Origin of the sequence: Aureimonas frigidaquae, assembly GCF_001463905.1 — a bacterium.
Classification (GTDB): domain Bacteria; phylum Pseudomonadota; class Alphaproteobacteria; order Rhizobiales; family Rhizobiaceae; genus Aureimonas; species Aureimonas frigidaquae.
This window is the reverse complement of record NZ_BBWR01000011.1, coordinates 109,537-196,887: the sequence shown is the minus strand read 5'-3', so window position 1 is coordinate 196,887 and position 87,351 is coordinate 109,537. Positions and strand designations below refer to the sequence as shown.

The window sequence follows — 87,351 nt, the reverse complement described above, 5'->3', positions numbered from 1 at the left end:
AACGATCGGCACCACGACCTACGACGTTTCCGTCTCCGAAGACACGGACGATGTCGGCTACACGGTCGGCGCTGGCGTCGAGTACCTGGTGACGCAGAACTTCTCGCTCGGCGTCGAGTACCTCTACACCGACCTCGGCGACTCGAACCTGAACGTCGACTACACCCCGGTTGCCGGCACGCCGGCTGGCCCGACGACGTTCTCGACCTCGTCCGCTTCGGACCTCGACTTCCACACCGTGTGGGCCAAGGCTTCCTTCCGCTTCAACTAAGAAGCACGAAGGACTGGCGACAGTCTGAAAGGGGCTCCCGGGAAACCGGGAGCCCCTTTTTCGTACTCGGGTCCGCATTCGAACGCCGTCGCCTGATGGTCGGTCCGGCTGGCGCCTGCCAACCGACAGGCCTGTCGATGGCACGCTGCCGTGACACCAGCCAGCGGCAAGGGTGTTCGACGGTCGATCAGAGTTACCATGGTGGTCGGCCGGAGGCAGCTCGACGCTGCCGCGGTTTCGGGCATGCGCCGGACAGGACGAGACAGGGTCGGATAGAATCGGACGGGCCTGACGGGGCCGTGCCGGAGCCAAACCCAGGTCGGGACCCCGGATTGCGCGCTCGCGCGTCGCCCCCTGCGCGACACTGGTGCCGCGATCCGCCTTTCCTGCGCTGGACCGCTCCACCCGTCCGGCCGCGTGAATGGCGCGGGCCGACAAGGACCGATCCTCTGCCACCTCCCCTTCACCTCCCGCGCCTGCGGGGGAGGGGCTGTCTGTCGCACATATGCGCGTTGCACAGGTCCTGCCGGTGGGCGGGAAGCCGGGCCGTCAGCCTTTCCTCTGCACGCACGAAAAGAGCCGGGCCGCGTGAGCGGCCCGGCTCTTCATACGATCATTACCGGATAGGTTAGGCGGCGGCTTGCGCGCCGACATTCTTCACGCGGCTGGACAGGCGCGAGATCTTCCGGGACACAGTGTTGCGGTGCATGACACCCTTCGACGCAGCGCGGGCCAGCTCGGGCTCTGCAGCGCGCAGGGCGGCGCGGGCGGCTTCCTGATCGCCGGAGAGGATGGCTTCCTCAACCTTGCGCAGGAAGGTGCGGACGCGCGAGCGGCGGGTCTTGTTGATAGCCGTGCGGCGCGCGATCTTCCGCGTCGCCTTCTTGGCCGAAGGGGTATTGGCCATGCGAGAATCTCTTTCGTTTGTCGCTCCGCTACAGGCCGCACGCGGCACGCAGGGAAAGCCGGTCTGATGTCTGTGTTCTCCCGTCGAGCGCCTGGCGCATCCACGGGAAAGGGCGCCGCAGCTTTCGCAGCGGCTGAACATGCCGCGCCTTATAGGCAAGATGGCCTTCGCCGTCAACTCCGCATGGCCATCCTATCGCTGGCACGCCGGGCAGTAGAAGGTCGAGCGGCCGGCCTGCACGATGCGGCGGACGATGCCGCCGCAGGCCGTGCGCTGGCAGGGCTCACCCTCCCGATCATAGACGGCGAATCGATGCTGGAAGTAGCCCAGACTCCCGTCCGCCTGGCGGTAATCGCGCAAGGACGAGCCGCCGGCGGCGATGGCGTCGTGGATCGTTTCGCGGATATGGCCCGTCAGCGCGGCAAGGCGCGGCGTGGGCCGGCCGCGCTTGTCCACCAGCGTGGCGCTGCGCCGGCGCGGCGACAGGCGCGCGCGCCAGAGCGCCTCGCAGACATAGATGTTGCCGAGCCCGGCGATGATGGTCTGGTCGAGGAGCGCGGCCTTCAACGGCGTGTTGCGCCCCGCCAGCCGCTCCGCCAGCGCCTCCGGCGTCAGGGCGTTTCCGGTCGGCTCGAGGCCGAGGTGGCGGAAGAGCGGGTGCTCGGCCAATTCGGCACGGGGCAGGAGGGTCATGAAGCCGAAGCGGCGCGGATCGTTGTAGACGATGCGGGCCGGCTCCCCTGCAGCCGTCACGAGCTCGAAGACGACGTGGTCGTGCAGGCGCGCGGTGCCGCGCGGATGATGGAAGATGCCGGGCATCGCGCCGGCCCCGTCATCGCGCTCGATTCGGAACGAGCCCGACATGCCGAGATGCATGGCAAGGACGAGGTCGCCGCTGAGATCGGCCAGGAGATACTTCGCCCGCCGGGACAATGCGAGCACGGTGCGCCCGCGCAGGCGTTCGGAAAAGTCCGGCGGCAGGGGAAAGCGCAGATCGGGCCGCGACAGCTCCACGCGCCCGATCGTCGCGCCCTCCATCACCGGCTGCAGACCGGACTTGACGGTTTCGACTTCCGGTAACTCGGGCATGGCCTATCTGTCCTTGGCGGGAAGGCTCGTCTTACGCGTTTCCCTTGTGCGGGGAAACGCTTTACAGCTTTGCGCCGGACGACCAATTCCGAATCGAAGGACGTGAGGATCATGTCGCAGACCCGCATCACCGACGCCGACGGCATGGAAACGTCCTACGGCTTTTCGACCGTGTCGGGCGGTGGCGAGAAGCAGGCCCGGGTTGACGAGGTGTTTCACCGCGTGGCCAGCCGCTACGACGTCATGAACGACCTGATGTCCGGCGGCCTGCACCGTGTCTGGAAGAACGCCATGGTTTCCTGGCTGGCGCCGTCGCGCCGGCCGGGCTGGAGCTTCATCGACGTTGCCGGTGGCACGGGCGATATCGCCTTCCGCATCATGGACGCCTCACGCGGGGCGGCGCAGGGCACGGTGCTCGACATCAACGCCTCCATGCTGGGCGTGGGCGCCGAGCGCGCCGGCAAGCGCGGGCTCGATGGCGCGCTGACTTTCGTGGAGGGCAATGCCGAGCGGCTGCCATTCCCGGATATGAGCTTCGACGCCTATACGATCGCCTTCGGCATCCGCAACGTGCCGCGCATCGACTACGCGCTGGCCGAGGCGCACCGCGTCCTCAAGCCCGGCGGCCGCTTCCTGTGCCTGGAATTTTCCGAGGTCGACATGCCGATCCTCGACAAGGCTTACGAACTCTGGTCCTTCCGGGCCATCCCGGCGATCGGGGAGATGGTCGCCAAGGATCGCGCCTCTTACGAATATCTGGTCGAATCGATCCGCCGTTTTCCGAACCAGGAGAATTTCGCATCCATGGTGCGCACGGCCGGCTTTTCGCGCGTGAGCTACCGCAACCTGTCCGGCGGCATCGCCGCCATCCATTCCGGCTGGAAGCTCTAGATGCCGGCCCGACGCGGAGCCTGACGCGTGACCCGCACCTTCTACGGAATCATCGCCATGATCCGCGCAGCCTACGTGCTGATGCGCGAGGGCGTGGTTTCCGCCTTTCCGGCTGATGGGCTGCCGCCCGGGCCGCGCCTCGCCCACCGCGTGGCGGGGCTCGTGGCGCGCCGGTCCTCCCGCCGCAAGGCGCGGTCCGAACGCTTGTCGCAGGCGCTGAACAGGCTCGGCCCATCCTATGTGAAGCTCGGCCAGTTCCTGTCCACGCGGCCGGAAATTGTCGGTCAGGCCATCGCGCTGGAACTCGGCCAGTTGCAGGACAAGGTGCCGCCCTTCCCGCAGGAACAGGCCATCCGCAGCATCGAGACGACGCTCGGGCGGCGGATCGACGATCTCTACCTTGCCTTCGGGCCGCCCGTCGGCGCCGCCTCGATCGCCCAGGTGCACAAGGCGCGGGTGCGCCTGCCCGACGGGTCCGAGCGCGATGTCGCCGTCAAGGTCATCCGGCCGGGCGTGCGGACGCGCTTCCGCCGCGAGCTCGACGCCTTCGCCTTCATGGCCCGCGTCCTGGAGCGGGTGGTGCGCTCGTCACGCCGCCTTCGCCCCGTCGCCGTGGTCGAGACGCTGGCGCAGAGCACCCGGATCGAGATGGACCTGCGCCTGGAGGCGGCGGCATCGTCCGAAATGGCCGAAAACATCCGCGACGATGTCGGCTTTCGGGTTCCGGCCATCGATTGGGAGCGAACCGGCCGCGACGTCCTGACGATGGAGTGGATCGACGGCATCAAGATGAGCGATGTGGCCGGCGTCGCCGCGGCCGGCCACGATGTGAACGCCCTGGCCGTCAACGTGGTGCAGAGCTTCCTGCGCCATGCCATGCGGGACGGCTTCTTCCATGCCGACATGCACCAGGGCAACCTCTTCGTCGCGCCCGACGGCGCCATCGTGGCGGTGGACCTTGGCATTGTGGGGCGCCTGTCGGCCGAGAGCCGCCGCTTCCTGGCGGAAATCCTCTACGGCTTCATCCAGCGGGACTATCGGCGCGTGGCCGAGGTGCATTTCGAGGCCGGCTACGTGCCGCGCAACCAGGACGTCCTGTCCTTTGCCCAGGCGCTGCGCGCCATCGGCGAGCCCATCCACGGCCAGCCGGCCGAAACCATCTCCATGGGCCACCTCCTGACCCTGCTCTTCGAGGTGACCGAGCTCTTCGATATGCATACGCGGCCCGAACTCGTGCTCCTGCAGAAGACGATGGTGGTGGTGGAGGGCGTCGCGCGCAGCTACGATCCGCGCTTCAACATGTGGCAGGCGGCCGAACCGGTCGTCTCGGACTATATACGCGGCGAACTCGGGCCGACGGCCAAGCTGGCGGAAGCACGCGACGTCTTGGAGGCGCTGCTGCGCATCGGCCGGCGGCTGCCGGACTACGCCACGGGGCTCGAGGTGCTGGGCCGCCGCATGCCGGAGCTGATCGAAAACGGCCTGCGCATCGACGATTCCTCGCTGCACGAGCTGGCGCAGGATACGCGGCTCGGCATCCGCCTGGCGCATGTGGCCCGCTGGATCACCGCCATCAGCCTGGCTGTGATCGCGTTCCACATGCTGGCGGGCTGACGGGCAGGGGTCGGGTCAGGGTCAAGTTGGCAAGGGGGTGAAGCGGCGATGGACAGGACATTGCACGGCAAGCGCGTCCTTCTGATCATCGGCGGCGGCATCGCCGCCTACAAGGCGCTGGACCTGATCCGGCGCCTCCGCGAGCGCGGCGCCCGCGTCACCCCCATCCTCACCGAAGGCGGCGCGCAGTTCATCACGCCGCTGGCGGTGGGGGCGCTGACGGCCACGCCCGTCTACACCGAACTCTTCTCGCGCGAGGCGGAGCAGGATGTCGGGCATATCCGCCTGGCGCGGGAGGCCGACCTCATCCTCGTCGCCCCGGCGACGGCCGACCGCATGGCGCAACTGGCCGGCGGCCTGGCCGGGGATCTGGCCGGGGCTGTCCTGCTGGCGGCCCGGGCGCCCGTCCTGATGGCGCCGGCCATGAACCCTGCCATGTGGGCGCATCCCGCCACACGCCGGAACGCCGAGCGGCTCGCCGCCGATGGCGTGCGCTTCGTCGGCCCCGAGCACGGCGAGATGGCCGAATCGGGAGAGGCGGGCCAGGGGCGCATGAGCGAGCCCCTCGCCATCGTCGCGGCCGTCGAGGCCGCGTTGATGGATGCCGATGCACCGCTCCGTCGTCTGGAGGGGCGGCGCGCCGTCGTGACGTCCGGGCCGACCGTCGAGCCGATCGATCCTGTCCGCTACATCGCCAACCGGTCGTCCGGCCGGCAGGGCCACGCCGTCGCCGCGGCTCTGGCGCGGCTCGGGGCACAGGTGACGCTGGTCACCGGTCCCGTCGCCCTGCCCGATCCCGCAGGCGTGACGACCATCCATGTCGAGACGGCATGCCAGATGCTGGCGGCGGTGGAGGCCGCCCTCCCGGCCGATCTCGGCGTCTTCGTGGCGGCGGTGGCCGACTGGCGGGCTGCGGCCGCCGCACCGGGCAAGATCAAGAAGCGCGACGGGGAGGGGCCGCCGCCCCTGCACCTCGTGGAAAATCCCGACATTCTGGCCACCATCGCCCGCTCGGCCGCCCGGCCGCGCCTCGTCATCGGCTTTGCCGCCGAAACCGACGCGCTCCTGTCCAATGCGCAAGCCAAGCTGGCGCGCAAGGGCGCCGACATGATCGTGGCCAACGACGTGTCGGGCGATACGATGGGTGGCGCCCGCAACACGGTGCATATCCTGACGCAGGCCGGCGTCGAAGACTGGCCGGAGCTGGACAAGGCCGAGGTTGCCGCCCGCCTGGCCGAGCGGGCCGCCGATATTCTGGAGACCGAGCGATGAGCATCCGCGTTCTGGTGAAGCGTCTTGCACATGGCGCCGATCTTCCCTTGCCCCGATATGAAAGCGCAGGGGCGGCCGGGGCCGATCTGCGGGCCGCGGTGACTGAGGACGTGACACTGCCGCCCATGGGCCGGGCGCTGGTCCCGACAGGCCTGTGCTTCGAGATCCCGTCCGGCTACGAGCTGCAGGTGCGTCCACGCTCCGGGCTTGCGGCCAGGCACGGCGTCACCGTCCTCAACACGCCCGGCACGGTCGATAGCGATTATCGGGGCGAGGTGCAGGTGATCCTCGCCAATTTCGGGGATGGCCCCTTCACGCTGCGGCGGGGCGAGCGGATCGCCCAGGCCGTCCTGGCGCCCGTGACGCGCGGGGTCTACGAAGACGCGGCAGAGATATCGCAGACCGAGCGGGGATCGGGCGGCTTCGGTTCGACGGGCCGCTGACCGCAGGACGACGAGGAAGGACCACCATGAAAGCGCACGAGACACATGTCGTATCGCAGTTCGGCCCGCAGGCGGCCGCCTATGTGACGAGCGCGGTGCATGCGGCGGGCCCGGACCTGGAAGCGCTGGACGCGATCCTGTCAGGCCTGCGCCCGTCCCATGCGCTGGACCTCGGCACCGGCGGCGGGCACGTGGCCTACCGGCTGGCGGCGCATGCCGACGCCGTGACCGCCGTGGACCTTTCGCCCGACATGCTGGCGGCCGTTGCGGCAACGGCGGCCGATCGGGGCCATGCCAATCTCGATACGGTGGCCGCGCCCGCCGAGGCGCTGCCCTTCGCCGATGAAAGCTTCGACTTTCTGGCCTGCCGCTACACGGCCCATCACTGGCGCGACGTCGAGGCAGGGCTGCGCCAGGCGCGGCGCGTGCTGCGGCGGGGTTCGCCCGCAGTCTTCATCGATGGGGTGGCGAACGGATCGGCGCTGGCCGATACGCACCTGCAGGCGGTGGAACTCCTGCGCGATCCATCGCATGTGCGTGACTATACACCCGGCGAGTGGCTGGCCGGGCTGGCGCGGGCCGGCTTCCTGGTCCAGTCCACGCGCCAGTTCCGCATCCGGATGGAATTTGCGAGCTGGGTGCAGCGCATGCGCACGCCGCAACCCCATATCGATGCCATTCGCAGCCTGCAGACCCACGCGCCCGCAGATGTCCAGCGGCATTTCGATATCGAGCCCGATGGCTCCTTCATGCTGGACGTCATCGTGATCGAGGCACGGGCAGGCTGAACCGCCGTCGGCCGAAACGCGCGGCCCTTGCCCCCGCCCTTTCGTGGGAATTCTTTTCCTGCGACGCGATACGGCAGGGGCAAGCATCCTCGGCAAGCCTGGCATCGCCCGTTAAGATGCACGCAACGCCATGACGGGGCAGCACCGGACAGCGCAGCAAGGGAGATGAGCATGGACAAGACCGTGAACGACCAGTTGGCACGCACGCATGGCCGCGGGCGCATCTACGATTCCATCGTCGATACGATCGGCGATACCCCGCTCGTGCGGATCGACAAGTTCGCGCAGGAAAAGGGTGTGAAGGCACGCCTTCTGGCCAAGCTCGAATTCTTCAATCCCATCGCCTCGGTCAAGGACCGGATCGGCGTCGCCATGCTGGAACGCCTGGAGGCGGAAGGCCGGATCGAGCCGGGCCGCACCATCCTGGTCGAGCCGACATCCGGCAATACGGGCATTGCGCTGGCCTTCGCAGCGGCCGCCAAGGGCTACCGGCTGATCCTGACCATGCCGGAAACCATGTCGATCGAGCGGCGCAAGATGCTGCGCCTCCTGGGGGCGGACCTCGTCCTGACGGAAGGCGCCAAGGGCATGAAGGGGGCGATCGCCAAGGCCGAGGAGCTGAAGGCGGAGCTGCCCGATGCGGTGATTCCGCAGCAGTTCGAGAACCCCGCCAACCCGCAGATCCACCGCGTCACCACGGCAGAGGAAATCTGGAACGACACCAAGGGGCAGATCGACGCCCTGGTGTCGGGCATCGGCACGGGCGGCACGATCACGGGCGTTGGCCAGGTGCTCAAGCAGCGCAAGCCCGATATCCGCATCGTGGCCGTGGAGCCGGAGGCCTCCCCCGTCCTGTCGGGCGGCACGCCGGGCCCGCACAAGATCCAGGGCATCGGCGCGGGCTTCGCGCCCGCCGTCCTCGACACGACCATCTATGACGAGGTGGTGACCGTCTCCAACGACGAGGCCTTCGAAAATGCCCGCCTTCTTGCCCGCATCGAGGGCATTCCGGTCGGCATTTCATCCGGCGCGGCGCTGACGGCAGCCGTGGAGGTGGGGCAGCGCCCGGAATTTGCGGACAAGACCATCGTCATCATCATCCCGTCCTTTGCCGAACGCTATCTGTCGACGGCGCTCTTCGATGGGCTGGGCGACGATCCGGCGCCGGCGCAGGTGCCAGCCGCACAGAAGCCGGCCGGCAGCGCGATCTGACGGCCAATCGCCCCGGTCTGTCGGGGGCCTATCGCCGCGTCACGCGCATCGGCAGGCCCCCGCGCGGCTGCACGGTGATCTTCTGCACCGGATAGGGCGGCGCGCTGCCGACATAGTCGAAGCGCAAGTGCCGCATCAAGGATGCGAGGGCGATGACGCCCTCATGCATGGCGAAGCTCGAGCCGATGCACACACGCGGGCCGATGCCGAAGGGCATGTACTGGAACCGGTCGATCGCCTCCCTTTTGCCGGGCATGAAGCGCTCGGGCAGGAAATGGCCGGGCCGGTCCCAATGGGTCTCGTGCCGGTGGACGAGCCAGGGCAGGACCAGGAGCGAGGCGCCGGCCGGAATGTCGATCTCGCCGAACCGGTCGTCGGCAAGGGCGGTGCGGTTCAGCGAGGGCGCCGGCGGATAGAGCCGCATGGCCTCTTCCAGCGCGGCGCGCGTATGGGGCAGTTCGGTCAGCCATTCTGCCGGATCGGGAAGGGCGTCCAGCTTGGCGTCGAGTTCGTCTTCCACCTTGCGCCGCTCCTCCGGCGACTGGCTGAGCAGGTAGAGCGTCCAGCCGAGGGCCCGGGCCGTCGTTTCATGCCCGGCGCCGATGAAGGTGATGATGTTGTCCTCGATCTCCGAGCGCGACAGGCCTTCGCTGCGCAAGAGAAGGGTCAGGAAATCGGCGGGCGCCGCCTCCGGCCGCTCGGCCAGGAGCGCGGCGCGGCGCTCCATCGTGCCGGCGATCAGCCGGCGGAAGTAGTTGGTCGAGCGCAGCCCGATCATGCGGTTGATGCGCGGCAGGAAGGCCGGCGCGTCCAGGATGTCGAGAGGGTCGACCCGTCCCATCCGCGCCAGAAAACTCTCCATCGAGCGGGCGAATTCCTTGGGCTCGCCCGTGATGTCGTCGGAAAACAGCGTCGCCTGCAGGATGTCGTAGGTGAGCAGCGTCATCTCGAAGGCGATGTCCGTCCGCGCGCCGGTGCGCGCGGCGAGCCCGTCGGCGAAGCTGGCGCTCCGCGCCGCCATGACAGGGGTCATCGCCTCGATGTTTCGGGGCGTGAAGACGGGGGCGAGCGCACGGCGCGTGCGCTTCCACAATTCGCCTTCCGCCGTCAGGAGCCCGTCGCGCAGCATCGGGCGCAGGACCCGCTGGCGCAGCGGCTGCATGACGTAGTTGCGGGCATTGTCCACGAGGCAGTGGCGGATGGCGGCGGGATCGTTGAGGATCACCGTGGGCACGCGCAGCCAGTTGGCCCTGAGCCAGGGCTCCTTATAGGCGCGCGAGCCCCAGATCTCGATCGGGTTGCGGGATGCCGTCCAGACGAAACCCATGATGCCGAGCGGCTTGGTATGGGGAACGGGCGCCGGGGCGAGGAAGGGTTCGCGTATCGTGTCCATGCCCTTCATATGGGAATGGCGGGGGCTCGGGTCGAGCCGGGCTCACGCTTTCATTTTCGGCGCAAAATGCCTATATTCGAAGCGCTTACCGACCCCGGAGGCGGCGGGGGCGCCGGCTTGATTCGCCATGGCGCCGGATCCGCCCAAATGAAGGATTCCCATGTCGAACGCTGACGAGAATAAGAACGGCCTCGACGCCGAATATGGCGCTGATTCCATCAAGGTTCTCAAAGGTCTGGACGCCGTACGCAAGCGGCCCGGCATGTATATCGGCGATACGGACGACGGATCCGGCCTGCATCACATGGTCTATGAGGTCGTCGACAATGCGATCGACGAGGCGCTGGCCGGCCACGCCACGCTCGTTACCGTCACGCTGAACGCCGACGGCTCCTGCACCGTCACGGACAATGGACGCGGCATCCCGACGGACATCCATGCGGGCGAGGGCGTTTCCGCGGCCGAGGTCATCATGACCCAGCTCCATGCGGGCGGTAAGTTCGACCAGAATTCCTACAAGGTTTCCGGCGGCCTGCACGGCGTCGGCGTCTCGGTCGTCAACGCCCTGTCCGTGTGGCTGCGCATGAAGATCCGGCGCAAGGGCAAGATCCACGAAATGTCCTTCACCCATGGCGTGCCGGACGCACCCTTGGCCGAGACGGGCGACGCCGGGGACGAGACGGGCACCGCCATTACCTTCATGCCCTCGTCGGACACCTTCACCAAGGTGGATTTCGACTTCGGCACGCTGGAGCACCGCCTTCGGGAGCTGGCCTTCCTGAATTCGGGCGTGCGGATCACGCTGACGGACAAGCGCCCGGCCGACGAGAAGCGCGTCGAGCTCTTCTACGAGGGCGGGCTGGAAGCCTTCGTGCGCTACCTCGACCGGGCCCGCAAGCCGCTGATCCCCGAGCCGATCGTCCTGACCGGCGAGCGCGACGGCATCACCGTGGAAGCCGCCATGTGGTGGAACGATTCCTACCAGGACACGGTGCTGCCCTTCACCAACAACATCCCGCAGCGCGATGGCGGCACGCATATGGCGGGCTTTCGTGGCGCGCTGACGCGCCAGATCATCGGCTATGCGGAAAGCTCCGGCGTCCTGAAGCGCGAGAAGGTGCAGCTCACCGGCGACGATTGCCGCGAGGGGCTGAGCTGCGTTCTGTCGGTCAAGGTGCCCGACCCGAAATTCTCGTCGCAGACCAAGGACAAGCTCGTCTCCTCCGAGGTTCGCCCGGTGGTGGAGGGGCTCGTCAACGAAACCCTGTCCACCTGGCTGGAAGAGCACCCGCAGGAAGCGCGCACCGTGATCGGCAAGGTCGTGGAGGCTGCCTCCGCGCGTGAGGCTGCGCGCAAGGCGCGTGAGCTGACACGTCGCAAGGGCGCCCTAGACATCACCTCGCTCCCCGGCAAGCTGGCCGATTGCCAGGAGCGCGATCCCGCCAAGTCCGAAATCTTCATCGTCGAGGGTGATTCCGCCGGCGGCTCGGCCAAGGGCGCGCGTTCGCGCCAGAACCAGGCCATCCTGCCGCTGCGGGGCAAGATCCTGAACGTCGAGCGGGCGCGGTTCGACCGCATGCTCGGCTCCGACCAGATCGGCACGCTCATCACCGCGCTTGGCACGTCCATCGGCAAGGACGAGTTCAATCCGGAAAAGCTGCGCTACCACAAGATCATCATCATGACGGACGCCGATGTCGACGGCGCCCATATCCGTACCCTGCTCCTGACCTTCTTCTTCCGCCAGATGCCGGAGCTGATCGAGCGCGGCTACGTCTACATCGCCCAGCCGCCGCTGTTCAAAGTGACCCGCGGCAAGCAGGGGCAGTATCTGAAGAACGAGAAAGCGCTCGAAAACTACCTGATCGAAGGCGGGCTGGAAGACGCCGTCCTGCAGCTCGACACCGGTGAAAGCCGCGCCGGCCGCGACCTGCGCACGGTGGTGGAGGACGCGCTCGCCGTCCGCCAGGTCCTGAACGGGCTGCATTCGCGCTATGACCGCTCCGTGGTCGAGCAGGCGGCCATTGCCGGGGCGCTCAACCCGGAGATCGCCGAAAGCGGCGCCGACGCGCCTTACATGGCGGAGCGCATCGCCAAAGCACTGGACGCGATCGCCGAGGAAACAGAACGCGGCTGGGTCGGCGAGGCGACGTCCGAGGGCGGGTTCCGCTTCAGCCGGACCGTGCGCGGCGTGCAGGAGGTCCAGAAGATCGACGCCGCGCTGATCCATTCGGGCGACGCGCTGGCGCTCAACCGCATGGCGGCCCGCATGGCCGAGGTCTATCCGCACAGCCCGGTCCTGCGCCGCAAGGAAACCGAGCGCCGGATTTCCGGGCCCGTGGATCTTCTGAACACGGTCTTCGAGGTAGGCCGCAAGGGCATTTCCCTGCAGCGCTACAAAGGCCTCGGCGAAATGGACCCCGAGCAGCTCTGGGAAACGACGCTCGACCCGGATGTCCGCTCGCTGCTGCAGGTCAAGATCTCCGACGCGACCGACGCCGACCAGCTCTTCTCGCGCCTCATGGGCGACGAGGTCGAGCCGCGCCGCGAGTTCATCCAGGACAACGCCCTCCAGGTCGCCAATCTGGACGTGTGATCGGGCTGCCGTCGCGGAACTGACGCCTGCATTACAGCGGGTCGGTATCCGACCCCGATCCCGGAGGCCTCCGTCCCCGGGATCGTTCCGCCGGCTCTACCGGGCGGGAACGCCCTTCGACCAGTCATCCCAGTTCGCCAGGATGTCCGCGGTCAACGCCGTGCCGACGCGGTAGGCGTTTTCCGTTGCCAGTGGAAAACCGCCCGAACGGGCCTTCAGCGATGCGACGGCATCCATGCCCTCCGGTTCGCGATCGAAGTTGGAGCCGGTCCGCAGCAGGGCGACCCGGTCGAAATCCAGAAGCCCTGCATCGTCGCCACGCCGCAGGGCCGTGAGGGAGGCGTTGTCCTCCATCTGTGTGGTGCAGGTCCTGGCCTGCCCATCCGTCGCCGCGCTGACGAACTGCGCATGGCCTAGGGCCAGGCGCGTGCCGTGCCAGTAGGTATCGCTCGACAGCGTATCGCAGATCGACACGGCCGGCGCGGAGCCGCCGGGCCCGGCGCCATACTGCGCGCGATAGGCGCGGGCTTCCGCGCCATCGGCAAGCTCGACGCCGCGCGACAGCGCATAAGCGCGCTGAAGCAGATCCTCGTTCAGCCGGTAGACCTCCGTCTTCGAGCCCCAGGCGGCTTTTTCTCCGGGCGCAGCGGCGCCGAGCGCCAGGACGCCCGAATTCCAGCCCTGCGGGATCTGCCGCGCGTCGATATCGTGCCGCAGCCCGCCATCGACGGCATAACGCGCCCAATGGGCGGAGCCGAGCGTGCCTTGAGCCGGGTCCACGCCTGCGATGCCGGCGATCAGGAAGTAGGTCTGCGTCAGATCGAACCGGCCGCTATAGATGAGCGCGGACACCGAGCTGGCCGCGTTGGCAAAGCCCATGGCCGTCGTCATGTGGCAGAGGCCGGCGATGTTGCACTGAACCTGCGGATAGTCCGGGGACAGGCCGGGTACGTCAACGATCTGTTTGAGCTCCTGCCGCTCGAGCCAGGGTTTGGCCTCTTCATCGAACATGGTGATCACGAAGACCTTGGGCACAATGGCGGGCGCGTCCTGCGCCCTGGCCGGCATGGCGAAGGCGGCGAGCGCCGCAAGGCTTGCGGCAATGGCGGCGGTTGTGCGTGTCATGGCGATGTCCTTCCGGTGCAATGGGGTCGATATGCACGGTCAGCGCTCGGCGCTTCAAGAGCGCACCGGTGATTAAGAGCCATAGGTTGCTGCCGTCATGGGCCGGGGCGGGGGGTCACCACGGCACGGCCTGGCCGCGCCAATCGAAGAAACCGCCGGTGTCCGCCGCCGTCAGACGGTCGAGCAGGCGCAGGATATGGGCGGCAGCCTGCGGCGGCGCGTGCTTGTTCAATCCAGCGGCAGCGAAGGGGGCCGACAGGGCCGTATCCACCGTGCCGGGATGAACGGCGACACAGATGGCCTGAGGCGCGCGGCGGGCCAGTTCGATGGCCGATGTGCGGATGATCTGATTGAGCGCGGCCTTGGAGGCGCGATAGGCGTACCAGCCGCCCAGGCGGTTGTCGCCGATGCTGCCCACCCGCGCCGACAGGCTGGCAAAGACGCATTTGCCGGTGCGCGGCAGGCGCCCGAGCATATGCTTCATCAACAGCGCGGGTCCGGTCGCGTTGATGGCGAAGGCACGGGCCATGGCCTGCGGATCGATCTGCGACAGGCTCTTTTCCGGGGCCTGTCTGTCATCGTGCAGGAAACCCGTGGCATCAATGATGCAGCGCAATTCACCAAGAGTCGCGGCAGCGCACGCGGCGTGCTCTATGCTGGCTTCGTCGAGAAGATCGACGGGCGGTGACGATGCCCTTCCATATCCGACCACCTGCCGGAAGCTGCCCGTCGTTTCCAGTGCCGACACCAGCGCCGAGCCGATCCCACCACCGGCGCCGAACACGACGGCAACTCCCCCGCGCGGGAAAGAGGCAAGGGGCCCCGGCTCATCCATCATCGCCGCGCCGCTCCCTGGCACTGAAGGGGAAGTCGCCCGCCGCCAGCCACGGCCCGCCCTGATAGTGCCAGAGGAGCAGGCCCGTCGCGGTGGCCTCGAATGGGACAAAGCCGGCTGAGAGCCGCGCAAAATCGGCCTTGGCCTGCGGCGCCGGAACCTTGTTCTGGATGGTTACATGCGGGCGGAACCCGGCGGCATCCTGTGGGGTGAGATCGCCGGACCAGAGTGCCACGAGTGCCGCGCGCAACCGGTCGAGCGGCGGGCTCGCAATCTCATAAGCCATGCCGCGCCCCAGGAAGCGAAGGCCGCGCACCGCCATCGGGAAGGGGGCTTGTTCATCGGCCGCCGCATGAAGCGCGGCCGCAATCTCGGCGATGCGCGCGCCCGGCAGGTGATGGAACAGCGTCAGATGGGCGGGAATGAGGTTGCGATCGGCCGGAAAATAGAAACGCCGCTCTGCATCGAACCGTGCGAAGCTGGCTTGATCGAGGCCCAGTGTCACGATCAATGGCGCGGTGGCGAGCATGGACTGTCCCATCGGATGCCTGTGCCCAATGTGCGGGCGGGATAGAAGGTTCCCGACCATGCCCCTTGCATCCTGCGGGCGCGCTTGTTGCCCGCTCTATGGAATGGCCATGACACTTTCGGGTGCCGCTTATTTGGCCGGAATGCGTGCCGTGACCTTGACCTCGAAGTCGAAGCCGGCGAGCCAGTTGACGCCGATGGCCGTCCAGGCCGGGTAGGGGGCCGTGGGGAAGACCTCTCCCTTGACCTTCAGAACGGTCGCAAACTGCCGCTCTGGGTCCGTGTGGAAACTCGTCACGTCCAGAATGTCGTCGAAGCTGCAGCCGGCAGCGGCGAGCGTTGCGCCAAGGTTGTCGAAGGCGAGCCGGACCTGTGCCTCGAAATCGGGTTCGGGGGAACCATCGGGGCGGCTGCCGACCTGGCCCGAGACGAAGAGGAGATCGCCGGAGGCGATGGCAGCGGAATAGCCATGGGCTTCGTAAAGCGCGTGGCGACCCGCCGGGAAGACGGCGTTGCGTTGGGTCATGGATGATTCCTTTCGAGGCGTTGCGCGTTTGGCCGGGTATTTTCCACGCGGCCGGAATTCGATATACGCGATGTATGTGAGAGATATCACATACGGAACGTATGTCAAATCGACTCGACGCTTCGTGAGGCGAAGGAGCATGTCTGTCATGGCCACCCGCAAACGGGCCGATACAATGGCGGAAAACCGGGCCAGGCTGATCGCAGCCGGGCGCCGGGCCTTTGCGCAAAAGGGATTTGCCGCGGCCTCGATGGATGAGTTGACCGGAGACGTCGGGCTCACGCGTGGCGCGCTCTATCATCATTTCGGCGACAAGGCTGGGCTCCTGGCGGCCGTCGTCTCGGAGGTGGATGCCGAGATGGCCGCGCGTGCGCGGGCTGCCGCCGCGGGAGCCTCCACGGGATGGGAGCGGCTCGTCGCGGAAGGAGCGGCCTATATCGGCATGGCGCTGGACCCGGAAATCGCCCGGATCGTGCTTCTGGACGGGCCGGCCGTCCTGGGGGATCCGTCCGGCTGGCCCAGCCAGAATGCCTGCCTGGAGCTGACGCGGGAGGCGGTCGCCGGCCTGATCGCCGAGGGGGTTTTGCGATCCGTGGATGTCGAGGCGGCGGCGCGGCTCCTGAATGGCGCCGCGCTGAATGCCGCACTCTGGGTGGCTGCCAGCGACACGCCCGACGCCGACCTGCCGCATGCGGTGGAGGTTTTTACGCACATGGCCGGGGGCCTTCTGCGCAAGAGGCCCTGACCGAGACGGCCGACCGGCCGCCGGTCGCGGCCGATCGGGGTGGGGCTGCTACGCCGTCTGGGCGGCGAGGGAGCGATCCTGCGCCACGGCAGCCGCGCCATAGCCGGCCCGGCGGCCGAACACGGCGCCGGAGGTCAGGCCCGAGCCGCCCGGATAGCCGTTGAAGAAGACGCCGCCGACGAGTTCGCCACAGGCGAAGAGGCCCGGTATGTCGCCGCCATCCTCACGCACGACGCCGCCCGCGGCGCTGACCTCGAGCCCGCCATAGGTGAAGGTGATGCCGCCCGTCACGGGATAGGCCTTGAAAGGCCCGGTATCGATCTTCTGAGCCCAGTTGGATTTGGGCAGCGGCAGGCCATGGGTCCCCTTGCCGTCCTTGACGGTCGGGTCGAAGGCGACGTCATCGTCGACGGCCGCGTTATAGGCATCGAGCGTGGCCCGCACGCGGTCCTTGTCGTCGATGCCGTCCAGCTTCTCGATCAGGGCATCGAGTGTCTCGGCTTCGACGAAATGGGCGTCGTGGAAGCGGTATTCGGCATAGAGGAGGTGGTCCACCTTGGAATCGAAGATCTGCCAGGCGAAGTGGCCGGGCTGCTCCAGCACCGCGCGGCCGAACTGCGCATAGGTGTAGTTGCGGAAATCCTTGCCCTCGTCGACGAAGCGCATGCCGTCGCGGTTCACCATCACGCCCAGGAAGTAGCAGATCTTGCGGTAGTTCTTGCGCTCCTCATGCGGGATGTCGAGGTTGCCATATTCGGGCATGTGAAGGTCCATCGGCGTGGCATGGCACCCTTCATAAAGCCCGTGCTGGCGCGCGCCGAGCGCGAAGGCCATTTCCAGCCCACGCCCGGTATTGTTGGGCGTGCCGCGGACCTTGGCCTTGCTCCAATCCGCCCCGATGAAGCGCTCGCGCAGGGCGGCATTGGCCTCGAAGCCACCGCAGCCGAGGACCACGGCGCCGGCGCGGATCTCGCCCGGCTTTCCCGCCGCATCGCGCGTGCGCACGCCGACCACGCGCTCGCCCTCGACGATCAGTTCCACCACTTCGCAATCGTAGCGGATCTGGCCACCCTTCGACAGGACGGCGCGGGTTTGCGCCGCCACGAGCCCGACGCCCTCGTCCTCGGCGGCAAGGGTCAACCCGCCCCAGAAGACGTGCTTGCCATCCTTCTGGAAGGACTGGCGGGAGTAGATGGGCTCGAAGGTCACGTCATTGTCGGCCAGCCAGCGCATGGTGGCATAGCTTTGCGACACCAGGGCCTTCTGCTCGACGGTCAGCGGCCGCCCATCGTTGAAGCCCAGGAGATCGGCTTCGAAGGTCTCGGCACGGTAGGCGCCGAACTCGGTGACTTCGAGCCGCGGATCGTCCGGGTTCTTCAGGAGCGGCAGAAGGTCGGCATTGCCGTCATAGGCGAACCGCATGGCGCCGGCCGTATATTTGGAATTGCCACCGGCCAGATCCTCTCCGGCCTTTTCCAGGACGATGACCGAGACACCCTTTTCCAACGCGGCCAGCGCCGCGCACAAGGCCGCAGACCCGGAACCGACGACGACGACATCCCTGTATTCCGACATGACATTCCTCCACAGATCGATTTAGCATGCACTTGTATACAATAAATTCGGTTTGGAAAAGAGGGTGCCCGGACAGGCGAGCTGGACCATTGCATCATCCCGCGCGGTTCTATTGTATACAGATGCATTCAGACGTGGGAGTGAATCAATGGTGCATATCCTGACCCTTGCCGGCGACGGCATCGGCCCCGAAATCACAGAGGCCACCCGTGCGGTGCTGGAGGCGCTGGACCGGCGGCACGACCTGTCCCTTGAATTCGAGAGCCGGGATGTGGGGTTTGCGGCGCTGGAAGCTGTAGGAACCACGGTTCCGCCAGAACTCCTGGATGCAGCGCGCGCGGCGGACGGCATCCTGCTCGGCCCGGTCTCCACGGCCGAGTATCCCGCGCGGGAAGCGGGCGGCATCAATCCGTCGGCCGCGCTGCGGATCGCCCTCGATCTCTTCGCCAATCTGCGGCCAAGCTATGTGCGATCCGGGCTGCCGGCCAAGGTGGCTCCGCTCGACGTGATGATCGTGCGGGAAAACACCGAAGGCTTCTATGCGGACAGGACCATGTTTGCCGGCGGCGGCGAATTCATGCCGACGCCGGACCTTGCCCTGGCGGTCCGCAAGGTCACGCGCGAAGGCTCGCGGCGGATCGCGCAGGCAGCCTTCGAAGAAGCCCGCCGGCGGCGGGGCGCGGTGACCATCGTACACAAGGGCAACGTCCTCAAACTCTCGGACGGCCTGTTCCTGGAAGAGTGTCGCAAGGCCGCCGCGGCCTATCCCGACATCCGGGTGGACGATGAGCATATCGATGCGATGGTGTCGCATCTGGTGCGTTCCCCCGAGCGCTTCGACGTGATCGTCTCGACCAATATGTTCGGCGATATCCTGTCGAACCTCGCCGCCGAACTGTCGGGCGGGCTCGGCCTTGCCGAAAGCCTCAACGCGGGCGCCGGCCATGCCATGGCCCAGGCCTCGCACGGCTCGGCGCCCGATATAGCGGGCCGCGACATTGCCAACCCGACGGCCCTCATCCTGTCGGCCGGCATGATGCTGGACTGGATCGGGGAACGGCACGGGACCCAACGCTTCTGCGAGGCCGCTTGCGAGCTGAAGCGCAGGGTGCTCGGCACGCTGACGGATGAACGTCACCGGACCCGCGATCTTGGCGGAACCGCCTCGACCCGGGACTTTACGAAGGCTGTGATCGCCGCGCTCGGCTAAGGCTGCGGCCCAGGCGGCGCGTCACGCGCGCGCCGCCCTTCGCCGTTGCCGCAAAAGCTGCGTCAGCTCGCCTGCGCAAAGAGCGCCGCCGGTACATGGACGTGGCCGGACATGAGCTTGCGTGCGGTGCGGACCACACCGCCGGATACGCTGGTCGATGCGCCCTCGCCGGTCGTCGATAGGGCGATCTCGAAGATCCCGCTCGGATGTTCGACCACGATCTGGTCCTTGGGATTTGCCGGCAGCCGGGCAAGACCCTCGGCCACCGTGCCTTCCAGCGCACAGGCGCTAGCGATGCAGAGGCCGCCGGTCACCGCCATGGCGGCGTGGGTCTTGTGCGGAACGAAGTAGCGGGCAGCGATCGCCGCATCGCCCTGCGGCGCGGCCAGCATGGCGACCTTGGGCACGACCATGCCGGACACATCCCCCAGGCCCATGCGGCGGCCGGCCTCCAGGCGCAGCGCATCCAGGCGGGCGAAGAAGGCGGTATCGGCATCCAGCTCCGCCGGGGTCTCGTAACCGGTCTTGCCGAGATCTTGCGACCGCAGGATCATCATCGGGACGGACACGTCGATCAGCGTCGCCTCCACGCCGTCGATGGTTTCCCGCGTCTTCCCCGTCGGCAGGAGCGCGCCGGTCTTGGAGCCGACGATGTCGAGGAAGTTCAACCGGATCTCGGCCGCCGTGCCCGGCACCCCGTCAATGGCGACCGCGCCGTCATAGCGAACCGTGCCGTCCGGCGTCTGGACAATGGCCTCGATGCGGCTTCCGGTGTTGACGTTGAAGATCACCACACGCGTCTCGTCGCCCGCCGGCGGCACCATGCCTGTTTCGATCGCGAAGGGGCCGACGCCCGACAGCATGTTGCCGCAGGACGGCGCCGTATCGACGATGGGCTGGTCCACGGAAACCTGCGCGAAGAGATAGTCCACGTCGACACCCGGACGCTCCGATGGCCCGACGATCGCCACCTTGCTGGTCAGCGTGTCCGCGCCGCCGATCCCGTCGATCTGGCGGCTGTCGGGGGAGCCCATCAGCGCCAGCAGCACGCGGTCGCGCTGGTCCGGGTCGGCCGGCAGATCATGCGAGCGGAAGTAGGGTCCTTTCGATGTGCCGCCGCGCATCAGGATGCAGGGGATCGCGTGTGCGGAACTCATGGTTCTATGTCCTTTCGTTCTGCGAGGCTCAACGGAACGGCCAGGGAAGGTCGAACCAGAGCTGCAGGTAGCCGGCCGGGAAGACGAGGTTGAGCGAACTGGCCAGGGTCAGCATGACCGTGGCGATGCCGGCCGTCAGGAGAAGGCTCGTCAGCCACGACGCCTTGGCGACGACCCGCAGGAAGGTCATGAAGAAGAGGAGGAGCGCGGCGAAGAAGCCGATCACGGCGATGGAGGCCACGAAGCCGGCGAGCCAGCCGATATAGGCATAGGGGCTGACATTGTCGTCGGCATCGCGATTGGCCTCCGCGTCGTAATTGGCGTTCGCGCCGACCTTGCGGCCAAGCTGCGGGACCAGCACGAAGGCCGTGGCGGCAAGGCCGACGGCCGCGACACCCGCCGTGAACACCCCGCCCAGGAAGGACAGCTTCCAGCTTTCATAGGCGGCGAAGAGGAAGATGCCGAGGATGAGGAGCGAGAAGGCGATCTGCGGGCCGAACTGCGTCGGCCGGTCCGCGGATTCCGATCCCGTCGCCTCCGTGTTGAAGGAGCCGCCGCTCTTGGTCGAGCGGGCGCCGAGCCACACCGACAGCGCGATGATGGCGGCGATCACCAGGACGATCGGCCGGGTGAATATCTCGAAGCCGGAGAACTGCACCGCCTGGTAGAGGTAGCGCTCGCTCTGCGTGGCCAGGACGAAGCCGATCAGGAAGGCCGGCCGGGGCCAGCCGAAACGGCGCAGGAGAATGCCGAAGACGCCGACCACGAGCAGGGCCAGGAGATCGTCGAAGGCACGTGTCGGCTGGAAGGCGGCGAAGGCCACGATGGCGATCATGAAGGGGGCGATCAGCGGGTAGCGGATCTGCGTAAGCTTGGCGATGCCGGGCGCCAGCACGATGCAGAGCGCCGTGCCCAAAAGGTTGGCGAGCGCCAGCGACCAGACGATCGTATAGGTGATGTCGAGATTCTCGCTCACCATGGAAGGGCCGGGCTGCAGGCCGATCAGCACCATGCCCGCCAGGAAGATAGCCATGGAGCCGGAGCCGGGAATGCCGAACAGGAGCGTGGGGATGAGGCCGCCGCCCTCCTTGGCCGAGGTGGTGGATTCGGGCGCGATGACGCCGCGCACGTCGCCCTTGCCGAACTGCGACTTGTCCTTCGAGGTCTGGACCACGTGCCCATAGGCGATCCAGTCGACGACGGAGCCGCCAAGGCCCGGAATTGCGCCGAGGATCGAGCCGAGGCCCGAGCAGCGCAGCGTCAGCCAGCGATAGGTCCAGGTGTCCTTCAGCCCCTGCAGCCAGCCGGTGCCGAGCGCGCTCGACGTGTTGGAGATGGAACCCTTCTGGCGCAGGAGATCGCCGATCTCCGGAATGGCGAAGATGCCGAGGCCGACGATGACCAGCGGCAAACCGTCCATCAGGTAGAGCGCGCCAAAATCCATCCGGTACTCGCCCGTTGCGGGCGCGGCGCCGATCGAGCCGATGGCCAGGCCCGCCGCGCAGGCGGCGATGCCCTTGGCGAGGCTGTTGCCCGACAAGACCCCGACCATGGACAGGCCGAAGATGGTCAGCATGAAAAGCTCGGCCGCGCCGAAGGACAGGATGAGCGGCCGGGCCGCGATGACCGAGACGGACAGGACGATGGCCCCGAAGATGCCGCCGATGAAGGATGCCGAGAAGGCCGCGCTCAGGGCGCGGGCCGCCTGGCCCTTCTTGGACATAGGGAAGCCGTCCAGGATGGTCGCCTGCGAGGCGCTGGAGCCCGGAATGCCCATCAGCACCGAGGCGAAGGTGTCCGATGTCGCCAGCACCGGCAGGATGCCGATCAGGAGCGCCATGGCGGAGGTCGGGTCCATCCCATAGATGAAAGGCAGGAGCAGCGACATGCCGACGATGCCGCCGAGCCCGGGCAGCACGCCCACGACCAGGCCCACCAGCACGCCGAGCGACAGATAGGTGAAGTGCTGAAGCGTCAGGAGATTGGCAAGCGCTTGCCAGAAGGCGTCCATCATCATGGCCGGCTGGCCCTTTCGTCATTGCGCGTCATGTGCTGCGGGGCCAAGCGGGGTGTGCCGCGCCGCGACCCGCGTCGCGGCGGCTGCCCACCCTTCACGTTGGTTTTTGCCCGCTGCGGGGCGGCGTCAGAAGCGCACGTTGTAGTTTTCGGCCAGGAAGGTCTGGGTCCAGGATTGCGCCTCGGGCTCGATGCTCGTGGCGATCTGGTACAGGCGCTCGGCATCCTCGCCCACGGCCTGGTCGTATTCTCCCAGAATGTCGCCCTTGCGGGCCTGCAGGTCCGGATCCGCAACCGCATCGGCAAAGGCCTGCCGATAGGCTGCGACGATCTCGGGCGGTGTGCCTTCCTGCAGCATGGCGGGCTTCTGCGCCGCAAAGCCCGAGCCGAAGAAAGCGCGGTAGGCGTCGAATTCCGGCCCCGACGGCGCGGAACCGTGCATCATCTCGTAGGCTTCGATGAAATGCGGCAGGTCCGGGAAGGTCGGGTCGCGCTGGACCTGGCCATTGGCGTCGATCACCCCATAGGAAAAGAGCGGCACGACGTTGCCGGCCTTCACCAGCGGGTCGACCGCGGTCTGGTAGGCCGCGGTGGTCTGGTAGTCGATCGTGGCTTCGCCGCGCTCGAAGGCCAGCCGCCCGTCGCCCCGGCCCGTCATGCCGAAGACGTGGCGCACATTCAGCCCCATGACCACGAAGGCCAAAAGCGGCACGAGGTCCAGCGAGGTCGCGCCCTGACTCGCATAGACGAGCTCGCGGCCCGAAAGCTGCCCGAGTTGCGAGGCGTCGGCCACGTTGAAGCTGGCCGGAATATAGACGACGCCCCCGGTCGGGGAGGCCACCACCGGAATGAGCTTGCGGTAGTCGTAGCGCACGCGGCGGTCCTGCAGGAGATAGGGGAACTGCGTCGAACCCGATGTGCCGAGGAGCGACAGCCCGTTGGGCCGCGCCCGCACGGCGAACTCGTTCGCCCCCGTCATCGAGCCGCCACCCGGCACATTGCGCACGATGACCTTCGGATTGCCGGGCAGATGCTTGGACAGGTAGGGCGCGTAGAAACGGCCCCAGACATCGCTGCCGCCGCCTTCCGAGAAGGGGATGACGAACTCGATCGTCTCCCCCGAAAAGTCCACGCCGGCTTGCGCCCGTGCGGCGAAGGGCAGACCGGTGGCCGACAGGCCGGCGGTGGCGGCGACGCCATTCATGAAACCACGGCGAGTGATCATATCTGGCTTCCTCCCAAGGTTGTTCCAGACGCATCCGATCAAGGATTTTCGACCGGCACCCTAACTTTGTTTTTAAAAGAGTTCAATTGCATGCAAACGTACGCGCAAATGTACGATTGCAAGTCGCATCGTGCTTCCGGCATGATCGCTCAAGCAGACGTGAGGTCTGCGAGAGCCTTTGGGGACTGGGATCGGGATGGAACGAAACGGGGGCGATTCGCTGGCGCAGGGTGTCTACGACGCCATCCGCGAAGCGCTGCGCAATGGGGAATACAAGGCCGGTGACAGGCTGCGGGAGGAGGAGGTCGCCAAGCGGCTGAACGTCAGCCGCACCCCGGTGCGAGAGGCGTTCCGCCGCCTGCAGACGCGCCGGCTGATCGAAAGCTCCGCCGGGCGCGGCCTGATCGTGCGCAGCCTGGAGGTCGGCGACGTCATGGAACTCTACGCCATGCGTGAGATCATCGAGGGCGCCGCCGCGCGGCTGGCCGCCGAGCATGCGTCGGAAACCGAGATCGAGAATATGCGCGATCTGAACGAGGCTTTGCAGGAATGCTACGACGATACGCCGGAGATGGCGCGTCTGAACCGGCATATTCATGAAACGATCTACCGGGCGGCCCGCAACCGCTACCTGAACTTTGCGCTCGAAGAGCTCCAGGATGCGATCGGTCTGCTCGGCAGCACGACCTTTTCCGTGCGCGAGCGGCCGGAGCAGGCGGCCCTTGAACATGCGGCGATCATCGACGCCATTGCCGCGCGCAAGGCGGACGAGGCGGAAAAACTCGCCCGTGCCCATATACGCGGCGCGCTGCGCGCCCGGCTGCGCATCCTTCAGCGGACCGGCGGCGACGGCGCCCCGCGGCCGGCCAGCCTACCCTCCGCCGGCTCGCGCTGACCGGTCGGCGCATCGCCGGACCTTCACCCCGCACGGCTGCGGCATCTTGACGCCGGCCGGCCGAGGCGCATCTGCGATGACAAGGAGGTGACCTGCCTGTGAGCGGTCACCGCAGACGGGTCCGGTCGCAGAGGGAGGATGGGAATGCCGATGGCAGCCGATAAAGGCGAAAGCGCGCCGCAACTGAAGCGCGCGGCAGGTTTGACGCAGATCACCCTGTTCGGGCTCGGCAGCATGCTGGGCGCCGGAATCTACGGGTTGATCGGCAAGGCGGCCGGAGAACTCGGCAGTGCCGTCTGGCTCGCCTTCCTGGTGGCCATGGTCGCCGCCATGCTGACGGGCCTGTCCTATGCGTGCATCGCATCCCGCTTCCCCAAGGCGGGCGGGGCCGCCTATGTGACGCAGATGGCCTATCGCCGGCCGATGATCAGCTATGTGGTCGGGCTGGCCGTCGTGTGCTCCGGCCTGACCTCCATCGCCACGCAGTCCAATGTGGTGGCTGCCAACATCGCGGAGGCCTTCGGCATCGAAACGCCGCTGTGGCTCATCGCCATCGGCTTTCTGATCCTGTTGTCCGGCGTCCTGTTTCGCGGCATCTCCGAATCGCTCTGGCTCAATGCGCTCTGCACCGTCGTGGAAGCCTTCGGCCTGATCCTCGTCATTTGCGTGGGCATCAGCGCCTGGGGCAATGCGAACCTTCTGGAGTTTCCCCCCGTCGAAGGCGGCGGCCTGGAGGGGTCGACCGCGCTGCTCCTGATGCAGGGCGCCGTCCTGACCTTCTTCTCCTTCATCGGCTTCGAGGACATGCTGAACGTGTCGGAAGAGGTGCGTGATCCCGAGCGCACCATGCCGCTGGCGTTCATCCTGGCGATCCTTGCGGCAACGCTAATCTACATCGCCGTGTCGATCACCGCCGTCTCCGTCGTTCCCTGGCAGGAACTGGCCGAGGCCGCAGGGCCGCTCACGCTCGTCGTGGAGCGGGCGGCCCCCTGGTTCCCCGTCGGTGTCTTTGCCGCCATCACCATCTTTGCCGTCGCCAATACCGCGCTCGTGAATTACGTGATGGCGTCGCGGCTGCTCTATGGCATGTCGCGCCAGGGGCTGCTGCCGGAAGCGCTGGGCCGTGTCCACCGCACGCGCCGCACGCCCTATGTCGCGATCCTGGTCCTCCTCGTCATCGTGGTGTTCCTGTCGCTCGTGGGCGACATCGCGGCGCTGGCCTCGTCCACCGTTCTCCTGCTTCTGATGGTCTTCACCGTGGTCAATGTCGCGCTGATCGTCCTGAAGCGGCGGCCGGACGATAGGCCCGGGCGGTTCGAGGTCCCGATCATCGTGCCGGCGCTCGGCGCGCTCTTCTGTGCCGCGCTGCTCGTCGTGCGCATCGCGGAAGGGGATTGGACCGCGCCGCTCATCGCCGGGGGGCTCGTCCTGGCGATCCTCGTTCTCTATGCCGTGACGGGCGCCGGCCGCGAAGGCCGCATCGAGGCCTTCTTGGAAAGCGAGCGCTCTAGCGGCTGACGCTCATCCTACTGGACGAGGGGGCGTCCGGGCAGGAAATGCTCGAAGCCGTGGGCGCGTGCCGCGACGACATTGGGAAAGGCCTGCGGCGGGCGCTCGAACTGCGGCGCCATCCGCAGCATCGGCAGGATCCGCTCCAGAATGTTGCGCGCGGTGGGAACCGCGTTCCAGCCGGCGGTGCGGAAGCCGTGGGTTTCCGCCGTCGGCTTGGGCTCGTCCAGGATCACGACAACCAGATATTTCGGGTCGTGCGCGGGCACGAGGCCCATGAAGGAGGTCATCACCTTGCCCTTGGCGTAGCGGCCGTCGATCACCTTCTCGGCCGTTCCCGTCTTGCCGCCCACATGGTAGCCGGCAATGGAGGCACGGCGGGCGGAGCCGTCGATGCCGTTCAGCCGCATCAGGTAGCGCAGGGCTTCGCCAGTGCGCGGCGACACCACATCCTCAGCGATCACGCGTTCGGTGACCGGCGTATCGCGCAGGAAGGTGGGGCGCAGGAGCCGCCCGCCATTGACCAGCGCCGCCACGCCCATGGCCGCCTGCAGCGGCGTGACGGCCAGCCCGTGGCCGAAGGCGATGGTCGCGGTGTTCACCGCGCCCCAGTTGCGCGGGACGATGGGCGCCGCGCTTTCCGGCAGTTCCGTCGTCAGCCGGGTGAGCTGGCCGAGATCGCGCAGGAACTGGCGGTGGCGGTCGACCCCGAGCTGCATGGCAAGCTTGCCGAACACGATGTTGGAGGAAACGAGGAAGGCCTCCGGCATGTTCAAAGGGCGTTTCTCGCCTCGATAGTCGCTGATCGAAAACCGGCCGAAGCGCAAGGGATGCGTGGCGTCGACCACCGAGTGCAGATTGAACGCCTCGCTGTCGAGCGCCATGGCCATGGTCAGGGCCTTGAAGGTGGAGCCCATTTCATAGACGCCGACATTGATGCGGTTGATGTTTTCCTTCTTCTGCGCATCGGTCGGCACGTTGGGATCGAAATCCGGCAGGGAGACGAGCGACAGGACCTCGCCATTAGTGACGTCGAGCACCAGGCCCGCGCCGCCGATGGCGTCGTAATGTTCGATGGCTTTGCGCATCTCGTCCGTGAAGGCGTGCTGGACATAGAGATCGACGCTCAATTCCACCGGGTCGAGATCCTGCCGCTCGTAACGCATGCCAGCCGTCCGCAGCCCGTTCAGCCCGTTCTCGTCGATCCAGCGTTCGATGCCGGCAATGCCGTGATTGTCGATGTTGACCGCACCCAGCACCTGCGCGGCGGCCGCACCGTTGGGATAAAGCCGCCGTACCTCTTCCCGGAAACCGATGCCCGGCAGGCCGAGATTGTGAATCTCCTGCTGCTTGGCGGGCGTGATGGAGCGCTGAATCCAGATGAAGCCGGCCCGGCCGCTGAGCCGGCGGTGCAGATCGGCGGCATTGAGCTCGGGCAGGGCGGTCAAAAGTCGCTCGACCGTCTCGTCCGGATCGACCACGCGACGCGGCTCGGCGAAGACGGAGAACATGACGATGTCGCGCGCCAGGATTTCTCCATTCCGGTCCAGTATGTCCGGGCGCGCATGGGACGGACCGGATCGCGCCATGATCGGCTCGGCCAGGTCGAGCGTCGTCAGGTGCACGAGCCGCACGAAGATCGAGCCGAAGCCGACGGCGAAGGCCAGGAGCACGATGAAGGCCCGGAGGGGATTCTGGGCGTGGTCGATCAGTCTGTTGCGCATGCGGGATCCATCGCGACGGGGCGTGCGGGCGCCGGGACGGTCGAAGCCCCCTGGCTCGGCAACCCGGTGCCTGAAGGCTGGGCGATGGCCGTGAACGAAGCCTTAACCAAAGCGCTCCTCCGGGCCCGAATGGCCGCAAACGGCCGCGGGTCGCGCCCTTGTGATGGTCCGTGAACGGCGGTCGGCATCCGGCACCGGCCAGGCACCTCGGTTTGAACCCGGCGCGCAGACATTCTAAGGATGGAACCGGCCGAGGAGAGGGCTGGGGGGCGCATGTTCGAGAAGATTCTGATCGCCAATCGCGGGGAAATCGCCTGCCGGGTCATCCGGACGGCCCGCCGCATGGGCATCGCCACCGTGGCTGTCCATTCGGACGCGGACCGTGACGCGGTGCATGTGCGCATGGCCGACGAGGCGGTGGCGATCGGTCCGGCCCCCTCGGCCCAGTCCTACCTGTCGATCGAGGCGATCCTGAACGCCGTGCGCCGTACCGGCGCACAGGCCGTGCATCCGGGCTACGGCTTCTTGTCCGAGAATGCGGGGTTTGCCCGGGCGCTGGAGGCGGAGGGCGTCGCCTTCATCGGGCCGTCCGCCAACGCCATCGAGGCCATGGGCGACAAGATCGCCTCCAAGGCCCTGGCCGCAAAGGCCGGCGTTTCGACCGTGCCGGGCCATATGGGCTTGATCGAGAGCGCGGAGGAGGCCGTACGCATTGCGGAGGCCATCGGCTATCCGGTCATGATCAAGGCATCGGCTGGGGGTGGCGGCAAGGGCATGCGCGTGGCCTTCGACGCGGAGGAGGCGCGGCAGGGCTACCAGTCCTCGCGCAGCGAGGCGCGGGGCGCCTTCGGCGACGACCGCATCTTCATCGAGAAGTTCGTCGAACAGCCGCGCCATATCGAAATCCAGGTCCTGGGCGACAGGCACGGCAATGTCATCCACCTGGGCGAGCGGGAATGCTCCATCCAGCGGCGCAACCAGAAGGTCATCGAGGAAGCGCCATCGCCCTTCCTGGACCCCGCCACGCGAGAGGCCATGGGCGCGCAGGCCGTGGCCCTGGCGAAGGCCGTGGGCTATTCCTCAGCCGGAACGGTGGAGTTCATCGTCGATGGCGCGCGCAACTTCTACTTCCTTGAAATGAACACCCGCCTCCAGGTCGAGCATCCCGTGACGGAGCTCGTGACGGGCATCGACCTGGTGGAGGAAATGATCCGCGTGGCGGCCGGCGAAAGGCTGCGCATCGGCCAGGATGGCGTGCAGGCGCAGGGCTGGGCCATGGAGGCGCGGCTCTATGCGGAAGATCCGTTCCGCAATTTCCTGCCTTCGATCGGCCGGTTGACGCGCTACCGCCCGCCGGCCGAAGGGCCGCGCGACGGCGGGATCGTGATCCGCAACGATACCGGCGTGAGCGAGGGGAGCGAGATTTCGGTCCATTACGATCCGATGATCGCCAAGCTCTGCGCGCACGGGCCCGATCGGAGCACGGCCATCGATGGGCTCATTGCGGCGCTGGACGGCTTCGAGCTGGAAGGGATCGGGCACAATCTGCCCTTCCTGTCGGCCGTGCTGCGGCACGAGCGCTTCCGGGCCGGCCGGCTGACGACGGGCTTCATCGCCGAAGAGTATCACGACGGCTTTTCCGGGACCGCACCGCAGCCGGCAGAGGCGCGCCGCCTGGCGGCGATTGCCGCCGTTGTGGCCGAGCGGGAGGATGCCCGTGCCAAGGCCATATCCGGAACCATCTCCGGGCAGCCGGCCCGCCCCCGCGGCGCGCTCGTCCTGCGCATGGCCGGGGAGCGCTTCGAGGCGCGGGTGGAGGCCGATGACGGCACGGCGGCCCGCATGCGCTTTGCCGATGGCGCCGCCATGCGCGTGGACAGCGCGTGGCGGCCGGGCGACAGGATCGCGGCCTTTACGGTGGATGGCACGGCGATGCAGGTGAAGACCGACTATGCCGGCGGCGCGCTCCGCCTGCGCTGGCACGGGATCGATCTGACGGTGCGCGCGCGCAGTCCGCGTGTCGACGCGCTGGCCGAGCTCATGCCCGTCAAGCTGCCGCCCGATACGTCCCGCATGCTGCTCTGCCCGATGCCGGGCGTCGTCACCGCCATCATGGTGGCGGAGGGCGACGCGGTGGAGGAAGGGCAGATCCTGGCGACGGTCGAGGCGATGAAGATGGAGAATGTCCTGCGCGCGGAGCGGCGCGGCACCGTCGCGCGCATCGCGGTCGAGCCGGGGGCAAGCCTTTCCGTAGACGCCCTGATCCTCGAATTCGAGTGATCAGGGCCGCAGGCGATAGCCCGTGCTGAAGATCCGCAGGATGATCACGAGGGAAACCAGAAGAAAGACCAGCGTCATGCCGAGGCTGACGAAGACATTCACGTCGGACTGGCCGAAAAAGCTCCAGCGGAACCCGTTGATCAGGTAGACGACCGGATTGGCCATGGACACGTCCTGCCAGAAGGGCGGCAGCATCTTGATGGAGTAGAAGCTGCCGCCGAGGAAGGCGAGCGGCGTGACGACCAGGAGCGGCACGAGCTGGAGCTTCTCGAACCCGTCGGCCCAGATGCCGATGATGAAGCCGAAGAGGCTGAAGGTCACGGCCGTCAGCACCAGGAAGACCAGCATGAGCAGCGGGTGTTCGATGTGCAGCGGCACGAAGAGGAACGCCGTCGCCAGAATGATGAGCCCCAATATGACGGATTTGGACGCCGCCGCGCCGACATAGCCGAGGACGATTTCGAGCGGCGAGATGGGCGCCGACAGGATTTCGTAGATGGTGCCGGTGAATTTCGGGAAATAGATGCCGAAGGCGGCGTTGGAGAGGCTCTGCGTCAGAAGCGACAGCATGATGAGGCCCGGCACGATGAAGGCGCCGTAGGAGATGCCGTCGATGGCGCCGATGCTGCTGCCGATCGCCGCGCCGAAGACGACGAAGTAGAGCGAGGTCGAGATGACGGGCGACAGGATGCTCTGGAACAGGGTCCGCCACATGCGCGCCATTTCGAATCGATAGATGGCGATGATCGCGCGCCCGTTCATGGCCGGCTCCTGACGAGGTCGATGAAGATGTCTTCGAGCGTGCTCTGGTGTGTGCGTATGTCGTGCAGGCGGATGCCGGCCGCTTCGAGCCCGGACAGGAGCGCGGTGATGCCGGTGCGCTCGCCGCCCGTCGCATAGGCATAGGTGAGCGCGGTGCCGTCCGCCGACAGCGTCAGCTCGAAGGGTGCGAGTGCGGCGGGAATGGCGTCCAGCGGCTCCTGCAACTCGATGATCAGCTGCTTGCGACCGAGCTTCTGCATCAGGGTCGCCTTGTCCTCCACCAGGATGATCTCGCCAGAGCGGATCACGCCGATCCGGTCCGCCATCTCCTGCGCTTCCTCGATATAGTGGGTCGTGAGCAGGATGGTGACGCCGGACTCGCGCAGCGATTGGACCACGCGCCACATGTCGCGCCGCAGCTCCACGTCCACGCCGGCGGTCGGCTCGTCCAGGAACAGAAGCCGCGGCTCGTGCGACAGCGCCTTGGCGATGAGGACGCGCCGCTTCATGCCGCCCGACAGAGTCATGATCTTCGAGTCGCGCTTGTCCCAAAGGGACAGATCGCGCAGGACCTTTTCGATATGCGCGTCGTTGCGGGGCTTTCCGAACAGCCCGCGCGAGAAGCTGACCGTCGCCCACACCGTCTCGAAGGCATCCGCGGTGAGTTCCTGCGGCACGAGGCCGATGGCCGCGCGCGCGGCCCGGAACTCGGTGCCGATGTCGTGCCCGGCCACCCGCACGGTGCCGGAGGAGCGGTTGGTCAGCCCGCAGATGATGCTGATGAGGGTCGTCTTGCCGGCGCCGTTGGGGCCCAGGAGCGCGAAGATCTCACCCTTGCGGATGCTCAGATTGACGGGCTTCAGCGCCTGGAAGCCGTTGGTATAGGTCTTGGTGACGTTCTCGACCGAAAGGATCGGATCCATCGTGGCGAGTCTCCGGTTGCGGCGGCATAGATAGGCGATCGGACGGGCAATGTCGCCCCTGGCATGGGCCCGCCGTCAGTTCGCCGCCGTGCGCATATCGGATCGCGCCTGCGCCGTGTCCAGCCGGACGACGACGGACATGCCGGGGACGAGGCGCTCGGAGCCGGCCGCATCGCCCTGGATGGCGATGCGCACCGGCACACGCTGGGCGATCTTGGTGAAATTGCCGGTGGCGTTGTCGGACTTCAGGATCGCGAATTCGGAGCCGGTCGCCGGGGCGAAGCGTTCCAGCCGGCCTTCAAAGGTGGCGCCCGGCAGCGCATCGACGGTGAAGCTCACAGCCTGGCCCGGCTGCATGCCGGCAAGCTGCGTTTCCTTGTAGTTGGCCACGATCCAGCGCTCGTCGGGCACGATGCTGGCAAGCTGCGTTCCGGGCTGCACATACTGTCCCGTGCGTCCGCCGACCTCTCCCAGCCGCCCGGAAACCGGCGCCAGGATGCGGGTATGCTCCAGATCCAGCCGCGCCAGTTCCACCGATGCCTGCGCATTGGCGACGGCCGCTTCCAGCGACTGGCGGGAGTTCAGCGTCGAGGCGAGCTCCTGCTCGGCGACATTGCGCTGGGCCGTGGCCTGATGCAGGGCGGCCTCGGCCTCCGCGCGGCTGCGCCGCGCGACGTCCAGATCGCTGCCCGGGGCAAAACCCTTGGCGGCCAGGGGCGAAATACGCTTCCAGCTCGCCTCGGCCGTTTCGAAAGCGGCCTGCGCGCTGGCTTCCCCCGCCTCGGCCGCCGTGACCCTGGCCTCTGCGGCGCGGCGCTGTTCGTCGAAATTGTTCAAGGCAGCGCGCTGGGTGGCTAGGCCGGCCTCTGCCTGTTCCAGCTTGCGGCGGAAGATGGCGTCGTCCAGCCGGGCAATGAGCGTGCCCTGTTCGACATGCTGGTAATCCTGGACGGGGACCTCGGCCAGGATGCCGGCCAATTGGGGGCTCAGCGTGGTGACCTTGCCGCGCACATAGGCGTCGTTCGTCACCTGCACGGTGCTGGCGAAGGGCGGCAGGTTCCAGGCGAACAGGATGATGGCAATGCCGGCGAAGCCCGCCAGCACCGCGACATAGGTGGAAAAGGAACGGAAGATGCGTGCCATGACAGATCCTTTCGACGCGCGCGCGGGTCAGGCCGCGGCGGGTCGCAGCGCGCTCAGGCGCTGATACAGAAGGTGGACAAGAAGAACGGCGAGCCCCAGAAGGGCGAGGCCGCTGACAGCCAAGAAGACATCGTTATAGGCCAGGACCGTGGCCTCCCGCGTGGCCTGCGTTGCCAGCGTGGAGAGCGCGGCAGCCTGGCGCAGCGCCGGATCGGGAAGGCCGGAGCCCAAGGCCGCCGCCATGCGGGCCACGCGGGCGGCGACAACCGGGTCGGTCAGGACGAGGTGGTCCACCAGCATGTCCGAATGGAACTTCTCGCGCAGCGTCACGAGGGTGCGGAAGATCGCCGAGCCGATCGCGCCGCCCAGGCTCTGCGTGGTCAGGAAGACGATGAGGAAGGACAGAAGATAGTTCATGCCCTTCTGCATCGCCGCCCGGAAACCGAGCCCGAGCGCCGGCGGGAGGAACATGACGGCGGCCATGGCGATGAGCGACTGGCTGAGCATCATGTTTTCCGGCCGCGTCAGCGCCGTGGCGCGGGAGTCCATGTAGGCGCCCGCCGCCAGGAAGGTAAGCGCCAGGGCGTGGATGACCGGCGTGCGCTCCGGCGTGGTCAGGGCGGCCGTCGCCAGCCCGGCCAGGATGGTCGCCCCGATCATGACCGCATAGAGCGTCATCGTCTGTTCGTTCCGCAGCCCGAGCGCCTGGAAGAAGCCGGCCGCCCCGCTCGTCTGTTCCGACAGGAGAAGGCGGAACAGGAGCAGCGTTCCGGCAAAGTGCAGGATCTGCGGCGAGAAGATCCAGCGCAGGTCGAGGAGCGGGTTCGTGCGGTTCAACTCGATCAGGGCGGCGATGGTCAGCGCCGCCACGGCGACGCTGAGGAGAATGCCGATCCAGCGTGCTTCCAGCCACCATTCATAGGGCCCGAGCGTCGCCGCGACGGCGATGCCGCCCAGCCCCGTGGCGATGAAGGCATAGCTGACGAAATCGAGCGGCTCGAAGACGGGGACACGTTCCGGCTGGTTGAGCGGCAGAAGGAAGATCGCGGCCAGCGCCATCAGCGCCAGCCCCATTTCCAGCGTGAAGAGCGTTGCGAAATCGCCCGTCTCGGCCACCAGCGGGGAAACGAGCCGCGCCAGCGGCATAGCGAGCGAGATGTTGATGGCGGCGAGGCCGATGCCGAGAGACAGTTTGCGCTCCGGCGGAAACGGCTCGAGCATGTACAGGAAGCCGAGCGTCGACAGGGGCGAGGCCGCGACGCCCGCAAAGAAGCGCACCGTCATGGCCGACCGGAAATCCGTAACGAAGACATGCATGGCGCTGACCACGACGAAGGCGATGACGGCAATTTCCGCGAAGCGCCGAAGCCCGTACTGGGCCCGGATCTTGGTCATCATCAGCGTCAGGCTGACATTGGGGACCAGATAGGCCGCCATCAGCCAGACGGTCTCGTTGGTCGTCAGGGACAGGCTGCCCTGAACATTGGGCAGGTTGGCCGAGATCAGGTTGAGGCCGAGCCCCTGTGTCAGCGCAATCAGCGTCGAGGCCGCGATGTACAGGCCCGCCAGGGCCGGGTGCCGCCGCATATAGGGGGCAGGGGCCGGCAGGGTGCGGACGATCCGCAGGCCTGGGGTCTCGATGGCAGTGTCACTCCTCATCGCAGACATCCTCCCGCCCAGCCGCCATGTCCTCGATGGACCGCGCCATGTGCCGCATGGTGTGGAGGGCGGATGCCGCATCGGCATCGCCGATGCCGTCCAGCATCGCTTCACGGATGTCCTGCGTGATCGCGGCGACCTGCGCCGCCGCGTCCCGCCCCTCGGGCGTCAGGCGCACTTCCTTGGCGCGCCGGTCACCGTCGGCGGGCACCCGCTCCACCAGGCCGAGCCGCTCCATCCCGTCCAGAAGGCGCACAACCGTCGCCGTTTCGAGCTGCAGGCGGCCGGCAAGCTCGGTCTGGTTGGGCGCCGCATGGCGGGCCAGCATGGCAAGTACCCTGGCGCGCGGATAGGTCAGCCCCAGGGCGCTGACGCGTGCATTGAACACGGTGCGCATCCGTCGGCCCGTCCGCACGATGAGCTCGGTCAGCTCCGTCCGGGGATTTTCAATCTCTGATTGCATGTTCCACATATAACTAGCGCACTAACGATATGCAAGACTTACAATAAGTCGTGCGCTAAGAGGGGCGGTGGATCGTTCTCCGGGGGCATCATGGACATTGCGGATCAGGCGCGGCCGCGCATCGCCATCACCTATTGCACCCAGTGCCAGTGGCTGCTCAGGGCCGCCTGGCTGGCCCAGGAGCTCCTGTCCACCTTCGGACCGGACCTCGGGGAGGTCGCTCTGGTGCCGGGCACCGGCGGCATCTTCGAAATCCGTTACGAGGATGCGTTGATCTGGGAGCGCAAGGCCGATGGCGGCTTTCCGGAAGCCAAGGTCCTGAAGCAGCGCGTGCGGGACCAGCTCGATCCGACGCGGGACCTCGGTCACAATGACCGGCCGGCCCATTCATGACCAAGATCGTCTCGGCCATCATGCTCGTCGCCATGGTCGTGCAGATGTTCCGGCCGCTCGGACTGCCCGGCCTGACGAAGCGCGGCGATTTCTGGAAGATCGCACTCGCCGCGCTGGTCCTGTTCGGCGCCACGGCTCTCATTCGGCCACAATAGTATCGGATGGTCCGCTGCCGCGTCCGGGTGGGGGGATTTGAACGGGGCGGTGCCGTCGTGTAGGGAAACGCCGGCCGAAGCAAACTTCTGGGGTGACACGCACAAATGGACCGTATTCGCATCCGGGGCGGGAACACGCTCAACGGCACCATCCCGATTTCCGGCGCAAAGAATGCGGCCCTGCCGCTGATGATCGCCTCGCTCCTGACGGACGATACGCTGACGCTCGAAAACGTCCCGCATCTGGCCGATGTGGAGCAGCTCATCCGCATCCTCGGCAATCATGGCGTGGACTATGCCGTGTCCGGCAAGCGGCTCGTCCAGGACCCGGCCCAGGGCCGGACCATCCATTTCACGGCGCGCACCATCGTCGATACCACCGCGCCCTACGAACTCGTGTCGAAGATGCGGGCGAGCTTCTGGGTCATCGGCCCGCTGCTGGCGCGCATGCACAAGGCGCGCGTGTCGCTGCCGGGCGGCTGCGCCATCGGCACGCGGCCGGTGGACCTGTTCATCGACGGCCTGCGCGCGCTGGGCGCGACGATCGATATCGACCGTGGATATGTCGTGGCGCAGGCGCCGGGCGGCCTTGTCGGCAACCGCTTCCGCTTTCCCAAAGTGTCCGTCGGCGCCACCCATGTCATGCTGATGGCCGCATCCCTCGCCAAGGGCGAGACGGTGATCGAGAACGCCGCGCGTGAGCCCGAAGTGGCCGATCTGGCGGCCTGCCTGAACGCCATGGGCGCGCGGATCTCCGGTGCCGGCACGAGCACCATCACCATCGAGGGCGTGACGGCGCTGTCCGGCGCGCGCCATCGTGTCCTGCCCGACCGCATCGAGACCGGGACCTATGCCATCGCCGCGGCCATGGCCGGCGGCGACGTGACCCTGTCGGGAACCCATGCCTCGCTCCTGTCCACCGCGCTCGATACGCTGCGGCAGGCCGGCGCCGAGGTGACCGAACTCAATGACGGCATCCGGATCCGGCGCAACGGCGCGGGAATCAGCCCGGTCGATGTCGTCACCGATCCGTTCCCCGGCTTCCCGACCGATCTGCAGGCCCAGTTCATGGCGCTCATGACGCGTGCCGACGGGGTTTCGAACATCACCGAGACGATCTTCGAGAACCGCTTCATGCATGTGCAGGAGCTGGCGCGGCTCGGCGCGAAGATCTCCCTCTCCGGCCAGGTGGCGCGGGTCGAGGGCGTGGCGAAGCTGGAGGGCGCCCCCGTCATGGCGACGGACCTGCGCGCCTCTGTCTCGCTGGTGATCGCCGGGCTTGTGGCCGATGGCGAAACCACGGTCAATCGCGTGTACCATCTGGATCGCGGTTTCGAGCGGCTGGAAGAAAAGCTCGGCGCCTGCGGCGCAGAAGTGGAGCGAATCTCCGGTTGATATCGGCGCGTAGGCAGGTCGAAAGCCTGTTTCGCCTTGCATTTTCTCGCGTTCCGCACGATTTAGGGCACGCATTCATTGAAGGACCGGTCTTGCGCGCAACCGCGAAGGCCGGTTTCACCCGTTCAGACACATGGCAGGCCCGCCGCTGGAGCGGACCGCCGATCCCTCGATTCAAAGAACAGGACCACGCATGGCGAAAGAAGAAGTTCTTGAGTTTCCCGGGGTCGTGACCGAGCTGCTTCCCAATGCGACCTTCCGCATCAAGCTCGAGAACGATCACGAAATCATCGCCCACACGGCAGGCCGGATGCGCAAGAACCGCATTCGCGTTCTGACGGGCGACAAGGTGCTCGTCGAAATGACGCCCTACGACCTGACCAAGGGCCGCATCACCTACCGCTTCAAGTAGGCCGGGCATGGCGTCGCCGCTTCATCTGGTTCTCGCCTCGGCCTCGCCGCGCCGTCTGGAGCTGCTGCAGCAGGTCGGCATCGAGCCCGAGCGGCTGCTGCCCACCGATATGGACGAGACGCCCGAGCGCTCGGAACATCCGCGCTCTCTGGCCAAGCGCCTGTCCAAGGCGAAGGCGCAAAGCGCAAGCGACATCCTGAAGCGTGAGGGGCAGGCGGATGACAGCTACGTGCTGGCCGCCGATACGGTCGTCTGCGTGGGGCGCCAGATCATCCCCAAGGCCGAGCTGATCGAGGATGCCCACGCCAATCTGCGCATCCTGTCCGGCCGCACGCACCGCGTCTATACCGGTATCTGCCTGATCACGCCGGGCGGCAAGCTGCGCCAGCGCCTCGTGGAAACGCGTGTCCGCTTCAAACGGCTGACGCGCGACGACATGGACCGCTACCTCGCCTCCGGCGAATGGCGCGGCAAGGCCGGTGGCTATGCCATCCAGGGCCGGGCCGGCGGTTTCGTCCTGCGCCTGGTCGGCTCCTATACCAATGTCGTCGGCCTGCCTTTGTATGAAACCCTCGCGCTACTGGAGGGCGAAGGCTTCCCGACCGGAGGCGATGGGCCAGCGTGAGCGCCGACATAACGCCCCTGCGGCCGCGCCATGCCTGCCCCGAATGCCGCCGCCCCTCCGCCCGCGCGACCTATCCCTTCTGCTCGCCCCGCTGCAAGGCGGTGGACCTCAACCGCTGGCTCTCCGGCTCCTACGTCATTCCCAGTCCCGCCGACGAAGGTCCGGGCTCAGAAGAGCAGAACTGAGCGATAAGGCACTCGTGAAGGCGCGGTGAGTCCGTCAGCCAAACCTGTCCGACCTGGCAAACCTGGTCGTTTCCAATCGTTAGCTTCTTCCGCCGAATGATAGGTTTGCTATAATCGGGTATAAATGGGAGCGGTTATGGCAGAGATCGTCATTAAAAATTTCGATAAGCCCAAGAAGGGTGCGCGCAGCGGCTCCGTGACCCAGAAGCGGGTTCGGGATGCCAGCACGGGGAAGTTCGTGATCGTGCGTACGATCAACGGGCATAGCGAGACGCTCGGCGAGGACCTCGACTACGTATTCCGTCGCAACGTTGAAAAAGCACGGCGCGACAACAAGGCTGTGACAGGCGCACCAGACCGTGTCCCTGGCCGAGGCTGATCAGCCGGTATTCCTGCTCGTCGCAGGGCCTAACGGGTCGGGAAAGAGCAGTGTCTATGCGAACGCCGATCTGGAGTTGGGCGGCCGGTCCGTATGGATCGTCAACCCTGATCTCCTGGCGGCCCGTATCGCTGCCGTTGAAGACCTTTCGTTACCGGCAGCCAATCTGGCCGCCGTGCAGCGCATCGAGGCCTGGCTCGATGCGTCAATCTCCGTACACAAGACAGTCGGCGTTGAGACGGTTCTCTCGACGGGCAAGTACCGACGCATCGTGGAAGAAGCCAAGCGTTTAGGCTTCGCCATATGGTTGATTTACGTGGTCTTGGATCGTCCCGAGCGTTCCATCGAGCGCATTAAGCTCCGCGTTGAAAAGGGCGGACATCACGTGCCCGACGAGAAGGTCCATAAGCGATATGCCGCGTCCCTGGAACAGCTCCCGTGGTTCCTGGAGAATGCTGATCAAGCGTGGATCTGGGACAACAGCGGTTCGCAGCCGCGCCAGATCGGTGAGAAGAAGGACGGTGTCATCGCGCTTGATGAAGATGCTCTCACAGCGGTTGTGCACACAGTTCGCGCAATCGCGACCAGGGAGCGGACATAGCGCGTCCGGCAGGCGAGCAGGAGGGGATCTGAGCCGTCGGCTGCCCGAGGACCAGGTGTTCAGTCCCGCGCGGCGCTGGATGTCGCTGCCACGAGGAGGTCGTGGCTGCGGTCGTGGCGGATGGTGACCCAGCGGCCGGGATCGGCGGCGTCCTGGCGCTTGAGGTAGCGATAGGGGGTCTGGGACCACGAGCGGACGCGGCTGTCCAGATTGTCGAGGACGAAGTCACCCTCCTGCGAGGTCAGCGTCAGGACCGCATGGCCATCGCCGTTGCGCTTGCGCACGACCGTCATCAGAAGGTTGCCGGCAGGAATGCCGAGGGCGATCAGCCGCTGGCGCTTGAGAAGCGCGTAATCCTCGCAGTCGCCGGCGGTGGTGGGGATGGCCCAGTGTTCGTCCTGCCCATAGAGCGCCAGGTCGCTTTCGGCCGCGATGGTCGCATTCACCGTGCGGTTGATGCGCGCGACGCGCCCCATCGTCTCCGCCGTCAGGGCGATCGGGCCCGGCGCCATGGCGCCGGATGGGGCGCAATCCTGTGGCGCGCGCCGGCAATAGTCGAAATGGCCGATCGGCTGGGTCGTGTAGGCGCCGAGCGTCATGAAGGGGCTGTCGGCATGCGCGCCGACCATGATGGCGGCGCTGATCGCCAGCCCGGCCGCAAACGCCAGAATCGTCTTTGCACCCGTCATCGCCACGCCGCCCCTCACGGCTGGAACCCCAGTCCGCCGATCGTGGGTGCACGACGCAAAACAGTCAATAAGTCATTCGGATGACACCGCCTTCACCCAGTGGATGCGGCATATGCGGCCCCTATGGGCTGCCGATCCGCCCGCCGACAGGCCAAGACTGCCGGATCGAATGGCGGTTTTGTGACGCGCCTGTGGGCGGCGCGGCGCGGAGGCGAACCCTGAAGCCGAGGGGGACGAGCCTTGAAAGGTTGTCGAACCCTTCCCCCTCGTCCGCCTCAACCATACAGTGCGCTGTCGGGAAACCATATGCGGCCATTGCGGCCGCAGACCGGTTGCGGCACCGGGCAGATATGCCCGGCACCCTTCAGCGCCCCTTTGTCCCTGCCGGGTTTGCCGGCATGGTTCGGGGCAGCGATGAGCGCGTCACCGCCGACACGTCCCGGCACAAGGTCGGAACGGCCCATCATCGACAGGGCCATTCCGTCCCCGATCTCCAAATTATCACCGGGGAGAGCGTCGGCCCTGCGCCTTTTCAGGGGCAAACGCATCGGCACCGATACGAAGCGGATGCGAAGGATGATGGATATATGTTAGAGGCTGTCACAGCCATCGATGCTTTCTCCTTTCAGTGGAGCATTGGCGGTTAGGCCCGGCCATGGAGCTGCGAACTCCTGGCCGGGCCGCTACGTCTATAGGACAGAATTCCGATCTTTACCAGACGTGTCGCGCACGCTCAGGTGTTCAGCCCTGGCGCAGCATGTCGGTGACGGCGCGCTCCATGCGCGACAGGTCTTCCGGGCGGGACAGGCGGTGGTCCCCGTCGGCGACGAGCGTCAGCGTGACGCCTTCGCCCGGCAGGTGCGAGACGAGGTCCAGCGCGTGGGTATAGGGAACGTCCGGATCCTGCATGCCCTGGATGATGTGGACCGGGCATCCGGTTTCGATGGGGCCGTCCATCAGGCAGCGGGCCAGCCCGTCATCGAGCAGCCGCTTGGTGTAGATGGTCCCCTCCGGCCCATATTCGGACGGGCGCGTCATGTATCCACGGGTCGAAAGCGCGTGACACTCGGCGGCGGTGAGCGAAGGCTCGACGAGCCGCTTGGTGAAATCGGGGGCGGGGGCCAGCAACACCATGCCGGCCACGCGGCCCGCCAGCTCGCGCGCCAGGAGAAGGGCGATCCAGCCGCCCATGGAGGAGCCGACCAGGACGAGCGGGCCCCCGGTGCGGGCGGTCACGATGTCACGCGCATCGGCCAGCCAGTCGGAGATGGTCAGATCCTCGAAACGGCCGGACGATTCGCCATGCCCGGTATAGTCGAAGCGCAGGAAACCGTGGCCGCCTTGCTCAGCCATGGCATGGAGCGCCTGCGCCTTGCTGCCCCGCATGTCGGAGCGGTAGCCGCCCAGAAAGACGATGGTCGGCGTGCTGCCTTCCGCCGCCAGACAGGCGATGCGGCGGCCGTCTCCGGGCTCGAAGAAATCCGCGATGGGAGCGTCCTGCATGGTGATCGCATCCGTATGCTCTGGTCGTAAATGTTCTTTACAACGGGTGAAACTTGCCATCCGACGTGCTATATCGAAAAGGTGATCGGCTCCAGACTCGCCAGCGCCATAGCGGCCGGGCGGGTTGGGGCTATGGCCGCGCCCCGGTGGTGCAGGTAAGCCATGACCGTCAATATCAGGAGTAAACGACCATTCGCAGACCATTCCGTGCCCCGCCCGCCCAGAAGGAAGGACCGCGTTCGAACCGGGAGATCCGTGTTCCGCAGGTCCAGTTGATCGATGCGGACGGCCTGAACCGGGGCCCTGTGCCGACCGCCGATGCGCTCGCGCTCGCGGAGGAGGCCGGACTCGATCTCGTCGAGATCGTCCCGACCGCCAATCCGCCCGTCTGCAAGATTCTCGATCTCGGCAAGCTGAAATACGAGAATCAGAAGAAGGCGGCCGAAGCGCGCAAGCGGCAGAAGGTCATCGAGGTCAAAGAGATCAAGATGCGCCCGAACATCGACGACCACGATTACGAGACGAAGATGAAGGCCGTGCGCCGCTTCTTCGACGAGGGCGACAAGGTCAAGGTGACCCTGCGCTTCCGTGGCCGCGAAATGGCGCACCAGGAGCTCGGCATGCAGCTTCTGAACCGCGTTCGCGAGGAAACGGCCGAGATTTCCAAGGTCGAGGCCGAGCCCAAGCTCGAAGGCCGTCAGATGATGATGGTCCTGGCGCCGCGCGGCTGAAGCCGCGCTGCCGTTTCCGGGCTTGCCAGCCTTCGGGCCAGCGTCTATAAGCCCCACCGTTCAAGTGCGAGCCGTCCGGCAGGGCATGCCGTGGCGGCTCCGAATGCTTTGGCGCAAAGGTTGCGGTATTTTACCGGGTGGCGGTGACGCTGCTTAGCCTTTCGCCTTGCCCCATCGAGGAGAGCGAAATGCCCAAGATGAAGACCAAATCGAGCGCCAAAAAGCGCTTCCGCATGACCGCGACCGGCAAGGTCAAGGCCCAGCCGGCTGGCAAGCGCCACGGCATGATCAAACGCTCCAACGACTTCATCCGCGACGCACGCGGCACGATGATCCTGTCCAAGCCGGACGAGCGCATCGTGAAGACCTACATGCCCTACGACCGCTGAGCGGACGTTCGGGACAGAAGCGAATTTAAGGAGCTAGATCATGGCACGCGTGAAACGGGGCGTAACGTCCCATGCCAAGCACAAGAAAGTCCTGAAGGCCGCCAAGGGTTTCTATGGTCGCCGCAAGAACACGATCCGCGCCGCGAAGGCTGCCGTCGACCGGGCGATGCAGTACGCCACGCGCGACCGTCGCAACAAGAAGCGCAATTTCCGCGCTCTGTGGATCCAGCGCATCAATGCCGGCGTGCGTGAGCACGGCCTGACCTATGCGCGCTTCATGGACGGCCTGAACAAGGCCGGCATCGAGGTCGACCGCAAGGTGCTGTCCGACATCGCCATTCATGAGCCCGAGGCCTTCGCCGCGCTGGTTGCGCAGGCCAAGGACGCGCTGGCATACCTGAAGGACGAGAACGCGAACGCTTACGAGCGCGCCGTCGGCGAGAAGCGCGCCGCCTGAGGCGACGCCCGGGCGGAATGCCGCCTACTTGCGAACTGCGACAAGGCCCGCCGCGAAGCTCGCGCGCGGGCCTTGTCGCGTCCCGGGGGGTGTGCTTCAAGCGCCCCTGACGGGCGACGACGGGACGACCGGAAGATTCACGGGAACATGACCGTGCAAGGGGGCGAAAGCTAGGTGACGAACATGGTGAGCGATCTGGCGGCGCTCGAGGAGCGAACCCTTTCGAACATCGGCGCGGCCGATAGCGAAGCCGCACTGGAAGAGGTCCGCCTGGCCGCGCTGGGCAAGAAGGGCGAGATTTCCGAGCTCCTGAAGGGCCTCGGCCGCATGACGCCGGACGAGCGCCGGGAGTTCGGCCCGGCCCTGAACGGGCTGCGCGACCGGGTGCAGGGGGCGCTGACCGAGCGCCGCGAAGCACTGGCGGACGCCGCCATCAACGCCCGGCTGGCCGCCGAGGCGGTGGACGTGACGCTGCCCGTCCGCCCCTCCACGCTGGCGCGCGGGCGCATCCACCCGATCAGCCAGGTGATCGACGAGGTGACGGCCATCTTCTCCGACATGGGCTTCGCCATCGCCGAAGGCCCGGATGTGGAGACGGACCACTACAACTTCACGGCGCTGAACTTCCCCGAGGGCCACCCCGCCCGGGAAATGCACGACACGTTCTTCTTCAAGCCGGGCGCGGATGGCCGCCGCAAGGTGCTGCGCACGCACACCTCGCCCGTGCAGGTGCGCACGATGGAGCGCCAGGCGCCGCCCATCCGCATCGTCATACCGGGCAAGACCTACCGGCAGGATTCGGACGCGACCCATTCGCCGATGTTCCACCAGCTGGAAGGGCTCGTCATCGACCGCAGCGCCAACATCGCCAACATGATGTGGGTGCTGCAGGAATTCTGCCGTGCCTTCTTCGAGGTGCCGCAGGTTCAGATGCGCTTCCGGCCGAGCTTCTTCCCCTTCACCGAGCCCTCGATGGAGGTGGACATCCAGTGCGACCGTTCCCGCCCGGGTGAGGTGCGCTTCGGCGAGGGGACCGACTTCATGGAGATCCTGGGCTGCGGCATGGTGCATCCGAACGTGCTGTGCGCCAGTGGCCTGGATCCCGATGTCTATCAGGGCTTCGCCTGGGGCATGGGGATCGATCGCATCGCCATGCTCAAATACGGCATGCCGGACCTGCGCGCCTTTTTCGACGCCGATGTGCGCTGGCTCGAACATTACGGTTTCCGGCCGCTGGATATTCCGACACTGTTCGGCGGCTTGAGCAGCTAGATTTCGGGCATTTTGGCAAGGGAAGGCGTCAGACCGACATGAAGATGATGTTCCTGGAATGCATCGCCGTTCTGGCCGGCGCCGTCCTGGCGACCCTGGTGACGGGAATCCTCACCTGGCTGTTCGGCGGCGTCGCCTTTGCGAGTGCGGTGGCGTCCCTTGGCGCCTATGTGCTCGGCCTCGTGACCGTTGGCCTGTTCGCCTTCCTGTACCACCAGCTCGATCGCACGCCGGCTGCCCTGGCCAGCCTGGCGCTGGGCGTGGTGCTGCCGAGCCTCGTCGACCGCTTCATCCTGGGCGAGACGCTGACCTGGACCGGCATCATCCTGGGCAATCTGGTCTTCGCCGTGCTGGCCCTGTCCATCTACCGCTTCGTCCACGCCAATGCGACGACGCGGCAGGGGAGCCTGCGCTGACCGCCGGCCCTCCTCCCGCCATCCATCCAATTCGTCCACCACCGATACGATCGCGAACTCAATCATGAAATTCACCCTGTCGTGGCTGAAGGATCATCTGGAAACGCAGGCGAGCCTTGACGAGATCACCGAGCGGCTGACGGCCATCGGTCTGGAGGTCGAGAGCGTCGACGACCGGGCGGTGTTCCACCCCTTCACCATCGCCCGCGTGCTGACGGCCGAGCCGCATCCCGATGCCGACAAGCTGCGCGTGCTCAGCGTGGATGCCGGCCCGCAGGTCAATGACGGCAAGCCGCTGCAGATCGTCTGCGGCGCGCCCAATGCACAGGCTGGCCTTATCGGCGTCCTGGCGTTGCCGGGGACCTATGTGCCCGGCATCGACACGACGCTCGGCGTCGGCAAGATCCGGGGTGTCGAAAGCTTCGGCATGATGTGTTCCGAGCGCGAGCTCGAACTGTCGGACGAGCATAACGGCATTATCAGCCTGCCGTCCGACGCGCCCGTCGGAACGCGCTTTTCCGATTATGCGGGCCTGTCGGACCCGGTGATCGAGATCAACCTGACGCCCAACCGGCCGGACGCCACGGGCGTTTCGGGCATTGCACGGGACCTCGCGGCGGCCGGCCTCGGCACGCTGAAGACAAAGGCGCCCGAGCCCATCGCCGGAGAGGGAGATTGCCCGGTTGCGCTCACCCTCGAAAGCCCGACGGCGACCGGCTTCGCGCTGCGCCTGGTGCGCGGCGTGCGCAACGGCCCATCGCCGGACTGGATGCAGAAGCGGCTGAAAGCCATCGGACTGCGCCCGATCAACGCGCTGGTCGACATCACCAACTACCTGACCTTCGATCGCGGCCGGCCACTGCATGTCTTCGATGCCGCGCGTGTGACGGGCGGCCTGACGGTGCGCCAGGCTGCGAGCGGCGAAGAGATCCTCGGGCTCGACGGGCGGGTCCATGCGCTCGATGAATCGGTCTGCGTGATCGCCGATGACAAGGGCCCCGAATCGATCGCCGGCATCTTGGGCGGCGAGCATTCGGGTTGCGACGAGACGACCACGGACGTGCTGATCGAATCGGCGCTGTGGGAGCCGATCGACATTGCCCGCACCGGCCGGCAGCTCGGCATCGTCACCGATGCGCGCTACCGCTTCGAGCGGGGTGTCGACTGCGATTTCATGGAGCCGGGGCTCGACCTTGCCACGCGCCTGGTGATGGAGCTGTGCGGCGGCACGCCGACGCGCAAGCACATCGTGCCCTATCGGGGCGCGCGGCCGGAGCCCGTGCGGCTGCCCTTCACGGAGGTCGAGCGTCTCACCAGCCTGACCGTCGCGCCGGACCGGCAGATCGCGCTCCTGCAATCGCTCGGCTTCACCGTGGCGGCGCGCGACGATGCGGGGGCGACGATCGTCCCGCCGAGCTGGCGGCCCGATATCGACGGCAAGGCGGACCTCGTGGAAGAGGTGATGCGCCTGACGGGTGTCGATGCGATCGCGCCCGCGCCGCTGCCGCGTGATGCCGCCGTGACGGGCCGCGTCCTGACGGCGGCGCAGCAGCGCGACCGGATCGTGCGCCGGGCGCTTGCCACGCGCGGCATGCTGGAAACCGTGACCTATTCCTTCATCCCGCATGCGGAGGCCGTGGCCTTCGGCGGCGGCGCCGAGGCGCTGCAGCTCGAAAACCCGATTGCCGCCGAGCTGACGGATATGCGCCCCTCGCTCCTGCCGAGCCTCATCGCCGCAGCGACGCGCAATGCCGCGCGCGGCTATGGCGATACGGCCCTGTTCGAGGTCTCGCATGTCTATCGGGACGATACGCCGGAGGGCCAGCAGCGCGTGGCCGCTGGGCTGCGCCGGGGCACGGCCGTCATGGCGGGCGCGGGGCGCGACTGGTCCGGCAACGCGCCGACCGTCTCGGTCTACGATGCGAAGGCCGATGCGCTGGCGGTTCTGGAAGCGGCCGGCATTCCCACCGATCGCATCCAGATCGAGGCCGGGGCCAGCGCCTGGTACCATCCCGGCCGTTCGGGGCGCATCAAGCTCGGACCCAAGGTCACGCTGGCGGAGTTCGGCGAGCTGCACCCCAAGGTCTTGAAAGCCGTTCGGGCGGGTGGCGCCCTGGCCGGCTTCGAGGTGCAGCTCGACGCGCTGCCGGAGGCGCGCCGCAAGCCGACGCGCACCAAGCCGACCCTCCAGCTTTCCGCGTTCCAGCCCGTGCGGCGGGACTTCGCCTTCGTCGTCGATGCGGCGGTCGAGGCGTTGAAGCTCGTACGCGCGGCCGAAGGCGCCGATCGCAAGCTGGTGGGCGAGGTGCGGATCTTCGACATCTTCACCGGCGCCGCCCTGGGGGAAGGGCGCAAGTCCGTCGCCCTGGAAGTGACGCTGGTTCCCAGCGAACGCACCTTGACCGACGAGGATCTGGAGGCCGTCTCCGGCAAGATCGTCGCCGCGGTGGCGAAGGCCACGGGTGGCGTCCTTCGGAGCTGACCTTTCCAGTGGGGCTGCCGGCGCGCAAGCTCCGTGCAGCCTTGCGCCGTCATGCTGGGGCAGGCAAGCTTCCGGCATGAACCGCGGCAGGATGGCGATGGGACAGCTTTGGCGTTGGGTGCTGGCGGTGGCCGCGCTCTTGCTCTGGGGCACGGCCGCTCTGGCGGAGCCCGCCGCCCGCGATCTGTTCGGGCAGGCGCGGGAGCCCGCCGCCATGGCCAGCGCCAGCATCGGCTTCTATTCACGCGGGTGCCTGGCCGGTGGCGTCGCCATGCCGCGTGACGGGCCCACCTGGCAGACCACGCGCCCGGCCCGCCACAGATCCTTCGGCCATCCGGCCATGATCGACCTCCTGGAGCGCCTGTCGGCCCAGGCCGCCGCCCAGGACGGCTGGCCCGGCTTCCTTGTGGCCGATATCGCGCAGCCGCGCGGCGGCCCCATGACCAACGGCCATGCCTCGCATCAGATCGGCCTGGATGCGGATGTCTATCTGACGCCGATGCCGGACCACCGCATGAGCGACGCCGAGCGGGATGCGATCGATCCGCCCAGCCTGATCGACGCCAGGACCCTGCGGGTCGATCCGGCGCGCTGGCGGCCGGAACATTACCGGCTGCTGCGGCGTGTGGCCCTGGCGCCGGAGGTGGAGCGCATCTTCGTCCACCCCGGCATCAAGGAAAAGCTCTGCGCCGTGGCAAGCGGCGATCGCGGCTGGCTTGCCAAGGTGCGGCCGATGTATGGGCACGATTATCATTTCCACATCCGCATGCGGTGCCCGCCGGGCGCCACCGCCTGCGAAAGCCAGGAGCCGGTCGGCCGGGGCGATGGCTGCGGGGACCTGTCCTGGTGGTTCGATGTCGCGCTGCAGCCGCCACCGCCGGGTGCCAAGCCGCCGCGGCCCAAACCCCCTCTGGCCATGTCGGACCTGCCCCGGGCGTGCCGCCAGGTGCTGGACGCGCCGGCCGGCGCCGCAGCCGCCGGCTCAGGACACGCTCCTGTCCTTTCCGCAATCCCCACACCGACGGAACGCCCGTCACATTGAGAAACTAAGCCTTTCCACAGGCCCGCTCTGGCAGTAGAGACGGTGCAGCCTTTCAATCGATTTATACGGTCCCGCCATGACACCGACGCTCGATAGTTCAGAAGCCCTCCGCTTTCCGATCCTGATCGCCGACATCGGTGGGACCAATGCGCGCTTCGCGCTGTTGCTCGATGCTTTCGCCGAACCGAAGACCTTCCCTGTCGTCAAGACGGCGGACTATCCCAATATCGACGACGCGATCCAGGCGACCGTGCTGGACAAGACCTCCGTGCAGCCGAAATCCGCCGTGCTCGCCATTGCCGGCCCGATCGACGGGGACGAGATCGACCTGACGAACAGCCCCTGGGTCGTGCGTCCGCGTTCGCTCCTGGCCGATCTCGGCTTTGAGGAAATCGTCGTCATGAACGATTTCGAGGCGCAGGCGCTGGCCGTTTCCGCCCTGCCGGACAGCGGCCGGCAGCAGATCGGGGGCGGTTCAGCGCGCGAGGGCGCGAGCCGCGTGGTGCTTGGCCCTGGCACGGGCCTCGGCGTGGCGGGGCTGGTGCGCGCGCGGCGCATGTGGATCCCCGTGGCGGGCGAGGGTGGGCATGTCGACCTCGGGCCCCGTACGCCGCGCGACATGGCCATCTGGCCGCATCTGGAAAGGATCGAGGGGCGCGTCTCGGCCGAGCAGGTCCTGTGCGGCCGCGGCCTGGTCAATCTGTACCGCGCCATCTGCGGCGCCGACGGCGTGCCGAGCCGCCACGACACGCCCGAGGCGGTGACGCTCGCCGCCGCGACGCCGGCCGAGGACGCGCAGGCGGCCGAAGCCATCCAGCTCTTCGCCACCTGCCTCGGACGGGTGGCGGGCGACCTTGCCCTGATCTTCATGGCGCGGGGCGGTGTCTATATTGCCGGCGGGATCTTCCAGCGCATCGTGCCGCTCCTGCGCACGGAGGCGCTGCGGGCGGCCTTCGAGGACAAGGCGCCGCATTCGGCGCTCCTGCGCGATATGCCCCTCTTTGCGGTGACCGAGCCCATGGCAGCCCTGGTCGGGCTGGCGGCCTATGCCCGCAACCCGCGCTTCTTCGGCCTGGAGACGGCGGGGCGCCGCTGGTCCGCCTGACCGCGGCGCCAATGCAGGGGCGCCGTCAGGCGCCGCCATCGTGCGTCTTGCCGGCCTGGTAGCTGGCGAAGAGATCGTCGGCCATGCGCCGCAGCGCGCGGCCGATCTCGGCATATTCGTACTCGTTCAGATTGGCGAGCGACACGCGGCCGGCCGGCTCGCGCGTTCCGAAGCCCTTGCCCGGCAGAAGGACGATCCCCGTTTCGTCGGCGATCTTGAAGAGCATGTCGCCGGCGCTCGCGACCTTGAGCACATAGGCGGCGAAGTCCTCGCCGTGCATCTGGCGGGCGATCTCCTCCAGGTCGAGAAGCGTATAGTAGGCCACCTCGTTGGGGTCCGACTGCGCGGCCATGCCCAGTTCACGGTAGAGCGCCTTTTCCCGGCGGCGGATCAGCTTCTTCAACTCGGCCTTGTAGCCATCGGCCTCGTCCATCAGGGCAAAGAGCGCGAAGAGCACCATCTGCACCTGCTGCGGCGTCGACAGGCCGGCCGTGTGGTTCAGCGCGACAACGCGGCTGTCGGCGACCAGCCTGTCGATGAAGGCGAGCTTGCCGACATCGGGAATGATCGACTGGTAGCGGCGGGTCAGCCGGTCGCGCTCGGCCTGGGGCTGGGCCTTCAGGGCCGCGTCCATCACATTGTCCTTGCCCGTCGCGATGACGCCGAGCCGCCAGCCCGTCGCGCCGAAATATTTGGAGAAGGAATAGACCAGGATCGTGTTGCGGGGGCAGATGGCGAAGACCGAGCGGAAATCGTCGGCGAAGGTGCCGTAGACATCGTCGGTCAGGATCATGAGATCCGGCCGTTCGGCCACGATGGCGGCGATGCGCTCGAGGCTGCGATCGTCCATCTTGACCGAGGGCGGGTTGCTGGGATTGACCAGGAAGAAGATCTTGACCGCCGGATCGCGCAGCTTGTCCAGTTCCGCGTCCGGATACTGCCAGCCGGCATGCGGGTCCGCGTCGAGCGAGACTTCCTGAAGGCCGAACTCCTCCAGCTCCGGGATCTCGATATAGGGGGTGAAGACGGGCTTGCCGATCGCGACCTTGTCGCCCTTCTGCACCAGGCCGTTTGCCTGCAGCGTATGGAAGACATAGGCCATCGCGGCCGTGCCGCCTTCGACCGCGAAGAGGTCGATGCTGCGGGTGGGGAGGGCCCCGCCGACCATCTCCTTGACGATATACTCGCGCACGATCTTTTCGCTGTAGCGCAGCATGCGCGGCGGCACGGGGTAGTTGCAGCCCAGAATGCCCTCGACCAACTCGTGCAGCACGTCCGATGCCGGCAGGCCGATCTGGTCCCGCACATAGCTGATGGCGCGGGCCAGGAAGACGACGCCGTCCTGGTCTCGATTGTCGGCGCAGAAGCGCTCGAAGCGCCCCTCGATCCCGGCGATCTTGGGCAGGCCGCCAATGCCGTTGGGCATGTAGGAGAAAGACAGTTCCGCCTCGGCCGTGGCGAAGAGGCCGAGCCGGAAGAAGGCGCGGCGCGGCAGTGTCGCCAGGAAGTTGGGGTTGCCGCGCCCCGCATTCAGCATCATCCGGTTGGCCTTGCCAGAGGCGAGCTTGATGAGCTCGTCCTTCAGCTCGAAGGGGCTGAGCTTGGCGTATTGGCTGTAATCGGTGGTCATCTTCTATTCTCCTGTCGCGTCAGGCAAAGGCGACCACGAGCGGGCCGAGCAAGGTCAAAAACACGTTGGCGAGGGCGTAGGTGATGGCGAAGGATGCGGTGGGAATGGCGTTTCCGGCCTTGTCCAGCACCTCGCCGAAGGCAGGATTGGCGCTGCGCGAACCGCTCAAGGCGCCCGCGAAGATGGCCGTGTTGTCGTATTTCAGGACATAGCGGCCGACCAGCATGGTGATGAGCATGGGCACCAAGGTCACGACGACGCCGACCAGGAACAGCGATATGCCGCTTTCCCGGACCGTGCTGACGGCCTGCAACCCCGATTGCAGCCCGACCACCGCCACGAAGCCCGCCAGGCCAAGATCGCGCAACAGGGTGGAGGCCGCGATGGGCAGGTTGCCCAGCGCCATGTTGCGACCGCGGTACCAGCCGAAGACGAGGCCGGACAAAAGGGCGCCGCCACCCGCGCCGAGCGTGAGCGGAATGTCCCCCGCCCGCAGCACCAGAAGGCCGACGAGCAGGCCGACCGCTATGCCGACGCCATGATAGACGAAATCGGTCTTGTCGCTGGCGATCACTTCCGTTCCGGCGGCCTGCGCCACCCGGGCCACGTCGGCGGCGCTGCCGTAGATCGTGGCCACGTCGCCCGCCTCGATCCGCGTCTGCGGCGTCATGGCGACGGGGGCGCCGCCGCGTTTGAGGCCGGTGACGAAGATGCCGTGCTTCAGCGCGGCATTGGTGTTGCGGGTGATATCCTCGATATCGTGGCCGACGAAACGCCGGTCGGTCAGCGACACGTCGCGGCTGACCATGACGGCATCCATGCCTTCGGACGACATAAGCTCCGGGCCGATCGACGCACCGCAGGCCAGAACGCCGCCGCGCCGGCCGACCAGAAGCACCACATCGTCTTTTTGCAGGGCAAGGTCCGGCTGCAGCCCGATAATGGCGCCGTTGCGCTTGACGCGCTCCACGCTGACGGGTGAGCCCGCCGCCGCCTCGATCTGTGCCACGCTGCGCCCGGCCGCGGCCTCCACGCGGTAGAGCCGGCCGACGAGGTCCGGCACGGCGGGGGATTCTCCAGGGCCGTACTGCCGTGCGCCGGCCAGGAGCGCAGCTTCGGCGCGCATGGCATCGTCGCGGATGGAGCGGCCCATCAGCCAGGGGAGGATGTTGACGCAGATGATGATGGCCCCGAAGGAGCCGAAAATATAGGTCACGGCGTAGCCGACCGCGACATTGCCCTGCAGGCGCTGGATCTCGTCCGCGGCAAGGTTGAGCTGCCCGATGGCCGAACTGGCCGTGCCGATGATGGCGGATTGGGTCAGCGCCCCGGCCGCGACGCCGGCCGCCAGGCCCTTGTCCAGCCCGAACAGCCGCGCACACAGGATGACGGTGCCGAGCGCCGTGACGGCCAGGACGCTCGCCAGCACGATCTCGCGCAGCGATTGCCGCCCGAGCGACCGGAAGAAACCGGGCCCGCTCTCGAAACCGACGGCATAGATGAACAGGGCGAAGAGCAGCGTCTTGACGCCGTCCGAGATGGACACGCCGACCTGGCTGATCAGCACGGCCACCAGAAGCGAGCCCGCGACGCCGCCCAGCTGGAACTTGCCGAACTGGATCTTGCCGATCGCATAGCCGCCGGCCAGCGACAGGAACAGCGCAATCTCCGGCGATCTGTTGAGGATGGTGTGAAGCATTTCCATGAGCACGCGTCCCCCCGGGCTCCAGGTCGATGCGATTGCAACTAGCGCTTGCAAAATCGGGGGAAAGGTTGGCCGTCTAAAATTCCCGGCCTTCCGTATTCGCCGGGGGTCGGCGGCGCTTCGTGATGCTGCGCGGGTTTCCTCCCGGCGGTAAAATGCTTATGAGCGTGCGGGCGACATTAACGGGAATGGGTCTGACGTGACGAAGGAAAGCGGCCTGTCCCTGGCTGACGGACAAGAGAGGGGAGAAGCGCTCCGCCTGTTGAAGCGCATCCTGTCCGAAAACGGGAAAGCCCATGTCCGGGGTTACGTCGTTGCCGTCATCTGCCTGGTGCTGGTGGCGCTGACCACGGCCTTCCTGGCCTGGATCATGCGCGACGTGATCGACCAGATTTTCGTCCAGCGCGACCGTGCCATGCTGGTGACCCTGCCGCTCGCGGTGTTCCTGGCCTTCCTGATCCGGGGCGTGGCCAGCTACGGCCAGGGCGTGACGCTGGCGCGCATCGGCAACGATATCGTCGCACGATACCAGAAGCGGCTTTTTGCGCATCTGACCGAACTTTCTGTGGATTTCTTCGGCGAGAACCGGTCCGCGCAACTCGCCGCGCGGATCAGCCAGAACGTGACCGGCGTGCGCGACACGCTGAACCTGACCGTCACGTCGCTGGCGCGCGACCTCCTGACGCTCGTCTTCCTGATCGCGGTGATGATCTGGCAGGATCCGGTCCTGTCGGCCATCGCGCTCCTGGCCGGGCCACCCATCGCCATTCTGATCGGCGGCCTGTCCCGCAAGCTCCGGCGCGCGACCCGCCAGTCGATCGACCTGAATGCCCGTGTCGTGGGCGCGATGCAGGAGGCGGCCCAGGGTATCCAGGTGGTCAAGGCCTTCACCATGGAGGCGCCGCTGCGCCAGCGCACCGACGCGCTGGTGGAGGCGGCGGAGGAGCGGGCAAACCGCATCGCCGCCATCACCGAGCGGTCCGGCCCCATCATGGAGATCGTCGCCGGCCTGGCCGTGGCCGGGGTGATCGGCTGGTCGGGCTACCGGGCCATCGTCTACGGCTATTCGCCGGGCGCCATGTTCGCCTTCATCACGGCGCTGCTCCTGGCCTATGACCCCGCCCGCCGGCTGGCCCGGCTGCAGGTCGAGATGGAGCGCGCGCTCGTCAACGCCCGGATGATCTACGAACTCCTGGATCTCCAGCCCCGCAAGCGGGACCGGCCCGGCGCGCCGGACCTGGTGGTCCGGGGCGGCGAAATCCGCTTCGAGGGCGTGGAATTTTCCTATGCCGCGTCCGACCCGGTGCTCCGGGGGGTCGACTTCGTCGCGCCGGCGGGCCGCACGACGGCCATCATCGGCGCTTCGGGCGGCGGCAAGTCCACCATCCTGGCCCTGATCGAGCGCTTCTACGAGCCCGGCGCCGGGCGGATCCTGATCGACGGGCAGGATATTTCCGGCGTCACGCGGCACTCGCTGCGGCGGCAGATCGCCTATGTTCCGCAGCAGCCCGTCCTGTTCGAAGGCACCATCCGCGACAATCTGCGCTACGGGCGCATGGACGCGACCAACGCCGAGATCGAGGCCGCAGCGCGGCTGGCCCAGGCGGAAGAGTTCATCCTTGCGCAACCGCAGGGCTATGACACGCCGGTCGGCGAGAATGGGGTGACGCTGTCCGGCGGGCAACGCCAGCGCCTGTCCATCGCCCGGGCACTGGTGCGCGGCGCGCCCATCCTCGTCCTGGACGAGGCGACCTCTGCCCTCGATACGCGGTCGGAAATGCTGGTGCAGCGCGCGCTGGCCGACATCATGACGGAAAAGACCGTGCTGGTCGTGGCGCATCGGCTGTCGACCATTGTCGGGGCACATCAGATCCTTGTGGTCGAACAGGGCAAGGTTGCGGAAAGCGGCTCGCATGCCGACCTCCTCTCCCGCGATGGCGGGCTCTATGCCCGCTTCCACAATCTGCAGGCATCGGGCGCGGTGGAAAGCGGTCCGACCGGCCCCTGACGCATGCCGGCCCCGGATGCGCGACGACTTGTGACGGCGGCGACGCGCTTGTATGTCACTCCCAGCATCCGCTTGAAACCCGGCCAAGGCCGGGCGCGGCACGAAAGGAGCGGGCCATGAGGCTGGTCGTATTGGGCGCCGCCGGGCGCATGGGACGAAACCTCGTCAGGATCATCGAAGAGACGCCGGGGGTGACCCTTGCCGGCGCCATCGAACGCCCCGGCTCGCCCGTCCTAGGGCGGGATGCCGGCGATCTTTCCGGCATCGGCGAGATCGGGGTGGACATCACCGACGCGCTGGAGCCCTGCCTGGCGGATGCCGACGGCATACTGGACTTCACATCACCCGCCTACAGCGTGCGGGTCTGCGCAGCGGCGGCCGAGCATGGGCTTGTCCACGTGATCGGCACGACGGGCTTTTCGCAAGCGGACGACGCGGCCATCGCCGCCAGCGCAGCGCGGGCGCGTGTGGTCAAGTCGGGCAATATGAGCCTCGGCGTCAACCTTCTGGCCGTTTTGGTTGAGAAGGCGGCGGCCGCGCTGCAGGCGCAGGACTTCGACATCGAGATCTGCGAGATGCACCACCGGCACAAGGTGGACGCGCCGTCCGGAACGGCGCTGCTTCTGGGGCAGGCTGCAGCAGAGGGGCGCGGCATCGCGCTCGGGCAGCACAGCGTGCGCACGCGTGACGGGCATACAGGCCCGCGTCCGGCTGAGGCGATCGGCTTTGCCACGCTGCGTGGCGGCTCGGTCATCGGTGATCACAGCGTCATTCTGGCCGGGGAGGGGGAGCGCATCGAGCTCGTCCACCGGGCGGATGACCGCAGCATCTATGCACGGGGCGCCGTCCGCGCCGCCCTTTTCGCAAAGGACAAGGCGCCCGGCCTCTATTCCATGCGGGACGTCCTCGGGCTTGCCTGACGGCGTTCCAACAGGCAAAGCGGGCTTTACGCCCCGCACGATGAACAATGCGACACAAGGATCGGAACCCAATATGGCGCGCACGCTCGTACTCGTCAGGCACGGCCAGAGCGACTGGAACCTGAAGAACCTGTTCACCGGCTGGCGGGACCCGGACCTGACGCCGAAGGGCGTCGAGGAAGCCCGCAGCGCCGGCCAGCGGCTGCGGGAGCTGAACCTCGTCTTCGACCGGGCTTTCACCAGCAACCTGTCCCGCGCGCAGCGCACCCTGGCCCTTCTGACCGAAACGCTCGGCCAGACGGACATCGCAACCGAGCGCAGCGAAGCCCTGAACGAGCGCGACTACGGCGATCTGTCCGGCCTGAACAAGGACGATGCGCGCGCCAAGTGGGGCGAGGAGCAGGTCCATATCTGGCGGCGGTCCTATGACGTGCCCCCGCCGGGCGGAGAAAGCCTCAAGGACACCGGCGCGCGCGTCTGGCCCTATTACATCCACACGATCCAGCCCGCGGTGCTGAACGGGGGCAACGTCATCGTCGCGGCGCATGGCAATTCCCTGCGCGCGCTCGTCATGGCGCTGGAAGGCCTGACGCCGGCGCAGATCCTGGAGGCCGAGATCGCCACCGGGGTGCCCATCGTCTACACGCTGAACGCCGATTCGACGGTCGCCTCCAAGGACGTCCTGATCGGCTGAAGCGGTCACCAGCCCGGGCGCGCCTACTGGCGGGCCCGGGCCAGGGCTCGGGTGAAGGCCGTGGCGAAGCTCTCGCGGTCGTCCGGGTTCAGGAAGGCGCCGAGTTCGGTATCCTGCCCGCGGGCCGACACGGCCATCCGCTCGACGCCGAATTCCTGGTGCCGGCGGACATGGAAGCGGGTCCAGAACGGGTTGTAGTGGAATTCCTGGACGGCGCCGCGCGCCGATGTCTTGCGGATCATCAGATCGGTGCGCGAGACGCTCACCTCCTCGCTCACCCGGGCGGAGCGGTAGCTGGCCCGGAAAGCCAGCCAGAGGGCCAGGACATCCAGCCCGAAGAAGCCGAAGACCGGCCAGGCGCCATGCGACAGGAAGAACAGTCCCGTTCCCAGGCTCAAGGCGCCGAAGCCGAGCATGGTCACGGCGAAGCCGAGCGGCCCGAGCGATCGGTAGGGCCGCAGCAATGCCGTGAAGAACGGCCTGTCATTATCGTTCGTGCCGTCCTCTTGCGTCATGAGGGCCGTACCACGCTGCAACGGGGGTCAGGATGGGGACGATACGCCAAAAGGCCGGGTCTGTCGCCGGTGCGGCGCGTCGCAAGGCGAGCCGGGCGCCGCGCATTCCCTACAGGCCGGACGAGATCGGCGAGATCTTCCGGCGCTTCTCGGTCCAGCGGCCGGAGCCGCAGCCCGAGCTGGAACACCGTAACATCTTCACCCTGCTCGTCGCCGTCGTCCTGTCGGCGCAATCGACAGACGCCGGCGTGAACCGCGCGACGCGCGGCCTGTTCGACCGCGCCGACAATGCAGCCGCCATGGCGGCGCTGGGAGAGGACGCCATCCGCGATGCGATCAAGACCATCGGCCTGTTCCGCAACAAGGCGCGCAACGTCCACCTCTTGGCTGAGGCGGTGCGCGACGTGCATGGCGGCGTCGTGCCGGACACGCGCGAAGCGCTGGAAGCCCTGCCGGGTGTCGGCCGCAAGACGGCCAATGTCGTCTTGAACACCGCCTTCGGCAAGGAGACGCTGGCGGTCGATACCCACATCTTCCGGATCGGCAACCGGCTCAAGATCGCACCCGGCAAAACGCCGGAGGAGGTCGAGCGGAACTTCCTGCGCATCATTCCGGAAGGCTATCTGCGGCATGCCCACCATTGGCTGATCCTGCATGGCCGGTATGTCTGCAAGGCGCGCAAGCCGGACTGCCCGGCCTGCATCATCGCCGATCTGTGCAAGGCGGACGAGAAGACGACCGACAGGCCCGCTCCGCTCGTCACGCTGGAAAGCCGGGGTCCGGGCGAACAGCCCCGTCCGCCGGTCGTAGCGGAAGGCTGAACTCCCGGCGCGCCAGCTTCTGATGCAGATGCACCATCATGGCGGCGGCAAAGAGCGGAGTGACGAGGTTGACGATCGGGATGGCGAGGATGAGGGCGATGACGAGCCCGGCCAGGAAGATGCGCGTTCCGTAGCGGTGGCGCATGGCGCTCGCATCTTCCTCGCTCCGGTAGCGCAGGGCGGCGAACTGGAAATATTCGCGCCCGAGGAGATAGCCGTTGACGATGAAGAAGGCGCCGACATTGACGACCGGCACCCAGAGAAGAGCGAAGGCGACGAGATTGCCAAGGATGACGATGCCGAAGAACTTGATGGACAGGACGATGCCGCGCAGGAACGGCAGGGCGACGCCGGGCGCGGCATCGGCATAGTCGGTCCGCTCGACCACCTCGGCCACGTCGTCCAGGAAGAGCCCGGCGATGATGGCGCTGACCGGGGCGATTAGGAAGGCCATGAGCAGGGCCAGGGCGATGCCGGCCGCAAGCCCCGCATAGGTGCCCGCGTTGTCCGCCCAGCTCGGCATATCAGGCGCAAAGCGCGCGAAGAAGGGAATGGCGACCACTTCGAACAGCCAGCGCACGGCGAACCAGAGCGCGATGAGCGCAACAGCCGTCAGCCCGAGCACCTTCCACAAGGTGCCCCGAAAGGGCGGTGAGACGACATCCCGCGCGGCAAGGCGGGCAGCGGACAGGATCATGCGTGCGTCTCCGTTTTCAAGGCCGCAAACACCGGCCGCTTGAGAGATAGAGACTGTGCGCCCGCGCGCAACGCCCGATGCCTCGCTTTACGCTGCGCTGCAGTCTACAAGCGTGCCACCCCATCGCCTTCGGAGGAATCATGCCGGGCTTCGACGTTCTGACCATCGGCAACGCCATCGTGGATATTCTGGCCCGCACGCCGGAAGAGACTCTCGTCGAGCTCGGCATCGACAAGGGCGCCATGACGCTGGTGGACATGGACCGCGCCGTGGGCCTGTATGAGCGCATGGGGCCGGCCGTGGAGATGTCGGGCGGCAGCGCCGCCAATACGGTGGCAGGGCTGGTCTCTCTCGGCGGGCGGGGCGCCTATTTCGGCAAGGTGGCGAACGACACGCTGGGCGAGATCTTCGCCCATGACATCCGCTCGCTCGGCATTCACTTTGCGACAGTGCCGCTGGACGGCGTGCCGCCGACCGCGCGCTGCATGATCTTCGTCACACCCGACGGTGAGCGGTCCATGTCGACCTATCTGGGGGCCTGCGTGGAGTTCGGGCCGCAGGATATCGAGCCCGAGATCGTCGCCGCCGCCAAGGTTTCCTACTTCGAGGGCTATCTGTGGGATCCGCCGCTTGCCAAGCAGGCGATCCTTGAGACGGCCGACATCGCACATGCGCATGGGCGGCGCACCGCCATGACCCTGTCGGATGCCTTTTGCGTCAACCGCTACCGCGCGGAGTTCCTGGACCTCATGCGCAGCGGCAAGGTGGACATCGTCTTTGCCAACGAGGCAGAGGCCAAGGCCCTGTACGAGACGCAGGATCTTGGCTCCGCCGTGTCTCGCCTTGCGGCCGACGTGCCGGAACTGGCCGTTGTGACCTTGAGCGAGCGCGGCTGCATCGTTGCCGACAGAGCGGGGCAGGCCGCCTATCCCGCGATCCGCGTGGACGCGGTGGCGGACACGACGGGGGCGGGCGACCTCTTCGCCGCGGGCTTCCTGCGCGGCTATACCGAAGGGCTTTCGCGCGAGCACAGCGCGCGCATCGGCGCCCATGCCGCCGCCCACATCATCCGCCAGATCGGCCCGCGCGCGCAGACGCCCCTGTCCGAACTGCCGGACATTCGCGCTCTTCTCTGACCGCACCGGGCGGGGCGCGTCAGCGCCCCGGCTCCGCCAGGCCGCGATAGGCCAGTGCCTCGGCCAGATGCCCGCGGCCGATGCCGGGCGAAGCGTCCAGATCCGCCACGGTGCGGGCGACTTTCAGGACCCGGTGATAGGCGCGGGCCGACAGGCGCAGGCGCTCGGCGGCATCCGACAGGAGGCGCTGTGCATCGCCGTCCAGCCGGGCGATCTCCTCGATCTGCGACGGCGAGCAGCGGGCATTCACCCGTGTCGCCGGAAGGCCCATGGCCTCGAAGCGCGCCGATTGCAGCCGGTGCGCCGCAGCCACCCGCTTGCGGACCTGCGACGAGCCTTCGGGCGGGCGCGCCGCCAGCATCTCGCCGGCCGAGACGGCCGGAACGTCGATCCGGATGTCGATCCGGTCCAGGAAAGGGCCGGACAGGCGTGCCTGATAGTCCGACTGGCAGCGCGGCCCCCGCGCACAGACATGGCCGGGCTCACCGGCCATGCCGCAGCGGCAGGGGTTCATGGCGGCCACGAGCTGGAAGCGCGCCGGGTAGGTGACGCGGCTGTTGGCGCGGGCGATGGCGGCCTCTCCGGTTTCCAGCGGTTGCCGCAGGGAATCGATGACCGAGGGGCTGAACTCGGGCAGCTCGTCCAGGAACAGGACCCCGCAATGGGCGAGCGACACCTCCCCCGGCCGGGCGCGGGCGCCGCCGCCGATCAGCGCGGCCATCGACGCGGAATGGTGCGGCGCGCGGAAGGGGCGGTTGGCCGACAGGGCGCCGTCGGTCAGCGCGCCGGCAATCGATGCGACCATCGAGACTTCCAGGAGCTCACGCGGGCCGAGCGGCGGCAGGATCGAGGGCAGGCGCTGCGCCAGCATCGACTTGCCGGAGCCCGGTGGCCCGCGAAACAGGATATTGTGGCCGCCGGCCGCCGCCACTTCCAGCGCCCGGCGGGCGCTGTCCTGGCCCTTCACCTCCGACAGGTCGGGAAGGCCGGCAGCCGCTGCGCGGATGGCCGGCTGCGGCCGTTCCAGAAGCTGCGTCCCCCGCACGTGATTGGCCAGCTGGATCAGGCTGCGCGGGGCGATCAGCGGCATGTCGGCGCTCGCCCAGGCGGCCTCCGCGCCGCAGGCCTGCGGACAGATCAGCCCATGGCCGGCCGCATTGGCGGCGACGGCGGCCGGCAGCACGCCCTGCACGGCGACGATGCTGCCGTCCAGCGACAATTCGCCGAGCACGACATATTCGGCCAGCACCTCACGCGGGATGGCGCCGAGCGCGGCCATGAGCCCCAGTGCGATCGGCAGGTCGTAATGGCTGCCTTCCTTGGGAAGGTCAGCCGGGGCGAGATTGACCGTGATCCGCTTGGGCGGCATGGCGAGGCCGGAGGCATGGAGCGCCGACTGCACACGCTCGCGGCTCTCCGTGACGGCCTTGTCGGCCAGACCCACGATTTGCATGCCGATCTTGCCGGGCGACACCATGACCTCGACGGAGACGGGGATGGCGTCTACACCCTGAAATGCAACCGTACGTGCGCGCGATATCATCCGACCGCCTCCAAATCCTCCGGAGGACTATAGGAATACTATCTTAGGTCAAGCAGGATATCGTCGCCGAGGGGGGCGGTGCCGGCACGTTCCGTGCGGGTACACCAATGTAGCGAGCTTAAGCGATGGTCAGAAAATCGAAGATGCAGGGCGACAGGCTGGCTGCACTGCGGGTGCAGGCCCTTCAGGCGCTGGAACAGGGGCACAGCGACCTTGCCGGGTGGACCGGATCACCCGCCGAACTGGCGGAATGGCTGGAAGATCGCGCCAACACGCTGATGGCGCTGTCGGAGGAAGCCTCCGACATCGCCATGCGCGACCGTCACCACTGACGCGTCAGCGGCGCTTGGCTTCGACCGCATCCCAGAACAGGGCGGCGATGTCGGCGCCGCCGAAGCGGGCCACTTCCCGGATGCCGGTCGGGGAGGTGACGTTGATTTCCGTCAGGTGGGTGCCGATCACGTCGATGCCCACGAAGACCTGTCCACGCTCTTTAAGCATCGGGCCGATCCGGGCGCAGATTTCCCGGTCACGCTCGGTCAGCTCCGCGGGTTCGGCACGTCCGCCGACATGCATATTGGACCGCGCATCGGTTTCCGAGGGGACGCGGTTGATGGCCCCGACCGGCTCGCCGTCGATCAGGATGACGCGCTTGTCGCCCTTGCGCACGTCCGGCAGGTAGCGCTGCACGATGAAGGGCTCGCGGAACAGGAGCGCGAAGGTTTCCATGAAGGAGGACAGGTTCCGATCGTCCCGGGTCAGGTGGAACACGCCCGCGCCGCCATTGCCGTAGAGCGGCTTCATGACGATTTCGCCGAACTCGGCGCGGAAGGCGGCCACTTCCGCCGGATCCTTGGTGATCAAGGTTTCCGGCATGAGGTCGGTGAATTCGGTGACGAAGATCTTCTCCGGCAGGTTGCGGACCCAGGCCGGATCGTTGACGACCAGGGTGCGGGGATGGATCCGCTCCAGAAGATGCGTCGAGGTGATGTAGTTCATGTCGAAGGGCGGATCCTGCCGCAGAAGGACGACGTCCATCTCGGCAAGGTCGGTCCGGGTCGGCTCGCCGAGCGTGAAATGGCGGCCTTGCTCTTCCGTCAGGCGCATCTCTTCCACGCGGGCGCTGACCACGCCGCCGCGCATGGACAGGCGGTCCGGGGTATAATGGTAGAGGGAATGGCCGCGCCGCTGCGCCTCCAGGCACAGGGCGAAGGTGGAGTCCCCCTTGATGGTGATGGTGGAGACATGGTCCATCTGGACGGCGATCTTCAGGCTCATGACGCGGCTTACCTTCGGCGTTGCTCGATCTGACGTCCCGGGCTGACGTCCAGGGTTGGCGTTCCGGGCGGCGGCGTCCGGCGCGGGCCGCACATCGTCGTCGTATCCACGAAACCCTGTGGAGGCAATCGGCACTTAGCGATCGGGTTGCCACACCCCCATCCGATGCAGCGGCAGCCGGCCGGGCCGGCAGATCACGACGTCGTAGCGCACAGAACATCGGGAAAGATCCGGTCGACTTGCGAGGAACCGGTCGGCCGCCGTCTCGATGCGGCGCCATGCCTGCGCTGTCACCGCATCGAGGCCGGCCTGCTCGTTTGGCCGCGCCTTCACCTCCACCACGGCGACGACCGAGCCGCGCCGGGCGATGATATCCACCTCGCCGCCACGGCAGCGGAAGCGCCGCGCCAGGATGCGGTAGAACTTCAGTCGCAGCATCAGCGCCGTGCAGCCTTCCGCACCGAGCCCGCGCCGAAAGGCGCGCTGCCGGGAGAGGTCCGGCTGGCTCACGCGGCATCGCCCTTTAAGGCCAGGGCGCGCTGGTAGAGATCGCGCCGGGGCAGGCCGGTCAGCCGGGCGGCCTCCTGCGCGGCCTTGGCCGGCTTCATCTCGGCCATCAGGCCCGCCAGGATCGTATCGACGGAATCCGCGTCCAGCTGCGCGGGCGCTTCAGGCCCGCCGACGCACACGACGATCTCGCCCTTGATGCTGTCCATGGCGGCGAACTGGGCGGCCAGCGCATCGAGCGTTCCGCGATAGATGGTTTCGTGGAGCTTGGTCAGCTCCCGGCAGATGGCGGCGGGCCGGGGGCCGAGCGCGGATGCCATCTCGGCCAGGCTTTCGGCGATCCGGTGGGGCGCCTCGAACAGGACGAGCGTGCCGGGAATGCGGGCCAGCGCGTCCAGCCGCGCCTGCCGCGCGCCGGCCTTGGACGGCAGGAAACCGGCAAAGAAGAAAGCGTCGGTCGGCAACCCGCTCACGGCGAGCGCGGCGAGCGTCGCCGAAGGGCCGGGCAGGGGTATGACCGGCAGTCCGGCCTCCACCGCCGCGCGCACGAGGTCGAAGCCCGGATCGGACACGAGCGGGGTGCCGGCATCCGAGACGATGGCGACCGACTTGCCGGCGCGCAACAGATCCAGAATCTCGGGGCCGGCGGCACGCGCATTGTGCTCGTGATAGGCCATGGTCGGCCGGCGAATGGCGAAACGCTGCAGGAGCTTGCCGGTGACGCGCGTATCCTCGCAGGCCAGAACGTCGGCACCGGCGATGACCTGCAGCGCCCGCAGCGTGATATCGCCGAGATTGCCGATCGGTGTGGCGACAAGATAGAGGCCGGGCTCGGGCTGCGGCGCCGAAAAGCTCTGTCCGAGCAGGCTGAAGCCGGTTTCATGACGGCGTTGCGCGGCCATCGGCAGCTCCCTCTTAGGCCATTTCGCTCTTTAGGCCAGTTCGGCCAGGACGCGGTCCAGGACCAGCATGCCGGAGGGTGTGGCACGCAGGCGCTGCCCCGGCAAGGCCTCGATCAGCCCGTAGCCGGTCAGCATGGCCTCACGCTCCGGGTCGATGGCGCGCCCGGACAAGGCCTGCCAGCGGGCAAGGTCGATCCCTTCCGACAGGCGCAGCCCCATCAGCATCAGTTCCTGTGCCTGTTCGGCATCGGTGAGCGGCTGATCGGCCACCAGGCCGTGGCCCTGACGTTCCACCATGTCGAGCCAGGCTTCGGGCAGCCTTTCGCCGGCCGTGGCGTGGCGCCGTCCGTCCGGCCCCGGCAGGCGGCCATGCGCGCCGGGCCCGACGCCCGCATAGAACCCATAGCGCCAGTAGGTGAGGTTGTGGCGCGATTCGGCGCCCGGCACCGCATGGTTGGAAATCTCATAGGCCGGCAGGCCACGTGCGGCCGATACGGCCTGCGTCACGTCGTAGAGGTCGGCCGACAGTTCGCCGTCCGGCACGGGCAGGCGCCCGGCCCGGTGCAACGCATAAAAGGGCGTCCCTTCCTCGATGGTGAGCTGGTAGAGGGACAGGTGATCAGCGGCCATGTCGATCGCCGCGTTCAGCTCCGCCTCCCATTGCGCGACATCCTGGCCGGGGCGCGCATAGATGAGATCGAAGGACAGGCGCGGAAAGATATCCCGTGCGAGCGCGATGGCGCGGCGCGCCTCCGCCACATCGTGCAGCCGCCCGAGCCGGCGCAGGTCCGGATCGTTCAGGGCCTGGACCCCGAGCGACACGCGGTTGACACCAGCGGCCCGGTAGCCCCGGAAGCGTTCCGCCTCCACGCTGGAGGGGTTGGCCTCCAGCGTCACCTCGGCGGCCTCTTCCACGCTCCAGTGGCGTGCGATGGCCGACAGGATCCGATCGACCGTCGCCGGCTCCATCAGGGAGGGCGTGCCGCCGCCCAGAAAGATGGAGGTGACGCGCAAGCCCGGGGTGCGGGCCGCCATGGCCGCCAGCTCCCGCTCGAAGGCGCTGGCATAGCGCGCCTGATCGACCGGCTTGTGGCGGACATGGCTGTTGAAGTCACAATAGGGGCATTTGGCCGCGCAGAAGGGCCAATGCACGTAAATGCCGAAGCCCGGATCGCCGGGCTGCGGCGTAAAGATCCGGCCACCGGCCGGCAGGGGCTGGGCTGCGCTCATGAAATGCCGAGCATATCCCGCGCGAAGCGTTGGAAGGCGCGGGCGCGATGGGACAGGGCATCCGCCTGACCCGGGCGCCAGCCGTGCTTTTCCTCGGACGACATTTCGCCGAAGGTCCGGTCGTGCCCGTCCGGCTGGAAGAAGGGGTCGTAGCCGAAACCCAACGTGCCGCGCGGCGGCCAGACGATCTGGCCTTCGACCTCGCCGCGGAACTCCCGCGTGGTGCCGTCGGGCCAGGCCAGGCACAGGACGGCGACGAAGCGGCCACGGCGGGCTTCCGGCGTCGTCGCGCCCTTGGCCTGGAGCTTCTCTTCCACCTGGCGCATGGCCATGGTGAAATCCTTGTCCGGGCCGCCCCAGCGCGCGGAGTAGATGCCGGGCGCGCGGTCCAGCGCATCGACCTCCACGCCGCTGTCGTCGGACAAAGCGGGCAGGCCGGTCGCCAGGGCTGCCGCCAGCGCCTTGATGCGGGCGTTCTCCTCGAAGGTCGTGCCCGTCTCCTCCGGCTCGGGGAGGTTCTTGTCGGCGGCCGAGACGATGGTGAAGCCCACCGGCTCCAGGAGTTCCCGGATCTCGATGATCTTGCCCTTGTTGTGGCTTGCCACCAGAAGCGATCCGGCGGCCGGGTCCAGGCGGTGCGTCATGTCCGGATGGGTCATGCGGCGTTCAGCCCGCAAGGGCCGCCTTCTGCTTGTCGACCAGGGTGGCGATGCCAGCCTTGGCCAGGTCCATGAGGGCCTTCAGCTCGTCTTCCGAGAAGGGTTCGCCTTCGGCCGTTCCCTGGATCTCGACGATGCCGCCGCGGCCGGTCATGACGAAATTGGCGTCCGTGCCGGCCGTCGAATCCTCCAGATAGTCGAGGTCGATCACCGCCTCGCCATTGTGGAGGCCACAGGAGATGGCGGCGACATGATCCTTCAGGACGGCATCGCGCTTGACCATGCCGCGCGCTTCCATCCAGGACAGGCAGTCGGACAGGGCCACGAAGGCGCCGGTGATGGCAGCCGTGCGCGTGCCGCCATCGGCCTGCACCACATCGCAATCCACCGTGATCTGCCGCTCGCCCAGGGCTTTCAGATCCACGACGGCGCGCAGCGAGCGGCCGATCAGGCGCTGGATTTCCTGGGTGCGGCCGGACTGCTTGCCGGCAGCGGCTTCGCGGCGCATCCGCTCGCCGGTGGCGCGGGGCAGCATGCCGTATTCGGCCGTGACCCAGCCCTTGCCGGTGTTCTTCAGCCAGCCGGGCACGCGCTCTTCCAGGCTCGCCGTGCACAGGACATGCGTGTCGCCGAAGCGCACGAGGCAGGACCCCTCCGCATGGCGGTTGACGCCGCGTTCGAGCGTGACGGAGCGCAACTCGTGCGCGGCGCGTTTGGAAGGCCGCATGTCAAAACCTGCAAATCATTGGCGATACGCCCCCTGTACCAATGGCCGGGCGCATTTACAAAAACTTTCGGCCCGGCGGCGGGCAGCGGCTTGGCGATGGCGCCGCAAGGCCTTATGTTCCGGACCGGTCACGCCCATGAAATACGTCACACCGCCCAAACGTCAGGAACGGCTTGCACCCGGATTGAGCGGAATGCTCGATGACCGGTCGCGCGATATCTTCCGGCTGATCGTCGATACCTACCTTGAGAATGGTGAGCCCGTCGGGTCGCGCAACCTGTCGCGGCTTCTGGCGCAAAGCCTGTCGCCGGCCTCGGTGCGCAACGTCATGAGTGACCTGGAAGCGCTCGGCCTGATCTACGCGCCCCATGTCAGCGCCGGGCGGGTGCCGACCGAGCTCGGCCTGCGCTTCTTCGTCGATGCCTTCCTGGAGGTCGGCTCCATGCCGGCCGACGAGCGGGGCGAGATCGAGGACCGTGTCCGGTCCATCGGCGATACGCGCTCGGTGGAATCGCTGCTCACGGAAGCGAGCCAGCTTCTGTCCGGCCTGTCGCGCGGGGCGGGGCTTGTCCTGGCGGCCAAGAGCGACCTTCGCCTCAAGCATGTGGATTTCGTCCGGCTGGATCCGGGCCGCGCTCTGGCCGTGCTGGTGGGCGAGAACGGGGATGTCGAGAACCGCGTCGTCGACCTGCCACCGGGCGTGACCTCGTCGCAGCTGGTGGAAGCGGCGAACTACCTGAACGCCAATGTCGTCGGCCGCACCCTGAGCGAGGCGCGGGCCCGCATGGAAGCGCTGCGCCGCGCCACCGCGAACGAGCTGGACCGCCTGTCGCAGGAGCTGGTGGATGCGGGCCTGGCCGTCTGGTCGGGCGCCGGCGCGGGTCAGCCGAGCCGCCTCATCGTGCGCGGCCGCGCCAATCTGATCGAGGGGCTGACGGCGGCCGACGATCTGGAGCGGCTGCGCCATCTGTTCAACGACCTTGAAACGAAAAGCTCCATCATGGAGCTGCTCGACCTTGCCGAATCCGGCGATGGCGTGCGCATCTTCATCGGCAGCGAGAACAAGCTTTTCTCACTGTCCGGTTCCTCGCTCGTGATCGCGCCCTACCGCGACGGCGAGGAGCGGGTCATCGGCGCTGTGGGCGTGATCGGCCCCACGCGGCTGAACTACCGCCGTATCGTTCCCATGGTGGATTACACGGCGCGGCTCGTGTCGCGGCTGCTGCAGCCGGGTGCGACGTCCCGCAACTGATCTTGATTTTGCGATACACGCATTCGATATGCGCGGCAGGATTACGTTCCGCCCTCGGGCGGCACATTACGAGGAGAGCCACACGACATGACGAACAGCGATACCGGCCCGCGCCCCGACAAGGATCTGCACGAGACGACCGAGACCGCTGCCGCCGGCGGTGCCTCCGCACCGGTCTGGGGTGAGGATGCGGGTGCGGCGGATGCCGAGCGCGTCGCCGCGCTGGAGGCCGAGAATGCCGATCTTAAGGATCGGATGCTGCGCCTGGCCGCCGACATGGAAAATCTGCGCCGCCGCACCGAGCGTGAGATCCGCGATGCGCGCCAGTTCGCCGTCGCCGGATTTGCGCGCGATATGCTCGGCGTCGCCGACAATCTGGCGCGCGCGCTCCAGGCGCTTCCGCCCAATGCGCGCGAAGAGGGCGAGGCCGGGCTGAAGGCGCTCGTCGAGGGCGTGGAAATGACCAGCCGCGACATGCTGGGCGGGCTGGAGCGCCACGGCGTGCGCAAGCTGGAGCCGAAGGGCCAGCGCTTCGACCCCAATTTCCACCAGGCCATATTCGAGGTGCCCAACGCGGAGGTGCCCAACAATACGGTGCTGGAGGTGGTGCAGGACGGCTATGCCATCGGCGAGCGCGTGCTGCGCCCGGCCATGGTGGGCGTGTCGAAGGGTGGCCCGAAGGCGCCGGTCGATGCACCCGACGCCGCCGACATCAGCGCCAAGGACGCCTGACTTCAAGCTTTCCGCCGGTCATGAGCTTGCGCTATCCTGCCGCGCACGTCCGGCCACGGACAGCGCGTCGCGGGGGAGGGGTCCAAGTTTCATGCCGCAGCAGCTCGAGGGCACCGTCGCCATCATCACCGGTGCCGGATCCGGCATCGGCCGCCATATGTCCCTGGCCTTCGCGGCCGAGGGGGCGCGTGTCGCCGTGTGCGACATCGCAGAGGATCGTGCCCGTGAAACGGCGCAGATGATTGCGCAGGCCGGCGGCGATGCCCTGGCCATCGGCATGGACGTGACCGACGAGGCCGCCGTCAATGACGGTGTGGATCAGACGGTGGCGCGCTGGGGACGGCTGGATACGATGGTGGCCAATGCCGGCATCCAGATCGTCCACCCTGTCGAGGATTTCCCCTATGAGGAGTTCCGCAAGGTGGTGGATATCCACCTGCACGGCAGCTTCCTTCTGACCAAGGCGAGCGTGCGGCACATGTATCCGCAGAAATCCGGCTCGCTCATCTATATGGGCTCGGTCCACAGCCATGAGCCCTCACCGTTGAAGAGCGCCTATGTGGCGGCCAAGCATGCGATCCTCGGTCTGGCGCGCGTCATGGCGCGGGAGGGCGGCCCGCATGGCGTGCGCTCCAACATCATCTGCCCGGGCTTCGTGCGCACCCCCCTCGTAGAGAAGCAGATCCCGGAACAGGCGCGGGATCTCAACATCTCCGAACAGGATGTGGTCGAGAAGATCATGCTCGGCCGCACCGTCGATCACGAGTTCACGACGCTGCAGGACGTGTCCGACGTCGCGGTCTTTCTGGCCGGCTTCCGCTCCAACGCCCTGACGGGGCAATCCATCGTGCCCAGCCATGGCTGGTACATGGCCTGACGGCCAGGCTTCGGTCGAAATAGGCCTGAAGGCTGCCGCCGGCCGTGTTTGCCGACTGACGGCCGCCAAGGGCCGACCTCGCCGGTCGGCCCTTCGATTGTGGAGCACATCAACGGCGCGCCGATGATCCGGCCGCGCCGTCGCCGGGCGTCAGGCCTTGGGTTGCAGACGCGCGCCGGTGGCATCGAAGAAGCGGGCATCCTCCATCCGAAAGCCGATCTCGACATCCTCGCCCGGGCGGGGGATGGCCCTGTCGCGCATTTCGGCGATGATGGTCTCGCCACCGGCCGTCTTGCCGTAGACAAAGCTCGTGCCGCCGAGATTTTCCACCACATCCACAGCAATGCGCAGCTTTGCTTCCGGATTGGGCGTGCGGTCGAAATGTTCGGGCCGGATGCCGAGCGTGATCTCGGCGCCGGGATCGCCTGCGGCCAGCCAGGCCGGCGCCGGCAGGCGCGCGCCACCGCAGTCGAGGGTGGGTGCGCCCCCATCGGCCACCAGGCGGGCCTTGAGAAAGTTCATCTTCGGGCTGCCGATGAAGCCGGCGACGAACAGGTTCTTCGGGTTCTCGTAGAGCTCCAGGGGGGAGCCGACCTGCTCGATGCGGCCGGCGCGCAGCACGACGATCTTGTCGGCCAGCGTCATCGCCTCCGTCTGGTCGTGCGTCACGTAGATCATGGTGTTGCCGATCTCCTGGTGGAGCTTGGCGATCTCCACCCGCATCTGCACGCGCAGCTCGGCGTCGAGATTGGACAAGGGCTCGTCGAAGAGAAAGACTTTCGGATCCCGCACGATGGCCCGGCCGATGGCGACGCGCTGGCGCTGGCCGCCGGAGAGCTGCGACGGCTTGCGGTCCATCAGCGCGTCGAGCTGCAGGATACGGCCGGCGTCGTCCACCTTCTCGGCGATCTCTTTCCGGCTGCGTCCGGCGATGCGCAGGCCGAAGCTCATATTCTCGCGCACGCTCATATGCGGGTAGAGCGCGTAGTTCTGGAACACCATGGCAACGCCCCGATCGGCGGCGTCGACCTGGTTGACGCGCTGTCCGTCGATCGACAGATCACCGTCGGAAATCGTTTCCAGCCCGGCGATCATGCGCAGCAGGGTCGACTTTCCGCAGCCGGACGGCCCGACGAAGACGCAGAACTCCCCGTGACGGATATCCAGGTCGATGCCGTGGATCGTCTCGGCGTTGCCATAGGATTTGCGCAGATTGCGCAAGGTGACGTCGGCCATGCTCTATTCCTCCCCCGATGCGCTCTGCGCATTCGTTTCGTTCGTCATGGGCGGCAGCCCGCGTGCCGGGCGCAGGGCAAAGACCCGCGCGCGCGCCACGCCACCCGCCGTCAGGCGCACCGCGCTCACCGGCTCGTCGCTGTCGATGCGTTTGGTGCCGCACCAGCGCCCGTCCTGTGCGTAGACCTCGATCAGCCCGACATCGACGAAGATGCGCAACTGCGTCAGGCCGGTGACCTCTGTGGCGTAGCGCGGCACGACCCGCGCGCCCGGCGGCTCGAAGCACAGTTCGAGGCTCCTCCCGTCGCCGGTCAGTGCGATGCGGTGGCTGCCATGGGCAAAGTCGAGCTGGAACGGCGCATCCGGCTCGCACAGCGTGAGCTCGATCTCGGCCAGGCCGTCGGGCAGGGCCACGCCGCCGGCAAGGGCGGCCGGATCGTCCGCCAGGACGGCACTGCGCAACTGCGTGACGCTGTCGACGACCGGCGTCGACAGGGCATGGTCGCGCCAGACGAGGCGGCGCGGGAGCGTCATGGCGCTCGGAAAATCCCGGTCCTTGAAGACGTCGGTCCAGTTTGCTGCCCAGGCGAGGCCCATGGGCCCGTGCGCGGCGTGGACGAAACCCTGGAAGGCGTAGGAGTCGGCGATGAAGTCGAGTTCCTGCCGCGCGATCGGCGCGAAACGCGCCCCGTCGAAGCGACCGATCAGCGCGAAGGACAGGTTGCGCCGGCGCGTCGAGGGGTCCCGGTAGCCGATGAGCCCGAAGATGAGGACGTGGAGGCCTTCTCCCTCGCCGGTCAGCGGCAGCATGCAGGGGCATTCGACCGGCAGGCTCGGCGCGCAGGGTTCCTCGTGGAGGACGCCGACGAAGCGCCAGTCCGCCGCACCTTGCGGATGCGTGCTTTCATACAGGAGGACGAGGCCGCCGCGCGTGTCCGCGCCGCCGAGCAGCATCTTCCACAACCCGTCCGGCCCCCGGAAGACGTAGGGATCGCGCAGGTCCCGGCCGAAACCCTCCAGCGGCGGGGCATCGGTGATCAGCGCTTGCGCCGGCCCCACATTGAGGAGGTCCTGCGACAGGGCGCTCATCTGCCATTCCATGCGCGGCTTGCGATCGTCGTCCCGGTCGGTGAAGAACACCCGCACGCTGCCGTCCGGCTGCGGTTGTGCCGATCCGGAGAAGGCGCCGCCGACTTTCGCATCGTCTGCCAGCATGTGCGCCGGAGGGTCGAGGAAAATCGGCAGATGCACCCAGTCGACGAGATTGTGGGACACGGCATGGCCCCAATGCATCGTGTTCCAGCGCCGGCCATGCGGATAGTGCTGGTAGAAGGCGTGGGTCACGCCATCCTGTTCGAACAGGCCGTTCGGATCGTTCATCCAGCCAAAGGGCGGCTGCAGATGCAGCGCAAAGCGCCGGCCCTCATTGCCGTTGCGCTCGCTCGTGTGGAGAAGGCGGATCCCCTCGTCCATCACGCGCGCCGGCGTATAGGCATAGGCGAGCGAAAGCTCCGTCGTTTCCGGATCGAAGGACAGGCGGGCAGTGCCGTCCGCCTCCATCGTCAAGCTGTGGCGCTGGAAGTCGTCGGTGGGGCCGCCGTCGATATTGCGCGCGATGCCGCCAACCTCCAGAACGAGGCGTGACCGCGCCCCGCCCTTGGCCGGCCGAAGCCAGAGATCGATGATGTCGCCAATGCGGACGGTGGTGGCAAGATGCGGCATGAACGGCCTTTTGCTTCCTGTCGATGCGGAATGGGTGCGGTGCGTGACGGGTCAGCCTTTGACGGCGGAGCCGATCAGCGAGCTGACGAACCAGCGCTGGAAGAAGATGTAGAAGAGGAGCACCGGCGCCATCATCAGCACGGAGGACGCCATGGCATAGTTCCAGTAGATCGAGTCGCTGCCGAAATAGCTGGCGATGCCGACCGAGATCGGCCGTGCCCAATTGGACTGGGTGATCATCAGCGGCCAGAGATACTGGTTCCACGTATCGATCCCCAAGAGGATCGCAACGGTTGCGAGCGCCGGCGCGCTCATTGGCAGGAAGACCGACCAGTAGATCCGGAAGGGCGAGGCGCCATCGATCACGGCCGCGTCGTAGAGCTCGTGCGGGATCTGGATGAAGAACTGGTAGAGGAGGAAGATGTAGAGAGGGCTCGCCAGCCAGGGAAGGATCTGCGCTGTGAACGTATCGGCGAGGCCCAGCTTGATGACGATGTTGAGAAGCGGCAGGACGATCGATTCCTGCGGCACGATGTAGAGGCCGATCATCAGCGCCAGGATCAGCGCGCGGCCGGGCAGGCGGCCCCAGGCCAGGACGAAGGCCGCCGTCGAGTTGACGAGGATGCCGCCGAGGACGGTGAGGCTCAGGATCACCACGGAATTCAACAGATAGCGCCCCATGGGCAAGGGCCCGTCCAGGGTGACGATCTGCCGGTAATTGTCGAGGGTCGGTTGCGAAACCCAGAAGGCGCGGAAACTGCCCATATCGGCCAGGATCTGGAAGCGGTCGGGCTTCAGGCTGGCGACCGCCAGGAGGATCAGGGGCGAGACGATGACCAGCGCCACGATGGCGACGCAGGCGACTTTGACGATATCGGCCGCCGGCATGTTGACGATGGTCCGGGGCGACGACCGGCGCCGGGCCGGAGCGTCGGTTGCGGAGCGGCTTGGCGACGGGCTGTTCATGGCCGTTCCCTCACGACGAAGCGCTGCACGAGCGAGATGACGAGGACGATGAGGAAGAGGATGATCGAGACAGCCGAGGCAAGGCCCAGGCGCTGATCCACGAAGCCGGCCGAATACATGTATTGGACGACCGTGTTGGTGGAGCCGCGCGGGCCGCCCTGCGTCAGGATATTGACCTGCACGAAGAGCTTGAAGGCCTGGATCGTGGTGATGATGAGCACGAAGATGTTGGTCTGCCGCAGGCCCGGCCAGGTGACGTTCCAGAAGCGCTGCCAGGCATTGGCACCGTCGAGCCGCGCCGCCTCGTAGAGGGAGTCCGGAATGTTCTGCAGCCCGGCCAGATAGACGACCATCTGGAAGCCGTAGGCCTGCCAGGCCGACAGCATCACGATCGACACCATGGCCCAGCGTGGATCTCCCAGCCAGTCGATCGGTGCAACCGTGCCGAAGCTGACGATGGAGACGATCTGGTTCAGCGGGCCGGACGGATACTGGAAGAGCGTCGCCCAGATGACGCAGACCACCGTCATGGAGGTGATGGCCGGCAGGAACAGGATGCCCCGGAAGAGATTGCGCAAAGGCAGGCGCTGGTTGAGCAGGAGCGCGAAGCCGAGGGCGAGGCCGCATTGCAGCGGCAGGACCATGAGCGTGAAGCGCGCGACATTCCACAGCGCCTGCCAGAAGTCGGCGTCGGACAGAACGCGGATGAAGTTGTCCAGGCCGACAAAACGCGTCGGCACCGGGCGCGGGATCAGGCGCTGGTTGGTGAGCGCGAGTTCGAAGGACGACAGGAAGGGAAAGAGCAGGAAGGAGGCCACCAGGAGACAGGCCGGCGCCAGCATGCCGACTTCCTGAAGGCGCCGCGTCAGCCGCCGGTTCGAGCGTCTGGTGCTATGGCGCGCCGGCGGGGGCGCAGCATCGGCAAGCGTGATCTGATCGGCCATGGTTCCTCCCTTCTGTGGTTTTCCCGCCGCCGTGGCCGGCGGCGGGACGCAAGAATGTTGCGGTCAGTTGGCGCCGAACGGGGCATAACCGTCATTGTCCTCGATATCGGCGTCGATCTTCTCGGCTGCCGCCGACAGTTCCTCCTTCGGGTCCGCCCCGTCGAAAATGTCCGTCATGGCCTGCTGGAAGGCGAGGGTGATGGTCGGGTAGGCCGGGTGCGGCGGGCGCGGCACGGCGCTCTCGCTGGCCTGCGAGAAGGCGACCGCCATCGGCCCGGTTCCGGCATAGACGGGCGAGGCGGCGGCAAAGGACTTCAGCCCCGGGAAGCCCGTATGGTCGGTATAGGCTTTGCGGTAGGTGGCGTCCGACAGCATGAAGCTGAGGAAGCGGCCGGCAAGCTCCGGGTCGCTCGCGGTCTTGGAGATGCCGTAGATCCAGGTGCCGTTCGGGCTGGCGCTCTTGTCGCCGAAGCGGGGCAGCGGCATGGCGACGAGATCGTCGCCCATGGCGGCCTGCGCCTCCGCATAGACCCAGTGACCGCCCCAGGCGAGCGCGGCGGGCCGGCCTTCCGCATAGAACTGGTTGTTGCCTGCCGATTGCGGCACGACCCAGCCCTGCTTGACCCAGTTCTGCATCATGGTGGCGGCGTCCACGCAGGCCGCGCTGTCGAGGGTGCCTTCCGACGTCCACGTCGTCTGGTCGATCAACTGGCAGCCCATCGATTCCAGGATGGGCTGATAGCCATAGGTGATCCACTCGGTCTTCGAGCCATAGCCGCGGAACAGGTCGATCGGCCATTTGGCCGAAGCCGACAGGGTCTTCAACGCGCTCTCGAACTCGTCGCGCGTCCAGGCGTCGGCGACGGAGGTGGGAATGCGCAGCTTGGCGGCTTCGAGCTGCTTGCGGCTGCCGTAGAGAACCACCGTCGAGTCGGTCAGGCCGATGGCGTAGAGGCCCTTGTCCGGCGGATAGGTGCCCTGCGCGATGTTGGACGGGGTCATGTCGTCGATCAGCGCCTGATCGATGAGACCCGTCACTGGCTGCAGGTAGCCCGACCAGACGTAGTTCGCCAGGAAGGGCGCATCGAGTTCGATGATGTCCGGCAGATCGCCCGTCGACGCCATGGCGCCGAACTTCTCGTTATAGGCATCGTGCGGTGTGTTGAGCAGTTCGATCTTGATGTCGGGGTTGGCCGCTTCGAAACGCTCGGCGGCACCCTGGATCGCCTCGATTTCGTAGGCATCGCCCTGGAACATGATCTTCAGGCTGGCGGCCTCAGCCGCGCTGGCCAGGGCGGCGAGCGAGGCCGCGGCGCCCAGCATGGTCAGGTATTTCGATACAATTCGCATAGTGTCCTTCTCCCAGTCAGACATTTGCCCGCCTCAGACCGAGGCGCGTTCCACAAGGCGAAACGGAACTTCTTCCACCGTCTTGGGCAGCGCACGCCGCCCGGACAGCATCTCTGCGGCCAGCCGCCCCATGTCCCGGTGGGGCAACGCCATGGTCGTCAAAGGGGGATCGAGCCGCGCGGCGATCTCCACCTGATTGTCGAAGCTCGCCACGGCCACGTCGGCCGGGACGTCGAGCCCGGCGCGCCGGAGCACGTTGTAGGTTTCCAGCGCGACGCGGTCGTTGCCGCAGAGTATGGCGTCGGGCCGCGCCCCCGCCGCCCCGAACCAGGCGTCGATCTGCGCGCGCACCAGGCTCGGCGCGCGGTCGGAATAGGGTTCGGCCGTCGCCGGGCGCAGCCAGGCCTCGTTCGGGGAAAGCCCGGCATGCGCCAGCGCGCTGTGGAAGCCGTCTTCCCGCAATGTGCCGGCCAGCAATCCGGGCAGGTTCAGGAAGGCGATGCGCCGCCGACCGCGAGCAAGCAGATGCGCGGTGATGGCGCGCCCGGCCTCCCGCTCGGCCGGCACCAGCGCGGGCACGGCGTCGGACGCTTCGCGGCAGTTGACCATCAGCGCGATGGTCCCCTTGAGCGCAGCGGGCAGGTGCACCGTGTGATGGTACATGCTGGCATAGACGATGGTCTGCGGCATGAGCCGCTGCAACTCGGCCACCTCGGCTTCGACATCGTCGCGCCGGCGCAGATTGGAGACGATGGCGCGCAGGCCCTCCAGGCGCAGCAGATTGTCGAAGCTGCGCACGATTTCCGTCGCGAAGGGCTGCGTGATTACACCCTCCGCCACCATGCCGACGATCGGCAGAGTGCCCTGGCGCATACCCCGCGCCACCAGATTGGGCGTGTAGCCGAGCTCATCGGCCAGCGCCCGGATGCGCTGGCGCGTTTCGTCCGACATGCGGATGGAACGGTTGTGCAGGGCGCCGGACACCGTCTTGGCCGACACGCCGAGGCGTGCGGCAATATCCTGGAGGGAGACGGTGGATCGGGACATGGCACCCGTTGGGTTATCGATTACCCAGACGAGTAAATCAGCACCGAAGATCGGTCAACTCATTGAAATTCAACTATAAATTGCGCTTAAAAGGAAATCGCAACCGAAGATTTTATGCGCGGCGAAGGGGCTTTGGCAGCCTTCGCCGGCTATGGCAGCGCCGGCACGGCTGGTAGAGGCCGACGCCGCGCCTATCTGTCCCTTCCCGACCCCGGAGACAACAAGTCATGGACGTGATCGTCATCCAGCCCATCATCGCGCTGATCGCCGGCATCCTCATCCTGATCATGCCGCGGCTGCTCAACTATATCGTCGCCTTCTACCTGATCGTCGTGGGTCTGACCGGCCTTCTTGCCTGATCGGAGGCGCCGGGACACTTGTCAAATCGGCCCTTTGCATCCGATCATCCGGAATCATTCGACGGGGGCTGCGTCCTGGACACGCCCCTGCGCAGGGAGTAGCGACGGTGTCACGCAAGACGCGTATCCTCATTCTGGGCGGTGGCTCCGGTGGGCTGGAACTGGCCGCCCAATTGGCCGGCCGGCGCGACATCGACGTGACGCTGATCGACCGTGTCACCTCGCATCTCTGGAAGCCCCGGCTGCATGAATTCGCAGCCGGGACGGTGTCCTCGTCGCTGGCCGAGATCAGCTTCTACATTCTGGGCCAGCTCCGCGGCTTCCGCTTCGAACAGGGCGAGGTCGTGGGGATCGAGCATGCCATGAAGGCGGTGCGGCTCGCCCCCATGCGCGACGAGCGCGGGGCGGTGGTCACGCCCGAGCGCCTCCTGACCTATGATTACTGCGTCGTCGCGCTCGGTGGCGTCACGCCGGATTTCAACACGACGGGCGTGGCCGAACATGCCGTGCGGCTGGACGGGCAGGGGGACGCCGAAGCCTTCCGCCAGCGCTTCATCCGCCACATGATCCGGGCCCGGTCGACAGGCGTGCCGGCCGATATCGTCATCATCGGCTCCGGCGCGACGGGGACGGAGCTGGCGGCGCATCTGCGCCATTCCGAACGCGCCTTCTTCGACTGGAGCCAGAACGCCCCCGGCGACAGCCCGAAGCTGTTGAACCTCACCATCCTGGAAGCGGCGCCCGAACTCATGCCGGGGGCCGAGCCGGCGCTGCGTGACAAGCTCTTGGAGCGCCTGCGCGCGCTGGACATCAAGGTCGTGACGGATGCCAAGATCACCCGGATCGACGTGCAGGAGATCCGCACCGCGACCGGCGAATCCTGGCCGTCCGACATCACCGTCTGGGCGGCCGGGCTAATCGGCAACCCGATCCTTGCCCGGCTCGGCGCGTTCAAGCTCGATAAGAAGGGGCGTATCCTCGTCGATACGCATCTGCGCTCGACCACGGACGATGCCGTCTATGTCATGGGCGATTCGGCCGCCTGCACGCCCGAAGGCGCGGACGCACCGCTTCCGCCGACCGCGCAGGCTGCCAGCCAGCAGGCGCAATATCTGGCGCAGGCGCTGCCGCGCGTCATGGTCAACGCTCCCGTGGAGGACTTCACCTTCCGCAACAAGGGGCGGCTCGTTTCGCTGGCCGGGGCCGGCGCGGTGGGCATGATCGGGCTGCGGCGGCGCGACGACATCCTGATCCACGGCCAGTTCGCCGCCGCCGCCTATGACGCGCTGCAGCGCCAGCACCAGTGGCGTGTCCTCGGCCCGCTGCGCGGATCGGTCGCCATCCTGGCCGACCTCATCTCCCCCACGGCAGGGCCGCCGCTCAAGCTGCACGGCGGCTGAGGCGGCGCCCGGCGCGCCGGTGCGCTGGACAGCGGCCGGCACCGCCACTATGAAACATGAACTCTTGGCTCAAGATTTCGTGTTCATGCACCGTCTATCATCCAGCCCCGATCCGTTCCGGTTGCCGCCGCTCACGCGTCGGTCAGTCCTTGGCCTTGCGGCGGCAGCCACGGCCGCCTTTGCGCCGCGCGGCGCGCGGGCCGATCTCCCGTTGCGGATCGTCTCCACCGATTACGCCCTGGCCGAAACGCTCATCGCGCTCGACCATCCGCCCGTCGGGCTGGGGGATGTGCCGGGCTGGGCGGAATGGGTGGTGGCGCCGCCCCTGCCGCCGGCAACGGTGGATATCGGTGCGAGCCTCGACCCCAATCTGGAAGTCGTCGCCAGCCTGAAACCGGACCTGATCCTGACGACGGATTACACGTCCGGCGTCGAGCCGCAGCTGTCCCGCATCGCACCGGTCGAGCGCATCACGCTCTACGCGCCCGGGCTCGTTCCGATCGATGCCGCGCGGGGGGCGACCCTGCGGCTCGGCGCGCTGACGGGGCGCGAAGCGCAGGCCCGCGCCCTGCTCGCGCGGACGGATGCCTTCTGGCAGGCCGGACGCGCCGCGCTTGCACCCTATGCGCAGACGCCGCTCCTCGTCCTCAGCCTTATGGATAACCGGCATGTGCGCGTCTATGCGCCGGTCGGGCTCTTGGATTCGGCCATGCGCAAGCTGGGCCTCGTCAATGCCTGGACGGGGGATGGCGGTTTCTGGGGGTTCGAGACGGTTGGCATCGAGCGTCTGTCCGAGGTGGGCCCTGCGCAGATTTTCCTTCTGGAGAACGTCCAGGAGGACGCCTGGGAGGCGATCCGCCAGTCGACCCTCTGGCAGGCTCTGCCGGCGGTGCGCCACCGCCCGGTGCGCCGCCTGCCATCGGTCCTGATGTTCGGCAGCCTCGTCGCGGCGCAGCGTTTCGGAGAGGCGCTTCTGACGGCCGTGCCGGAGGCGGCATCGTGACGCTGCGTCCGGCCGTATCGCCCCCACAACTCGTCCTGGGCCTTCTCGCGGCATCGGCCCTGTGCGCGCTCCTGCAATTCTGGCATCCGATGCGCGACCTGTTGCAGCCTGCGAGCGATGCCTACGACGTGGAGCGGCTCGTCTTCCTGCACGCGACCCTGCCGCGGCTGGTCCTGGCGCTCCTGGTCGGGGCCGGGCTCGGCGCCTCGGGCGCGGTCATGCAGATGGCGCTGCGCAATCCGCTGGCCTCTCCAACCACGCTCGGCACGGATGGCGGGGCGCGCCTGGCCATCGCCGCGGCGCTGGTCTTCACCCCAGGCCTCCTGGGCTGGGGCCGCGACGTGGCGGCGCTCTGCGGCTCCGCCATGGCCATGCTGGCCGTGCTCGGACTGACGCGCCGGCAGGGTTTCTCGCCGGTGCCGCTGGTGCTGGCCGGGCTCATGCTGAGCCTTCTCTGCGCGGCTCTGGCCGGAATCCTTCAGCTGACGCATCAGCGTTACCTGGAAGGGTTGTTCATCTGGGGCTCGGGGTCGCTCAGCGTCCAGGGTTGGGCGCCCGTCGCCGCCCTGAGCGGCCGGCTCCTGATCTGCGCGGCGATCCTGGCGCCGTTGATGCGCCCGCTGCGGCTGATCGAACTGGGCGATGCGAGCGCGAAGGGCCTGGGCCTGAAGGTGGCCCGTTGGCGGCTCGCCGCGATCTTTGCGGGGCTACTGCCCGCGGCCTTCGTGACGAGCGCGGTGGGCGTGTTCGGCTTTATCGGGCTGGTGGCTCCACTCCTGGCGCGGGCCGCCGGCGCGACGACGCCCCTGCAGCGGCTCGTCTGGTCGGCGCTGACCGGGGCGGGTCTCCTGGTCCTGACCGATCTTGGCGTGCAATGGGCGGCGGGCGGCATGGCCGCCTTCGTACCGACCGGCGCGGTGACGGCGGTGCTCGGCTCGCCCCTGCTCCTGTGGCTGCTGCCCCGGCTGAACCTGCACCGGCGTGTGCCGCCGGCCGGCCATGTCGCATTGCGCGCGGTGCGCCGCCTTCCCGGCGGGGTGCCGGCCCTTCTTGCGCTGGCCGTCGCCCTGATGGCGCTGACGCTGGTGGTCGGGCGCCTGCCAGGCGGCGCCTTCAGCCTGGCCGCGCCGTCGCAATGGGCGGAGCTTGCGCCCTGGCGCGTTCCGCGCATGCTGGCCGCCTTCGCGGCCGGTGGCCTCCTGGGCGCGGCCGGGGCGATCCTGCAGCGCGTCAGCGGCAATGACATGGCCAGCCCTGAAATCCTGGGTGTCGGTGCCGGCGCGCTCATCGCCATGGCGGCGGGGCTCCTGGTGGCCGGCCTTGCGGGCGGCGTCGGCATGGCGGGGCTCGGCATTCTGGGCGGCGTGGTCACGGTGGCGCTGGTCCTGGGCCTCGCGCGCCGATCCGGCTTTTCGCCCGAACGGGTGCTCCTGTCGGGCATCGCCATCAATGCCCTGGCCGATGCGATGATCGGCGTCCTGACGGCGAGCGGCGATCCGCGCGGCTTCCAGCTCTTGCGGCTGATCGGCGGAACCGCGTCGGCTGCATCCTACGATACGGTGCTGAACCTGTTCCTGGCGCTGGCGGCCATCTGTGCCGCCGGCCTTGCAATGCGGCGCTGGCTGATGCTTCTGCCGCTTGGCGGGGCGGCGGCGCAAGCCCTCGGCGTCCCGTTGCAAGGGGCGCGTGCGGCGCTCCTATGCGTGGCCGCTCTGGCCGCGGCGCTCGCGGTCCCGGTGGCCGGCACGGTCAGCTTCGTCGGGTTGATGGCCCCGCATCTCGTGACCAGGCTGGCGGGTCCGGCCGGGCAGGGCACCATGCTCTTACGCGCAGCCCTGGCAGGCGGCATCATCATGGTCGTGGCGGACTGGGTGGCCCGAATAGTGGCCTTCCCGTTCCAGCTGCCGACCGGGCTGGTGGCCTGCCTTGTCGGCGGGCCGTTCCTGCTCATTCTTTTGCAGCGGGCGGGGACCCATGCCGAACGTTGACACGAACCATAAGAGGATACCGGCCCGATGAGCCACATGGCACTTTCGCCCGACGTCCCGGATTGCGGGCTGGCACCGGCCACGGCGCTCTACACGCTGACGGCGGCCCGCTATGCGGTTCCCGGGCGGGACCTCGTCGCGCCGCTGAACCTGACCCTGCCGGCCGGCCGCGTGATCGGACTGATCGGCCATAACGGCTCCGGCAAGTCGACGCTTCTCAAGATGCTGGCGCGGCAGGAGCCGCCGACGAGCGGGGAGATCGCCTTCGAGGGGCGGCGCCTCGATGCCTGGGGGGAGCGCGAATTCGCCCGCAAGGTCGCCTATCTGCCGCAATATACCCCGGCAGCGACGGGCATGCTGGTGCGCGAACTCGTGGCGCTCGGCCGCTACCCATGGCACGGGGCGCTCGGCCGCTTCGGCCCGCAGGACCGCGCCATGGTGGACGAGGCCATCGCCCTGACCGACATTGGCGGCTTCGCCGACCGGCATGTCGATACGCTTTCCGGCGGCGAGCGGCAGCGCGCCTGGCTCGCCATGCTGGTGGCGCAGAATGCCGAGTGCCTGCTGCTCGACGAACCGATCTCGGCGCTCGACGTGGCGCATCAGATCGAGGTCCTGTCGCTGGTGCAGCGCCTGTCGGCCGAGCGTGGCATTGGCGTGATCGTCGTCCTGCACGATGTGAACATGGCCGCGCGCTTCTGCGATGAGATCCTGGCGCTCAAGGGCGGCCGGCTGATCGCACGCGGCGCGCCGGCCGACATCATGACGCCGCCCGAGCTGCGGCGCATCTATGGCGTGGAGATGGACGTGGTGGCGCATGGCCCGGCCGGCCGCCTCCTGGCCTTCCCGGCCTGACGCGGCCGGACAAGGTCAGTCCCTGGACCCGTTCAGCCGCTTGTCCCAATCCTCGACCTTGCGGGAGGCGAGGCGCTTGGCGGCATAGGCTTGCCAGCCGGCGGCGAGATTGGGCAGCACGGCCATGGCGCTGAGTTCGTCCGGGGCGAGCATGTCGACATACAGGACGCGCCAGGTGCGCTCGAGTGTCCAGTCCGGGGTCGGGCGCTCGATGCAGACCATCGCGTCCCCCGGCGCCACGGTGCCGGCTTCCAGGACGCGGTAGTACCAGCCCGTCCGGCCCGTCTTCTGGACCCGGAGCGCCAGATCCTTCACGCCGAAGCGCGCATTGAGTTTCCAGCAGGGCTGCCGGCCCTGGCTCACCTGGACGCGCGCGCTGCCGAGCGCGAAGACATCGCCGATGGCGACATCCGCCTCGGTCAGGCCCGAGGTGGAGATGTTTTCTCCGAAGGCGCCGGCCTGGTCCAGAAGGGGATGTGCCCCCAACTCCGCCATCCATGCCGCATAGTGATCGCGCGGGTAGTGGTGCACCGCCTTCTCCGGTCCGCCATGCACGCGCAGATCACCCTGGACGTCACCCACAAGGCCGGTGTAGCCGAGAACCAGCGGCCCGGCCACCGGCCGCTTGGCGATCCCGCTCGGCGCGGCGCGCGGGCCGAGCGGCGCGATGGCGCCGGTCAGCAGCGCGTCGATCGGGGTGGAATGTGCCATTCTTCGCCTCTCCAGCAGGGGTCGGATCGGAGCCGCAGCCCGTCCACTCGTCCTAACCCGGCGCGCGCCGGAAGGAAACGGCCCGGCTCAGCCCCGGCCGGCGGTCAGAGAATGGTGTAGCCGCCATCGATCAACAGGTCGGCCCCGTTGATCATCTCCGCCCCGCTCGACGCCAGGAAGACCGCCGCGGCGGCGATGTCTTCGGGGTAGGCGAAGCGCCCGGCGGGGATGCGCTTGCGGGCGGCCTCGCCCTTTTCACCCGCCCAGGCCGCCCGGCCGAGATCGGTCAGGACGATGGTCGGGGACAGGGTGTTGGCCCGGATCCCGTGGCGCCCCCACTCGGCCGCCAGCGTCTTGGTCAGCCCGATGACGCCGAACTTCGAGGCGCAGTAGGCGGCATGTTCCTCGATCGCCACCGTGCCCGCCTGCGAGGCGAGGTTCACGATCCGGCCGCCGCCGCCGGCGGCGATCATCAACCGTCCGACAGCCTGCGAGACAAGGAACGTACCCTTCAGATTGATGGCGATGGTGCGGTCGAAAGCGTCGATCGACAGGCTTTCCGCCGGCGCCAGGGCGACAATCCCGGCGCTGTTGACGAGGATGTCGATGCGGCCGAAGGCGTCATGCGCGGCGGTCACGGCGGTTTGGACAGAGGCCGCGTCGCTCACGTCGCAGGCAAAGGCGCGTGCCGCGCCGCCGATCTCCGCAGCCCTGGCCTCGGCGCCCGCAAGCGCGATGTCGAAGATGGCGACCGACGCGCCCTTGGCTGCGAAGGCGGTGGCGATGGCCGCGCCGATGCCCGAGCCACCGCCCGTGACGATGGCGACCTTGCCCGCCAGCGAGAAATCGAGATCCACCCGTGGCGCCGCGTCGCTCATGGTCCGCTATCCTCCCGATGCAGGACCGCGCCCCCCCGGCGCGGTCCTGCTCTTTATGCGGGCCTTCCCGGCGCTTGGCCAGCAGCCCGTTCATGACGCGAGGTGGCTTTGCCTCAATGCGCCATCATTTCTTCGACGATCGCATTCGCATCGAGCGCGGAAGGGTAGTAGGTCGGCCAGTTGGTGACTTCCTCCAGAAGGGCCGCGCGATCATCACCCCAGTAAAGATGGAAATGGTCCGTCTTCTCCGGCGCGATCTTGTGATCGCTGAACTGGATGAAGTCCGGGGCCGCCTCATCGCCGCCCGTCTTGGCGAAGATGAAGCGGACACCGCGATTGCCCTTCTTGTAGGTCAGCGTCTCGCGGCCGTCATAGGTATAGGTCCCGGCCACCGGGCTGCCGTTCCGGAAGAAGGTGACACGGTCGCCGTTGATGGTGATCCGCTCGACATCCGTGCGGTAGCCGATCTCATACTCGTCACGATATTCCTGCGCGCTCATCGTGCCGCTGGCGGCCTTGTGCGCAAAGACCGGATCGAGCGAGCCGTCCTGCAGATAGGGATAGACGGATTGCCAGTCGCCCGCATAGTCGGACAGGGGGCGGTCCTTGATCTGCGCATCCTCGAAATAGCCCTTGTAGATCTGCGGGTCGCCATGGCTGTGCGCATGGCCCGCGTGATCATGGTCGTGGTCGTGGTCGTGGTCGTGCACGACGCCGCTGCCGCCGGCAACCGCGATGGCGTAGGGCATGCCGTCCACGGCGATGGTTCCGGTCTCGTTCAGCGCCGCCTTGTCGATGCGCCGGATCAGGCCCGCCCTCGGGTCGCTCAACAGGACTTCGTCGCCCGCCATGGCCAGGCGCGGGCGCGGATCGTTCCAGTGGCCGTCCATCGAATAGGGTTCGCTCACCCGCGCGCTCGCCATCAGCTTCGCGTCGAGAAGGTCGAGCCGGTGCAGCGTCCCGTCCTCGGTCAAAACATAGGCGAAGCGCGCATTGGCCGGATCGAGCGTGAAATCGACGCGGCGGAAGGGCAGCTCGACATGGCGCAGATGCGGCGCGTCCACCGGATCGATGACGACGAGGCCCTTGGCGCCGTAATTGCCCAGAAACACCTGCATGCCGGTCGAGCCGAGGAGCGTTCCGGTGGTCTCCCTGGCAGGGATATCCGACGGATAGTCCAGCATCTGGAAGACCGGTCCCGCCTCACCTGCGGTGACGGTCAGGATGCCCTCCTGGCAACCGGTCGCCAGATAGGCGCCGGAGAAGGCCTCGCCATGAATGCCGGTGCATGTCTCCACCGCGCCGGCCGGCGCGCCGTCGCGATGGACGGCGCGCAGGCCGATGCGCTTGGGCGCCTCGTCGCCCGATGTGGGCGCGTCGGAGGCAACGCTGGCGACCCAGGCCTGGCCGATCGGGGCGACATAGCCATGATGGGCGCGCTCGACCGGCAGCCGCCACGATGATAGCGGGCTCTTGGTCAGCGCATGCGTGTCCAGGATCTGCGCATAGCCCCCACGATCGAAGTTGATGGAGAGCGTCCCGTCATGATCGATCAGATGGAAGGGCCGCGGGCCTTCGAGCGTGTCCGGCAAGGCGGCCGGGTCGGCAATCTCGATATCGGCATGGTCGCCATGGCTCTGCAGCGTGATGCCGCTGGACAGGAACTGTACGATATCGTCGTCGGACTGGACGGCGGCGATGGCCGAGCCGCCGCCGACGGCATAGAGCCTGGCTTGACCCCTGGTGTCGAAACTCCAGCGCCGATCCGGTTGCGCAAGGTCGATGGCCGTGATGCGCGGCTCCGCATGGTCGGCCACGAAGATGCGGTAATGGGTTACGTCCTCGCCGGAATCGGCGTGGTCGTTGGCATGGGCCATGGCCCCGGCGGACAAAAGGGAGACGAGCGCTGTCGCGCAGCGCAGTGATCGCAGCATGATTGTATCCTTGAAAATGCTGGTGGAAGGGGGTGGGGCGGCGCTCAATCAGCCGCGGTCAGTGCCGCGCTGAGAGCGTTCAGATTGTGTCGCATCATGGCGATATAGTCGGGCGCCGGGCCGTCCGGCTCCGACAGGGCGTCGGAATAGAGGGTGCCGGAAAGCTGCGTGCCGACCTCGGCCGCGATTTGCGAAACGAGGCGCGGATCGCTGATGTTTTCGGCGAAGATGGCCTTGGCATCCGCCTTGCGCATCGCTTCGATGAGGCCGGCTAAATCTGCGGCGGAGGCCTCCGATGCCGTGGAAACGCCCTGCGGCGACAGGAATGTGACGCCATAGGCCTGTTCGAAATAGCCGAAGGCACTGTGCCCAACGACGACGGTTCGCCGGCCCGGCGGGAGTGCGGAGACCGCGGCGCGGATATCCCGGTCCAGCGCATCGAGCGCGTCCCGGTAGGACGCTGCATTGGCCGTATAGATAGGGCAGCCTTGCGCATCGGCCGCGCAGAAAGCGTCCCTTGTATTGGCAATGTATCGCTGGGCGTTGGGCACGGACTGCCAGGCATGGGCGTTCAGCGCCCCGACATGGAAGATGGCCTCACCATTGACGAAGTGGTAGTGCCCGCCGCCGGGCTCCTCCAGCGTGTCGATGCCCTGCGTCAGCGGTACGATCGGCGCGCGGCTCCCGCTGGCGGTGATGAGCCGGTCCATGAATCCTTCCAGTTCCAGGCCGTTGGTCAGGACGACATCGGCCTCCGCCAGAGCCCGGGCATCGGTGGGGCGCGGCTCATAGGCATGCGCATCGCCATTGGGCCCGACCAGCGTCGTCAGCGCGATGCGGTCGCCGCCCACCTTCGCCGCGAAATCGCCGATGATGGAGAAACTCGCCACCACCCGCAGCGGCTCGGCATGGGCCGGGGCGCTAGCGGTCGACAGAAGCGCGATCGTGGCGACGGTGCAGGGAAGGTTCCGGGACAGCATTGTGGCAAACATGTCCTGATCCGCGTGTGGGGCATGGCGCGGCTGGCGCGGCACCGGCGTGCAACGTCCTTCCGCGACCCGAACGCTCTGTTCTGGTCGTGTTATGTTATTACATAACGTTGTTCGGATGTGCAAGCCGTCCTTCGCCGCTGCGCGTCAAAATAAACGCGTCGGCACGTGAAAGCAATTCCGAGTTTAAGCGAGTAGTGTGTATCAGGCCTCAGCGCAGTGACGGTACAGCCTGCGTGATGGGCAAGACACTGCCGTCCGAACGTCTCGTCGGGTGCAACCGGAGCGTGCCCCGGTTTCTACACATTTTCGTCGGAACATCTGGCGAAAGGGAGGTTCGGCGTATGAAGACTGTCGTGTGCGCAGCGCTTGCCGGCCTGGCGTTCTGTGGAGGTGCATGGGCGCAGGCCGATACGGCGGACAAGCGCGTTTCGCTTCCCGCGGAAGCCGGGCTGGTGGTGGGACATCAGGAACAGGCCGGCCGCTCCGTTCTGGTCGAGCTGATACCCGCCGGTGAAACCGTGCAGACCTTCAGCCGCATGGTCACGCTCCAGACCGCTCCGGACATGGGAGACGTGCCGCCGGGCGATTTCCTGGCAGCTTTCCGCGAGCGCTATGCGGCGTCCTGCCCGAACAGCAATGTCACGCCGGTTCCCATGGGGACGGCATCGGGGCTGCGGATCGACTGCCCGCGCCATCCGGCGACCGACCGCATGGAAACGGTTTTCGTGCGCGTCCTCGATCTCGGCCGCGATCTGGGCGTGGTGCAGATCACCATGCGCAACTTCGTTGCACCGGCCGACGGCCAATGGGCGCGCGGCTATCTCGGCCGTGTCACGGTCGAATAACGCGGCGGGGCCATGCGTGCCCCTCGCGCCGTTAAAGACATCCGGCGCCCCGTCCCATGCTTCGGCGATGAGGCGCGCTCTCTTGCGAGGCATCCATGAACCCAAGGACATCCAAGCTTATCCTGGCTGCCGCGCTCGCGCTCGGCATCCTGCCGGCGCGGGCCGACGAGACCCTGCTCGATTATCGGGACGCGGCCTTCCTGGCGGGCAGTCCATACTATTCCGCCGCCGACAGCCGCATGATCAAGGCGGCGCTGGCCGCCGCGCCCGGCAATGCGGCC

85 protein-coding genes (1 of these 85 only partly in view) are annotated in these 87,351 nt (G+C 67.4%); 45 read left to right on the top strand and 40 right to left on the bottom strand.

Going from position 1 to position 87,351, the window contains the following annotated elements:
- Positions 1-271, top strand: a 271-nt coding sequence (locus tag AUL30_RS12525; protein ID WP_157070118.1) for an outer membrane protein, incomplete at its 5' end; no start/stop codon positions are given.
- Between the two features lie 628 nt (positions 272-899).
- On the opposite strand, the gene rpsT is transcribed toward AUL30_RS12525, so the two are convergent.
- Together rpsT and mutM are read right to left on the bottom strand one after the other, a co-directional pair.
- Complete coding sequence (gene rpsT / locus AUL30_RS12520; RefSeq protein ID WP_062228207.1) at positions 900-1,178, bottom strand: 30S ribosomal protein S20; 279 nt, start codon at positions 1,176-1,178, stop codon at positions 900-902.
- Between the two features lie 192 nt (positions 1,179-1,370).
- Complete coding sequence (gene mutM, locus AUL30_RS12515) at positions 1,371-2,267, bottom strand: bifunctional DNA-formamidopyrimidine glycosylase/DNA-(apurinic or apyrimidinic site) lyase (protein ID WP_062228206.1); 897 nt, start codon at positions 2,265-2,267, stop codon at positions 1,371-1,373.
- Positions 2,268-2,378: 111 nt separating this feature from the next.
- On the opposite strand from mutM, the gene ubiE reads away from it, so the two are divergent.
- The 6 genes from ubiE (at position 2,379) to cysK (ending at position 8,487) form a co-directional block, all read left to right on the top strand.
- Positions 2,379-3,158 (top strand): bifunctional demethylmenaquinone methyltransferase/2-methoxy-6-polyprenyl-1,4-benzoquinol methylase UbiE, encoded by a 780-nt coding sequence (gene ubiE, locus AUL30_RS12510; RefSeq protein ID WP_062228240.1) that lies wholly within the window; start codon positions 2,379-2,381, stop codon positions 3,156-3,158.
- Positions 3,159-3,215: 57 nt separating this feature from the next.
- On the top strand, positions 3,216-4,772 hold the full coding sequence (gene ubiB / locus AUL30_RS12505) for a 2-polyprenylphenol 6-hydroxylase (protein ID WP_062228239.1): 1,557 nt from the start codon (positions 3,216-3,218) through the stop codon (positions 4,770-4,772).
- Positions 4,773-4,820: 48 nt separating this feature from the next.
- Positions 4,821-6,044 (top strand): bifunctional phosphopantothenoylcysteine decarboxylase/phosphopantothenate--cysteine ligase CoaBC, encoded by a 1,224-nt coding sequence (gene coaBC / locus AUL30_RS12500; protein ID WP_062228205.1) that lies wholly within the window; start codon positions 4,821-4,823, stop codon positions 6,042-6,044.
- A complete protein-coding gene (dut, locus tag AUL30_RS12495; RefSeq protein WP_062228204.1) occupies positions 6,041-6,487 on the top strand; it encodes a dUTP diphosphatase in 447 nt (148 codons plus the stop codon). The genes coaBC and dut overlap by 4 nt, the downstream gene beginning before the upstream one ends.
- A gap of 26 nt (positions 6,488-6,513) precedes the next feature.
- On the top strand, positions 6,514-7,275 hold the full coding sequence (locus tag AUL30_RS12490) for a class I SAM-dependent methyltransferase (protein WP_062228203.1): 762 nt from the start codon (positions 6,514-6,516) through the stop codon (positions 7,273-7,275).
- Between the two features lie 171 nt (positions 7,276-7,446).
- Entirely contained in the window at positions 7,447-8,487 is a 1,041-nt protein-coding gene (cysK, locus tag AUL30_RS12485) for a cysteine synthase A (protein ID WP_062228238.1), read from the top strand.
- 28 nt (positions 8,488-8,515) lie between these two features.
- Here cysK and AUL30_RS12480 read toward each other — a convergent pair whose 3' ends face one another.
- Positions 8,516-9,880, bottom strand: a complete 1,365-nt coding sequence (locus AUL30_RS12480; protein WP_062228202.1) for a cytochrome P450 — start codon at positions 9,878-9,880, stop codon at positions 8,516-8,518.
- Between the two features lie 160 nt (positions 9,881-10,040).
- On the opposite strand from AUL30_RS12480, the gene gyrB reads away from it, so the two are divergent.
- Complete coding sequence (gene gyrB / locus AUL30_RS12475) at positions 10,041-12,476, top strand: DNA topoisomerase (ATP-hydrolyzing) subunit B (RefSeq protein ID WP_062228201.1); 2,436 nt, start codon at positions 10,041-10,043, stop codon at positions 12,474-12,476.
- 96 nt (positions 12,477-12,572) lie between these two features.
- Here gyrB and AUL30_RS12470 read toward each other — a convergent pair whose 3' ends face one another.
- The 4 genes from AUL30_RS12470 to AUL30_RS12455 all read right to left on the bottom strand — a co-directional run bounded on the left by AUL30_RS12470 (position 12,573) and on the right by AUL30_RS12455 (position 15,490).
- Entirely contained in the window at positions 12,573-13,601 is a 1,029-nt protein-coding gene (locus AUL30_RS12470; protein ID WP_062228237.1) for a purine-nucleoside phosphorylase, read from the bottom strand.
- Between the two features lie 115 nt (positions 13,602-13,716).
- Positions 13,717-14,439 carry an SDR family NAD(P)-dependent oxidoreductase gene (locus AUL30_RS12465; RefSeq protein WP_202814499.1) on the bottom strand — a complete coding sequence of 241 codons (723 nt, stop codon included), beginning with the start codon at positions 14,437-14,439 and terminating at the stop codon, positions 13,717-13,719.
- A complete protein-coding gene (locus AUL30_RS12460) occupies positions 14,429-14,977 on the bottom strand; it encodes a 2'-5' RNA ligase family protein (protein ID WP_083507902.1) in 549 nt (182 codons plus the stop codon). The genes AUL30_RS12465 and AUL30_RS12460 overlap by 11 nt, the downstream gene beginning before the upstream one ends.
- Before the next feature lie 117 nt (positions 14,978-15,094).
- Positions 15,095-15,490, bottom strand: a complete 396-nt coding sequence (locus AUL30_RS12455; RefSeq protein ID WP_062228200.1) for a RidA family protein — start codon at positions 15,488-15,490, stop codon at positions 15,095-15,097.
- 148 nt (positions 15,491-15,638) lie between these two features.
- Between AUL30_RS12455 and AUL30_RS12450 the strand changes: the two genes are divergently transcribed.
- Positions 15,639-16,235, top strand: coding sequence for a TetR/AcrR family transcriptional regulator (locus AUL30_RS12450; RefSeq protein WP_062228199.1), 597 nt, complete (start codon positions 15,639-15,641; stop codon positions 16,233-16,235).
- Positions 16,236-16,283: 48 nt separating this feature from the next.
- Here AUL30_RS12450 and tcuA read toward each other — a convergent pair whose 3' ends face one another.
- A complete protein-coding gene (tcuA, locus tag AUL30_RS12445; protein ID WP_062228198.1) occupies positions 16,284-17,810 on the bottom strand; it encodes an FAD-dependent tricarballylate dehydrogenase TcuA in 1,527 nt (508 codons plus the stop codon).
- Positions 17,811-17,958: 148 nt separating this feature from the next.
- Here tcuA and AUL30_RS12440 point away from each other — a divergent pair, with 148 nt between their 5' ends.
- Entirely contained in the window at positions 17,959-19,020 is a 1,062-nt protein-coding gene (locus AUL30_RS12440; protein ID WP_306302737.1) for an isocitrate/isopropylmalate dehydrogenase family protein, read from the top strand.
- Positions 19,021-19,082: 62 nt separating this feature from the next.
- Here AUL30_RS12440 and AUL30_RS12435 read toward each other — a convergent pair whose 3' ends face one another.
- The 3 genes from AUL30_RS12435 to AUL30_RS12425 all read right to left on the bottom strand — a co-directional run bounded on the left by AUL30_RS12435 (position 19,083) and on the right by AUL30_RS12425 (position 23,418).
- Positions 19,083-20,177 carry a 4-oxalomesaconate tautomerase gene (locus AUL30_RS12435; RefSeq protein ID WP_062228197.1) on the bottom strand — a complete coding sequence of 365 codons (1,095 nt, stop codon included), beginning with the start codon at positions 20,175-20,177 and terminating at the stop codon, positions 19,083-19,085.
- Positions 20,178-20,205: 28 nt separating this feature from the next.
- The gene (locus AUL30_RS12430) at positions 20,206-22,194 is read right to left on the bottom strand and encodes a tripartite tricarboxylate transporter permease (RefSeq protein WP_157070116.1); all 1,989 of its coding nucleotides are present in this window, start codon (positions 22,192-22,194) and stop codon (positions 20,206-20,208) included.
- A 126-nt stretch (positions 22,195-22,320) separates the two neighbouring features.
- Positions 22,321-23,418 carry a Bug family tripartite tricarboxylate transporter substrate binding protein gene (locus tag AUL30_RS12425; protein ID WP_062228196.1) on the bottom strand — a complete coding sequence of 366 codons (1,098 nt, stop codon included), beginning with the start codon at positions 23,416-23,418 and terminating at the stop codon, positions 22,321-22,323.
- A 196-nt stretch (positions 23,419-23,614) separates the two neighbouring features.
- On the opposite strand from AUL30_RS12425, the gene AUL30_RS12420 reads away from it, so the two are divergent.
- Both AUL30_RS12420 and AUL30_RS12415 read left to right on the top strand, forming a co-directional pair.
- The gene (locus tag AUL30_RS12420; protein ID WP_062228195.1) at positions 23,615-24,313 is read left to right on the top strand and encodes a GntR family transcriptional regulator; all 699 of its coding nucleotides are present in this window, start codon (positions 23,615-23,617) and stop codon (positions 24,311-24,313) included.
- Positions 24,314-24,463: 150 nt separating this feature from the next.
- Positions 24,464-25,831 (top strand): APC family permease, encoded by a 1,368-nt coding sequence (locus AUL30_RS12415; protein WP_062228232.1) that lies wholly within the window; start codon positions 24,464-24,466, stop codon positions 25,829-25,831.
- 8 nt (positions 25,832-25,839) lie between these two features.
- Here AUL30_RS12415 and AUL30_RS12410 read toward each other — a convergent pair whose 3' ends face one another.
- Positions 25,840-27,546 carry a peptidoglycan D,D-transpeptidase FtsI family protein gene (locus AUL30_RS12410; protein WP_062228194.1) on the bottom strand — a complete coding sequence of 569 codons (1,707 nt, stop codon included), beginning with the start codon at positions 27,544-27,546 and terminating at the stop codon, positions 25,840-25,842.
- 273 nt (positions 27,547-27,819) lie between these two features.
- Here AUL30_RS12410 and AUL30_RS12405 point away from each other — a divergent pair, with 273 nt between their 5' ends.
- The gene (locus tag AUL30_RS12405; protein WP_062228193.1) at positions 27,820-29,826 is read left to right on the top strand and encodes an acetyl-CoA carboxylase biotin carboxylase subunit; all 2,007 of its coding nucleotides are present in this window, start codon (positions 27,820-27,822) and stop codon (positions 29,824-29,826) included.
- On the opposite strand, the gene AUL30_RS12400 is transcribed toward AUL30_RS12405, so the two are convergent.
- The 5 genes from AUL30_RS12400 to AUL30_RS12380 all read right to left on the bottom strand — a co-directional run bounded on the left by AUL30_RS12400 (position 29,827) and on the right by AUL30_RS12380 (position 34,776).
- Positions 29,827-30,588 (bottom strand): ABC transporter permease, encoded by a 762-nt coding sequence (locus AUL30_RS12400; protein ID WP_062228192.1) that lies wholly within the window; start codon positions 30,586-30,588, stop codon positions 29,827-29,829.
- Entirely contained in the window at positions 30,585-31,511 is a 927-nt protein-coding gene (locus tag AUL30_RS12395) for an ABC transporter ATP-binding protein (protein WP_062228191.1), read from the bottom strand. Before AUL30_RS12395 ends, AUL30_RS12400 begins: the two co-directional genes overlap by 4 nt.
- Positions 31,512-31,586: 75 nt before the next feature.
- A complete protein-coding gene (locus AUL30_RS12390) occupies positions 31,587-32,654 on the bottom strand; it encodes an HlyD family secretion protein (RefSeq protein ID WP_062228190.1) in 1,068 nt (355 codons plus the stop codon).
- A gap of 27 nt (positions 32,655-32,681) precedes the next feature.
- Positions 32,682-34,241: an MFS transporter gene (locus tag AUL30_RS12385; protein WP_062228189.1), complete on the bottom strand. Its 1,560-nt coding sequence runs from the start codon at positions 34,239-34,241 to the stop codon at positions 32,682-32,684.
- Positions 34,242-34,302: 61 nt separating this feature from the next.
- Complete coding sequence (locus tag AUL30_RS12380) at positions 34,303-34,776, bottom strand: MarR family winged helix-turn-helix transcriptional regulator (protein WP_157070115.1); 474 nt, start codon at positions 34,774-34,776, stop codon at positions 34,303-34,305.
- A gap of 90 nt (positions 34,777-34,866) precedes the next feature.
- On the opposite strand from AUL30_RS12380, the gene AUL30_RS12375 reads away from it, so the two are divergent.
- The 8 genes from AUL30_RS12375 to AUL30_RS12345 all read left to right on the top strand — a co-directional run bounded on the left by AUL30_RS12375 (position 34,867) and on the right by AUL30_RS12345 (position 38,921).
- On the top strand, positions 34,867-35,169 hold the full coding sequence (locus AUL30_RS12375) for a SelT/SelW/SelH family protein (RefSeq protein WP_062228187.1): 303 nt from the start codon (positions 34,867-34,869) through the stop codon (positions 35,167-35,169).
- Complete coding sequence (locus tag AUL30_RS19955) at positions 35,166-35,324, top strand: hypothetical protein (protein ID WP_192843065.1); 159 nt, start codon at positions 35,166-35,168, stop codon at positions 35,322-35,324. The genes AUL30_RS12375 and AUL30_RS19955 overlap by 4 nt, the downstream gene beginning before the upstream one ends.
- Before the next feature lie 105 nt (positions 35,325-35,429).
- Positions 35,430-36,719 carry a UDP-N-acetylglucosamine 1-carboxyvinyltransferase gene (murA, locus tag AUL30_RS12370; RefSeq protein WP_062228186.1) on the top strand — a complete coding sequence of 430 codons (1,290 nt, stop codon included), beginning with the start codon at positions 35,430-35,432 and terminating at the stop codon, positions 36,717-36,719.
- Between the two features lie 193 nt (positions 36,720-36,912).
- Entirely contained in the window at positions 36,913-37,131 is a 219-nt protein-coding gene (gene infA, locus AUL30_RS12365; RefSeq protein WP_019994787.1) for a translation initiation factor IF-1, read from the top strand.
- 7 nt (positions 37,132-37,138) lie between these two features.
- Positions 37,139-37,756, top strand: coding sequence for a Maf-like protein (locus tag AUL30_RS12360; RefSeq protein ID WP_062228185.1), 618 nt, complete (start codon positions 37,139-37,141; stop codon positions 37,754-37,756).
- Positions 37,753-37,941, top strand: coding sequence for a DNA gyrase inhibitor YacG (gene yacG, locus AUL30_RS12355; RefSeq protein WP_062228184.1), 189 nt, complete (start codon positions 37,753-37,755; stop codon positions 37,939-37,941). Before AUL30_RS12360 ends, yacG begins: the two co-directional genes overlap by 4 nt.
- A gap of 136 nt (positions 37,942-38,077) precedes the next feature.
- A complete protein-coding gene (locus tag AUL30_RS12350; RefSeq protein ID WP_062228231.1) occupies positions 38,078-38,320 on the top strand; it encodes a hypothetical protein in 243 nt (80 codons plus the stop codon).
- Positions 38,301-38,921, top strand: a complete 621-nt coding sequence (locus AUL30_RS12345; RefSeq protein WP_083507901.1) for a zeta toxin family protein — start codon at positions 38,301-38,303, stop codon at positions 38,919-38,921. Before AUL30_RS12350 ends, AUL30_RS12345 begins: the two co-directional genes overlap by 20 nt.
- A 59-nt stretch (positions 38,922-38,980) precedes the next feature.
- On the opposite strand, the gene AUL30_RS12340 is transcribed toward AUL30_RS12345, so the two are convergent.
- Together AUL30_RS12340 and AUL30_RS12330 are read right to left on the bottom strand one after the other, a co-directional pair.
- Complete coding sequence (locus AUL30_RS12340) at positions 38,981-39,610, bottom strand: transglutaminase-like cysteine peptidase (RefSeq protein ID WP_083507900.1); 630 nt, start codon at positions 39,608-39,610, stop codon at positions 38,981-38,983.
- Positions 39,611-40,351: 741 nt separating this feature from the next.
- Complete coding sequence (locus AUL30_RS12330) at positions 40,352-41,113, bottom strand: alpha/beta hydrolase (RefSeq protein ID WP_062228182.1); 762 nt, start codon at positions 41,111-41,113, stop codon at positions 40,352-40,354.
- Positions 41,114-41,304: 191 nt separating this feature from the next.
- Between AUL30_RS12330 and infC the strand changes: the two genes are divergently transcribed.
- From infC to AUL30_RS12290, 8 genes are all read left to right on the top strand, one after another.
- Complete coding sequence (gene infC, locus AUL30_RS12325) at positions 41,305-41,844, top strand: translation initiation factor IF-3 (protein ID WP_062228181.1); 540 nt, start codon at positions 41,305-41,307, stop codon at positions 41,842-41,844.
- Positions 41,845-42,032: 188 nt separating this feature from the next.
- A complete protein-coding gene (rpmI, locus tag AUL30_RS12320; protein WP_039195541.1) occupies positions 42,033-42,233 on the top strand; it encodes a 50S ribosomal protein L35 in 201 nt (66 codons plus the stop codon).
- A gap of 40 nt (positions 42,234-42,273) precedes the next feature.
- The gene (gene rplT / locus AUL30_RS12315) at positions 42,274-42,690 is read left to right on the top strand and encodes a 50S ribosomal protein L20 (protein ID WP_062228180.1); all 417 of its coding nucleotides are present in this window, start codon (positions 42,274-42,276) and stop codon (positions 42,688-42,690) included.
- A 183-nt stretch (positions 42,691-42,873) separates the two neighbouring features.
- Positions 42,874-43,962: a phenylalanine--tRNA ligase subunit alpha gene (gene pheS, locus AUL30_RS12310; RefSeq protein WP_157070127.1), complete on the top strand. Its 1,089-nt coding sequence runs from the start codon at positions 42,874-42,876 to the stop codon at positions 43,960-43,962.
- Between the two features lie 38 nt (positions 43,963-44,000).
- Positions 44,001-44,378 (top strand): hypothetical protein, encoded by a 378-nt coding sequence (locus AUL30_RS12305; RefSeq protein ID WP_062228179.1) that lies wholly within the window; start codon positions 44,001-44,003, stop codon positions 44,376-44,378.
- Between the two features lie 64 nt (positions 44,379-44,442).
- On the top strand, positions 44,443-46,860 hold the full coding sequence (gene pheT / locus AUL30_RS12300) for a phenylalanine--tRNA ligase subunit beta (protein ID WP_062228178.1): 2,418 nt from the start codon (positions 44,443-44,445) through the stop codon (positions 46,858-46,860).
- A 97-nt stretch (positions 46,861-46,957) separates the two neighbouring features.
- A complete protein-coding gene (gene mepA / locus AUL30_RS12295) occupies positions 46,958-47,902 on the top strand; it encodes a penicillin-insensitive murein endopeptidase (RefSeq protein WP_083507907.1) in 945 nt (314 codons plus the stop codon).
- 76 nt (positions 47,903-47,978) lie between these two features.
- Entirely contained in the window at positions 47,979-49,007 is a 1,029-nt protein-coding gene (locus AUL30_RS12290; protein WP_062228176.1) for a glucokinase, read from the top strand.
- A gap of 25 nt (positions 49,008-49,032) precedes the next feature.
- Here the strand turns inward: AUL30_RS12290 and AUL30_RS12285 are convergent, their stop codons facing one another.
- A complete protein-coding gene (locus tag AUL30_RS12285) occupies positions 49,033-50,637 on the bottom strand; it encodes a bifunctional aspartate transaminase/aspartate 4-decarboxylase (RefSeq protein ID WP_062228175.1) in 1,605 nt (534 codons plus the stop codon).
- 19 nt (positions 50,638-50,656) lie between these two features.
- Positions 50,657-52,342 carry an aspartate-alanine antiporter gene (gene aspT, locus AUL30_RS12280; protein ID WP_062228174.1) on the bottom strand — a complete coding sequence of 562 codons (1,686 nt, stop codon included), beginning with the start codon at positions 52,340-52,342 and terminating at the stop codon, positions 50,657-50,659.
- Positions 52,343-52,541: 199 nt separating this feature from the next.
- On the opposite strand from aspT, the gene AUL30_RS12275 reads away from it, so the two are divergent.
- The 3 genes from AUL30_RS12275 (at position 52,542) to AUL30_RS12265 (ending at position 55,964) form a co-directional block, all read left to right on the top strand.
- Entirely contained in the window at positions 52,542-54,350 is a 1,809-nt protein-coding gene (locus AUL30_RS12275) for an ABC transporter ATP-binding protein (RefSeq protein WP_083507899.1), read from the top strand.
- Positions 54,351-54,466: 116 nt separating this feature from the next.
- The gene (gene dapB, locus AUL30_RS12270; RefSeq protein WP_062228173.1) at positions 54,467-55,270 is read left to right on the top strand and encodes a 4-hydroxy-tetrahydrodipicolinate reductase; all 804 of its coding nucleotides are present in this window, start codon (positions 54,467-54,469) and stop codon (positions 55,268-55,270) included.
- 73 nt (positions 55,271-55,343) lie between these two features.
- The gene (locus AUL30_RS12265; RefSeq protein ID WP_062228226.1) at positions 55,344-55,964 is read left to right on the top strand and encodes a 2,3-bisphosphoglycerate-dependent phosphoglycerate mutase; all 621 of its coding nucleotides are present in this window, start codon (positions 55,344-55,346) and stop codon (positions 55,962-55,964) included.
- A 23-nt stretch (positions 55,965-55,987) separates the two neighbouring features.
- Here AUL30_RS12265 and AUL30_RS12260 read toward each other — a convergent pair whose 3' ends face one another.
- On the bottom strand, positions 55,988-56,479 hold the full coding sequence (locus tag AUL30_RS12260) for a DUF2244 domain-containing protein (RefSeq protein WP_062228172.1): 492 nt from the start codon (positions 56,477-56,479) through the stop codon (positions 55,988-55,990).
- A 32-nt stretch (positions 56,480-56,511) separates the two neighbouring features.
- Between AUL30_RS12260 and nth the strand changes: the two genes are divergently transcribed.
- On the top strand, positions 56,512-57,300 hold the full coding sequence (gene nth / locus AUL30_RS12255; protein WP_062228171.1) for an endonuclease III: 789 nt from the start codon (positions 56,512-56,514) through the stop codon (positions 57,298-57,300).
- Here nth and AUL30_RS12250 read toward each other — a convergent pair.
- Complete coding sequence (locus tag AUL30_RS12250; protein WP_062228170.1) at positions 57,239-57,997, bottom strand: sulfate transporter family protein; 759 nt, start codon at positions 57,995-57,997, stop codon at positions 57,239-57,241. The two genes, nth and AUL30_RS12250, sit on opposite strands and share 62 nt — an antisense overlap.
- Positions 57,998-58,137: 140 nt before the next feature.
- Between AUL30_RS12250 and AUL30_RS12245 the strand changes: the two genes are divergently transcribed.
- A complete protein-coding gene (locus tag AUL30_RS12245; protein ID WP_062228169.1) occupies positions 58,138-59,133 on the top strand; it encodes an adenosine kinase in 996 nt (331 codons plus the stop codon).
- Between the two features lie 19 nt (positions 59,134-59,152).
- Here AUL30_RS12245 and AUL30_RS12240 read toward each other — a convergent pair whose 3' ends face one another.
- Positions 59,153-60,676 carry a YifB family Mg chelatase-like AAA ATPase gene (locus tag AUL30_RS12240; protein ID WP_062228168.1) on the bottom strand — a complete coding sequence of 508 codons (1,524 nt, stop codon included), beginning with the start codon at positions 60,674-60,676 and terminating at the stop codon, positions 59,153-59,155.
- A 125-nt stretch (positions 60,677-60,801) separates the two neighbouring features.
- Here AUL30_RS12240 and AUL30_RS12235 point away from each other — a divergent pair, with 125 nt between their 5' ends.
- Positions 60,802-61,008 carry a hypothetical protein gene (locus AUL30_RS12235; RefSeq protein WP_157070113.1) on the top strand — a complete coding sequence of 69 codons (207 nt, stop codon included), beginning with the start codon at positions 60,802-60,804 and terminating at the stop codon, positions 61,006-61,008.
- A 4-nt stretch (positions 61,009-61,012) separates the two neighbouring features.
- Here AUL30_RS12235 and gshB read toward each other — a convergent pair whose 3' ends face one another.
- The 6 genes from gshB to rph all read right to left on the bottom strand — a co-directional run bounded on the left by gshB (position 61,013) and on the right by rph (position 65,979).
- Entirely contained in the window at positions 61,013-61,954 is a 942-nt protein-coding gene (gshB, locus tag AUL30_RS12230; protein WP_062228166.1) for a glutathione synthase, read from the bottom strand.
- Positions 61,955-62,089: 135 nt separating this feature from the next.
- Entirely contained in the window at positions 62,090-62,464 is a 375-nt protein-coding gene (locus AUL30_RS12225) for a YraN family protein (protein ID WP_062228165.1), read from the bottom strand.
- Positions 62,461-63,363 carry a 16S rRNA (cytidine(1402)-2'-O)-methyltransferase gene (gene rsmI, locus AUL30_RS12220; RefSeq protein WP_062228164.1) on the bottom strand — a complete coding sequence of 301 codons (903 nt, stop codon included), beginning with the start codon at positions 63,361-63,363 and terminating at the stop codon, positions 62,461-62,463. Before rsmI ends, AUL30_RS12225 begins: the two co-directional genes overlap by 4 nt.
- A 30-nt stretch (positions 63,364-63,393) precedes the next feature.
- On the bottom strand, positions 63,394-64,593 hold the full coding sequence (gene hemW, locus AUL30_RS12215; protein WP_062228163.1) for a radical SAM family heme chaperone HemW: 1,200 nt from the start codon (positions 64,591-64,593) through the stop codon (positions 63,394-63,396).
- Positions 64,590-65,237, bottom strand: coding sequence for an RdgB/HAM1 family non-canonical purine NTP pyrophosphatase (gene rdgB, locus AUL30_RS12210; protein ID WP_062228225.1), 648 nt, complete (start codon positions 65,235-65,237; stop codon positions 64,590-64,592). Before rdgB ends, hemW begins: the two co-directional genes overlap by 4 nt.
- A 22-nt stretch (positions 65,238-65,259) precedes the next feature.
- Positions 65,260-65,979 carry a ribonuclease PH gene (rph, locus tag AUL30_RS12205; protein WP_062228162.1) on the bottom strand — a complete coding sequence of 240 codons (720 nt, stop codon included), beginning with the start codon at positions 65,977-65,979 and terminating at the stop codon, positions 65,260-65,262.
- Between the two features lie 136 nt (positions 65,980-66,115).
- Between rph and hrcA the strand changes: the two genes are divergently transcribed.
- The 3 genes from hrcA to AUL30_RS12190 all read left to right on the top strand — a co-directional run bounded on the left by hrcA (position 66,116) and on the right by AUL30_RS12190 (position 68,840).
- Positions 66,116-67,231 carry a heat-inducible transcriptional repressor HrcA gene (gene hrcA / locus AUL30_RS12200; protein WP_062228161.1) on the top strand — a complete coding sequence of 372 codons (1,116 nt, stop codon included), beginning with the start codon at positions 66,116-66,118 and terminating at the stop codon, positions 67,229-67,231.
- 87 nt (positions 67,232-67,318) lie between these two features.
- On the top strand, positions 67,319-67,963 hold the full coding sequence (gene grpE, locus AUL30_RS12195; protein WP_062228160.1) for a nucleotide exchange factor GrpE: 645 nt from the start codon (positions 67,319-67,321) through the stop codon (positions 67,961-67,963).
- A gap of 91 nt (positions 67,964-68,054) precedes the next feature.
- Complete coding sequence (locus AUL30_RS12190; RefSeq protein WP_062228159.1) at positions 68,055-68,840, top strand: 3-hydroxybutyrate dehydrogenase; 786 nt, start codon at positions 68,055-68,057, stop codon at positions 68,838-68,840.
- A gap of 150 nt (positions 68,841-68,990) precedes the next feature.
- On the opposite strand, the gene AUL30_RS12185 is transcribed toward AUL30_RS12190, so the two are convergent.
- The 6 genes from AUL30_RS12185 to AUL30_RS12160 form a co-directional block, all read right to left on the bottom strand.
- On the bottom strand, positions 68,991-70,076 hold the full coding sequence (locus tag AUL30_RS12185; RefSeq protein ID WP_062228158.1) for an ABC transporter ATP-binding protein: 1,086 nt from the start codon (positions 70,074-70,076) through the stop codon (positions 68,991-68,993).
- Between the two features lie 3 nt (positions 70,077-70,079).
- The gene (locus tag AUL30_RS12180) at positions 70,080-71,798 is read right to left on the bottom strand and encodes a GH32 C-terminal domain-containing protein (RefSeq protein WP_062228157.1); all 1,719 of its coding nucleotides are present in this window, start codon (positions 71,796-71,798) and stop codon (positions 70,080-70,082) included.
- Between the two features lie 51 nt (positions 71,799-71,849).
- Positions 71,850-72,686, bottom strand: a complete 837-nt coding sequence (locus AUL30_RS12175) for a carbohydrate ABC transporter permease (RefSeq protein ID WP_157070126.1) — start codon at positions 72,684-72,686, stop codon at positions 71,850-71,852.
- Between the two features lie 74 nt (positions 72,687-72,760).
- Positions 72,761-73,708: a carbohydrate ABC transporter permease gene (locus AUL30_RS12170; RefSeq protein ID WP_157070112.1), complete on the bottom strand. Its 948-nt coding sequence runs from the start codon at positions 73,706-73,708 to the stop codon at positions 72,761-72,763.
- Between the two features lie 63 nt (positions 73,709-73,771).
- Entirely contained in the window at positions 73,772-75,052 is a 1,281-nt protein-coding gene (locus tag AUL30_RS12165) for an ABC transporter substrate-binding protein (RefSeq protein ID WP_062228223.1), read from the bottom strand.
- Positions 75,053-75,091: 39 nt separating this feature from the next.
- On the bottom strand, positions 75,092-76,105 hold the full coding sequence (locus AUL30_RS12160; protein ID WP_062228155.1) for a LacI family DNA-binding transcriptional regulator: 1,014 nt from the start codon (positions 76,103-76,105) through the stop codon (positions 75,092-75,094).
- A gap of 227 nt (positions 76,106-76,332) precedes the next feature.
- Here AUL30_RS12160 and AUL30_RS19425 point away from each other — a divergent pair, with 227 nt between their 5' ends.
- From AUL30_RS19425 to AUL30_RS12140, 5 genes are all read left to right on the top strand, one after another.
- Positions 76,333-76,464: a DUF3096 domain-containing protein gene (locus tag AUL30_RS19425; RefSeq protein ID WP_083507906.1), complete on the top strand. Its 132-nt coding sequence runs from the start codon at positions 76,333-76,335 to the stop codon at positions 76,462-76,464.
- Positions 76,465-76,571: 107 nt separating this feature from the next.
- Complete coding sequence (locus tag AUL30_RS12155) at positions 76,572-77,864, top strand: NAD(P)/FAD-dependent oxidoreductase (RefSeq protein ID WP_062228154.1); 1,293 nt, start codon at positions 76,572-76,574, stop codon at positions 77,862-77,864.
- 85 nt (positions 77,865-77,949) lie between these two features.
- Positions 77,950-78,867: an ABC transporter substrate-binding protein gene (locus AUL30_RS12150; RefSeq protein ID WP_192843064.1), complete on the top strand. Its 918-nt coding sequence runs from the start codon at positions 77,950-77,952 to the stop codon at positions 78,865-78,867.
- Positions 78,864-80,855, top strand: coding sequence for a Fe(3+)-hydroxamate ABC transporter permease FhuB (fhuB, locus tag AUL30_RS12145; protein WP_062228152.1), 1,992 nt, complete (start codon positions 78,864-78,866; stop codon positions 80,853-80,855). The genes AUL30_RS12150 and fhuB overlap by 4 nt, the downstream gene beginning before the upstream one ends.
- 27 nt (positions 80,856-80,882) lie before the next feature.
- A complete protein-coding gene (locus AUL30_RS12140; protein ID WP_062228151.1) occupies positions 80,883-81,710 on the top strand; it encodes an ATP-binding cassette domain-containing protein in 828 nt (275 codons plus the stop codon).
- A gap of 15 nt (positions 81,711-81,725) precedes the next feature.
- Here AUL30_RS12140 and AUL30_RS12135 read toward each other — a convergent pair whose 3' ends face one another.
- The 4 genes from AUL30_RS12135 to AUL30_RS12120 all read right to left on the bottom strand — a co-directional run bounded on the left by AUL30_RS12135 (position 81,726) and on the right by AUL30_RS12120 (position 86,225).
- A complete protein-coding gene (locus AUL30_RS12135) occupies positions 81,726-82,421 on the bottom strand; it encodes an MOSC domain-containing protein (protein WP_062228150.1) in 696 nt (231 codons plus the stop codon).
- Between the two features lie 104 nt (positions 82,422-82,525).
- A complete protein-coding gene (locus AUL30_RS12130) occupies positions 82,526-83,299 on the bottom strand; it encodes a GolD/DthD family dehydrogenase (protein ID WP_062228149.1) in 774 nt (257 codons plus the stop codon).
- A 113-nt stretch (positions 83,300-83,412) separates the two neighbouring features.
- Entirely contained in the window at positions 83,413-84,096 is a 684-nt protein-coding gene (locus AUL30_RS20245; protein WP_407638282.1) for a ZinT family metal-binding protein, read from the bottom strand.
- Between the two features lie 1,181 nt (positions 84,097-85,277).
- Complete coding sequence (locus tag AUL30_RS12120) at positions 85,278-86,225, bottom strand: metal ABC transporter solute-binding protein, Zn/Mn family (protein WP_244490810.1); 948 nt, start codon at positions 86,223-86,225, stop codon at positions 85,278-85,280.
- Positions 86,226-86,566: 341 nt separating this feature from the next.
- Here AUL30_RS12120 and AUL30_RS12115 point away from each other — a divergent pair, with 341 nt between their 5' ends.
- Both AUL30_RS12115 and AUL30_RS12110 read left to right on the top strand, forming a co-directional pair.
- Positions 86,567-87,070 carry a hypothetical protein gene (locus AUL30_RS12115; RefSeq protein ID WP_062228147.1) on the top strand — a complete coding sequence of 168 codons (504 nt, stop codon included), beginning with the start codon at positions 86,567-86,569 and terminating at the stop codon, positions 87,068-87,070.
- A 95-nt stretch (positions 87,071-87,165) separates the two neighbouring features.
- Positions 87,166-87,351, top strand: partial view of a hypothetical protein gene (locus AUL30_RS12110; RefSeq protein WP_062228146.1) — the beginning only. It continues 471 nt past the right edge of the window; 186 of the gene's 657 nt are visible here — the first part of the coding sequence; it begins with the start codon at positions 87,166-87,168; its stop codon lies beyond the right edge, outside the window.

Excerpts from the sequence above, each read along its gene's own strand:
- AUL30_RS12130 (WP_062228149.1), bottom strand. The coding sequence starts at position 83,299 with ATGAGCGACGCGGCGCCACGGGTGGATCTCGATTTCTCGCTGGCGGGC.
- AUL30_RS19425 (WP_083507906.1), top strand. The coding sequence starts at position 76,333 with ATGGACGTGATCGTCATCCAGCCCATCATCGCGCTGATCGCCGGCATC.
- mutM (WP_062228206.1), bottom strand. The coding sequence starts at position 2,267 with ATGCCCGAGTTACCGGAAGTCGAAACCGTCAAGTCCGGTCTGCAGCCG.
- AUL30_RS12390 (WP_062228190.1), bottom strand. The coding sequence starts at position 32,654 with ATGGCACGCATCTTCCGTTCCTTTTCCACCTATGTCGCGGTGCTGGCG.
- AUL30_RS12150 (WP_192843064.1), top strand. The coding sequence starts at position 77,950 with ATGCACCGTCTATCATCCAGCCCCGATCCGTTCCGGTTGCCGCCGCTC.
- rpsT (WP_062228207.1), bottom strand. The coding sequence starts at position 1,178 with ATGGCCAATACCCCTTCGGCCAAGAAGGCGACGCGGAAGATCGCGCGC.
- tcuA (WP_062228198.1), bottom strand. The coding sequence starts at position 17,810 with ATGTCGGAATACAGGGATGTCGTCGTCGTCGGTTCCGGGTCTGCGGCC.
- hemW (WP_062228163.1), bottom strand. The coding sequence starts at position 64,593 with ATGAGCGCAGCCCAGCCCCTGCCGGCCGGTGGCCGGATCTTTACGCCG.
- rdgB (WP_062228225.1), bottom strand. The coding sequence starts at position 65,237 with ATGACGCACCGCCTGGACCCGGCCGCCGGATCGCTTCTGGTGGCAAGC.
- AUL30_RS12330 (WP_062228182.1), bottom strand. The coding sequence starts at position 41,113 with ATGCAGGACGCTCCCATCGCGGATTTCTTCGAGCCCGGAGACGGCCGC.
- AUL30_RS12290 (WP_062228176.1), top strand. The coding sequence starts at position 47,979 with ATGACACCGACGCTCGATAGTTCAGAAGCCCTCCGCTTTCCGATCCTG.
- AUL30_RS12435 (WP_062228197.1), bottom strand. The coding sequence starts at position 20,177 with ATGAGTTCCGCACACGCGATCCCCTGCATCCTGATGCGCGGCGGCACA.
- AUL30_RS12405 (WP_062228193.1), top strand. The coding sequence starts at position 27,820 with ATGTTCGAGAAGATTCTGATCGCCAATCGCGGGGAAATCGCCTGCCGG.
- grpE (WP_062228160.1), top strand. The coding sequence starts at position 67,319 with ATGACGAACAGCGATACCGGCCCGCGCCCCGACAAGGATCTGCACGAG.
- AUL30_RS12175 (WP_157070126.1), bottom strand. The coding sequence starts at position 72,686 with ATGCCGGCGGCCGATATCGTCAAAGTCGCCTGCGTCGCCATCGTGGCG.
- AUL30_RS12305 (WP_062228179.1), top strand. The coding sequence starts at position 44,001 with ATGAAGATGATGTTCCTGGAATGCATCGCCGTTCTGGCCGGCGCCGTC.
- AUL30_RS12440 (WP_306302737.1), top strand. The coding sequence starts at position 17,959 with ATGGTGCATATCCTGACCCTTGCCGGCGACGGCATCGGCCCCGAAATC.
- gshB (WP_062228166.1), bottom strand. The coding sequence starts at position 61,954 with ATGAGCCTGAAGATCGCCGTCCAGATGGACCATGTCTCCACCATCACC.
- AUL30_RS12235 (WP_157070113.1), top strand. The coding sequence starts at position 60,802 with ATGGTCAGAAAATCGAAGATGCAGGGCGACAGGCTGGCTGCACTGCGG.
- AUL30_RS12385 (WP_062228189.1), bottom strand. The coding sequence starts at position 34,241 with ATGCGGCGGCACCCGGCCCTGGCGGGCCTGTACATCGCGGCCTCGACG.
- gyrB (WP_062228201.1), top strand. The coding sequence starts at position 10,041 with ATGTCGAACGCTGACGAGAATAAGAACGGCCTCGACGCCGAATATGGC.
- AUL30_RS12380 (WP_157070115.1), bottom strand. The coding sequence starts at position 34,776 with ATGCAATCAGAGATTGAAAATCCCCGGACGGAGCTGACCGAGCTCATC.
- AUL30_RS12240 (WP_062228168.1), bottom strand. The coding sequence starts at position 60,676 with ATGATATCGCGCGCACGTACGGTTGCATTTCAGGGTGTAGACGCCATC.
- murA (WP_062228186.1), top strand. The coding sequence starts at position 35,430 with ATGGACCGTATTCGCATCCGGGGCGGGAACACGCTCAACGGCACCATC.
- ubiB (WP_062228239.1), top strand. The coding sequence starts at position 3,216 with ATGATCCGCGCAGCCTACGTGCTGATGCGCGAGGGCGTGGTTTCCGCC.
- AUL30_RS12480 (WP_062228202.1), bottom strand. The coding sequence starts at position 9,880 with ATGGACACGATACGCGAACCCTTCCTCGCCCCGGCGCCCGTTCCCCAT.
- coaBC (WP_062228205.1), top strand. The coding sequence starts at position 4,821 with ATGGACAGGACATTGCACGGCAAGCGCGTCCTTCTGATCATCGGCGGC.
- AUL30_RS12260 (WP_062228172.1), bottom strand. The coding sequence starts at position 56,479 with ATGACGCAAGAGGACGGCACGAACGATAATGACAGGCCGTTCTTCACG.
- cysK (WP_062228238.1), top strand. The coding sequence starts at position 7,447 with ATGGACAAGACCGTGAACGACCAGTTGGCACGCACGCATGGCCGCGGG.
- AUL30_RS12350 (WP_062228231.1), top strand. The coding sequence starts at position 38,078 with ATGGCAGAGATCGTCATTAAAAATTTCGATAAGCCCAAGAAGGGTGCG.
- AUL30_RS12410 (WP_062228194.1), bottom strand. The coding sequence starts at position 27,546 with ATGCGCAACAGACTGATCGACCACGCCCAGAATCCCCTCCGGGCCTTC.
- AUL30_RS12170 (WP_157070112.1), bottom strand. The coding sequence starts at position 73,708 with ATGGCCGATCAGATCACGCTTGCCGATGCTGCGCCCCCGCCGGCGCGC.
- aspT (WP_062228174.1), bottom strand. The coding sequence starts at position 52,342 with ATGGAAATGCTTCACACCATCCTCAACAGATCGCCGGAGATTGCGCTG.
- AUL30_RS12395 (WP_062228191.1), bottom strand. The coding sequence starts at position 31,511 with ATGGATCCGATCCTTTCGGTCGAGAACGTCACCAAGACCTATACCAAC.
- pheS (WP_157070127.1), top strand. The coding sequence starts at position 42,874 with ATGGTGAGCGATCTGGCGGCGCTCGAGGAGCGAACCCTTTCGAACATC.
- AUL30_RS12375 (WP_062228187.1), top strand. The coding sequence starts at position 34,867 with ATGGACATTGCGGATCAGGCGCGGCCGCGCATCGCCATCACCTATTGC.
- AUL30_RS12360 (WP_062228185.1), top strand. The coding sequence starts at position 37,139 with ATGGCGTCGCCGCTTCATCTGGTTCTCGCCTCGGCCTCGCCGCGCCGT.
- rph (WP_062228162.1), bottom strand. The coding sequence starts at position 65,979 with ATGCGGCCTTCCAAACGCGCCGCGCACGAGTTGCGCTCCGTCACGCTC.
- dut (WP_062228204.1), top strand. The coding sequence starts at position 6,041 with ATGAGCATCCGCGTTCTGGTGAAGCGTCTTGCACATGGCGCCGATCTT.
- AUL30_RS12135 (WP_062228150.1), bottom strand. The coding sequence starts at position 82,421 with ATGGCACATTCCACCCCGATCGACGCGCTGCTGACCGGCGCCATCGCG.
- AUL30_RS12420 (WP_062228195.1), top strand. The coding sequence starts at position 23,615 with ATGGAACGAAACGGGGGCGATTCGCTGGCGCAGGGTGTCTACGACGCC.
- AUL30_RS12460 (WP_083507902.1), bottom strand. The coding sequence starts at position 14,977 with ATGGGACAGTCCATGCTCGCCACCGCGCCATTGATCGTGACACTGGGC.
- AUL30_RS12115 (WP_062228147.1), top strand. The coding sequence starts at position 86,567 with ATGAAGACTGTCGTGTGCGCAGCGCTTGCCGGCCTGGCGTTCTGTGGA.
- AUL30_RS12465 (WP_202814499.1), bottom strand. The coding sequence starts at position 14,439 with ATGATGGATGAGCCGGGGCCCCTTGCCTCTTTCCCGCGCGGGGGAGTT.
- AUL30_RS12470 (WP_062228237.1), bottom strand. The coding sequence starts at position 13,601 with ATGACACGCACAACCGCCGCCATTGCCGCAAGCCTTGCGGCGCTCGCC.
- AUL30_RS12190 (WP_062228159.1), top strand. The coding sequence starts at position 68,055 with ATGCCGCAGCAGCTCGAGGGCACCGTCGCCATCATCACCGGTGCCGGA.
- AUL30_RS12415 (WP_062228232.1), top strand. The coding sequence starts at position 24,464 with ATGGCAGCCGATAAAGGCGAAAGCGCGCCGCAACTGAAGCGCGCGGCA.
- AUL30_RS12160 (WP_062228155.1), bottom strand. The coding sequence starts at position 76,105 with ATGTCCCGATCCACCGTCTCCCTCCAGGATATTGCCGCACGCCTCGGC.
- AUL30_RS12180 (WP_062228157.1), bottom strand. The coding sequence starts at position 71,798 with ATGCCGCATCTTGCCACCACCGTCCGCATTGGCGACATCATCGATCTC.
- AUL30_RS12490 (WP_062228203.1), top strand. The coding sequence starts at position 6,514 with ATGAAAGCGCACGAGACACATGTCGTATCGCAGTTCGGCCCGCAGGCG.
- ubiE (WP_062228240.1), top strand. The coding sequence starts at position 2,379 with ATGTCGCAGACCCGCATCACCGACGCCGACGGCATGGAAACGTCCTAC.
- AUL30_RS12450 (WP_062228199.1), top strand. The coding sequence starts at position 15,639 with ATGGCCACCCGCAAACGGGCCGATACAATGGCGGAAAACCGGGCCAGG.
- rplT (WP_062228180.1), top strand. The coding sequence starts at position 42,274 with ATGGCACGCGTGAAACGGGGCGTAACGTCCCATGCCAAGCACAAGAAA.
- infA (WP_019994787.1), top strand. The coding sequence starts at position 36,913 with ATGGCGAAAGAAGAAGTTCTTGAGTTTCCCGGGGTCGTGACCGAGCTG.
- hrcA (WP_062228161.1), top strand. The coding sequence starts at position 66,116 with ATGAAATACGTCACACCGCCCAAACGTCAGGAACGGCTTGCACCCGGA.
- AUL30_RS12185 (WP_062228158.1), bottom strand. The coding sequence starts at position 70,076 with ATGGCCGACGTCACCTTGCGCAATCTGCGCAAATCCTATGGCAACGCC.
- AUL30_RS12455 (WP_062228200.1), bottom strand. The coding sequence starts at position 15,490 with ATGACCCAACGCAACGCCGTCTTCCCGGCGGGTCGCCACGCGCTTTAC.
- AUL30_RS12285 (WP_062228175.1), bottom strand. The coding sequence starts at position 50,637 with ATGACCACCGATTACAGCCAATACGCCAAGCTCAGCCCCTTCGAGCTG.
- AUL30_RS12430 (WP_157070116.1), bottom strand. The coding sequence starts at position 22,194 with ATGATGATGGACGCCTTCTGGCAAGCGCTTGCCAATCTCCTGACGCTT.
- dapB (WP_062228173.1), top strand. The coding sequence starts at position 54,467 with ATGAGGCTGGTCGTATTGGGCGCCGCCGGGCGCATGGGACGAAACCTC.
- AUL30_RS12245 (WP_062228169.1), top strand. The coding sequence starts at position 58,138 with ATGCCGGGCTTCGACGTTCTGACCATCGGCAACGCCATCGTGGATATT.
- rpmI (WP_039195541.1), top strand. The coding sequence starts at position 42,033 with ATGCCCAAGATGAAGACCAAATCGAGCGCCAAAAAGCGCTTCCGCATG.
- AUL30_RS12250 (WP_062228170.1), bottom strand. The coding sequence starts at position 57,997 with ATGATCCTGTCCGCTGCCCGCCTTGCCGCGCGGGATGTCGTCTCACCG.
- AUL30_RS19955 (WP_192843065.1), top strand. The coding sequence starts at position 35,166 with ATGACCAAGATCGTCTCGGCCATCATGCTCGTCGCCATGGTCGTGCAG.
- AUL30_RS12340 (WP_083507900.1), bottom strand. The coding sequence starts at position 39,610 with ATGACGGGTGCAAAGACGATTCTGGCGTTTGCGGCCGGGCTGGCGATC.
- rsmI (WP_062228164.1), bottom strand. The coding sequence starts at position 63,363 with ATGGCCGCGCAACGCCGTCATGAAACCGGCTTCAGCCTGCTCGGACAG.
- nth (WP_062228171.1), top strand. The coding sequence starts at position 56,512 with ATGGGGACGATACGCCAAAAGGCCGGGTCTGTCGCCGGTGCGGCGCGT.
- AUL30_RS12120 (WP_244490810.1), bottom strand. The coding sequence starts at position 86,225 with ATGTTTGCCACAATGCTGTCCCGGAACCTTCCCTGCACCGTCGCCACG.
- AUL30_RS12400 (WP_062228192.1), bottom strand. The coding sequence starts at position 30,588 with ATGAACGGGCGCGCGATCATCGCCATCTATCGATTCGAAATGGCGCGC.
- AUL30_RS12425 (WP_062228196.1), bottom strand. The coding sequence starts at position 23,418 with ATGATCACTCGCCGTGGTTTCATGAATGGCGTCGCCGCCACCGCCGGC.
- AUL30_RS12140 (WP_062228151.1), top strand. The coding sequence starts at position 80,883 with ATGAGCCACATGGCACTTTCGCCCGACGTCCCGGATTGCGGGCTGGCA.
- mepA (WP_083507907.1), top strand. The coding sequence starts at position 46,958 with ATGGGACAGCTTTGGCGTTGGGTGCTGGCGGTGGCCGCGCTCTTGCTC.
- AUL30_RS12265 (WP_062228226.1), top strand. The coding sequence starts at position 55,344 with ATGGCGCGCACGCTCGTACTCGTCAGGCACGGCCAGAGCGACTGGAAC.
- pheT (WP_062228178.1), top strand. The coding sequence starts at position 44,443 with ATGAAATTCACCCTGTCGTGGCTGAAGGATCATCTGGAAACGCAGGCG.